The 115,343-nt window shown below is 63.0% G+C and carries 64 protein-coding genes and 2 pseudogenes (2 of these 66 only partly in view); 45 read left to right on the forward strand and 21 right to left on the reverse strand.

Annotated features, from left to right (window positions below):
* On the forward strand, nucleotides 1-7,091 hold the 3' portion of the coding sequence (locus J3A71_RS09495; RefSeq protein WP_096426574.1) for a non-ribosomal peptide synthetase. It extends 5,863 nt beyond the left edge of the window; the window shows 7,091 of its 12,954 coding nt (coding positions 5,864-12,954); the start codon falls outside the window, past its left edge; the stop codon is at nucleotides 7,089-7,091.
* Nucleotides 7,092-7,275: 184 nt separating this feature from the next.
* On the opposite strand, the pseudogene J3A71_RS09500 reads toward J3A71_RS09495, so the two are convergent.
* The 5 genes and pseudogenes from J3A71_RS09500 to dsbD form a co-directional block, all read right to left on the reverse strand.
* Nucleotides 7,276-8,002, reverse strand: a pseudogene (locus J3A71_RS09500) (ATP-binding cassette domain-containing protein).
* Complete coding sequence (locus J3A71_RS09505) at nucleotides 8,003-8,761, reverse strand: ABC transporter permease (RefSeq protein WP_060519309.1); 759 nt, start codon at nucleotides 8,759-8,761, stop codon at nucleotides 8,003-8,005.
* Between the two features lie 575 nt (nucleotides 8,762-9,336).
* Entirely contained in the window at nucleotides 9,337-10,095 is a 759-nt protein-coding gene (gene dsbG, locus J3A71_RS09510; RefSeq protein WP_016488323.1) for a thiol:disulfide interchange protein DsbG, read from the reverse strand.
* Nucleotide 10,096: 1 nt separating this feature from the next.
* On the reverse strand, nucleotides 10,097-10,933 hold the full coding sequence (locus J3A71_RS09515) for a TlpA disulfide reductase family protein (RefSeq protein ID WP_016488322.1): 837 nt from the start codon (nucleotides 10,931-10,933) through the stop codon (nucleotides 10,097-10,099).
* On the reverse strand, nucleotides 10,933-12,648 hold the full coding sequence (gene dsbD, locus J3A71_RS09520; protein WP_060519307.1) for a protein-disulfide reductase DsbD: 1,716 nt from the start codon (nucleotides 12,646-12,648) through the stop codon (nucleotides 10,933-10,935). The genes J3A71_RS09515 and dsbD overlap by 1 nt, the downstream gene beginning before the upstream one ends.
* A 536-nt stretch (nucleotides 12,649-13,184) precedes the next feature.
* On the opposite strand from dsbD, the gene J3A71_RS09525 reads away from it, so the two are divergent.
* From J3A71_RS09525 to J3A71_RS09560, 8 genes and pseudogenes are all read left to right on the forward strand, one after another.
* On the forward strand, nucleotides 13,185-16,016 hold the full coding sequence (locus J3A71_RS09525; protein ID WP_016488320.1) for a xanthine dehydrogenase family protein molybdopterin-binding subunit: 2,832 nt from the start codon (nucleotides 13,185-13,187) through the stop codon (nucleotides 16,014-16,016).
* Nucleotides 16,009-16,545, forward strand: a complete 537-nt coding sequence (locus tag J3A71_RS09530) for a (2Fe-2S)-binding protein (protein WP_016488319.1) — start codon at nucleotides 16,009-16,011, stop codon at nucleotides 16,543-16,545. Before J3A71_RS09525 ends, J3A71_RS09530 begins: the two co-directional genes overlap by 8 nt.
* A gap of 2 nt (nucleotides 16,546-16,547) precedes the next feature.
* Nucleotides 16,548-17,759, forward strand: a complete 1,212-nt coding sequence (locus tag J3A71_RS09535; RefSeq protein WP_016488318.1) for a cytochrome c — start codon at nucleotides 16,548-16,550, stop codon at nucleotides 17,757-17,759.
* 2 nt (nucleotides 17,760-17,761) lie between these two features.
* Nucleotides 17,762-18,733: an XdhC family protein gene (locus J3A71_RS09540; protein WP_016488317.1), complete on the forward strand. Its 972-nt coding sequence runs from the start codon at nucleotides 17,762-17,764 to the stop codon at nucleotides 18,731-18,733.
* Nucleotides 18,730-19,293 carry a nucleotidyltransferase family protein gene (locus J3A71_RS09545; protein ID WP_060519303.1) on the forward strand — a complete coding sequence of 188 codons (564 nt, stop codon included), beginning with the start codon at nucleotides 18,730-18,732 and terminating at the stop codon, nucleotides 19,291-19,293. Before J3A71_RS09540 ends, J3A71_RS09545 begins: the two co-directional genes overlap by 4 nt.
* Before the next feature lie 119 nt (nucleotides 19,294-19,412).
* Nucleotides 19,413-20,096 (forward strand): response regulator transcription factor, encoded by a 684-nt coding sequence (locus J3A71_RS09550; protein ID WP_016488315.1) that lies wholly within the window; start codon nucleotides 19,413-19,415, stop codon nucleotides 20,094-20,096.
* Nucleotides 20,093-21,415, forward strand: a complete 1,323-nt coding sequence (locus J3A71_RS09555; RefSeq protein WP_016488314.1) for an ATP-binding protein — start codon at nucleotides 20,093-20,095, stop codon at nucleotides 21,413-21,415. The genes J3A71_RS09550 and J3A71_RS09555 overlap by 4 nt, the downstream gene beginning before the upstream one ends.
* A 214-nt stretch (nucleotides 21,416-21,629) precedes the next feature.
* A pseudogene (locus tag J3A71_RS09560) lies at nucleotides 21,630-23,006 on the forward strand (aspartate aminotransferase family protein); the annotation flags it as partial.
* Nucleotides 23,007-23,281: 275 nt separating this feature from the next.
* Here the strand turns inward: J3A71_RS09560 and J3A71_RS09565 are convergent.
* Nucleotides 23,282-24,235 (reverse strand): siderophore-interacting protein, encoded by a 954-nt coding sequence (locus J3A71_RS09565; RefSeq protein ID WP_060519301.1) that lies wholly within the window; start codon nucleotides 24,233-24,235, stop codon nucleotides 23,282-23,284.
* Between the two features lie 184 nt (nucleotides 24,236-24,419).
* Here J3A71_RS09565 and J3A71_RS09570 point away from each other — a divergent pair, with 184 nt between their 5' ends.
* Genes J3A71_RS09570 through J3A71_RS09590 form a run of 5 tightly spaced genes read left to right on the forward strand, consistent with a single transcriptional unit; the run spans nucleotide 24,420 to nucleotide 63,281 of the window.
* The gene (locus J3A71_RS09570) at nucleotides 24,420-38,675 is read left to right on the forward strand and encodes a non-ribosomal peptide synthetase (RefSeq protein WP_096426572.1); all 14,256 of its coding nucleotides are present in this window, start codon (nucleotides 24,420-24,422) and stop codon (nucleotides 38,673-38,675) included.
* 1 nt (nucleotide 38,676) lies between these two features.
* Complete coding sequence (locus tag J3A71_RS09575) at nucleotides 38,677-42,048, forward strand: non-ribosomal peptide synthetase (protein ID WP_096426571.1); 3,372 nt, start codon at nucleotides 38,677-38,679, stop codon at nucleotides 42,046-42,048.
* Nucleotides 42,049-42,059: 11 nt separating this feature from the next.
* A complete protein-coding gene (locus J3A71_RS09580) occupies nucleotides 42,060-49,964 on the forward strand; it encodes an amino acid adenylation domain-containing protein (RefSeq protein WP_348635379.1) in 7,905 nt (2,634 codons plus the stop codon).
* Nucleotides 49,961-62,287: a non-ribosomal peptide synthase/polyketide synthase gene (locus J3A71_RS09585; RefSeq protein WP_096426570.1), complete on the forward strand. Its 12,327-nt coding sequence runs from the start codon at nucleotides 49,961-49,963 to the stop codon at nucleotides 62,285-62,287. The genes J3A71_RS09580 and J3A71_RS09585 overlap by 4 nt, the downstream gene beginning before the upstream one ends.
* Before the next feature lie 31 nt (nucleotides 62,288-62,318).
* Nucleotides 62,319-63,281, forward strand: coding sequence for an alpha/beta hydrolase (locus J3A71_RS09590; protein ID WP_024717920.1), 963 nt, complete (start codon nucleotides 62,319-62,321; stop codon nucleotides 63,279-63,281).
* Between the two features lie 153 nt (nucleotides 63,282-63,434).
* Here J3A71_RS09590 and J3A71_RS09595 read toward each other — a convergent pair whose 3' ends face one another.
* From J3A71_RS09595 to J3A71_RS09620, 6 genes are all read right to left on the reverse strand, one after another.
* On the reverse strand, nucleotides 63,435-65,861 hold the full coding sequence (locus J3A71_RS09595) for a TonB-dependent receptor (protein WP_031312217.1): 2,427 nt from the start codon (nucleotides 65,859-65,861) through the stop codon (nucleotides 63,435-63,437).
* 118 nt (nucleotides 65,862-65,979) lie between these two features.
* The gene (locus J3A71_RS09600) at nucleotides 65,980-67,629 is read right to left on the reverse strand and encodes a cyclic peptide export ABC transporter (protein WP_016488306.1); all 1,650 of its coding nucleotides are present in this window, start codon (nucleotides 67,627-67,629) and stop codon (nucleotides 65,980-65,982) included.
* An 18-nt stretch (nucleotides 67,630-67,647) separates the two neighbouring features.
* Nucleotides 67,648-68,976 (reverse strand): SidA/IucD/PvdA family monooxygenase, encoded by a 1,329-nt coding sequence (locus tag J3A71_RS09605; RefSeq protein WP_096426568.1) that lies wholly within the window; start codon nucleotides 68,974-68,976, stop codon nucleotides 67,648-67,650.
* Nucleotides 68,977-69,221: 245 nt separating this feature from the next.
* The gene (locus J3A71_RS09610; protein WP_060519872.1) at nucleotides 69,222-70,316 is read right to left on the reverse strand and encodes an aminotransferase class I/II-fold pyridoxal phosphate-dependent enzyme; all 1,095 of its coding nucleotides are present in this window, start codon (nucleotides 70,314-70,316) and stop codon (nucleotides 69,222-69,224) included.
* A gap of 21 nt (nucleotides 70,317-70,337) precedes the next feature.
* The gene (locus tag J3A71_RS09615) at nucleotides 70,338-71,213 is read right to left on the reverse strand and encodes a formylglycine-generating enzyme family protein (RefSeq protein ID WP_016488303.1); all 876 of its coding nucleotides are present in this window, start codon (nucleotides 71,211-71,213) and stop codon (nucleotides 70,338-70,340) included.
* Nucleotides 71,210-72,586, reverse strand: a complete 1,377-nt coding sequence (locus J3A71_RS09620; protein ID WP_172901752.1) for a dipeptidase — start codon at nucleotides 72,584-72,586, stop codon at nucleotides 71,210-71,212. The genes J3A71_RS09615 and J3A71_RS09620 overlap by 4 nt, the downstream gene beginning before the upstream one ends.
* A gap of 146 nt (nucleotides 72,587-72,732) precedes the next feature.
* On the opposite strand from J3A71_RS09620, the gene J3A71_RS09625 reads away from it, so the two are divergent.
* Nucleotides 72,733-74,343: a hypothetical protein gene (locus J3A71_RS09625; protein ID WP_016488301.1), complete on the forward strand. Its 1,611-nt coding sequence runs from the start codon at nucleotides 72,733-72,735 to the stop codon at nucleotides 74,341-74,343.
* A gap of 72 nt (nucleotides 74,344-74,415) precedes the next feature.
* On the opposite strand, the gene J3A71_RS09630 is transcribed toward J3A71_RS09625, so the two are convergent.
* From J3A71_RS09630 to J3A71_RS09640, 3 genes are read right to left on the reverse strand one after another with little or no spacing between them, the layout of a single operon-like run.
* A complete protein-coding gene (locus J3A71_RS09630; protein WP_096426567.1) occupies nucleotides 74,416-75,834 on the reverse strand; it encodes an efflux transporter outer membrane subunit in 1,419 nt (472 codons plus the stop codon).
* Nucleotides 75,831-77,798 carry a MacB family efflux pump subunit gene (locus J3A71_RS09635; protein WP_016488299.1) on the reverse strand — a complete coding sequence of 656 codons (1,968 nt, stop codon included), beginning with the start codon at nucleotides 77,796-77,798 and terminating at the stop codon, nucleotides 75,831-75,833. Before J3A71_RS09635 ends, J3A71_RS09630 begins: the two co-directional genes overlap by 4 nt.
* A gap of 1 nt (nucleotide 77,799) precedes the next feature.
* On the reverse strand, nucleotides 77,800-78,981 hold the full coding sequence (locus J3A71_RS09640) for an efflux RND transporter periplasmic adaptor subunit (protein WP_031312009.1): 1,182 nt from the start codon (nucleotides 78,979-78,981) through the stop codon (nucleotides 77,800-77,802).
* A gap of 230 nt (nucleotides 78,982-79,211) precedes the next feature.
* On the opposite strand from J3A71_RS09640, the gene J3A71_RS09645 reads away from it, so the two are divergent.
* A complete protein-coding gene (locus J3A71_RS09645; RefSeq protein ID WP_016488297.1) occupies nucleotides 79,212-79,712 on the forward strand; it encodes a sigma-70 family RNA polymerase sigma factor in 501 nt (166 codons plus the stop codon).
* Nucleotides 79,713-79,749: 37 nt separating this feature from the next.
* Here the strand turns inward: J3A71_RS09645 and azu are convergent, their stop codons facing one another.
* On the reverse strand, nucleotides 79,750-80,211 hold the full coding sequence (gene azu / locus J3A71_RS09650) for an azurin (protein ID WP_023048064.1): 462 nt from the start codon (nucleotides 80,209-80,211) through the stop codon (nucleotides 79,750-79,752).
* A gap of 299 nt (nucleotides 80,212-80,510) precedes the next feature.
* On the opposite strand from azu, the gene J3A71_RS09655 reads away from it, so the two are divergent.
* The 4 genes from J3A71_RS09655 to J3A71_RS09670 all read left to right on the forward strand — a co-directional run bounded on the left by J3A71_RS09655 (nucleotide 80,511) and on the right by J3A71_RS09670 (nucleotide 83,183).
* Nucleotides 80,511-80,990 (forward strand): hypothetical protein, encoded by a 480-nt coding sequence (locus J3A71_RS09655; RefSeq protein ID WP_023048065.1) that lies wholly within the window; start codon nucleotides 80,511-80,513, stop codon nucleotides 80,988-80,990.
* Nucleotides 80,991-81,062: 72 nt separating this feature from the next.
* The gene (locus tag J3A71_RS09660) at nucleotides 81,063-82,388 is read left to right on the forward strand and encodes an MFS transporter (RefSeq protein WP_060519867.1); all 1,326 of its coding nucleotides are present in this window, start codon (nucleotides 81,063-81,065) and stop codon (nucleotides 82,386-82,388) included.
* Nucleotides 82,389-82,482: 94 nt separating this feature from the next.
* The gene (locus J3A71_RS09665; RefSeq protein WP_060519866.1) at nucleotides 82,483-82,779 is read left to right on the forward strand and encodes a type II toxin-antitoxin system MqsR family toxin; all 297 of its coding nucleotides are present in this window, start codon (nucleotides 82,483-82,485) and stop codon (nucleotides 82,777-82,779) included.
* Between the two features lie 2 nt (nucleotides 82,780-82,781).
* Nucleotides 82,782-83,183: a type II TA system antitoxin MqsA family protein gene (locus J3A71_RS09670; protein WP_060519865.1), complete on the forward strand. Its 402-nt coding sequence runs from the start codon at nucleotides 82,782-82,784 to the stop codon at nucleotides 83,181-83,183.
* A 70-nt stretch (nucleotides 83,184-83,253) separates the two neighbouring features.
* Here J3A71_RS09670 and J3A71_RS09675 read toward each other — a convergent pair whose 3' ends face one another.
* On the reverse strand, nucleotides 83,254-84,936 hold the full coding sequence (locus J3A71_RS09675) for an electron transfer flavoprotein-ubiquinone oxidoreductase (protein ID WP_096426566.1): 1,683 nt from the start codon (nucleotides 84,934-84,936) through the stop codon (nucleotides 83,254-83,256).
* A 533-nt stretch (nucleotides 84,937-85,469) separates the two neighbouring features.
* On the opposite strand from J3A71_RS09675, the gene J3A71_RS09680 reads away from it, so the two are divergent.
* The 9 genes from J3A71_RS09680 (at nucleotide 85,470) to J3A71_RS09720 (ending at nucleotide 92,567) form a co-directional block, all read left to right on the forward strand.
* Entirely contained in the window at nucleotides 85,470-86,219 is a 750-nt protein-coding gene (locus J3A71_RS09680) for an electron transfer flavoprotein subunit beta/FixA family protein (protein ID WP_016488290.1), read from the forward strand.
* A complete protein-coding gene (locus J3A71_RS09685) occupies nucleotides 86,220-87,149 on the forward strand; it encodes an FAD-binding protein (RefSeq protein ID WP_096426565.1) in 930 nt (309 codons plus the stop codon).
* A gap of 75 nt (nucleotides 87,150-87,224) precedes the next feature.
* On the forward strand, nucleotides 87,225-88,046 hold the full coding sequence (locus tag J3A71_RS09690; protein WP_023048067.1) for a transporter substrate-binding domain-containing protein: 822 nt from the start codon (nucleotides 87,225-87,227) through the stop codon (nucleotides 88,044-88,046).
* Between the two features lie 9 nt (nucleotides 88,047-88,055).
* Nucleotides 88,056-88,409 (forward strand): DUF4398 domain-containing protein, encoded by a 354-nt coding sequence (locus tag J3A71_RS09695; protein ID WP_016488287.1) that lies wholly within the window; start codon nucleotides 88,056-88,058, stop codon nucleotides 88,407-88,409.
* Nucleotides 88,406-89,218, forward strand: a complete 813-nt coding sequence (locus J3A71_RS09700) for an OmpA family protein (RefSeq protein ID WP_016488286.1) — start codon at nucleotides 88,406-88,408, stop codon at nucleotides 89,216-89,218. The genes J3A71_RS09695 and J3A71_RS09700 overlap by 4 nt, the downstream gene beginning before the upstream one ends.
* A 339-nt stretch (nucleotides 89,219-89,557) precedes the next feature.
* A complete protein-coding gene (locus tag J3A71_RS09705) occupies nucleotides 89,558-91,000 on the forward strand; it encodes a PLP-dependent aminotransferase family protein (RefSeq protein WP_016488285.1) in 1,443 nt (480 codons plus the stop codon).
* Between the two features lie 64 nt (nucleotides 91,001-91,064).
* Nucleotides 91,065-91,544 carry a hypothetical protein gene (locus tag J3A71_RS09710; RefSeq protein ID WP_095115700.1) on the forward strand — a complete coding sequence of 160 codons (480 nt, stop codon included), beginning with the start codon at nucleotides 91,065-91,067 and terminating at the stop codon, nucleotides 91,542-91,544.
* Nucleotides 91,545-91,673: 129 nt separating this feature from the next.
* Nucleotides 91,674-91,928, forward strand: coding sequence for a YkgJ family cysteine cluster protein (locus tag J3A71_RS09715; protein ID WP_009684718.1), 255 nt, complete (start codon nucleotides 91,674-91,676; stop codon nucleotides 91,926-91,928).
* 33 nt (nucleotides 91,929-91,961) lie between these two features.
* On the forward strand, nucleotides 91,962-92,567 hold the full coding sequence (locus J3A71_RS09720; RefSeq protein WP_031312010.1) for an START domain-containing protein: 606 nt from the start codon (nucleotides 91,962-91,964) through the stop codon (nucleotides 92,565-92,567).
* A 103-nt stretch (nucleotides 92,568-92,670) separates the two neighbouring features.
* Here J3A71_RS09720 and gltA read toward each other — a convergent pair whose 3' ends face one another.
* Nucleotides 92,671-93,960, reverse strand: coding sequence for a citrate synthase (gene gltA / locus J3A71_RS09725; protein WP_016488282.1), 1,290 nt, complete (start codon nucleotides 93,958-93,960; stop codon nucleotides 92,671-92,673).
* Between the two features lie 352 nt (nucleotides 93,961-94,312).
* Here gltA and sdhC point away from each other — a divergent pair, with 352 nt between their 5' ends.
* The 11 genes from sdhC (at nucleotide 94,313) to J3A71_RS09780 (ending at nucleotide 108,339) form a co-directional block, all read left to right on the forward strand.
* Nucleotides 94,313-94,699 (forward strand): succinate dehydrogenase, cytochrome b556 subunit, encoded by a 387-nt coding sequence (sdhC, locus tag J3A71_RS09730; RefSeq protein ID WP_008091902.1) that lies wholly within the window; start codon nucleotides 94,313-94,315, stop codon nucleotides 94,697-94,699.
* A complete protein-coding gene (sdhD, locus tag J3A71_RS09735) occupies nucleotides 94,693-95,061 on the forward strand; it encodes a succinate dehydrogenase, hydrophobic membrane anchor protein (RefSeq protein ID WP_003254214.1) in 369 nt (122 codons plus the stop codon). Before sdhC ends, sdhD begins: the two co-directional genes overlap by 7 nt.
* 3 nt (nucleotides 95,062-95,064) lie before the next feature.
* Nucleotides 95,065-96,837 carry a succinate dehydrogenase flavoprotein subunit gene (sdhA, locus tag J3A71_RS09740; RefSeq protein WP_016488281.1) on the forward strand — a complete coding sequence of 591 codons (1,773 nt, stop codon included), beginning with the start codon at nucleotides 95,065-95,067 and terminating at the stop codon, nucleotides 96,835-96,837.
* An 11-nt stretch (nucleotides 96,838-96,848) separates the two neighbouring features.
* Complete coding sequence (locus J3A71_RS09745) at nucleotides 96,849-97,553, forward strand: succinate dehydrogenase iron-sulfur subunit (RefSeq protein ID WP_008091906.1); 705 nt, start codon at nucleotides 96,849-96,851, stop codon at nucleotides 97,551-97,553.
* 245 nt (nucleotides 97,554-97,798) lie between these two features.
* The gene (locus J3A71_RS09750; RefSeq protein ID WP_016488280.1) at nucleotides 97,799-100,630 is read left to right on the forward strand and encodes a 2-oxoglutarate dehydrogenase E1 component; all 2,832 of its coding nucleotides are present in this window, start codon (nucleotides 97,799-97,801) and stop codon (nucleotides 100,628-100,630) included.
* 42 nt (nucleotides 100,631-100,672) lie between these two features.
* Nucleotides 100,673-101,893 (forward strand): 2-oxoglutarate dehydrogenase complex dihydrolipoyllysine-residue succinyltransferase, encoded by a 1,221-nt coding sequence (gene odhB / locus J3A71_RS09755; protein ID WP_016488279.1) that lies wholly within the window; start codon nucleotides 100,673-100,675, stop codon nucleotides 101,891-101,893.
* 96 nt (nucleotides 101,894-101,989) lie between these two features.
* Nucleotides 101,990-103,426 (forward strand): dihydrolipoyl dehydrogenase, encoded by a 1,437-nt coding sequence (lpdA, locus tag J3A71_RS09760; RefSeq protein WP_016488278.1) that lies wholly within the window; start codon nucleotides 101,990-101,992, stop codon nucleotides 103,424-103,426.
* A gap of 172 nt (nucleotides 103,427-103,598) precedes the next feature.
* Nucleotides 103,599-104,765, forward strand: coding sequence for an ADP-forming succinate--CoA ligase subunit beta (sucC, locus tag J3A71_RS09765; RefSeq protein ID WP_008091914.1), 1,167 nt, complete (start codon nucleotides 103,599-103,601; stop codon nucleotides 104,763-104,765).
* Nucleotides 104,765-105,649, forward strand: coding sequence for a succinate--CoA ligase subunit alpha (sucD, locus tag J3A71_RS09770; protein WP_003254203.1), 885 nt, complete (start codon nucleotides 104,765-104,767; stop codon nucleotides 105,647-105,649). Before sucC ends, sucD begins: the two co-directional genes overlap by 1 nt.
* A 392-nt stretch (nucleotides 105,650-106,041) precedes the next feature.
* On the forward strand, nucleotides 106,042-107,355 hold the full coding sequence (gene brnQ / locus J3A71_RS09775; protein ID WP_016488277.1) for a branched-chain amino acid transport system II carrier protein: 1,314 nt from the start codon (nucleotides 106,042-106,044) through the stop codon (nucleotides 107,353-107,355).
* A 234-nt stretch (nucleotides 107,356-107,589) separates the two neighbouring features.
* On the forward strand, nucleotides 107,590-108,339 hold the full coding sequence (locus J3A71_RS09780) for a DUF599 family protein (RefSeq protein WP_016488276.1): 750 nt from the start codon (nucleotides 107,590-107,592) through the stop codon (nucleotides 108,337-108,339).
* Between the two features lie 67 nt (nucleotides 108,340-108,406).
* On the opposite strand, the gene J3A71_RS09785 is transcribed toward J3A71_RS09780, so the two are convergent.
* Complete coding sequence (locus J3A71_RS09785; protein WP_096426564.1) at nucleotides 108,407-108,691, reverse strand: hypothetical protein; 285 nt, start codon at nucleotides 108,689-108,691, stop codon at nucleotides 108,407-108,409.
* 154 nt (nucleotides 108,692-108,845) lie between these two features.
* Here J3A71_RS09785 and J3A71_RS09790 point away from each other — a divergent pair, with 154 nt between their 5' ends.
* The 4 genes from J3A71_RS09790 (at nucleotide 108,846) to J3A71_RS09805 (ending at nucleotide 112,579) form a co-directional block, all read left to right on the forward strand.
* Complete coding sequence (locus J3A71_RS09790; protein WP_096426563.1) at nucleotides 108,846-109,322, forward strand: PaaI family thioesterase; 477 nt, start codon at nucleotides 108,846-108,848, stop codon at nucleotides 109,320-109,322.
* Complete coding sequence (locus J3A71_RS09795; RefSeq protein WP_016488273.1) at nucleotides 109,319-109,801, forward strand: PaaI family thioesterase; 483 nt, start codon at nucleotides 109,319-109,321, stop codon at nucleotides 109,799-109,801. Before J3A71_RS09790 ends, J3A71_RS09795 begins: the two co-directional genes overlap by 4 nt.
* Nucleotides 109,802-109,870: 69 nt before the next feature.
* On the forward strand, nucleotides 109,871-111,775 hold the full coding sequence (htpG, locus tag J3A71_RS09800) for a molecular chaperone HtpG (RefSeq protein ID WP_070086416.1): 1,905 nt from the start codon (nucleotides 109,871-109,873) through the stop codon (nucleotides 111,773-111,775).
* Nucleotides 111,776-111,853: 78 nt separating this feature from the next.
* Nucleotides 111,854-112,579 (forward strand): dienelactone hydrolase family protein, encoded by a 726-nt coding sequence (locus J3A71_RS09805; protein WP_016488271.1) that lies wholly within the window; start codon nucleotides 111,854-111,856, stop codon nucleotides 112,577-112,579.
* A 115-nt stretch (nucleotides 112,580-112,694) separates the two neighbouring features.
* Here J3A71_RS09805 and J3A71_RS09810 read toward each other — a convergent pair whose 3' ends face one another.
* Nucleotides 112,695-113,558, reverse strand: coding sequence for a pirin family protein (locus tag J3A71_RS09810; protein ID WP_096426562.1), 864 nt, complete (start codon nucleotides 113,556-113,558; stop codon nucleotides 112,695-112,697).
* Nucleotides 113,559-113,675: 117 nt separating this feature from the next.
* Here J3A71_RS09810 and J3A71_RS09815 point away from each other — a divergent pair, with 117 nt between their 5' ends.
* Nucleotides 113,676-114,680 (forward strand): amidohydrolase family protein, encoded by a 1,005-nt coding sequence (locus J3A71_RS09815; protein ID WP_096426561.1) that lies wholly within the window; start codon nucleotides 113,676-113,678, stop codon nucleotides 114,678-114,680.
* Between the two features lie 73 nt (nucleotides 114,681-114,753).
* Here the strand turns inward: J3A71_RS09815 and fabB are convergent, their stop codons facing one another.
* Nucleotides 114,754-115,343, reverse strand: the 3' portion of a protein-coding gene (fabB, locus tag J3A71_RS09820; protein WP_016488268.1) for a beta-ketoacyl-ACP synthase I. It continues 631 nt past the right edge of the window; only the last 590 of its 1,221 coding nucleotides appear in the window; the start codon falls outside the window, past its right edge — the gene reads right to left on this strand; its stop codon occupies nucleotides 114,754-114,756.

A 115,343-nucleotide genomic window follows, 5' to 3' on the forward strand; every position in this document is an offset into this window, starting at 1 on the left:
ATGCCTTCAACAGCCAGCGCGGCCTGACCCTGTTCATGACCATGACCGCCACCCTGGCTGCCTTGCTGCACCGTTATAGTGGCCAGCGTGACCTGCGCATCGGCGCGCCGGTGGCGAACCGCATCCGCCCGGAAAGCGAAGGCCTGATCGGCGCCTTCCTCAATACCCAGGTGCTACGTTGCGAGCTGGACGGCCAGATGACCGCCAACGCGCTGCTGGAGCAGATGCGCCAGGCCGCCATCGAAGGCCAGTCGCACCAGGACCTGCCGTTCGATCAGTTGGTCGAAGCGTTGCAACCGCCGCGCAGCAGCGCGTATAACCCGCTGTTCCAGGTGATGTGCAACGTGCAGCGCTGGGCTTTCCAGCAAAGCCGCACACTGGCCGGCATGCAGGTGGATTACCTGCTCAATGACGCCAGTGCCACCAAGTTCGACCTGTACCTGGAGGTCACCGACCTCGACGGCCGCCTGGGTTGCTGCCTGACTTACAGCCGCGACCTGTTCGACGAACCGCGCATAGCGCGCATGGCCGAGCACTGGCAGCACCTGCTGGTCGGCTTGCTGGACAACCCGCAGCAGCGCCTGTGCGAGCTGCCGATGCTGAGCGGTGCGGAGCAGCAGGTGCTGGCGGGTCAGTTGCAGGGCGAGTACGACTTCGACCTCGACCAGACCCTGCACGGCCTGTTCGCCGCCCAGGCGGCGCGCACACCACAGGCTGGCGCGCTGACCTTCGCTGGCCAGCACATGACTTACGCTGAACTCGATCAGCGGGCCAACCGCCTGGCCCGCGCCCTGCGCGAGCGTGGCGTCGGCCCGCAGGTGCGTGTGGGCCTGGCGCTGGAGCGCTCGCTGGAAATGGTCGTCGGCCTGCTGGCCATCCTCAAGGCCGGCGGCGCCTACGTGCCGCTCGACCCCGAGTACCCGCTCGACCGCTTGCGCTACATGATCGAAGACAGCCGCATCGGCCTGCTGCTCAGCCAGCGTGAGCTGTTGCAAACCCTGGGCGAGCTGCCTGAGGGCGTGGCCCGCTGGAGCCTGGAGGACGATGCCGCCAGCCTGTCGGCCTACAGCGATGCGCCGCTGGACAACCTCAGCCTGCCGCAGCATCAGGCGTACCTGATCTACACCTCCGGCTCCACCGGCAAGCCCAAGGGCGTGGTGGTCAGCCATGGCGAATTTGCCATGCACTGCCAAGCGGTCATCGCTGCGTTCGGCATGCGCAGCGATGATTGCGAGCTGCATTTCTATTCGATCAACTTCGACGCTGCCAGCGAGCGCCTGTGGGTGCCGTTGCTGTGCGGTGCCCGCGTGGTGCTGCGCGCCCAGGGGCAGTGGGGCGCCGAGGACATCTGCCAGCTGGTGCGCGAGCAGCAGGTGAGCATTTTGGGCTTTACCCCCAGCTACGGTAGCCAGCTGGCGCAATACCTGGGCGGGCAGGGCGAGCAACTGCCGGTGCGCCTGGTGATCACCGGCGGCGAAGCGCTGACCGGCGAGCACCTGCAGCGTATTCGCCAGGCCTTTGCGCCACAGCAGTGCTTCAACGCCTACGGCCCGACCGAAACCGTGGTCATGCCGCTGGCCTGCCTGGCGCCAGACGAGTTGCCAGCGGACCTTGGCAGTGTACCGATCGGCCGCGTCATCGGTAGCCGCACGGCCTATATCCTCGACGACGACCTTGCCCTGTTGCCGCAAGGCGGCATTGGCGAACTGTACGTTGGCGGCGCCGGCCTGGCTCAGGGGTATCACGACCGCCCGGGCCTCAGCGCCGAGCGCTTCGTCGCCGACCCGTTCAGCATCGAAGGTGGCCGCTTGTATCGCACTGGCGACCTGGTGCGCCTGGGCACTGACGGCCTGGTCGAGTACGTCGGCCGTGCCGACCAGCAGGTGAAGGTTCGCGGCTTCCGTATTGAACTGGGTGAAATCGAGAGCCGCTTGCAGGCGCACGCCGATGTCGACGAGGCCGTGGTGCTGGCCCTCGACCTGCCGGGCGGCAAGCAGTTGGTGGGTTACCTGGTGTGCAAGCAGGCCAACGCGGGTAGCGAGGCGCAAAACCTGCTGCGTGAAGCGGTGAAAGCCGATGCCCGCCAGCACCTGCCGGACTACATGGTGCCTGCGCACCTGGTACTGCTCGACAGCCTGCCGCTGATGGGTAACGGCAAGCTCGACCGCCGTGCGCTGCCGCTGCCGGACCTGGAACAAGCGCGTCAGCACTACCAGGCACCTGGCAACGAGGTGGAAAGGCAGTTGGCGCAGATCTGGCGCGATGTGCTCAACGTTGCCCAGGTCGGTGTACAGGACAACTTCTTCGAACTGGGCGGCGATTCGATCCTGTCCATCCAGGTGGTCAGCCGGGCCCGTCAGGCCGGGTTGCAATTCACCCCGCGCGACCTGTTCCAGCACCAGACCATCCAGACCCTGGCGGCTGTCGTTCAGCACAGCGAAACCGCGAGCACGGTGGAACAGGGGCTGCGCCAGGGCCAGGCCGGGCTGACACCGATTCAGCATTGGTTCTTCGACAGTGAAGTACCCCAGCCACAGCACTGGAACCAGGCCGTGTTGCTGGAGGCGCGCCAACCGCTGGATGAGGCGGTACTGGCGCAGGCCTTGGCGCTGCTGGTGCAGCACCACGACAGCCTGCGCCTGCGCTTCAGCCAGGCCCATGGCCGCTGGCAGGCCGAATACGCCCAGCCTGATGCCAGGCCATTGCTGTGGACCGCCACCGTTGCCGATTTCGCTGATTGTCAGGCGCTGTACACCGACCTGCAGCGCAGCCTCGACCTGCAACAGGGCCCACTGCTGCGCGCCTTGCTGGTGGGTGACGGGCAGGGCAGCCAGCGCCTGTTGCTGGCGATCCATCACCTGGTGGTCGATGGCGTGTCCTGGCGGGTGCTGCTGGAGGACCTGCAGGCGCTTTACCGCGGCCAGCCACTGCCGGCCAAGACCCATGCCATGGGCGATTGGGCTGCGCGTCTGGCCAGCTACGCCGGCAGCGATTCGTTGCGTGACGAGCTGAGCTGGTGGCAAGGCCAGCTGGGCGGCGTGCGTCGCGAGCTACCGTGTGATCACCCGCAGGGCGGCAACCTGCACCGCCATGCGCAGACCCTGGCCATCGGCCTGGACGTGGAGCAGACCCGGCAACTGCTGCAACAGGCCCCGGCGGCTTACCACACCCAGGTCAACGACCTGCTGCTGACTGCACTGGCGCGTGCGTTGAGCCGGTGGAGCGGCGATGAAGAAGTGCTGGTACAGCTTGAAGGCCATGGCCGTGACGGGTTGTTCGAAGACATGGACCTGACCCGCAGCGTTGGCTGGTTCACCAACGCCTATCCCCTCAGCTTGCGCCCGCTGGCAGGCGAAGGCGACGTGGCGCTGGCCGGCTCGATCAAGCGTATCAAGGAGCAACTGCGCCAGGTGCCGCACAAGGGGCTGGGCTATGGCGTCCTGCGCTACCTGGCCGACACGGCCGGGCGCGAGCAGATGGCGGCCTTGCCGCAGGCGCGTATCACCTTCAACTACCTGGGCCAGTTCGACCAGCAGTTCGACAGCGCGGCGCTGTTCCAGCCCCTGGAAGCACCGGCCGGCCTGGCGCATGACCTCGATGCACCACTGCCTAACTGGCTGAGCGTCGATGGCCAGGTATATGGGGGGGCCTTGCAGCTGCGCTGGACCTTCAGCGCCGAGCGCTATGACCCGCAAACCATCGCCCGCCTGGCCGAGGCCTATCGCCAGGAACTGCTGGCGCTGGTCGCGCATTGCCTGGCCGATGGCAACACCAGCTTCACCCCGTCGGACTTCCCGCTGGCACATCTCACTCAGGAGCAGATCGACGCGTTGCCGGTACCCGCTGCGCAGATCGAGGACGTCTACCCACTGACGCCGATGCAGGAAGGCATGCTGCTGCACACCCTGCTGGAGCCAGGCACCGGCCTCTACTACATGCAGGACCGCTACCGCATCAACAGCGCGCTGGACCCTGAACGTTTTGCCCAGGCCTGGCATGCCGTGGTGGCACGTCACGAAGCGTTGCGGGCATCGTTCAGCTGGAACAGCGGCGAGGCGATGCTGCAGATCATCCACAAACCGGGCAACCTGGCGGTGGACTACCAGGACTGGCGCGGCCTTGCTGACGAGGCCCAGGAGCAGCGCCTGCAGGCCCTGCACAAGCAGGAGCGCGAGGCCGGTTTTGCCCTGCTCAGCGAAGCACCGTTCCACTTGCGCCTGGTGCGTGTGGCCGACGAGCGCTACTGGTTCATGATGAGCAACCACCACATCCTTATCGATGCCTGGTGCCGCTCGCTGCTGATGAACGACTTCTTTGAGGTTTACCAGGCCCTCGGCGAAGGCCGCCAGGCCCAGTTGCCGGTGCCGCCGCGTTACCGCGATTACATCGGCTGGTTGCAGCGCCAGGGCCTGGAGGATGCGCGCGCCTGGTGGCAGGCCAACCTGGCCGGCTTCGAACGCGCCACCGCCATCCCCAGCGACCGCCCGCTGCGGCATGACCACGCTGGCAGCGGCATGGTCGTCGGCGACTGCTACACCCGCCTGGCGGTGAGTGACGGCGTGCGCCTGCGCGAACTGGCCCAGGCCCACCAGCTTACCGTCAACACCTTCGCCCAGGCGGCCTGGGCCTTGGTGCTGGCACGCTACAGCGGCGACCGCGACGTCGCCTTTGGCGTGACCGTGGCCGGGCGCCCGGTCAGCATGCCGCAGATGCAGCGCACCGTCGGCCTGTTCATCAACAGCGTTGCCTTGCGTGTGCAGTTGCCCGCATCCGCTGAGCGTTGCAGTGTGCGCCAGTGGTTGCAGGGCCTGCTGCAAAGCAACATGGAACTGCGCGAGTACGAATACCTGCCGCTGGTGGCGATCCAGGAGTGCAGCGACCTGCCCAAGGGCCAGCCGCTGTTCGACAGCCTGTTCGTGTTCGAGAACGCGCCGGTGGAAACCGCCGTGCTCGACCACGCCCAGCACCTGAACGCCAGCTCCGACTCGGGCCGTACCCATACCAATTTCCCGTTGACGGCGGTGTGCTACCCGGGCGACGACTTGGGCCTGCACCTGTCGTTCGACCAACGGTACTTCGACTACCCGACCGTCGAGCGCCTGTTGGCCGAGTTCAAGCGCCTGCTACTGGCGCTGGTACAAGGCTTTGAAGGGGAGGTGAGCGAGCTACCGTTGTTGGGTGCCGAGGAGCAGCGTTTCCTGCTGGACGACTGCAACCGGACCGAGCGGTCCTATCCGCTGGAGCAGAGCTACATCGCACAGTTCGAAGCACAAGTGGCCGCACATCCGCAGCGCACTGTGGCCCGCTGCCTGGAGGCGTCCTATGACTACGCCGGGCTGAACCTGGCAGCCAACCGCCTGGGCCATGCCCTGGTGGCTGCCGGGGTCGGCGTGGATCAGCCGGTGGCGCTGCTGGCCGAGCGCGGGTTGCCGCTGCTGGGCATGATCGTTGGCAGCTTCAAGGCCGGCGCGGGCTACCTGCCGCTGGACCCGGGCCTGCCGGCGGCGCGCCTGCAAAGCATCATCCAGCTCAGCCGTACGCCAGTGCTGGTGTGCAGCGCCGCCTGCGCCGAGCAGGGGCGGCAGTTGCTGGGCGAGCTGGCGGTTGCACTGCGGCCGCAACTGCTGGTCTGGGAAGACATCCAGGCCAGCCAGATCGCAAGCCACAACCCGGGCATCCACAGTGGCCCGGACAACCTCGCCTATGTGATCTACACCTCAGGGTCGACCGGCCTGCCGAAAGGGGTGATGGTCGAGCAGCGCGGCATGCTCAACAACCAACTGAGCAAGGTGCCGTACCTGGCCCTGAGCGAGCATGACGTGATCGCCCAGACCGCATCGCAAAGCTTCGATATTTCGGTGTGGCAGTTTCTTGCCGCGCCGCTGTTCGGCGCCAAGGTCGAGGTCGTGCCGAACGCCATCGCCCATGATCCGCAGGGCCTGCTGGCGCATGTGCAGGCCACCGGCATCACCGTGCTGGAAAGCGTGCCGTCGCTGATCCAGGGTATGCTGGCCAACGACCATCAGGCCCTCGACGGCCTGCGCTGGATGCTGCCGACCGGCGAGGCCATGCCACCGGAACTGGCGGCGCAGTGGCTGCAGCGTTACCCGCAGATCGGCCTGGTCAACGCCTACGGGCCGGCAGAGTGCTCGGATGACGTGGCGTTCTTCCGCGTCGATGCCGCGTCGACCCAAGGCAGCTACTTGCCGATCGGCACTCCGACCGACAACAACCGCCTGTACCTGTTCGGCGAAGAGCAGGCACTGGTGCCGCTGGGCGCGGTGGGCGAGCTGTGCGTGGCTGGCACGGGTGTTGGTCGTGGCTATGTCGGTGACCCGGCGCGCACGGCAATGGCGTTCATGCCTCACCCTTACGGGCTACCTGGAGAGCGGCTGTACCGGACCGGTGACCTCGCACGGCAGCGCCCGGACGGTGTGCTGGAGTACGTCGGGCGCATCGACCACCAGGTCAAGATCCGTGGTTACCGCATCGAGCTTGGCGAGATCGAAGCCCGCCTGCACGAACAGGCCGAGATTCGCGATGCTGCAGTGGGCGTGCAGGAAGGCGTCAACGGCAAACATCTGGTCGGTTACCTGGTGGTACACCAGGGTATCGCCGCCGATGGCGCATTGCTGGAGCAGATCAAGCAGCGCCTGCGGGCTGGGTTGCCAGAGTACATGGTGCCGCTGCACTGGGGTTGGTTCGACAGCCTGCCGCACAACGCCAACGGCAAACTCGACCGCAAGGCCCTGCCGGCCATCGACATCGGCGGCCAGCACAGCCAGGCCTATCAGGCGCCGCGCAACGAGCTGGAGGAAGTGCTGGCGGGCATTTGGGCCGATGTGCTCAAGGCCGAGCGGGTGGGGGTACACGACAACTTCTTCGAGCTGGGCGGGCATTCGCTGCTGGCCACGCAGATCGCTTCGCGGGTGCAGAAGCAATTGCAGTTGAACGTGCCGTTGAGGGCGATGTTCGAGTGCAGCACGGTGGAGGAGCTGGCCGAGTATGTGCAGGGGTTGCAGGGCAGTGCGCTGGATGACGACAAGGTTGACCGGCTTAGTGACCTGATGGCCGAGCTTGAGGGGCTGTAACTAGATCGGCGCAGCCTGCGCCTGCCTCCTCGCGGGGTTGCTCGTTCCCACAGGAATTTCGCCATTCCTGTGGGACGGGTGTGTCTTGGCGACGAACCCCTGCGATGGGCTGCGTTTCAGTACCGGTAATTTGTGGTGACCCTTGAGAACTTTAGACTGCAAAGCGGTTAAGGTGTCAGCGTTGCTAGGCAGCCCCAGATTGCTCCAGCAGGGTGGAAGCATTAATGAAGGCTTCATCGAAAGAAGTCGCATGATAGCGAGTCAGAAATTGGTCTGCACTATTGAACGCTTCGAGTTGACGATGGGCAAGCATGTAAAACCGATCGCAGTGTGTCGCGATTTCCGGCGTATAGTGTGATGAAACCAAAACACTGGCCCCTTCGTTGCAGGCGTGTTTGATCCCAAGCCAGATGAAGTGCCGGAATTCCGGATCCACTCCAGCCGTGGGTTCGTCAAGTATTATCAGATCGCTGCCCATGAGCAACAGTGTCAACGTGAAAAAACTTCGTATCTCGCCATAGCTACAAGTCGACGCTTTCTTTTTTGAAATATCCGCATATCGTTTGCAGAGCGCAGGCGACCATGCGTCAAGCCGACCCAGTGCCTCAGAAAGGCAGGGTTTGGGCGACGCATTCAAGTTGTTGATGAGCTGGTAAATTTCAATCATCCGTAGCTGGGGGGGGAGGTGTCAAAATTTGTGTAAGATAAGCCAGGTTTTTGGCGCGGTTGATGATGTTCCCCCGGTCGGGCTGTCTAAGTTTACAAATCAGGTCGAAGAGCGTCGTTTTTCCTGCGCCATTGCTCCCCAATATACCTGCTACTTCACCTGGCGAAAGATGCAGGTTGAGGTTGTGCAGCAGCGGGTTGCCTTCGTACGAGAAAGTCAGGTTGTCAAGGGTAAGGATGCTCATTCAGTAACGACTCCAGATGGGCTGTATTCTGAAATGATTCGCCGTCACACAAAAGCCGACCAGTGTGAGGGTGAACGCCACTGGGAAAACTGCCAGTAATGAAAGTTCGCCACGAAAAATGCGGGTGCTCACGTACAGGGGATTGACCAGAGAGATCAATTGTTCGTGCGTTTCACTGGTGATGGCGCCCAAGTAGCTGGACATCAGCATGAGGAATGACAGCAGTGAGAATAGAGTGCCGGCTGTTCCAAATGTTATAGGCAGAGCGGCTATAGCGAAACCAATACAGGAAAACCCCAGGTAACTGGTAAAGAAACACGCCATGATGTACAAATATTCATGGCCTGAATAAGCTCCATGCATGGGCTTGGTGACCAGGTAGAAGAAGGAGGCGTACGCGACGCTTAGAATCGAATAGCTGATCATGTGGGATGCAAGAAAAAGGCGAATGGATTCTTTCTGGTAGATGAATGAACGGATAAAGCCGCTTTCCCTTCTGCCAATCAGGTAAAAGCTGAATCCAAAAAAAGCGACGTTTGCTGAAATGTAGGCGTAGAACCAGCCGGCGTAGAATAAATAGGGTTGGGTGTTCTTGTCTGTATTCAGAAAACTCGGGGTCATGATAAAGAACAGCATGCACGGCGCGAAAGCAGTCCACAATAAACTGGAAGGCTCTCGGAGGTGCTCCTTTATCAAGATGTTTGAGATGTTATAGAGCCTTCCTGTATTAGAAGGCGCGCGTGGGCTGCTGCTGGTCATGGGAAGGGCCCTTCTGTTGATTGCCTTCATTTATGTCATGAAGTGCTTTTTATTCTTGGTCGAGGCGATGGCCAATTGAGCCTCTGCTGACGTCTGCCTCGCAGTTGCTGTCGCCGGAGTGCTCTCTGTTTAGATTTATATTTGCGTTGCGTCAAGTTTGGCGTGAATGGCCGCTGGCTGAGCGCGGTATCCGCTGTTTGAAGTGAGGCTGGACCTGTGAGGTTTTTCTGCGGGATGTTTCTGATGAGAGTCCAATGACTGAATGAAGTTTTAGGAAACTTCCTGTTCTTGTATAGGATTCGCCCGTGTTTTTCGTAGGGTAGAAAGGTGATTCAGTGGGGAATGTGCTGTTTACGATGGGCGGTGTTTATTGGATGAGACACTGAATTCATTGTTTCGAGATGTAAAAATAGAGTGTGACGGCGCCGTTGGACCATCGACCTAGGCGGCCAGCGGAGTCGTGCCGGCGGTGGGCTAGGCCGATGTGCTCAACGGCAGGTGTAGGGTTGGTGCTCACCTTGAGCTTTAGAGGGCGGCCCACGATCTATGCCGCACCTCAAAACTCAAGACATGCACTAGCGCTTGCCAAGAATCTTCCCAAGCATTTCTGGCCGCGGTGCCCCTTGCTGGCTTTGCAGATTGCCCTGTTCATCCTGATAGAAAATCGCCGGAGTCGCCTGCAACCCCATCTCTTCCATCAATGCCATGTTGGCTGCCAGCTTCTGCTGCACCGCCTCAGGCACCTGCTCCAGTGCCTTCAGCGTGCTGGCCTTGCCGGCTTTTTCATGCTGTTGCAGTGCCTTGGCCGGGTCTTTCGCAGCCAGCAGCGCCGCCGATTTACCCGGGCTGTCCTCGCGGATGATGCCGACCATGATATGGCGCAATTGCACCTTGCCCGACTCCACCCACGGCCGCGCCTGTTCCCAGAACATGTTGCAATAAGGGCAGTTCGGGTCGCTGAACAGGTACACCTTGCGCGGTGCATCGGCCTTGCCGTCGGCGATCCAGGCGGTTTTCTCCAGCTTCGCCCAGATTGCTTTGCTCATCGGTGCATACACCAGCTTTTCCAACGGCTCGGCGCTAAGGTCCTTGCCTTGTTCGTCGAACAGGCTGCCGACCACTACGTGCTTGCCGTCAGGGGTCAGGTACAGGGCCAGGGCGTTGTTCTGGTACTCGGCGGCGTAGCCGCGCAGGCCGTCAGGCGCGTTGAAGCTGCCTTTGATCACGGCGCCCTTGGCTTGCAGTTGCTGAACCGCCTTGGGCAGCTCTTCGGCCTGCAGGGGCGGGGCGGCCAGCAGGGCCAGGGACAGGGGCAGCAGTGCAGTCAGTCGCATGTCAGTTTCCTTGTGCGGCAGGGGCGGGCGCAGTGGCCCGGTCGAAAGGTTCCAGGGCGTGGCGCAGGCTGGCCCGGGACAGCTCGCCCAGGTGGCTGCCGATCAGCCGCCCGTCGGCGTCATAGAACAAGGTCGTGGGCAGGGCCATGGAACCGACCCGTTGGGCCAGCAGGCCGGTGCCGTCGAACAGCACGTGGGTCAGGCTCAGGCCGGTAGTGGCGAGGAAGGTGCTGACGTTTTCCGGGGTCTCGCCCTGATTGACGAACAGGAAGGTCACATGCGGGTATTCGCCTTGCGCCTGTTGCAGCACCGGCATCTCGCGCCGGCAAGGCGGGCACCAGGTGGCCCAGATGTTGATTACCAATGGCTTGCCGCGGTAGCTGTGCAGCGCCACCGGCTGGCCGCCAGCGTTGCGCAGGCTCAGTTCGGGCAGCTCGGTACCTTTGCTGTACAAATGTCCGCCGAAGCTGGCCAGGCCCCAGAACAGCGCGCCGCTGAACAGCGCCCAGCCCAGCGGGCGGCGCAGGCCTGGGTGGCGCCAGCCCTGCCACAGGGCACCAAAGACGATGCCGACAAGGCCCGTCCAGAGCAGGAACCCGCCATCGCGGATGTCGATCATTTGCAACGGCTCATCGCGGTACATCGGCCAGTAGGCCAGCACGAAGCCGGCACGGGCGCACAGCAGGCCGATCAGGAACAGGTTGAACAGCGCCGATTCCGGGCTTTCGCCGCCACGCCGGGCGACCCACCAGCCGACCACGCTGGCGATCACCAGGGCGGTGAGCATCAACAGGTGGTTGAGGGCCATCGTCAGTGGCCCGAGGGTTACGGTCAGCATCAGCCTTGGCTCCTGGTCTGGGCCCAGTGTTGCTGGAACGCGGCGGCATCCACCTCACCGGTAATGCGCCGCGCGCGGCGTTCGTCGCCTTCCGGGCCGATCCAGATGATGCTGGGCGGGCCGGGTACCTGGTAGCGCTGCAGCAAGGCTTTGCTGGCTGGGCTGTCGGCGGTCACGTCCAGGCGCAGCAGGTGCACCCCGGCCAGGCCGGCCTGCACGTCGCTGCGGGCGAACACCTGTTTTTCCATGACCTTGCACGACACGCACCAGTCGGCATAGTAGTCGAGCATCACCCACTGGCCACGAGCCTTGGCCGCATCCAGTTCACGTTGCAGGTCTTCGGGGCGGCTGACCGTGACGAAGCTGTCTTCGGCATGCTGGCCAGCGACTGGCGCGCCACCACCACCGGTGAACGGGCGCAGCGGCTGCCACAGGTCATCGCCACCGGCTGCGGCGCCTACCAGCAACAGGCCGCCCCACAGGGCGCCCAGCAACGGTACGGCGCGCAACGCTGGCAGGCGCTGCAGGGCCGGCCAAGTAGCCCAGGCCAGGGCGATCAGCCAGGCGCCGCTCAGGGCCAGCAGCAGCGTGGCGGGCAACAGGCTGCGCACGGTATACAGCGCCATGGCCAGGAACACGAAGCCGAACACGCCCTTGACCCGGTCCATCCAGGCGCCTGGGCGCGGCAGGTAACGGTTGCCCAGGGTTACCAGCAACAGCAGCGGTACGCCCATGCCCAGGCCGAGGCTGAACAGCACCAGCGCGCCCTGCAGCACGTCGCCGCTCTGGGCGATGTACAGCAGCGCGCCGGCCAATGGCGCAGTCATGCACGGGCCCAGCAGCAGGCCGGACAACGCCCCGAGCAGCGCCGCGCCATACAGGTTGCCGCCACGGGTGCCTTGCCCGGCGCGGTCAAGGCGGTCCCGCACGGCGGCGGGCAGTTGCAGCTCGAAGGCGCCAAACATGGGCAGGGCCAGCAGCACGAACAGCCCCGCGAGGCTGCCCAGCAGCCAGGGTTGCTGCAGCCAGGCCTGCAGGCTGGCACCCAGCAGCGCGGCAACCACGCCCAGGGCGGCGTACACCAGTGCCATGCTCAGCACATACACCCCGGCCAGCAGCCAGCCGCGTCGGGCGCTGGCGCCATTGCCCAGTACCAGCCCGGCAAGGATCGGCAGCATCGGGAGCGAGCAGGGGGTAAACGCCAGCAGCAGGCCCAGGCCGAAGAACGCCAGCAGGCTCCAGGCCAGGTGGCCCTGTTGCAGGCCACTGGCCAGGGCCTGGTCGCTGGCTTGCTCGGCGGTTGGGGCCACACTGCCGCCCAGCTCGATCAGGGTGGTTTGCGGTGGATAGCACAGGCCGGCGTCGGCGCAGCCTTGCCAGCCCAGGCGCAACTGGCCTTGGGCATTGGCCGGCAGCAGCAGTTCGAGCTGGTCGCGGTACACCGCGCTGTCACCAAAGAATTCGTCATGGTGGTTGAGCGCCGGCGGCAACTGCGGGTGCTGCTCGGCAGGCAGGCCGTCGAATTTCAAGCGCTTCTGGTACAGGTAGTAGCCCGGCTTGATCTGGAAATACAGGCGCATCTGGCCATCGGCCTGGCGGTCGTGGGTGAGCACGAAGGCCTGGTCGACCGGCAGGAAGTCCGGTTTTACATCGAACGGGCTGGCCTGCAACGGCCCGGCCAGAAGCAGTGTGAGGAAGAGCAGGAGGACGCGCATGTCTTCGCCTTGGCAGATCTAGGAATGGGGCCATGCTGGCTGGGGTTGATTAAAGGAAGGTTAACTCTGGTTTTTGGGCAGATGCTTGTCGGGGGATTTTTAGCGCCTGGGAGATCGAGCGCCGCCCGCGCGGCGCATCGCGAGCTGCGCTCGCTCCTACGTTTGTTTCCGGCCAGTTACGCCTGTGACGGGCGCGCGCGACCGCCTTGTTTGTCCGACGCGATATGGCGCCATGCACCAAGGCGTTCGCGCGCAAATCCCCCAGAAATAACTGGCCCGAAACAAACGTAGGAGCGAGCGCAGCTCGCGATGCGCCGCGCGGGCGGCGCTCGATCTCCCAGGCGCCAAGAATCCCCCGGCAAACACCTGACAGCCCACCCCCAATCCCCCATCACCCCAGACACACCGCGACATATTGTCGGCTTGACTTTGCCTATCCCCACTCACTTGCTGTAAAGTTGACGCACAAGTCAGCTTTCCCCGCTAGCACTAGAATCAAAAATAGGGCAGGCCCCCCACTGCCCAGAGGATCAAGCATGTCCAACCGTGATATTTCCAGGCGCGCCTTCTTGCAAGGCGGGCTGATAGCTGGTGTCGGTGTGACCATGGCGCCACTCGGCAGCCAGGCGTTCGCCGCACTGATGGAGGACCGCGTCACCACCTCGCCGCAGAAGTGGATGAACCATGACGGCAAGGCGCGTTTCCGTAACGATGCCTTGTCCAAGGTGTGTGGCGACAAGGTGTTCGCCCGCGATATCCGCGCCAAGGACATGCCTGGCTGGCCAACGCAGCAAGGCCACGCGCTGCTGCTCAAGGCCACCAAGGCCGACCGTATCTATGCCGGGCATGACCTTAGCCTGCTCGGAAGCGAGTTGCAGCCGGACCGCATCGTTACCGCTGCCGACCTTGAGAAAGACGGTCTCGCCTGGCCCGAGGCCCATTCGCCCGACCCGCTGCTGCCGCCCGGCAAGGTGCCGATGTTCATTGGCCACCCGGTGGCAATCCTGATCTGGCACGACTTCGAGCGCTTCCGCCAGGCCAAACGCAAGCTGCAGTTCAACGAACAGGCGATCCGCTACGGCGCCCAGGCACCGCTGTACCAGCGCGACCCTTACGGCAGCTTCCGCTTCGTGCGCGTCGGCGGTGCCACGCCGTTCGACGACGATGAATTCTCGAGCCTGAAGAATTCCATGCTGTTCCCGACCATTCTCAACCGCAAGCCGGTGTGGTCGAAACAGCCCAACCAGCATGGCGACCTGACCGAGCAGGGGCTGTTCTACGCCAAGCGCATGGCCGAGCAACTGGACAACCCGCCCGAGGACTGGCTGGTGTTCGACGAGCGCTACAAAACGCCGTCCATCGAACCCGCCGCGCTGGAGCCGGACAACGGCAATGGCTGGTACGACCCGGCCAGCGGCACGCTGCACTTCGTGGTCGCCACCCAGTGCCCGTTCGAAGTGGCGCAGGAATGCGTGCACATGATCAAGCCGTCGCGTTTCGCCCTGAACACGCTGAACATGCACCCGGGTTACACCGTGGGCTATGGCTCCAAAGACAACAACATCTTCGTCTTCTACGCCGCCGTGGCTGCGCTGTATGGCGCCGGCGTGCCGATCCGCCTGGCCAACGACCGTTACGAGCAGTTCCAGAGTGGCATCAAGCGCCATGCCTTCGATATCCGCTACCAGTTGGCCGTGGACAAAAAGGACAACAGCTTCAAGATCTTCCGCGCCGACATGAGCTGCGACGGCGGCGGGCGCATCAACTACAGCCCGTCGGTAGCTGCGGTGGGGGCTACGGCAGCGCAGTCGATCTATTACATGCCGCAGAACGACCTGTCGGTCACCGCCTACCATTCTCGCGGTGTCGAGGCCGGCTCCATGCGCGGCTACGGCACCTTGCAGAGCATGGCGGCCACCGAGATGATGGTCGATGAAATTGCCGGCCGCCTGGGCGTCGATGCCATCGACCTGCGCCGTGCCAACGCGCTGAAATCGGGCATGAAAAACACCCAGGGCGCGGTGCCGGCGGGCGCGCTGCGTCTGTACGAGATTCTCGACAAGGCCGCCGTGCATGAAGGGTGGCGCAACCGCGATACGCGCAAGCAGCAGATGGACGCGCAGGACCAGGACCACTGGTACGGCGTGGGCTTTGCAATTTGCCAGAAGGACTTCGGCACCGGCTCCGAGGCGCCGATGGCCAGCATTGAGTTCAGCCGCGAGGGCCGCATCAGCCTGCGCCACATCGGCACCGAGCTGGGCACCGGCATGTCTACCTCGCAGGCCCTGGTGGTCAGCGATTTCCTTGGCCGCTCGGCTGACGAGGTCAGGACTGCGGTCACCGAATGGCCAGAGCTGCAACTGAGCACCAGTGGCAACCCGTACCTGATCAGCCAGCCCGAGCAGGATGCCGCGCTGCGCAACCCGCGCTGGGTGGGCAAGCTGGCGTCGCCATCGTCGGCGACCAACTCGGCCTTCTACTTCAGCCATGCCACCCGCGAAGCGGCGCGCGTGCTGTTCAACCACGGCCTGTGGCCGGCGGCCATGGCCATCTGGAGCCAGGGCCCGCATGGCGGCCAGGCCAACCCGCTGGTGGTGCGCCGCGAGAACGCGGTGTGGGTCAATGGTGAGCTGACCGGTAACGGCCTGCAGCCGATCCCGTTCGCCCAGCTGGCACAGAAGGCCCACGACATGGGCCTGGTCACCGGCGCCAGTGTGCACGGTTTCAACCGTTGGAGCTGGGCCGAGGCTGACTTCGTCATCGACGGCGTGCGCGAGCGCTTCCCGCTCGACGCCGTGGCGGTGAAGTACGGCGATGGCGCAGTGAGCGCCAAGAAGGCGCAGATGAGCAGCCACGGTTACCACCTGCTCGACCGGCAGAACGCAGCCTACCCCGATACCCAGCTGAACAACGCCATGGTCACCTACTACAGCCCGGTGGCAACCCTCGTTGAAGTCAAGGTCAACAAGGGCACCCATGAAGTGCAAGTGCTCAACCATCACAGCTGGGTCGAGTGCGGCCGGGTGCTGGTACCGGAGCTGGTCAAGGGCCAGCTAGAAGGCGGTATCGCCATGGGCATCGGCCACGCGCTGACAGAAGAAATGCCGTTGTACGAGGGTGGGCCCGGGGAGGGCGACTGGAACTTCAACCGCTACCGCCTGCCGCATGCGCGCGACGTGGCGGTGTGGCAGCAGACCAGCGAAATTCTCCCGCCGCTGTCACCGACCGACCCGTCCAAGGGCATCGCCGAAGTGGTGATGATCCCGGTCGTGGGGGCCATCGGCAATGCCGTTGCCCATGCCATCGGCAAGCGCGTGCGCGATCTCCCTATCACCCCAGCCCGTATCAAGGAGGCCCTCAATGGCTAACCGTCCACTGCAACTGACCCTCAACGGTCAACCGGTCGGCCCGGTCGAGGTCCCCGCTGACCTGGCGATGATCGACTACCTGCACGAACACCAGAACCTCACCGGCTCGCGCCTGGGCTGTGGCCAGGGCATCTGCCACGCCTGCGTGGTGATCGTCGACAACCCCGACGGCACCAGCGAGGAAGTGCGCACCTGCATCACCGGCGCCCACTATTTCGAGGGCAAGAAGGTGCGCACCATCGAGGGCCACGCCAAACCGGACGAGGCCGGCAACCTGACGCTGAACCCGATCCAGCAGAAGTTCGTTGACCTGTTCGCCTTCCAGTGCAGCTACTGCGCGCCGGGGTTCGTCAACGCTGCTACCGTGCTGGTGGAAACGGCCCAGCGCCAGCCGTTGAAGAAGAGCGAAGTGGAAGACCGCATCGAGGCCAGCCTCGGGCACCACATCTGCCGCTGCACCGGCTACGTGCGTTATTACGACGCTACCCGCAAGGTGCTCAACGATCTCGGCCTGGTCAAGGAGGGTTGAGCATGGGCTTTGTACGTAGCGCATGGGCGTTGGCACTGGGTCTGGCCGTCAGTTCGTTTGCCCTGGCGGCCGACGAGGCCCAGGTCAAGCGCGGTGAATACCTGGCACGCGCGGCCGACTGCATGGCCTGCCATACTGCCGAAGGCGGCGCGCCGTATGCTGGCGGGCTGCCGATTCATTCGCCGTTTGGCACCATTTACGGCAGCAACATCACCCCGGACAAGCAATACGGCATCGGCAACTACAGCGCCGACGAGTTCTTCGCCGCAGTCACCGAGGGCAAGCGCAAGGACGGCGCCAATCTGTATCCGGCGATGCCTTACACCTCGTACCACCTGATCAAGCGTGAAGATTCGGACGCGATCCTCGCCTACCTGATGACCATCCCGCCGATCAACCGCCCGGCACCGCAGACCGCGTTGCGCTTCCCGTTCAATGTGCGGATGGGCCTGAGTGGCTGGAACATGCTGTATGGCAAGAGCGTGCAGTTGCAGCCAACCGAAGGCAAAAGCCCGGCCTGGCAGCGTGGCCAGTACATGGTCGAGGTCATGGGCCATTGCGGCGAATGCCATACCCCGCGCAATCCCATCGGCGCGCTGCAGCAGGACCAGCGCCTGACCGGTGGCTTGCTTGGCGGCTACCTGGCGCCGAGCCTGCTGGCCCAGGACCTGGCCGAACGCGGCTGGACCCAGCCAGACCTGACCACCTTCCTCAAGCACGGCATCAGTGCCCAGGGCAGCATGTTCAACGAGATGTTCCCGGTGGTGCACCACAGCACCCAACACCTGGAAGACGCAGACCTGGCGGCCATGGCCACTTACCTGCTGGGCGACCAGCCACCGCCGGCCAAGGCCATCCAGGCAGTTGCCCTGGAGCAGATGAGCGACAGCGCCAAGCGCGGCCACCAGCAGTACCTGAACGTCTGCGCCGGCTGCCATGGTGTCGACGGCGAGGGCAAGCCGCACATCGCCGTGGCCATGCAGGGCAACACCGTGCTGCGCCAGGGTGACTCGCGCAACCTGGTCAAGGTCATCCTCGAAGGTATTCGTGAACAGCAGTTCACCGGCTTTGAACGCATGCAGCCAATGCCAGGCTTTGCCGACAAGCTGGATGACCAGCAGGTGACGGATATGGTCAACTACCTGCGCCAGGCGTGGGGTGGACTGCCCGGTGACCTGAAGGTACAGCAGCTCGCCGAGCTGAAGGCGGAGTAAACGTGCAACATCTCGATCTACAGGTGATTCGTCAGGCCTTGCAGTGGTCGTGCAACGGGCAACGTGTGTGGTTGTGCACGGTGCTGGCCACCTATGGCTCGGCGCCGCGTGCGCCGGGCTCGCTGCTGGCTGTCAATGCCAGTGGCCAGTGGCTGGGGTCGCTGTCCGGTGGCTGTGTCGAAGACGACTTTCTCGAACGCGTGGCCCTGGGTGAATTCCCGGAGCCGGTTGCCATCGTGCGTTACGGCGATGGCAGCGACCCGCGTTCGAGTGTCCGCTTGCCGTGTGGCGGTGTGCTTGAAGTGCTGGTGGAGAACCTGCCGGCCGAGTGCGAGGTGCAGGCGCACCTGCGTGAGATGGAAAGCGCGCTGCAGGGCCAGCGCCGGGTGCTGCGTGAAGTGAGCTTGCCCGAAGGTACCCGCCATCTGGCCGATGACCCTTCCCAGGGACCACGCGTCGAGCGGGAAGCAGCCTGTGTTCGCTTGCGTGTCGGCGCGGCCCAGCGCCTGCTGCTGGCCGGCTATTCCAGCGTGGCGCATTTTTGTGCCGAGTTCGGCAAAGGCATGGGGTTTGAAGTCATCCTTTGCGAGCCGCGGGACGAAGTGCTGGATGGCGTGCGGCTGGACGGCGTTGAAGTGCGCCGCGAGTTGCCTTCGGAGTTTATCCACCATGGCGGTTGCCATGCCGACACGGCGGTGGTGGCTTTGACCCACGACCCGAAGATCGACGACCTGGCGATGCTTGAAGCGGTGCGTACCGAGGCTTTCTACATTGGCGTGATGGGCTCCCGGGTGACCTCCGACAAGCGCCGTGAGCGCTTGCAGCGCATCGGCGGCCTGGGTGAAGTGGAATTGGGCCGCATCCATGCCCCGATCGGCCTCAACCTGGGCAGCAAGACCCCGGCCGAGATCGCACTGGCGGTGTTGGCCGATATCCTGCGGGTGCGCAACGGCATTGCGCGGGTGGCGCTGTGAGCGTGGTGGCCCTGGTGCTGGCGGCAGGGCGCGGTACGCGTTTCGGTTCCGACAAGCGCCGGGCCACCCTGGCCGATGGCCGCAGCTTGCTGGCGCATAGCGTGGAGCGAGCCCGGGCGGTGTTCGATGATGTGCGCGTGGTATTGCGCGCAGGTGAGCGGGCCGAGGATTTTGGCTTGCCCCCCGATTGCCAGGTAGTCATCAGCCATCAAGCGGCCGCGGGCATGGGGCACAGCCTGGCGGCCGGCGCTCGGTCTTTGCTCGACAGCCATGCCCAGGCAGTGGCCATTTTGCTGGGTGACATGCCGTGGATCGAGTCGGCAACCTTGCGCCAACTGGCCGCAGCGGCCGCGGCTTCGACCATCGTGTTGCCACGCCATGCGGGGCAGCAGGGGCATCCGGTGATGTTCGGGCGTGATTTCTGGCCTGCGCTGGGGCAATTGTCCGGCGATGAAGGGGCGCGCTCGGTGGTGCAGGCCAATCGGGGCAGTTGTGTGGTGATCGAACTGGCAGATGCCGGGGTGTTGCTGGATGTCGATACGCCACAGGGGTTGATGTAGGGCCCTGGTGCTCACCACTGCACCCAAGACGAACACCCTGACCCACCCACAAAGGTCCATAATGCCCCCTTAATCCGCCCAAGGTGCAATGCCAGCCACACCACTCCGGGAGCCCCACCATGCACGTTCTGCTCTGCGAGGACGACGACCTGATCGCCGCCGGCATCTGCGCCGGCCTCACCGCCCAGGGCCTGACCGTGGACCGGGTGGGCAACGCCGCCGCTGCGCGGGCGATGTTGCAGGCCGCGCAGTTCGACGTGATGATCCTCGACCTCGGCCTGCCCGACGAAGACGGCCTCAAGCTGCTGCGCCGCCTGCGCCAGCAGGGTGTGGACCTGCCAGTGCTGGTACTCACGGCCCGCGATGCCGTCACCGACCGCGTCGATGGCCTGCAGGCCGGCGCCGATGACTACCTGCTCAAGCCGTTCGACCTGCGCGAGCTGGCCGCTCGCCTGCATACCCTGCTGCGGCGGGTGGCCGGGCGGGCGGTGAATGTGATCGAGCACGGGCCGTTGCGCTATGACCCGAGCAGCTGCGAGGCGACCCTGGCCGGCCAATCGGTCGACCTGTCCCGCCGTGAGCAGGCCTTGCTCCAGGCGTTGCTGCAAAACCCCGGGCGGGTGCTGTCCAGTGAACAGCTTAAAGATTGCGTATACGGCTTCAGCGATGAAGTCGAAAGCAACGCCCTGAACGTGCATATCCACCACCTGCGGCGCAAGCTGGGCAACGGCATTGTCGAGACCGTGCGTGGCCTGGGTTATCGGCTGGGCCCTGCGCAGGCCCCGGAGGAGGCCGCCTCATGAGCCTGCGGGTACGCCTGAGCCTGATTCTGGGCAGCGCTTTCGTGATCATCTGGGCGCTGGCCGCGGCGTGGATGCTGCGTGACCTGCGCCAGCAGATGATGTTTTCCCTCGACCAGCGCCTGGTAGCCTCGGCGCGCATGGTCGCCGGCCTGATCGACCAGTTGCCGCAACCCCTGACTGCCAAGGGCGGGGAGGCGCACTTTTCCGCCGACCAGTTCAGTGTGCCGGACGGCATGGCCTGCCAGGTCAGTTCGCTGCGTGGCGAGATCCTTGCCAGCAACCATAAGCACGATGGCGCCATGGACGACGAGCGCAGTGGCTTCCGTGACCAGACCATCGACGATGCCCTGTGGCGCACCTTCACCTACAACCACGGTGATGTGCGCATCACCACTGCCGACCGGCACATGGAGCGCGAGGCGCTGAACCAGTCGATCCTGCTGGCCGCTTCGGCGCCCGTGCTGATGGCCCTGCTCGGCAGCCTGGGGCTGTTGTGGATTGGCCTGGGCAAGGGCCTGGAGCCGCTCAACCGCATGCGCGACGCGTTGCGCCGTAGGCGCGCGGACAGTGTCGAACCCTTGCAGGTGGCGGGCATGCCCAGCGAGTTGCAGCCCTTGCTGGAAACCCAGAACCAGCTGTTCCTGCGTATAGCCCAGACCCTTGAGCGCGAGCGGCGCCTGACCGACGATGCGGCCCATGAATTGCGCAGCCCGCTGACCGCCATCAAGACCCACCTGCAGGTGGCACGCATGACCGATGGCGCGGTGCGCGAGCAGGCGCTGGAGCATGCCGAGCAGGGCACCGACCGCATGCACCGCACGCTGGAGCAGTTGCTGATGCTGGCGCGGGTGGAAGGCAGCCTGTCGTTCGAGGATGGGGTGCAGTGCAGCGCCGAGCAGGTGGCCCGCCAGGCGGTGCAGGACGCCGGTGGGGGTGACAACCGCCGCATCGTGCTGCGTCTGCCTGAAGAAGCCACGCAAATCTACCTGGGCATGCCCGCACCGTTGGCGGTGGCCGCGCTGCGCAACCTGCTGGACAACGCATTGCGCCATGGCGGCGATGAGGCGGTGGAGCTGGAGGTGCAGATGGCCGACGGCCAGGTGGGCTTCATGGTGCGCGACCACGGGCCAGGGATTGCCGAAGGCGACCTTGAGCACCTGACCGAGCGCTTCTGGCGCAATGGGCAGAGTGGCGGCTGCGGGTTGGGTTTGGCGATTGTCCAGGCGATCGTGCAGCGGTGTGCGGGTAGCCTGCGCTTTGACAGCCGTAGCGATGGGTTGCGGGTGCTCTTGCAAGTACCGGCGCGATCCGGGCATTGATGTTTATCGGCTGGGCGGGCCTCTTCGCGGGTGAACCCGCTCCCACAGGTACTGCACAGGCTTCAAGAGCGGTGCGATTCCTGTGGGAGCGGGTTCACCCGCGAAGAGGCCGGTGCAGGCAAAGTAAAATCCAGTAACAACCGCTAAATCCTCCCGGCACTCAAGCGTTTTTCAAGCGATAACTGCCCATTCGCTTGCTTGCGAGGATTTACCCATGTCCACCGCTTCCAGCCTTGCCCAGGTTGCACCGGTCAACGCGTCGCAACCTTTGTACGAGTTTACCGAATCCCCCCTGCTGCAACGCCAGCAACAGCAGGAGTCCAATGCCCGCAGCTACCCACGGCGTATTCCGCTGGCGCTCAAGCGCGCCCGTGGCATCTATGTGGAGGATGTTGAAGGCCGCCAGTTCATCGACTGCCTGGCGGGCGCCGGCACGCTTGCGTTGGGCCACAACCACCCGGTGGTGGTCGAGGCGATCCAGCGTGTGCTGGCCGATGAGCTGCCCTTGCATACCCTGGACCTGACCACGCCGGTGAAGGACCGCTTCGTCCAGGACCTGTTCGGCATTCTGCCCGAGGCGCTGCGCCGCGAGGCCAAGGTACAGTTCTGCGGCCCGACCGGCACTGATGCCGTGGAGGCGGCGCTCAAGCTGGTGCGCACGGCCACCGGCCGGAGCACTGTGCTGGCCTTCCATGGCGCCTACCACGGCATGAGCCAGGGCGCGTTGAACCTGATGGGCAGCAACGGGCCGAAGCAGCCGCTGGGCGCCTTGCTCGGCAACGGCGTGCAGTTCATGCCGTACCCCTACGACTACCGCTGCCCCTTCGGCCTGGGCGGTGAAGCAGGGGTCAGGGCCAACCTGCATTACCTGGAAAACCTGCTGCTCGACCCGGAAAGCGGCGTGCCTCTGCCGGCGGCAGTGATCCTTGAGGTGGTGCAGGGCGAGGGTGGTGTGATCCCGGCCGATATCGAATGGCTCAAAGGGGTCCGCCGTATTACCGAGCAGGCCGGCGTTGCGCTGATCATCGACGAGATCCAGAGCGGCTTTGCCCGCACCGGGCGCATGTTCGCCTTCGAACATGCCGGCATCGTGCCGGACGTGGTCACCTTGTCCAAGGCCATTGGCGGCAGCCTGCCGCTGGCGGTGGTGGTGTACCGCGACTGGCTGGATACCTGGAAGCCGGGTGCGCATGCCGGTACCTTCCGTGGCAACCAGATGGCCATGGCCGCGGGGTCGGCGGTCATCAACTACCTGATCGAGCATCGCCTGGCCGAGCATGCCGAGGCCATGGGGCAGCGTTTGCGCCAGCACCTGCTGCAGTTGCAGCGCGATTATCCGCAACTGGGTGATGTTCGCGGGCGTGGCTTGATGCTGGGGGTCGAGTTGGTGGACCCGCAGGGCAGAACGGATGCCTTGGGTCATCCGCTGGCCAACCGAGAGCTGGCGGCCAAGGTGCAGCGTGAGTGCCTGAAGCGCGGGCTGATCCTGGAACTGGGCGGGCGGCATGGCGCAGTGGTGCGCTTCCTGCCGCCACTGATCATCAGCGCCGAGCAGGTTGATGAAGTGGCGCAGCGTTTTGCCGAGGCGCTTGTGGGAGCGGGCTTGCCCCGCGAAGCAGACAACGCTGTGCATGGCTCCGGCTGCGCCGGGGTTCGTGGGACAAGCCCGCTTTCATAGAACAACGTATTGATTTGGCGTCAACCTGTGGGAGCGGGCTTGCCCCGCGAACACCGGCAAAGCCGGTGCCATGCACAGCGTTGCCTGCTTCGCGGGACAAGCCCGCTCCCACACCAGGCACTGTTCTTCGCGTGACAGCGCAGCCTATAGGGGATGAGTGGCCTCCCACAAAGTCACCGCTAAATCAGTCAATCAAAGGTCCGCCCGGCCCGCCAATAGCCCATCAAGGTCAGGCACTCGCGCGGCAGCCCGCGCTCCTTGATCAGGTAGCGGCGAATATCCATGACGGTCGCCGATTCCCCCGCCACCCAGGCATGAAACGCACTGTTGGCGCTACTGGCCTGCTCCCACAGTATCCGTGTATCGATATCCACCTCTTCCAGCTTCACTCGCGGTGCGGCTTGCCCCTGCGGCAGGCTGGCCAGTTCGCGCACGGCATGCTGCATGGCCTGGCCATGCTCGCAATTGAGCAACTCGCGGGGCAACCAGTGAAGGTCGGTGGCGCTGCCATGGTGCAAAGGCAGGCAGTCAGCCTCCAGCGGTACCTCGATGAATGCCTGCACCGCCAATCCGGGCTGGTCGTCGGCCAGTTGCTCAAGAATGCCGGCAATTGCCGGCAGCGCGGTTTCGTCACCGACCAACAGTATGTGGCGCACACCCTGTGGCGGTTTCCATTCATAGCCACCGGTGTCGCCCTCGTAGGCCAGGTTGGGCGCCACCATCTGCAAGCTGTCACCCACCTGCGCGTGGGTAGCCCAGGCCGAAGCGGGGCCGTTGACGCCATGCAGCACGAAATCGATATCCACTTCCAGCGCCTCGCGGCGCAGGGCGCGGATGGTGTAGGTGCGCATGGGCGGGCGCTGGTCTGCCGGCAAGGCGCTGTGGGCAGCCTTCCAGTGCCGCTCGTTGCTCAGGTTTGGCCGTGAGCCGTCGGGCGCGGGAAACAGCAGCTTGACCCGCTGGTCCGGCGCCAATGTGGTCATTTCGGCAACATCCGGGCCGCTGAACACCAGGCGGGTCAGCGAAGGGCTGAGCGCGATCCGCCGCTTCAGTTGCACATCGAAAATCCGGTAGCTGGGCTGTTTGCCGGGCAGCGCTTGAGTGACCCGCTTGCGCAGGGTGTTGGCCAGGGTGGAGAGCATCGCGAGGGCCGCCTTCTGGAGAATGGGTATGACGTTCAGACGAGTCGCCCACCCGGCGATTTAATCGGGCAGCCCGGGCGGTCGTCGGTGGCCGGGGCTTTGGCTAAATCAGCTCGCGGTTGTTTCGTCTTTGAGGGATGACTGGGCCCTGTGGTCCCGCTTCCTATCGCTAAGGACGCATCGCATGAATGCCGAAAACTCGTTGAAACTCGCTCGCCGCTTTATCGAACTGCCGCCGGAAAAACGCCGTTTGTTCCTGGCTGGGCTACAGGCAGAGGGCGTCGACTTTTCCGTGTTTCCGATCCCTGCCGATGTCGCCTGCGATGACCGCGACGGGTTGTCCTACGCCCAGCGACGCATGTCGTTTCTCTGGCAGCTGGACCCGCAGGGCGCGGCCTACAACCTGCCCATGGCCGTGCGCCTGAAGGGCGAGCTCGACCGCGCAGCCCTGCAGCAGGCGTTCGATCGCCTGGTCGCGCGCCACGAGAGCCTGCGTACGCGCCTGCGCACCCAGGGCGAGCACCTGTACCAGGAAGTTGTCGCCGCACAGGCCGTCGCCATCGTCGAGCATGACCTCACCGCCCTGGCGGTGGCGCAGCGCGAGGCCCGTGTCGCGGCTCTGGCTGAAGCCGAAGCGCAGGCACCTTTCAACCTGCTGCAGGGGCCACTGCTGCGCGTGACCCTGCTGCAACTGGCCACCGACGAGCACGTGCTGCTGCTCACCCTGCACCACATCGTTGCCGACGGCTGGTCGCTGAACGTGCTGATCGACGAGTTCGTGCGCTTGTACGATGCGGCCTGTCAGCGCAGCGAAGCGACCCTGCCGGCTCTGCCCATCCAGTACCGAGACTACGCGCTGTGGCAACGCAGCTGGCTGGAAGCCGGTGAACAGGAGCGTCAGCTGAACTACTGGCGCGACAAGCTGGGCGATGATCATGCCGTACTGGAACTGCCGTTCGACCATCCACGTGTCGGGGCACCGAGCCACCGCGGTGCGCGGCGCGAGTTGCAGGTCGATCCGGCGCTTGCCGGGCGCCTCAGGGCGCTGGCCAGTGCCCAGGGCGTCACCCTGTTCATGGTGCTTCTGGCGTCGTTCAAGCTGCTGCTGCAACGCTACAGTGGCCAGCGCGCAATCCGCGTCGGTGTTCCGGTCGCCAACCGTCACCGTACAGAAGTCGAGGGCTTGATCGGCTGCTTCATCAACACCCAGGTGCTGCATACCGATATCGACCCGCTCATGAGCGTGAGCCAGCTGCTCGGCCGGGTCAAGGACACCGCCCTGGGAGCCCAGGCGCACCAGGACCTGCCGTTCGAGCGCCTGGTCGAGGCGCTTGAACTCGATCGCAGCAGCGCGCAAAGCCCGTTGTTCCAGGTGCTGTTCAACCATCAGGCGGCTATCGCCGACGCCGGTCAGGTCCGCCTGGGTAACGGGCTGACGCTGGAAAAAGTCGCCTTGGACAAGCACAGCGCTCGCTTCGACCTTGCCCTCGACACCTACGAAAGCGCCGGGCGTCTGCATGCTGTGTTCACCTATGCGCTGGATGTCTTCGAGGAAGCCACCATCATTGGTTTCGGCGAGGATTGGCTGCGACTGCTCGACGGGCTGAGCCAACCGTCCGCCACCCCGGTTGGCGAGCTGCCCTTGGCGACTCAGGCGTCGCACGGGGAGCAGCAGCAAGCTGCCGGAGCGCCAGAGCCTGAGTTGTGCATCCATCACCTGATTGAAACGGCCGCCAGCCACAACCTGCAGGGCCTGGCAGCGAGCGGCGACGCCGGTCGGCTAAGCTATGCCACCTTGCAGGCACGCTCGGATGCCCTGGCTCAGGTACTGCTGGCGCGTGGCATACAGGTGGACCAGCGGGTCGGCGTGGTGGCCGACCGGTCCTGCGAAATGCTCATCGCCATGCTGGCCGTGCTCAAGGCTGGGGCGGCCTACCTGCCGCTGGACCCTGAGCAGCCCCAGTCGCGCATCGACTTCATGCTTGCCGATAGCGCGGTCAGCTGGGTACTTGGCCGAGCCGGGCAGATCAGCCTGCCGCAAGGCGTTGCGGCAATCGACGTGGAAGGTGACTACCCCTCGGTTTCGGCGCCCAAGGTGGCGGTGGGTGCAGACAACCTTGCCTATGTCATCTACACCTCCGGCACCACTGGCAAGCCCAAGGGCGTCGCGGTCAGCCATGGCGCCTTGGTCAACTATGTGCGCGGCGTGAGTCAACGCCTGCCAATGGACGAGATCGGTAGCCTGGCGATGGTCACCACGCCGGCGGCCGACCTTGGCCACACCATGCTGTTCGGTGCGCTGTGCTACGGCAAGACCCTGCACATGCTGCCCAAGGAGACGGTGCTCGATGCCGAGGTCTTCGCCGCCTACCTGCAGACGCATGCCATCGATGCACTGAAGATCGTCCCCTCGCACTTGCAGGCCATGCTCGCTGCGGGTGCCCAGGCTTTGCCGCGGCGTTGTCTGGTGGTTGGGGGTGAAGCCTGTAGCCCAGCACTTCTGAGCCGGATCAAGGCATTGGCGCCCGGCCTCGAGGTGATCAACCACTACGGCCCCACCGAAACCACGGTCGGTGTGCTTACTCATGCCCTGCAGGAGCGGCCGCTGCTCGGCCAACCCCTGCAAAACCTGCGCGCCCATGCGCTGGACAGTTGCCTTAACCCCGTGCCCGGCAAGGCCAGGGGGGAGCTCTATATCGCCGGTGCAGGGCTTGCTCGTGGTTACCTGGGCCAGGCGGCGCTCACGGCCGAGCGCTTCGTGCCCGACCCCAGTGGCTGCAAGGGTGCGAGGATGTACCGTACCGGCGACTGGGTACGCCTGAACGCTGACGGCGAACGGGTTTTCGCCGGACGTATCGATGGCCAGGTGAAAATCCGCGGCTATCGCGTCGAGCTGGCCGAGATCGATACCTGCCTGCGGCAGTTGCCGGGCATCGAAAGCGCCGTTGTGCGAGTCGTTGGCGAAGACGCCGATCGGCAGCTGGCCGCCTACCTGGTCCCGCAGCACTGGGCTGCACAGGACGAAGCCCGTCAAGCCGTGGTCGACAGCATTCGGGCAGCGCTGAAGCGGGCCTTGCCCGAGCATCTGGTGCCGCATTACCTGATGCTGCTGGAGCGTCTGCCAGTGACCCTCAACGGCAAGGTCGACGTCAGGGCGCTGCCTGAACCGGTCGCTGTCACGGCCGTTTACCGGGCGCCCGAAACACCCCTGCAAATGCAGGTCGCGGCCATCTGGGCCGACGTGCTGCAACAGACCCAGGTCGGCCTCGACGACAATTTCTTCGCCTTGGGTGGGCATTCGTTGCTGGCTACCCAGGTGGTCTCGCGGATCAGGCAGCAACTGGGCCTGGACGTGGCTTTGCGGGTGCTGTTCGACACTGCCGACCTGTCCAGTTTTGCCGAAGCTTTGCAAGGCCTGGAGCAGGTCGCCGGGGGCGATATCCAGGTCCTGGACCGGGCGCTGCCGCTGCAGGTTTCGCATGCTCAGTATCGCCAGTGGATGTTCTGGAAGCTGCACCCGCAAAGCACCGCCTACAACACCCCCCTGGCCATACGCTTGCACGGCGAGGTGGACCGGGCCGCCATGCAGGCCGCATTCGATGCACTGGTCATGCGCCATGAATCCCTGCGCACGGTCTTCGAGGAGCATGACGGCATTCCCCGCCAGCGCATACTGCCCGCAGCGTCGGCAATCATTGAATTCCATGACCTCAGTTCGGCGGATGGCCGGGCGCTGCAGCAGCGCATACAGGAAGAAGCGCTCACGCCCTTTGACCTCGAGCAGGGTCCGCTGATCCGGGTCAAGGTGTTCCAGGGGGGGCCGCAGGAGCAGGTGCTGACCGTGCTGTTGCACCACATTGTCTCGGACGGCTGGTCCATGAGCGTCATGGTCCGCGAGCTGGCGGGCGTCTACAACGCCCACACCACCGGGCAGCCGCTTGAACGCCAGGCGCTGGCGGTGCAATACGCCGATTACGCCGCCTGGCAGCGTGAACGCCTGGCCTCGGGGGAGCTGCAGGCCCAGCTGGCATTCTGGAAAGCCACGCTGGCAGACGATTTCGCAGTACTCGAGCTACCCGCCGACCGTATTCGGCCTCAGGCCCAAAGCTATCGTGGCGGGCGCGTGGATGTGCTGCTGCCTGCCGCACTCACGGCCGATCTGCAACGCTTGGCGGTTGCCGCCAATGCCACGCTGTTCCATGTGTTCCTGGCTTCGTTCGCACTGCTGCTGTCGCGCTACAGCGGGCGCGAAACGCTCAACATCGGCATCCCGGTGACCAACCGCAATCGCCTTGAGCTGGAAGGGCTGATCGGTTTCTTCGTCAACACGCTGGTCGCGCGCGTGGCGGTCGACCCGTTGCAGTCTTTCAGCCACTTGTTGCTGGCGGTCAAAGAGACCACCCTGCAGGCTCAGGCGAACAAGGACATCCCCTTCGATGTACTGGTGGAAGCGCTCAAGCCCGAGCGGGGGTTGGGCCACAACCCGCTGTTCCAGGTCATGTACAACCACCTGAGCATTCTTGGCGAGCGGGTCTCCGGCGACAGCGTGCAAGGGCTGAGCGTCGAGGAGGTCGAGCTGGTCGAGCACACCACGCAGTTCGATCTGTCGCTGGACACCCTCGAACGCAGCGATGGCGTGATCGCCTCCTTCGGCTATGCATCGGACCTGTTCGACGTCGAGCGTATCGAGCGCCTGGCATCGGTCTGGGTCAACCTGCTGGGTGCACTGGCCAGTGAGGCGGCATTGCCGGTCGCCGAGCTGCCTCTGCTCACAGCCGCACAGCACAAGCTGGCGGCCCAGGCCGTCGACCCGGCCCCCTTGCGTTTCGCCGAAGACCTTGGCGTGCACCAGCTGTTCGAGGCGCAGGCCCAGCGCGCGCCGCAGGCCACAGCGCTGGTCCTTGATGATCAGGCGCTGACTTACCAGGCACTCAACCGCCGCGCCAACCAGCTGGCCCACAAGTTGCGCGAACTGGGCGTGGGGCCGGATGTGCGTGTTGGCATCGCCGTGGAACGCAGCCTGGACATGGTGGTGGGCCTGCTGGGCATCCTCAAGGCCGGTGCTGCCTATGTGCCGCTCGACCCGCAATACCCGCAGGAACGCTTGCGTTTCATGATGCAGGACAGCGGCATTCACTTGCTCCTGACCCAGCCTCACCTGACACCGACGCTACCGATTCCCCCGGCAGTGACCTGCCTGCAGATGCAGGCGGATGAGCAATGGCTGGCCCAGTACAGCGCAGCCAACCCGGTGAACCTCACCGTCGCCGACAACCTTGCCTATGTGATCTACACCTCCGGGTCCACCGGCAAGCCCAAAGGTGTGGCCGTCGCTCATCGGGAACTGTCAGTGTTCTGCAGCGTGGCGGCCGATTATTCGCGGCTCGACGCCAGTGATCGGGTGCTGCAGTTCGCCACGGTCAACTTCGATGGCTTCGTCGAGCAGCTGTACCCGGCCCTGTGTTGCGGTGCGCGGGTTGTCATGCGCGGACCGCAGCTGTGGGACATTGAAACCCTCCAGCAGGCCATCGTTACCCACGGCATCACCGTGGCGGACCTGACAACCGCCTACTGGCGCATGCTGGCTGCGCAAAAGCTGCCCGCCGGCGCCTGCGCGTCGCTGCGCCAGGTGCATGTGGGCGGTGAAGCCATGCCGATGGAAAGCATGGGCGACTGGTACGCCAGTGGCCTGCAGCAGGCTCGTCTGCTCAATACCTATGGGCCTACCGAAGCGACCGTGGTAACCACGGTGCAGGACTGCGCAGGCTTGCAGCCCGGTGCCGGTGGCAAGGCCATTGTGCCCATCGGCCGAGCGGTGGGGGGGAGGGTGACGTACGTCTGTGACGATGGCCTGGCCTTGGCCCCGGTCGGTTGGGTGAACGAATTGCTGATCGGTGGCCGGGGCTGCCTAGCCCGCGGCTATTTCAACCGCCCGGGGTTGACCGCCGAGCGGTTCATTCCCGACCCGTTCGACCCGGTCGGCGGCGGGCGCCTGTACCGTACCGGCGATCTGGCGAGCTACCGCGTCGATGGTGTTCTCGACTATGTGGGGCGCATCGACCATCAAGTCAAGATTCGCGGCCTGCGCATCGAAATGGGCGAGATCGAAGCGCGGCTGCAAGAGCACGCCATGGTGCGCGAAGCGCAGGTGATCGACATCGACGGGCCCACCGGCAAGCAACTGGTCGCCTACCTGGTGATAGAGGGCGGTCTCGAGCAGCAGGATGCGTTGCGCGAAAACCTGGCAAGCCACCTCAAGGCCGCATTGCCGGACTACATGGTGCCGGCGCACCTGATGTTCCTCAGCGAGTTGCCGCTGACGCCTAACGGCAAGCTTGACCGCAAGGCGCTGCCAAAGCCCGACCTGGGCCGCGACCAGCCTGCCTACGTGCCCGCGCGCAGCGAACGCGAAAGACAGATCGCGGCTATCTGGGCGCAGGTGCTCAAGGTTGAGCGCATCGGTCTGACCGATCATTTCTTCGAACTGGGCGGGCATTCGTTGCTGGCCACCCAGGTCACCTCGCGTATCCGCCAGGTACTGGGCCTGGAAATCCCCCTGCGCACGCTGTTCGAAGCCCCGGTGCTGGCTGATTTCGTGGCGCTGACCGGGCAAGGGACGGACGCGCCGGCCCCGGCGTTGCAGCCGGTCGACCGCGCGCAGCCGTTAGCCTTGTCCTACGCCCAGCAGCGGCAGTGGTTCTTCTGGCAGATGGCACCCGAAAGCACCGCCTACAACATGGCCACGGTTCTGCGCCTGCGTGGCGATCTGGATGTAGAAGCACTGCGCCTGAGCTTTGAAGCGTTGATCGCGCGACACGAGACCCTGCGTACGACCTTCCGCCAGGCGGGTGACCATGCCCTGCAAGTGATCCATCCGCCGCAGCCGTTCCACCTGCCAAGCGAAGAGGTCGAACTGTGCCAGGGGGATGAGCAGGCGGCGCTGCTCAAGCGCCTGGTCGAGGCAGAGACGCAATGCCCCTTCGACCTGGAGCACGGGCCGTTGCTGCGGGTAAAACTGTTGCGCGTGGCGGAGGATGACCATGTCCTCGTACTGACCTTGCACCATATCGTCTCTGACGGCTGGTCGATGCCGGTGATGGTCGATGAGCTGGTGCAGTTGTACCAAGGGCTGTGCAGTGGGCAAACAGTCGAGCTGCCTGAGCTGCCCATCCAGTACGCCGACTACGCCGTATGGCAGCGGCAGTGGATGGAGGCGGGTGAGCGGGAGCGCCAGCTGGCCTACTGGAAAGGCCAGCTGGGAGACCGGCAACCGGTGCTTGAACTGCCTGGCGATCGCCCACGCCCGGTGACCCAGGACTTTGCCGGTGCCAGCGTCGCCATCGACCTGGATCGCGACCTCGTGCACGCGCTCAAGGCATTGGCCCAGCAGCAGGGCGTCAGCCTGTTCATGCTGCTGTTGGCCAGTTTCCAGACCCTGTTGCACCGCTATTCGGGCCAGGACGATATTCGCGTGGGGGTACCGATCGCTAACCGCAATCGCCTGGAAACCGAGCGCCTGATCGGCTTCTTCGTCAATACCCAGGTGCTCAAGGCCGACTTCGACCTGCACACCACCTTCAGCCAGCTGCTCGAACAGACGCGCCAGACCGCCCTGGCGGCCCAGGCTCATCAGGATTTGCCGTTCGAGCAGTTGGTCGAGGCGCTGCACCCCGAACGCAGCCTGAGCCACAGCCCGCTGTTCCAGGCGCTCTACAATCACCAGACCGAACCCCAGGGGCAAGCGCGCAGCTTGCCTGGGCTGGAAGTTGAAGGCCTGGCCTGGGAGCGCTATACCGCACAGTTCGACCTGACCCTTGACACCTTCGAGCACGCCGACGGCCTGGGCGCCTCGCTGGTCTACGCCACGTCGCTGTTCGACCGTGCGCGCATCGAGGCGCTGGCGCAGCACTGGTGCAACCTGCTGGCCGACATCGTGCGTCAACCCCAGCAGCGCGTCGCCGAGCTGGCGATGCTGGGCAGCGAGGAGCGCGAGCAGCTGTTGGCGGCATGGGACCAGACCGGCGACGACTATCCGGACGACCGTTTCGTCCATCAACTGTTCGCCGACCAGGTCGCCCGCACGCCGGACGCCGTCGCCATCCGCTTCGACGATCAACGCCTGAGCTACCGCCAGCTCGATGCACAGGCCAATCGCCTGGCGCACCGCCTGATCGAGCAAGGTGTCGGCCCCGAGGTCAGGGTCGTCATCGCCATGCGCCGTTCTACCGACATCATGGTGGCGTTCATGGCGGTACTCAAGGCAGGTGGCGTGTATGTACCGCTGGACATCGCCTATCCCCAGGACCGCCTGCGCTACATGATGCAGGACTGCGCCGCCGCCTTGGTGCTGACCCAGAGCGATGTGCTGGGCACGCTGCCGATCCCCGAGGGTTTGCCAACGTTGGCGGTGGACCTGCCGGCTGCCTGGCAGCAAGGCCCGGACACGCCACCCGAGGTGGCGCTGTCCAGGCACAACCTTGCCTATGTGATCTACACCTCCGGCTCGACCGGCATGCCCAAGGGTGTTGCAGTGGCGCATGGGCCTTTGGCCTCGCACATCCTGGCCAACGGTGAGCGCTATGAAACCGGTCCGCAGGATTGCGAGCTGCACTTCATGTCATTCGCCTTCGACGGTGCCCATGAGGCCTGGATGCACCTGCTGATCAACGGCGCCAGTGTGCTGGTGCGCGATGACAGCCTGTGGCTGCCCGAGCAGGCCTACGCCGAAATGCACCGGCATGGCGTGACCATTGCGGTGTTCCCGCCGGTGTATCTGCAACAGCTGGCCGAGCATGCTCTGCGCGTGGGCAACCCGCCACCGGTGCGCATCTACTGCTTTGGCGGTGATGCCGTACCGCAAGCCGGTTATGAGCTGGCCTGGCAGGCCCTGCGCCCGCAATACATCTTCAACGGCTACGGGCCGACCGAAACCGTGGTCACACCGCTGCTCTGGAACGCGTCGCCAGGCGATGCCTGCGGTGCGGCCTATGCCCCTATCGGCCGACTGGTCGGGCGCCGCCGCAGTTATGTCCTCGACGCCAGCCTCAACCTGGTGCCGTTGGGCCACAGTGGCGAGTTGTTCCTTGGCGGGCTGTGCCTGGCGCGTGGCTATCTCGACCGCCCAGGGCTGACCGCCGAACGCTTCGTCCCCGACCCGTTCGCTGCGAACGGCGAGCGCGTGTACCGCAGCGGTGACCTGACCCGCACCCGGGCCGACGGTTTGGTCGACTATCTGGGCCGTATCGACCATCAGGTGAAGATCCGTGGTTTTCGCATCGAGCTTGGCGAGATCGAGGCGCGGTTGCAGGATCACCCGGCAGTGCGCGAAAGCGTGGTCATCGACATCCAGGGCCCAGGGGGCAAGCAGTTGGCCGCGTATCTGGTCTGCGCGGATGTGCAACTTCACGACCTGCAGGGGCAAAGCCTGCTGCGCAGCGCGCTGCGCGATCACCTCAAGGGGACCTTGCCGGACTACATGGTGCCCACCCACCTGGTATTTCTCGACACGTTGCCGCTCACGCCCAATGGCAAGCTGGACCGCAAGGGCCTGCCCAAGCCTGACGTCAGCCAGCTGCAGCAGGTGTACGTCGCACCTCGAAACGCGCTGGAACAGACCATTGCCGGGATCTGGGCGGATGTGCTGAAAGTCGACAAGGTGGGGCTGTCGGACAACTTCTTCGAACTGGGTGGTGATTCCATCATTTCGATCCAGGTGGTCAGCCGCGCCCGTCAGGCGGGCATTCGCTTCACCCCCAAAGAGCTGTTCCAGCACCAGACCGTTCAAGGGCTGGCCTCAGTCGCCCGGCAAGGGGACGAAGGTGGGTTGATGATCGAACAGACGGCTGCAACTGGCCAGACGCTGCTGCTGCCGATCCAGCAATCGTTCTTCGAGCAGGACATTGCCCAGCGCCACCACTGGAACCAGGCGCTGTTGCTCAAGGCAGGCCAGGCGCTCGACAGCCAGGTGCTGGAACGGGCCCTTCAGGCCCTGGTGATCCACCATGATGCGCTGCGCCTGCGCTTCGATTGTGCAGCGGGCGAGTGGGCGGCACATTACGGCTCGCCCGACCCACAGCAAGGTCTGCTCTGGCAGGCTACGGTGGCCGATGCCCAAGCCCTCGAAGCGTTGTGCGATGAAGTCCAAGGCAGCCTCGACCTGCAGCGTGGCCCTTTGCTGCGGGCATTGCTGGCAACCCTCGAAGATGGCAGCCAGCGCTTGTTGCTGGCAATTCATCACTTGGTGGTGGACGGGGTCTCCTGGCGTGTGCTGCTCGAAGACCTGCAAACCGCCTACAGCCAGTTGCACGCCGGCCAGCCACTCGACCTGCCCGCCAAGACCAGCTCGACCCAAGCGTGGGCCGGCCACCTGCAGACCTACGCACGTAGCGAATCGCTGCAGGCGCAGCTGCCTTACTGGCAGGCGCAACTCGACCAGACTGATGCCGAACTGCCTTGCGACAACCCGGGTGGCTCGTTGCATGGCATGCATGTCGGCACCGCCCGCACCCGTCTCGGCGCGGTCAGTACCCGGCAACTGCTGCAACAGGCGCCTGCTGCCTACCGGACGCAGGTCAACGACTTGCTGCTGACCGCGCTGGCCCGCGTCATCGCACGCTGGACCCAGCGCAGCGACGTGCTCGTGCAGTTGGAGGGGCATGGTCGTGAAGACTTGTTCGATACCCTGGACCTCACGCGGACCGTGGGTTGGTTCACCAGCGTGTTCCCGGTACGGCTGAGCCCGGAGCAGACACTGGGTGCATCGATCAAGCGGATCAAGGAGCAGCTGCGGGCGATCCCGGACAAAGGCATCGGCTACGGTGCCTTGCGCTACCTGGGTGATGACCAGGCTCGAGCGGCGCTTGCGCAGTTGCCGCCCCCACGCATCACCTTCAACTACCTGGGGCAGTTCGACGGCAGCTTCACGCCGGCCTCCGGCGCCGAGGCCCCGGCATTCCTGGTGCCAGCCGACGAAAGCGCCGGGGCCAGCCAGAGCCACGAGGCGCCGCTGGACAACTGGTTGTCGATCAATGGTCAGGTCTATGCCGGTGAGCTGAGCCTTGAGTGGACCTACAGCCGCGACATGTTCGACGTCGGTACGGTGCAACACCTGGCCGACCAGTTTGCCGCCGAGCTCGAGGCGATCGTCGCCCATTGCCTGGAGGATGCCCAGGCGGGTCTGACCCCTTCGGACGTTCCGCTGGCCGGGCTTACCCAGGCCCAGCTGGACAGCCTGCCGATCCCGGCGGCGCAAATCGAAGACCTCTATCCCCTGGCACCCATGCAGCAGGGCATGCTGTTCCACAGCCTGTTCGAGCAAGGCGGCGGCCATTACATCAACCAGATGCGCGTCGACGTCAAAGGGCTCGATGTGCCACGCTTCAGGCTCGCATGGCAGGCCGCCGTCGACCGCCATGAAGTGCTACGGGCCAACTTCGTGACCTGCTTCGAGCACCCTCTGCAGGTGGTCCGCAAGCAGCTCGAGCTGCCGTTCACGTACCTGGACTGGGTGGGCGTCGCCGAGCAGGGCGCGGCCCTGGACCGTTGGGCCGATGCAGACCTGCGCAAGGGCTTCGACCTGCAGCATGACCCCCTGCTGCGTCTGGCGGTGATCCGCACCTGCGAAGCATCCTGCCATCTGGTCTTCACCAGCCATCACATTCTGATGGATGGCTGGAGCAATGCGCAGTTGCTCGGTGAGGTGCTCCAGGCCTACGCCGGGCTGCCGAACAGCGGGCTGACGGGCCGCTATCGCGACTACATCCAATGGCTGCACCGCCAGGACCCCGTGCAGGCCCAAGCCTTCTGGCAGCAGCAGCTGCATGAGCTGAGTGAGCCTACGCGCCTGGCGCTGGCCATGCGTCAGGACAAAGCCGGGCTGGGCGCAGGCTACGGCGAACACCAGCAGCGCTTGAGCGAACGGCAGACGCAGGCGCTGGGTGCCTTTGCCCGGCAGCAGCGAGTGACCGTCAATACCCTGGTGCAGGCGGCATGGCTACTGCTTCTGCAGCGTTACACCGGGCAATCGTGCGTGAGCTTCGGCGCGACGGTGTCCGGTCGCCCGGCAGAGCTGCGTGGTGTGGAGCAACAGCTGGGGCTGTTCATCAACACTTTGCCGGTGGCCGCCAGCCCGCGCCCGCAGCAGCGTGTGGCGCAGTGGGTGCAGCAACTGCAGGCGCAGAACCTGGCGCTGCGCGAGTACGAGCACAGCCCCTTGTACGAGATTCAACGCTGGGCCGGATCGGGTGGTGAAGGGCTGTTCGATACCCTGCTGGTGTTCGAGAACTACCCGGTCGGCGATGCGCTGCAGCAGAGTGCACCCGCCGGGCTCGCGTTCGGCAACGTGCACGGCCATGAGCAGTCGAGCGTGCCGCTGACCCTGGCGATTAGCGCAGGTGCGCAGCTGTCGGTGCACTACAGCTATGACCGGCAGTGTTTCACCCAGGAAAGCATCGCGCAGATCGCCCGCCACTTCGGTACGTTGTTGCAGGCGCTGGTCGAGGACCCGCGACAGGTGATCGCTCAACTGCCTTTGTTCGACGCACAGGAGCGCCAGGCAATCATCCACGACTGGAATCGGGCGCCTGCCAATCATCGCCCCGATCAATGCCTGCACCAGCTGATCGAAGCCCAGGCCGCGCGGACGCCGGAGGCCATCGCGGTGGTGTCGGGTGAGCGGACACTCAGCTACACACAGCTCAATCGGCGCGCCAATCAGCTGGCGCACAAGCTGCGCGAGCAGGGCGTGGGGCCAGATGTAATGGTAGGGATCGCTGTGGATCGTGGTCTGGAAATGGTCATCGGCCTTCTGGGCATCCTCAAGGCGGGAGGCGCCTATGTGCCGCTGGACCCTGAGTATCCAGAGGATCGCCTGGCCTACATGATGAGCGATAGCGGTATCAACCTGTTGCTGACCCAGTCACATCTGCTCGCCCGCTTACCGCTGCCCGAGGGTGTCGAGCCGCTGCTCCTGGAGCCATTCCCGGGCTACAGCGAAGCTAACCCGGTCAACTTCACGCAACCGGCAAACCTGGCTTACGTGATCTACACCTCGGGGTCTACCGGCAAGCCTAAAGGCACCTTGTTGCCCCATCACAACGTCGTGCGCCTGTTCCAGGCAACCCGGCACTGGTTCTGCTTCGACAGCCAGGATGTCTGGAGCGTGTTCCATTCCTATGCGTTCGATTTTTCTGTCTGGGAACTGTTCGGTGCGCTGGTGCATGGGGCCAAGGCAGTGATCGTGGCCAAGGGCGTGGCCCGATCGCCCGCCGACTTCCATGCCTTGTTGGTGCGTGAGCAGGTCACGGTACTCAACCAGACACCCTCGGCGTTCAAGCAACTGATCTCGCACGCCTGCGCACAGCCACAGGGTCAGGCCGAGCTTGCCCTGCGCTATATCGTGTTTGGCGGCGAAGCACTGGACGTCGGGAGCCTGGCACCGTGGTTCAACCACTTCGGCGACAGCCAGCCGACCTTGATCAACATGTACGGCATTACAGAAACCACGGTGCACGTCACCTATCGGCCAGTGTGTCGCGAGGATCTGCAGCGCGATGGCGTCAGCCCCATCGGTGAGGTGATTCCGGATCAGTCGCTGTACCTGCTCGATGCTGACTTCAACATCGCCGCGCCCGGTTGTCATGGCGAACTGCACGTTGGCCAGGCCGGTCTCGCCCGTGGCTATCACCGGCGTGCGTCGCTCACCGCGGAGCGCTTCGTACCCGACCCATTCGATGGCAGCGAGCAGGGCGGTGGTCGGCTCTACCGCACCAGCGATCTGGCACGCTATCGCATGCAGGGTGCGATCGAGTATGCGGGGCGCATCGATCATCAGGTGAAGGTCCGAGGTTTCCGTATCGAGCTGGGCGAGATCGAGGCCAGGCTGCAGGAGCATTCGCAAGTCCGCGAAGCGGTGGTGCTCGCCCTGGATGGCCCAAGCGGTACGCAACTGGTTGCCTATCTGATCCCTGCCCAGGCACCCACGGCAGCGTTGCGCGACAGCCTGCGCGAGCACCTTAAAGCGACATTGCCCGAGCACATGGTGCCCGCCCACCAGGTGTTTCTGGAGTCGCTGCCCCTTACGGCAAACGGCAAGCTCGATCGGCGGGCCTTGCCCAGCCCTGATGCCACGCAGCTGCAGCAGCTGTTCGTCGCACCGCAAACCCCGCTGGAGCAGGACGTTGCGGCGATCTGGGCCGATGTACTGAAGCTTGAAAGGGTCGGCCTCAACGACAACTTCTTCGAGCTGGGCGGGCATTCGCTGCTGGCTGTTCAGGCCACCCAGCGCGTGCAGTTGCTGCTGGGGCTGGAGGTACCGCTTTCGGCCCTGTTCGCTGCCGGACGACTGGCGGACTACGTGGCGACGATGGCTGGCCTGGCGCCTGCCAGTGCAGCAGACGTCGATGAGTTGAGTGATTTCCTGGCAGAACTGGAGAGTGTTTGAAATGACGGCCCAGAACATCGAGCTGGTTAAACGGTTCCTGCATCTGCCATTGGAGCAGCGCAAGCAATTTTTTGAAAAAATGCAGTCCAAAGGCATGAGCTTCGCTCGGCTGCCGATCCCGCAGATACGCGACGAATGGGGCCCCATCGGCCTGTCGTACGCCCAGCGGCGACAGTGGTTTCTCTGGCAGTTCGAGCCGCAGAGCGCGGCCTACAACATCAGCATGGCCGTGCGTTTCAAGGGGGCGCTGGATGGCGACCTGCTGCAGCGCAGCCTTGAAGACCTGGTTCAACGCCATGAAAGCCTGCGTACTGCTTTTGCCCAGGACGCTGACCAGCCTGTTCAGGTCGTTGATCCACGCGTGCGGGTGGAAATAGTTCGGGAGCCTTTTGCAGAGGCGGGGGATTTCGCCGAGCGCCTGAAACGGCGTATCGAAGCAGAGGCCGGCCAACCCTTCGACCTGGGGCAGGCGCCCCTGTGGCGGGTGAGGCTGCTGCAGGTGGACGAGGCCGATCACGTACTGATCCTGGTCATGCACCATATCGTCTCCGATGGCTGGTCGATGCCGATACTGCTGGACGAGTGGATCCGCAGCTACGAGGGGCTTCGCCTCGGTCAGCCAGCATCGTTGCCGGCCCTGCCGATCCAGTATGCCGACTATGCCATCTGGCAGCGCCAATGCCTGGAAGCGGGCGAGCTGGAGCGTCAGCTGGCGTACTGGGAGGCCGAGCTGGGGGGTGAACAGCCGGTCCTGGAACTGCCGACCGACCATCCCCGGCCGGCCTTGCAGAGCCGGGCAGGGGCAAGCTTGGATATCCCCCTGGACGATGCACTGTGCGCCGCCCTCAAACAGCTGGCGCAGGATCAGGGCGTGACATTGTTCATGCTCCTGCTGGCCAGCTACCAGACCCTGCTGCATCGCTACAGCGGGCAGAACGACATCCGGGTCGGCATACCCACGGCCAATCGCAATCGTATGGAAACCGAAGGCCTGATCGGCTTTTTCGTCAACACCCAGGTACTCAAGGCCGAATTCGACCTGGGCACGACCTTCACTGACCTGCTCGAGCAGGTTCAGCGACGCGTCGCTGGCGCCCAGGCCCATCAGGACCTGCCGTTCGAGCAACTGGTCGAAGCCTTGCAACCCGAGCGCAGCCTCAGCCATAGCCCGTTGTTCCAGGTCATGTACAACCACCAGACCGAAGCACGCGGGCAGGCTCGGCAACTGCCTGGGCTGACTGTCGAGACCCTGGACTGGGAGCGCAGGACCGCGCAGTTTGATCTGACCCTGGAAACCGTGGAGCACGCGGCGGGGATCGCGGTAACGCTGACCTACGCCACCGCGCTGTTCGACGAAGCCACCATCGCCCAGCTCGCCGGACACTGGCAGGGCCTGCTGGCCGCCATCGTCGCGCAGCCGCAGCAGCGCATCGCCGAGCTGCCACTGCTGAATGCCACCCAGCAACAACAGGTGCTCCACGACTGGAACCGCACCCAGGCCGATTACCCGGTCGAGCAGTGCCTGCAGCAACTGATCGAAGCCCAGGTCACCGCCACCCCGGATGCCCCGGCGCTGGTATTTGCCGATCAGGCCCTGAGCTATGGCCAGCTGAACCGGCGCGCCAACCAGCTGGCGCACAAGCTGCGCGAGCAGGGCGTGGGGCCGGACGTGCTGGTGGGCATTGCCGCCGAGCGCAGCGTGGACATGGTCATCGGCCTGCTGGGCATTCTCAAGGCCGGTGGCGCCTATGTGCCGCTGGACCCGGAATACCCCGCCGAGCGCCTGGCCTACATGATGCAGGACAGCGGCATCGGCCTGCTGTTGACGCAAGCCCACCTGCTGGCGCAGTTGCCGGTGCCCGAGGGTGTGCAGCCGCTGCTGCTTGAGCCGCTGGCGGGCTACAGTGAGGCCGACCTGGTTCACCAAACCTGCCCGGACAACCTGGCCTACGTGATCTACACCTCCGGCTCCACCGGCCGCCCCAAGGGCGCGGGCAACAGCCATCGGGCGCTGGTCAACCGCCTGTGCTGGATGCAGAAGGCCTATGGCCTGGACGCCGGCGATACCGTGTTGCAGAAGACCCCGTTCAGTTTCGACGTCTCGGTCTGGGAGTTCTTCTGGCCACTGCTTGTCGGCGCTCGCCTGGCGGTGGCACAACCGGGCGAACACCGTGATCCGCAGCGCCTGGTCGAGGTGATCAGGCAGCACGCGGTGACCACGCTGCACTTCGTGCCTTCGATGCTGCAGGCCTTCATGGGCAGCGCCGAGGTCGAGCGCTGCAGCGGCCTCAAGCGCGTGGTGTGCAGCGGCGAAGCCTTGCCCGCAGAGCTGGCGCAACAGACCCTGGCAAGGTTGCCCGGCGCCCAGTTGTACAACCTCTACGGCCCGACCGAAGCGGCCATCGACGTCACCCACTGGACCTGCCGCCCAGGCAGCGACAGCGGCGTGCCGATCGGCCGCCCGATCGACAACCTGAAGACGCACATCCTCGGCGCCGGTTTGCAGAGTGTCGCCCCACGAGCTGCCGGTGAGCTGTACCTGGGCGGCGTCGGCCTGGCCCGCGGTTATCACCGGCGCCCGGCGCTGACGGCGGAACGCTTCGTCCCGGACCCTTTCGACAGCACGGCCCAGGGCGGCGGTCGCCTGTACCGCACCGGTGACCTGGCGCGTTATCGGGCGGACGGGGTGATCGAGTACAAGGGCCGTCTCGACCACCAGGTGAAAATCCGCGGCCTGCGCATCGAACTGGGCGAGATCGAGACACGTCTGCTCGAGCACCCGAGTGTGCGCGAGGCGGTGGTGCTGGACATCGACGGGCCGGGTGGCAAGCAGCTGGCGGGGTATCTGGTGGTCGGCGAAGCACCGGCCGACCCGCAGCAGCAGAACGCACTGCGCAGCGAACTGCGCGAGCACCTCAGGCACGGGCTGGCCGACTACATGGTCCCGACCCACCTGCTGTTCCTTGAGCGCCTGCCGGTAACGGCCAACGGCAAGCTGGACCGCAAGGCCCTGCCCAAACCCGACGCAAGCGTGCTGCAGGACAGCTACGTGGCCCCGCGCAGCGAGCTGGAACAACAGATTGCGACGATCTGGGCCGAGGTCCTGAAACTCGACCAGGTGGGCGTGACGGATAACTTCTTCGCCCTGGGCGGCCATTCGCTGTCTGCCACCCAGGTGATCGTACGCGTTCGTGAGGCGACGGGCATCGACGCCACCTTGAAGGCACTGTTCGAACAGCCCCGGCTGGAGGATTTCTCACGCTGCCTCGAAGAGAAAAATCAGCAAATCGATCCGATTCAGGCAGAACTGGCTAAATCGCTAGAGGCGCTCAAACGTCTAACCACGGAGGAAATTGATGAACTGATTTCATAGGGGATACATCAGTGCAAGCGTTGCTCGACTCCGTCAAATCGTTGTCCACCAAAGAGCGTCACGCTCTGGCCATGCTCCTGAAGCGTCAGGGAATCAACTTGTACGGAGTCGCGCCGATCCCTGCGAGGGCGCCGGAGGAGGTCCTGGCACTGTCCTACGCCCAGCAGCGGCAGTGGTTTCTCTGGCAGATGGACCCCCAGGGCAGCGCTTACAACATTCCGGTCGCCCTGCGCCTGAAGGGCGATCTCGACCTCAAGGCGTTGCAGGCCAGCTTCGACGGCCTGATCGCTCGACACGAAACCCTGCGCACTACCATTCACCTCGACGGTGACCAACCGGTGCAGGTGATTCACCCCGAGGCACCCTTCGCGCTGGTGATCGAAACGCTCAAGGGCATCGGTGCCGATGCCACTGCGGCACTCAAGGCTTGGGTGGAGCAGGAAGTTCAACAGCCATTCGACCTGGAGCAAGGCCCCTTGCTGCGGGTCAAGCTGCTGCGCCTGGCGGCGGATGACCATGTGCTGGTCCTGACCTTGCACCACATCGTCTCCGATGGCTGGTCGACACCGATCATGGTCGACGAGCTGGTGCGTTTCTACGAAGCTGCCAGATCCGGGCAGGCACTGCGACTGCCGGCGCTCCCGGTGCAGTATGCCGACTACGCGTTGTGGCAACGGCAATGGATGGAAGCGGGCGAGCGCGAAAAGCCGCTGGGCTACTGGACGGCGCGGCTGGGGGACGAACAACCTGTGCTCGAATTGCCGCTGGACCGCCCGCGTGGCTCGGTGCAGAGCCCGGCAGGCGCGCGCTTCGACGTCACCCTCGCCGATGCGCTGGCGGACGCGCTGAAGCTGTTGGCCAAGCGCCAGGGCGTGACCCTCTTCACGTTGCTGCTGGCAAGCTTCCAGGCCCTGCTGCACCGCTACAGCGGGCAGAACGACATCCGGGTCGGCGTCCCGATCGCCAACCGCAATCGCAGCGAAGTCGAGGGCCTCATCGGCTTCTTCGTCAACACCCAGGTGCTCAAGGCCGAATTCGACCTGACCACCACCTTCGATGCGCTGGTCGAGCAGGTGCACCAGGCCGGGCTCGGCGCACAGGCGCATCAGGACCTGCCGTTCGAGCAACTGGTCGAAGCCCTGCAGCCAGAGCGCAGCCTCAGTCATAGCCCGTTGTTCCAGGTGATGCACAACCACGCCAGCGAGGGGCGTGGCCAAGCACGGCATCTGCCAGGCCTGACCCTGGAGGCGCTCGACTGGGAAATCCATACCACCCAGTTCGACCTGGCCTTGAACACGCTCGAGCATGAGCACGGCATCGGTGCGTTCCTGACCTACGCCACCGCGCTGTTCGACGAAGCCACCATCGCCCAGCTCGCCGGGCACTGGCAGGGCCTGCTGGCCGCCATCGTCGCCCAGCCGCAGCAGCGCATTGCCGAGCTGCCACTGCTGAATGCCACCCAGCAACAACAGGTGCTCCACGACTGGAACCGCACCCAGGCCGATTACCCGGTCGAGCAGTGCCTGCAGCAACTGATCGAAGCCCAGGTCACCGCCACCCCGGATGCCCCGGCGCTGGTATTTGCCGATCAGGCCCTGAGCTATGGCCAGCTGAACCGGCGCGCCAACCAGCTGGCGCACAAGCTGCGCGAGCAGGGCGTGGGGCCGGACGTGCTGGTGGGCATTGCCGCCGAGCGCAGCGTGGACATGGTCATCGGCCTGCTGGGCATTCTCAAGGCCGGTGGCGCCTATGTGCCGCTGGACCCGGAATACCCCGCCGAGCGCCTGGCCTACATGATGCAGGACAGCGGCATCGGCCTGTTGTTGACGCAAGCCCACCTGCTGGCGCAGTTGCCGGTGCCCGAGGGTGTGCAGCCGCTGCTGCTTGAGCCGCTGGCGGGCTACAGTGAGGCCAACCTGGTTCACCACACCTGCCCGGACAACCTGGCCTACGTGATCTACACCTCCGGCTCCACCGGCCGCCCCAAGGGCGCGGGCAACAGCCATCGGGCGCTGGTCAACCGCCTGTGCTGGATGCAGAAGGCCTATGGCCTGGACGCCGGCGATACCGTGTTGCAGAAGACCCCGTTCAGTTTCGACGTCTCGGTCTGGGAGTTCTTCTGGCCACTGCTTGTCGGCGCTCGCCTGGCGGTGGCACAACCGGGCGAACACCGTGATCCGCAGCGCCTGGTCGAGGTGATCAGGCAGCACGCGGTGACCACGCTGCACTTCGTGCCTTCGATGCTGCAGGCCTTCATGGGCAGCGCCGAGGTCGAGCGCTGCAGCGGCCTCAAGCGCGTGGTGTGCAGCGGCGAAGCCTTGCCCGCAGAGCTGGCGCAACAGACCCTGGCAAGGTTGCCCGGCGCCCAGTTGTACAACCTCTACGGCCCGACCGAAGCGGCCATCGACGTCACCCACTGGACCTGCCGCCCAGGCAGCGACAGCGGCGTGCCGATCGGCCGCCCGATCGACAACCTGAAGACGCACATCCTCGGCGCCGGTTTGCAGAGTGTCGCCCCACGAGCTGCCGGTGAGCTGTACCTGGGCGGCGTCGGCCTGGCCCGCGGTTATCACCGGCGCCCGGCGCTGACGGCGGAACGCTTCGTCCCGGACCCTTTCGACAGTACGGCCCAGGGCGGCGGTCGCCTGTACCGCACCGGTGACCTCGCGCGTTATCGGGCTGACGGGGTGATCGAGTACAAGGGCCGTCTCGACCACCAGGTGAAAATCCGCGGCCTGCGCATCGAACTGGGCGAGATCGAGACACGCCTGCTCGAGCACCCGAGCGTGCGCGAGGCGGTGGTGCTGGACATCGACGGGCCGGGTGGCAAGCAACTGGCCGGCTACCTGGTGGTGGTCGGCGAAGCACCGGCCGACCCGCAGCAGCAGAACGCACTGCGCAGCGAACTGCGCGAGCACCTCAGGCACGGGCTGGCCGACTACATGGTCCCGACCTACCTGCTGTTCCTTGAGCGCCTGCCGGTAACGGCCAACGGCAAGCTGGACCGCAAGGCCCTGCCCAAACCCGACGCAAGCGTGCTGCAGGACAGCTACGTGGCCCCGCGCAGCGAGCTGGAGCAACAGATCGCGGCAATCTGGGCCGAGGTCCTGAAGCTCGATCGGGTCGGCGTGACGGACAACTTCTTCGAACTGGGCGGGGATTCGATCATCTCGATTCAGGTGGTCAGCCGGGCGAGACAGGCCGGGATCCACTTCACACCCAAAGCGCTGTTCCAGCATCAGACCGTACAAGACCTGGCCTCGGTGGCCACGCGCATGGAAGGCAGCGGCCCGCAGATCGACCAGGCCCCGGTGGTCGGCGAGACACGCTTGCTGCCTATCCAGCAGGCGTTTTTCGAACAGTCGATCGCCGAGCCTCATCACTGGAACCAGGCGGTCCTGCTTGCTTCGACGAGGCTCATCGATGGCGCCGCGCTGGAAAAGGCCTTGCACACGCTGGTCGAGCATCACGATGCGTTGCGCCTGCGCTTCACGCCACAACAGGACGCAGGCGCATGGCTCGCCGCCCATTGCGCCCCGGGCGACGTTGAGGCCGGGCTGCTGTGGGCAGAGACCCTGACCGACGCGAACGCGCTACAAGCCCTGTGCGAGCGAGCGCAGCGCAGCCTGAACCTGCAACAGGGTCCGCTGTTGCGCGCTGTACTGGCGACCTTGCCCGATGGCAGCCAGCGCCTGCTCCTGGTGATTCATCACCTGGCGGTGGACGGGGTGTCCTGGCGCATTCTCCTGGAGGACCTGCAGAACGCCTATGACCGCCACGTGGCAGGCCAACCTGCCGTGCTGCCCGCCAGGACCACCTCGACCAAAGCCTGGGCCGAACGGCTGCAGGCCTACGCGCAGAGCGATGCAGTGCAGGCAGAGCTCGGTTACTGGCAGTCGCAGTTGCAAGGGGTCGACGCGCAACTGCCCCAGGACAGGGCTGATGGATCGCTGCATGGCCGCCACACCGCGACGGTGCATGCGCGCCTGGACCGGCAGCAAACGTCGCGGCTGTTACAACAGGCGCCAGCCGCCTACCGCACCCAGGTCAACGACTTGCTGCTGACCGCCCTGGCCCGTGTGATCGCCCGTTGGACGCAGCGCGATGAGGTGCTGGTGCAACTGGAAGGGCATGGCCGTGAAGACCTGTTCGATGCGGTCGACCTGACCCGTACTGTCGGCTGGTTGACCAGCCTGTTCCCGGTGAAGCTGACAGCGGCGCCGACCCTCGATGCCTCGATCAAGCAGATCAAGGAACAACTCCGCGCGATCCCCGACAAGGGCATCGGTTATGGCGCGCTGCGTTATCTGGGGGATTCGCACGCACGGGATGTGCTGGCTCGCCTGCCAGTGCCCCCCATCACGTTCAATTACCTGGGGCAGCTTGACAGCACCTTTGCCGAAAGCCCAGGCACAGCCACGGAGCGATTCCTGCAGCCGGCCAGCGAGAGCAGCGGGGCTAGCCAGTCTGCCGAGGCCTTGCTGGAAAACCTGCTGTCCATCAACGGGCAGGTCTACGCTGGCGAGCTGAGCCTGGCCTGGACGTTCAGCCAGGACATGTTCGACCGCGCCACGGTACAGGCCGTGGCCGACGACTATGTCAGCGAGCTTCAGGCGCTGATCGACCATTGCGTCGATCAGGACGTAGTCGCCCTGACACCGTCCGATGTCCCGCTGGCTGCGCTGGATCAGGCCCAGCTGGATGCCTTGCCGCTTCCGGCAGGTGCCATCGAGGACATCTATCCGCTTTCGCCCATGCAGCAGGGCATGCTGTTTCACACGGTCTTCGAGCAAGGCCAGGGCGAGTATGTCAATCAGATGCGCGTCAACGTTTCGGGCCTGGATATCGAGCGGTTCAAGCGTGCCTGGCAGGCAATGCTGGACCGACACGACGTGTTGCGCGCCGCATTCGTCGCCAACCTTGAACGCCCGGTGCAGGTGATCCGCAAACACGTCGAGCTGCCGTTCGACGTGCTGGACTGGACCGCGCAGGAGGACATCGAGGGGCGGCTGGATGCCTGGGCCGAGGCCGATCGTCGGCGTGGCTTCGACCTGCAGGCGGCACCCTTGTTGCGACTGACAGTCATCCAGACAGACAGTGCGCAGCATCACCTGGTCTTCACCAGTCACCATATCCTGATGGATGGCTGGAGCAATGCGCAGCTGCTGGGCGAGGTGTTGCAGCACTACGCGGGCGTTGCTTTGGCGCGACCGGCCGGGCGCTACCGCGACTATATCGAATGGCTGCAGCGCCAGGATGCCGAGCAGAGCGAGACGTTCTGGCGCCAGCAATTGCTGCACCTCAGCGAGCCCACGCGACTGGCCCAGGCGCTGCGCCTGGATAGAAGCCGCGCGGACACCGGCCATGGCGAACATCATCAGACGCTCGACGCAGCCTGCGCCCAGGCGTTGAGCGCGTTTGCAAGGCAACGACGGGTGACGGTCAATACCTTGCTGCAGGCAGCCTGGCTGCTGCTGTTGCACCGCTATACCGGCCAGGAAGGCGTGGCATTCGGTGCCACGGTTGCCGGCCGGCCGGCGGACCTGCGTGGCGTCGAGCACCAGCTGGGCCTGTTCATCAACACGCTACCAGTGGCAGCCAGGCTGCAGCCTGACCTGCGGGTGGGGGAGTGGGTCGAACGTCTGCAGGCACAGAACCTGAGCATGCGCGAACATGAACACACGCCGCTCTACGACATTCAGCGTTGGGCGGGCTCGGCCGGTGAGCCGTTGTTCGACACGCTGCTGGTGTTCGAGAACTACCCGGTCGGGGAAGTCCTGCAGCAGGGCTCCAGCGCAGGCCTGGCGTTTTCAGGCACGCAGAATCGCGAGCGGACCAACTATCCGCTGACGCTGATGATCGAGTCGGGCAATGCCCTGACGATCCACTACCACTACGACCGCAGTCACCTCGGCGACACCGGCGTCGAGCAGATCGCCCGGCACTTTGCCAATCTGCTGAACGCCCTGGTGCAGCACGCCGATACCCCGGTCGGTGAACTGCAGATGCTCGATGACGAAGAGCGACAGCGCATCGTCCACGACTGGAACCGTACCCAGATGCAGTACCCGCATGAGCGCAGCCTGCCCGAGCTGTTCGAAATGCAGGTCGCGCGCACCCCTGAGGCCCCGGCACTGTTGTTTGCCGAGCAGACCTTGAGCTATGGCGAGCTCAATCAGCGCGCCAACCGCCTGGCGGGCAAGCTGCGCACAATGGGCGTCGGGCCGGATGTGCTGGTCGCGATTGCCGTCGAGCGATCGGTGGAAATGGTCGTTGGCCTGCTGGCGATCCTCAAGGCCGGTGGCGCCTATGTGCCATTGGACCCGGAGTATCCGCGCGAGCGCCTGGGGTACATGATGGAGCAGAGCGGGGCGCATCTGCTGCTGACCCTCAGCCATCTGCTGCCGCAGCTGCCCACCCACAGCGTGCAGACCTGGTGCCTGGACAGCGACTGGCATCAGGTGGCGGCCTTCGATGGCGAGAACCTCGGTATCGAGCAGCATCCCGAGCACCTTGCCTATTGCATCTACACCTCCGGTTCCACCGGTCGGCCCAAGGGGGTCGAGGTGCGCCACCAGGCACTGGTCAACTTCCTTGCCAGCATGGCGGTCGAGCCTGGGATCGACGCCGGCGATCGGGTCCTGGCGCTGACCTCGCTGTCGTTCGACATTGCCGGCCTGGAGCTGTACCTGCCGTTGCTGGCCGGGGCTTCGGTGGTGCTGATCGGCGAGCGCCAGAACAAAGATCCGTCGGCGCTGCAGGCTGTGATCGAGCGCCACGCCATCACCACCGTCCAGGCCACACCTTCGACCTGGCGCATGCTGCTGCAGGCGCTGCCTGCGCAGACCCTGCGCGGTTGCAAGGTCATCAGTGGCGGTGAGGCGCTGCCTGTCGACCTCGCCGAGCAGTTGCTGGCGCTGTGCGGGCGCATCTGGAACCTGTACGGGCCAACCGAGACGACGATCTGGTCGGCGGCGTACTGCCTGGACAACCAACATCCCTTGCCGTTGCTGGGCAAGCCGATCGCCAACACGACCTTGCAGGTCATGGCGCACGATCTGTCGACTGCCGCGATCGGCATGGCCGGGGAACTGATGATCGGTGGCGATGGCCTGGCGCGGGGTTATCAGCGCCGCGCGGCATTGACGGCCGAGCGCTTCGTCCCGGACCCATACGATCGCAGCGGGCAGGGTGGTGGCCGGCTTTACCGTACCGGTGACCTGGCCAGCTATCGCAGCGATGGGGTGCTCGAGTACGTGGGCCGCATCGACCACCAGGTAAAGGTGCGTGGCTATCGCATCGAACTGGGCGAGATCGAGGCAAGGCTGATCGATGATCCTGCTGTGCGCGAGGCGGTGGTCATCGACATCGATGGCCCTGGTGGCAAGCAACTGGCCGGCTACCTGGTCTCGAGCGGCGAAGCAGCGGTCGCGACGGAGGAACAGCGCAGCGCCCTGCGTCGCCATCTGCGCGAACAGCTGCGCGCGACCTTGCCGGATTACATGGTCCCCGCGTACCTCACCTGGCTCGATGCACTGCCGCTGACACCCAACGGCAAGCTCGACCGCAAAGCGTTGCCCCAGCCTGATCCTGGCGTATCGCAGCAAGGCCATGTCGCGCCGCAGAGCGAGGTGGAGCAGCAGATCGCTGCCGTCTGGGCGCAGCTGCTGAATGTCGAGAAGGTCGGCCTCAATGACAATTTCTTCGAGTTGGGAGGGCACTCGCTGTTGGCGCTATCAGTGCTCTCGCGCTTGCAACTTTCGCTGGGATTGACCGTGGAACCGGCCGTTCTCTTCCAGCACCCGGTCCTTGGCGATTTTGCCAGATACATCGAATCCATCGGCGATGCGTCGGCTTTCGACGAAAAACTGCAGCGTCTGGATAGGCTTTTTGAAGAGTTCGAGGTGAATGAATGAGTAACGATGCCGCGCTGAATATCGCCACGCGTTTTGTCACGCTGCCGCTGGCCAAGCGCAAGCTGTATCTGCAGAAGATGCACGCCGAGAACATTTCTCCGGCTAACTTGCCAGTGCCTTGCACCCAGTCGCTGTTCGACCGCGTTCCGGTATCGTTCGCCCAGCAGCGTCAATGGTTCCTGTGGCAGATGGATCCGCAGAGCACGGCCTACAACCTGGCTATTGCGCTGAGACTGCAGGGCGCACTGGATATCGACGCCCTGCGTGGCGCCTTCCAGGCCTTGATCGTACGGCACCAGACCTTGCGCACCACGTTCTCGCTCGATGACGAACAGCTCGTTCAGGTCATTCACCCGCCAGAATCGTTCGAAATCGACGCGCAACCCGTCGACGTCGGGGCGGCGCCGGAAACCGACTTGCAGATCAAGGCATGGGTCGAATCTGAGGCTCGCACGCCCTTTGACCTGGAGCGCCAGTGGCCGACCAGGGTCAGGTTGCTGCGTTTGCACGCGCATGACCATGTGTTGATCATCACCCTGCACCATATCGCTACCGATGGCTGGTCAATGCAGGTGCTGGTCGACGAGCTCATCGGGCATTACGCCCACGCATGTACCGGCGAGGCCGTGGACCTTGCTCCGCTGCCCATTCAGTATGCCGACTATGCCATCTGGCAGCGGCACTGGATGGAGGCAGGCGAGCAGGAGCGTCAGCTGGCGTATTGGCGGGCCCACCTGGGGGATGAACATCCGGTGCTGGAACTGCCCAGCGACCGGCCGCGTCCGGCGACGCAGCGCTTCGAAGGCGCGAGCCTGAAGTTCGAGCTCGAATCAGCACTGGCCGACGCGCTCAAGCAACAGGCGCAACAGCAGGGGGTGACGCTTTTCACACTGCTGCTGGCCAGCTTCCAGACCTTGCTGCACCGGTATTCTGGTCAGGATGAAGTGCGTGTCGGGATTCCCATCGCCAATCGTAACCGGGTCGAAACCGAGCGGCTGATCGGTTTCTTCGTCAACACCCAGGTACTCAAGGCGCAGTTCGATAGCTCGCTGACATTCACGGGCTTGCTCAGCCAGATGCACAAGACCACGCTGGCCGCCCAGGCGCATCAGGACCTGCCTTTCGAGCAACTGGTAGAAGCGCTGCACCCGGAACGAAGCCTGAGTCACAGCCCGTTGTTCCAGGTCATGTACAACCACCAGGCGCAAGCCAGGGGAAATGCCCGGCGCCTGCAGGGTCTGCAGGTCGAAGGCATCGCCTGGGAGCGACAGACCGCGCAGTTCGACCTCACGCTGAACACGGTCGAGCATGAGCATGGGATTGCGGTAGAGCTCAACTACGCGACTGCGCTGTTTGAAGCATCGACGGTCGCGCGCATGGCTTCGCATTTGACCCACTTGTTGGAGGCAATCGCCGAGCGGCCTTGGCAGCTTGTCGCCGAGTTGCCGATGCTCGGGCAGCAAGAGCATCGCCAGATTGTGGAGCAGTGGAACAGCACTCAAGCGTCCTACCCTGCCGACCAGGGCATGCATCAGCTGATCGAAGCGCAAGCCCGTGCGACGCCCCAGGCCCCTGCGGTGCTGTTCGGCGAGGATGTGTTGACCTACCGTCAACTGAACCAGCGCGCCAACCGGCTCGCTCACGCGTTGCGCGACAAAGGCGTGGGCCCGGACGTGCTGGTAGGGATCGCGGTGGAGCGTTCGCTCGAGATGGTGGTCGGGCTGCTCGCCGTTCTGAAGGCCGGGGGCGCCTATGTGCCGTTCGATCCCGACTACCCGGCCGAGCGCCTGGCCTACATGATGGAGGACAGCGGCATTCGTCTGCTGCTGACCCAGACTACCCTGCGCGACCAGTTGCCAATCGCCCCCAGCATGGCCTGCATTGTGCTTGATGGCGCAGATGAATGGCTGGCTGCCTATAGCGACGTCGACCCTGTCAACCTCAACGTGCCGGCCGATCTGGCCTACGTGATCTACACGTCGGGCTCGACCGGCAGGCCCAAGGGCGCCGGCAACACGCACCAGGCGCTGGTCAACCGGCTCTGGTGGATGCAGAAGGCCTACGGTCTGGATCACGGCGATACCGTGCTGCAGAAGACGCCCTTCAGCTTTGACGTATCGGTGTGGGAATTCTTCTGGCCACTGTTCACCGGTGCGCGGCTGGCAGTGGCTCGCCCTGGCGATCACCGGGACCCCGAACGCCTGGTGGAGGCGATCAGGCAACACAGGGTCACGACCCTGCATTTTGTTCCGTCCATGCTTCAGGCCTTCATGACCAGCGAGCACGTGGAGCGGTGCGAAACCCTCAAGCGCGTGGTGTGCAGTGGCGAAGCATTGCCTGCTGACCTTTCAGAGCAGGTCCTGGCCAGGCTCAAGCACGTCGGGCTTTTCAACCTTTACGGCCCGACGGAAGCGGCGATCGACGTTACCCACTGGACCTGCCAGGCGCAAGCCAATGGCAGTGTGCCGATCGGCACACCTATCGACAACCTCAAGACCCATGTCCTCAGCAGTGCCTTGCTGCCGGTGCCGCAAGGTGTGGCAGGCGAGCTCTACCTGGGTGGTGTGGGTCTGGCGCGTGGATATCATCGTCGTCCGGGGCTTACGGCGGAGCGGTTCGTGCCCGACCCGCTTGATCGGAGCGAGCAGGGTGGTGCGCGCCTTTACCGCACCGGGGACCTGGCGCGGTACCGCTCGGGCGGCGTAATCGAATACGCTGGCCGCCTCGACCATCAGGTGAAGATTCGCGGCCTGCGCATCGAGCTTGGCGAGATCGAGTCCAAGCTCCTGGAGCACGACAGCGTGCGCGAGGCCGTGGTAATCGATATCGATGGGCCGGGTGGCAAGCAGTTGGCCGCCTATCTGGTGGTCGATGTACACGCTGGCGAGCTGGAAGAACACCTGCGCCGGCACCTCAAGGCCACACTGCCGGACTACATGGTTCCCAGCCATCTGCTGTTCGTCGACGCGCTGCCGCTGACCCCAAACGGCAAGCTGGATCGCAAGGCATTGCCACGCCCGGATGTACGTCAGCGGCAGAAACACCATGTGGCGCCGCGCACCCCTCTCGAGGCGCGAATCGCCGCGATCTGGGCTGACGTCCTCAAGCTTGAACGGGTAGGGGCCACCGACAACTTCTTCGAACTGGGCGGCGACTCGATCATCTCGATCCAGGTGGTCAGCAGGGCCCGCCGCGAGGGCATGACGTTCACGCCCAAACAGCTATTCCAGCTCCAGACAGTCGAGGGGCTGGCGGCCGTGGTCGCCAAGGGGCACGCCCCGGCCATGCAGATTGATCAGGGCGCGGTGCAGGGGCGCATGCAGCTCTTGCCGATTCACCAGGCATTCTTCAACGAAGACATCGCCGATCGTCACCACTGGAACCAGGCCCTTCTGCTCAAGCCCGGAAAGGCCTTGGACAGCAACGTGCTCGACCGCGCGCTGCAAGCGCTGCTGGCCCATCACGATGCGTTGCGCGTGAGCTTCCAGCAGGAAGACGGCAGCACTTGGTCGGCCTGCTATCGCCAGATCGGCGAGCCAGCCCAGGCGACTTGCCTGTGGCAAGCGCAACTTCAGCACCCGTCCGAACTGCAGGCGCTGTGCGACAAGGCGCAACGCAGCCTCGATCTGCAGCAAGGGCCACTGCTGCGAGCCGTGCTGGCAGACCTGCCCGACGGTAACCAGCGGCTACTGCTGGTGATCCACCACCTGGCGGTGGATGGCGTTTCATGGCGAATTCTGCTCGAAGACCTGCAGGCCGCCTACCGTCAGGAGGCGCTGGGTCAGACCATTTCCCTGCCAGCCAAGACCAGTTCCGTCAAGGCATGGGCCGAGGCGCTGCAGACGTACGCCAACAGCGAGGTATTGCGCAATGAACTGCCGTATTGGCAGGCACTGTCAGCGGTCGATGCCACTCTCCCTTGCGACAACGTTGACGGTTCACTGCAGGCCAGGCATGCAGCTGTCGCCCGGACACGGCTCGATGAGCGCTACACCCGCCAGCTCCTGCAGGACGCTCCTGGGGCTTATCGCACTCAGGTCAACGACCTGTTGTTGACGGCCCTGGCCCGCGTGATCGCCCGCTGGACGAAGCAGGAAGAGGTGCTCGTGCAACTGGAAGGGCACGGTCGTGAGGAACTGTGCGATAACGTCGATCTCAGCCGTACCGTTGGTTGGTTCACGAGCATGTTCCCGGTCAGGCTCAGCACCGCCGAGGCGATGGACACCTCGATCAAGACCATCAAGGAGCAGCTGCGTGCGGTTCCCAACAAGGGGCTTGGGTTCGGAGCGCTGCGCTATCTGGGCGACCAAGAGGCCAGCCAGGCCTTGGCGGAACTGGCACCACCCAGGATCACCTTCAATTACCTCGGGCAGTTCGATGCCAGCTTCGACGAGCCTGCCGGCGAACTCGGCCAGGCAGCCTTCCTCATGCCTGCTGTCGAGCACAGTGGCGCAAGCCGGGGCGAGACAGCGCCGCTGGGCAACTGGTTATCGATCGATGGGCAGATATTCAAAGGCGAGCTGAGCCTGAACTGGACCTTCAGCCAGGCCATGTTCGAGGTCACGACGGTCGAACGCCTGGCAGCCGAATACGCTCGGGAATTGCAGGATCTGATTGATCACTGCGTATCCGAAAGTGCCTTCGGCAGGACGCCTTCGGATTTCCCCCTGTGCAACTTGAACCAGGCGCAACTCGACGCCTTGCCTGTGCCCCTCGTCGAAGTCGAGGACATCTACCCGTTGTCGCCGATGCAGCAGGGGATGCTGTTTCACAGCGCCTATGAGCAGACCGGAGATTACATCAACCAGATGCGTGTCGACGTTCAGGGCCTGGACGCTGCGCGCTTCGATCAAGCCTGGCAGGCGATGGCGGCGCAGCATGATGTGCTGCGTGCCAATTTCATCACCTTGTTCGATCAGCCCTTGCAGATCATTCGTGAGCAGGTGCAGATCCCTTGCACCGAACTGGACTGGTCGGCGTCCAAGGATCTGCAACGCGAGCTCTGCGTCTGGGCCGAGCACGATCGTCGCAAGGGCTTCGACCTGCAGCATGATCCGTTGCTCAGGATAACCGCGATCCGTACAGGCCCCGATAGCCATCACCTGATCTATACCAGCCACCACATCCTCATGGATGGCTGGAGCAATTCGCAGTTGCTTGGCGAGGTGCTGCAGCACTACGCGGGGCAGCCGGCCGAGCGTAAGCCTGGACGTTACCGTGACTACATCCAGTGGCTGCAGGGACAGGGCAAGGATCGCAGCGAAGCCTTCTGGCGAGAGCAGCTTCAGGATCTGCAGGAGCCGACACATCTGGCGCAAGTGTTCCGACAAGGCAAGTCGAACAAGGACAGCGGTTATGCCGATCATTATCAGGTGCTGGACTGGCAGCCCACGCTGAGTGAGTTCGCCCGTGAACGACGGGTTACCGTCAATACGCTGGTGCAAGCGGCCTGGCTGTTGCTGCTACAACGTTATACTGGCCAGGAATGCGTCGCCGTGGGCGCCACGGTCGCTGGCCGACCGGCGGAAGTGGCCGGTGCGGAGCATCAGCTGGGTCTGTTCATCAATACGTTGCCGGTGATCAACCGGCTGCAGCCGACGATCACCGTGGAGCAATGGGTCACCGAACTGCAGGGGCGGAACCTGGCACTGCGCGAGCATGAACACACCGCGCTGTATGACGTCCAGCGCCTGGCTGGCGTAGCGGCGGATGGGCTGTTCGATACCTTGCTGGTGTTCGAGAACTACCCTGTCTCCGAGGCGCTGCGCGAGGGTGCTCCTGCAGGCTTGAGGTTCATCGACACGCATATTCACGAGCAGACCAACTACCCCTTGACCTTGGCCATTGGCCTGGGTGCGCAGTTGTCCGTTCACTACAGCTATGACCGTTCGAGCTTCAGTGACCGGGACATCGAGCAAATCGCCGGGCACTTCGCCAACCTGCTGCATGCCATCATCCAGAAGCCGCAGCGCCTTATTTCCGAGCTGCCGATGTTGGGTGTGGATGAATGCCGTCGCATCGTGGAGGAATGGAACCACACGACGGTCGATTACCCTGGCGCTCACTGCGTGCACCAGTTGTTCGAGGCCCAGGTACTGCAACGACCCGAGGCCGTCGCCCTGGTATTTGCTGGGCAGCAGCTCACGTACCGGCAGCTCAATGTCCGCGCCAATGGCCTGGCGCACCGCTTGCGCGAGCGCGGCGTGGGCCCGGACGTATTGGTCGGTATTGCCCTGGAACGTTCGGTGGACATGGTTGTGGGATTGCTGGCAATCCTGAAAGCAGGGGGGGCCTATGTCCCTCTCGACCCTGAATATCCCCAGGACCGTCTGGCGTACATGATCGAAGACAGTCGAATCCAGCTGCTGTTGACCCATCGAAATGTCCAGCTACCTGCCTGTCCACACATCCACACCCTGATGCTTGATGAGCTGGATGACTGCCTGACGTGGCCGGCTGACAACCTGGCGTTTGCAGGGCACCCTGGCAACCTGGCCTATGTGATCTACACCTCCGGCTCGACGGGCAAGCCCAAAGGTGCCGCCAATACCCACGAAGCGCTGCTGAACAGGCTGTTCTGGATGCAGGACGCCTACGCGTTGCGCACCGATGACAAGGTCCTGCAGAAAACCCCTTTCAGCTTCGATGTATCGGTCTGGGAGTTTTTCTGGCCGTTGATGACGGGAGCCCGACTGGTGCTCGCCCAACCGGGCGAACATCGCGACCCGGCGCTGCTCATGCGGCTGATCAAGACCGAAGCCATCACCACATTGCACTTCGTGCCATCGATGCTGCAGGCCTTCATCAGTGGTGACAGCCCGCAGGCGGCCTGTACTTCGCTACGGCAGGTGATGTGTTCCGGCGAGGCGCTGCCGCTTGAGCTGCAACGCAGCGCGATGGCATTGCTGCCGGGTACCCAGTTCTACAACCTGTACGGGCCTACCGAAGCGGCTATCGACGTCACCCATTGGCACTGTGTGGACGAGCAAAGTCACAGCGTTCCGATCGGCCGGCCGATTGCCAACCTGCATACCTACATTCTTGACGATGAGCTCAACCCGGTGCCTGCGCCGGTCACGGGCGAACTGTATCTGGGCGGTATCGGCCTGGCCCGCGGTTACCATGAGCGCGCGATGCTGACGGCCGAGCGTTTCTGTGTCAGCCCCTTCGGTGACGGGGAGCGTCTCTACCGCACAGGTGACCTGGCGCGCCAGCGTGAAGACGGGGTGATCGAGTACGCTGGGCGGATCGACCACCAGGTGAAGATCCGTGGCCTGCGTATCGAGCTTGGCGAGATCGAGGCGAGCCTGCTGGAGCACCCGGCCGTGAAGGAAGCCGCTGTCCTGGCAATCGACCTGGCGACCGGCAAGCAACTGGTGGCGTTTGTCGTCATCGACCGTGAAGAACACCTGAACGATGTAAAGGCCGTACTGGCGCGCCGGCTGCCTGATTACATGGTGCCTTACCATTACGTTCTGCTCGACAGCATGCCGCTGTCACCCAACGGCAAGCTGGACCGCAAGCGCCTGCCGATGCCCGAGCTCAAGGCCAACGTGCAGCAATACAGCGCCCCGAGCAACGAAGTCGAAAGTGCCCTGGCGCTGATCTGGCAGGAAGTCTTGCAGCGGGAACAGGTAGGTATTCACGACAACTTCTTCGAGCTTGGTGGCGACTCGATCGTGTCGATCCGCATCGCCAGCAAGGCGCGGCTTGCAGGTTACGACGTCTCTCCGAAACGGGTATTCGAGCACCAGACCATCGCTCAGCTCGCCGCGACGTTGGAGCGCCATGCGCCTGTATCCGAAGCGCCAGTCATTGCCCGAGTCGCCGTCAGTGAAGAACAGCGAGCGTTGTTGCCCCTGTCCGCCGACGTCATTGAAGATGTCTACCCGCTCTCGCCGATGCAGCAGGGCATGCTGTTCCATTCCATCGAGGAGAAGGGTGAAGGGCTGTATATCCATCAGGTCAGCCTGCCGGTGACCGGCCTGAAGACCGCACCTTTCATTCAGGCATGGGCAGCGGTGACCGCGCGTCACGAGGTGCTGCGTACCAGTTTCCACTGGGCCGGCCTGGCCGAACCGCTGCAGGTTGTCCATACACAGGCGCAGATGCCCGTAAGGGAAATCGATCTGCAGGGCAGCGAGGCGCCTGACGCGACCGTGCAGGCGCTTGCCCATGAAGAGTGGCTGAACGGTTTCGACCTGACCCAGGCACCTCTGCATAGGCTATTGCTGGTGAAGCTGGACTCGAACACCTATCACATGACCTGGACCAGCCACCACATCTTGATGGACGGCTGGAGCACCTCCCGGCTGTTTGCCGAGGTCATGCAGCACTACGCCGGCAAACCAGTGTCCGGTAGTGTCGGTCGTTATGGTGATTTCATCGCGTGGCTGCAGGCCCAGGACAAGGGGCGGCAGGAGGCCTTCTGGCGTGAAAGTCTGGCAGGTGTCGAGCCTACCTTGTTGGCCCAGACGATTCACCCGCGACACAGCGCCAACGAAACCGGGCACAACGCACTCTATTCACGCTGGGACAAAGCGTGGACGACGCGCCTGCAGGATTACTGCCGAAACCTGAGAGTCACGCCCAACACCGTAATCCAGGGCGCCTGGCTGTTGTTGCTGCAGCGCTACACGGCCAAATCTGCAGTCACCTTCGGGGCGACCGTCGCTGGTCGGCCGGAGTCGCTGCCGGGCGCCGACAGCACCTTGGGGCTGTTCATCAACACATTGCCGGTATCGCAGGAACTTGACCCGACCGCCTGCCTGGAGGACTGGCTCCGTGACCTGCAGGCTTACAACCTGGAGCTGCGCAACTGGTCACATACCCCACTGAACGATGTCCAGAGGTGGTCCGGTACCCCAGGTCAGACGCTGTTCGACAGCATTATCGTGTTCGAGAACTACCCGATCGACGAGAGCATGCGCGAGTCGTCCGATGCCGAAGTGGGCTTTGGCGAATCCAGTGGCGTGGGTGTGACCAACGTTCCCATGGACTTGGCCGTGCATCTCAACGACACCTTGTCGATTGAATACCTGTACCTGCGCAACAGCTTCAGTGAAGCGGCGGTACAAGGCATCCGGCAGACCATGGAAGCCACACTGGACGCCATGTTGAGCCAGCCTCGGGCGAGGCTTGGCAATCTGCAGTGCTTGCTGCCTGCCCAACTGGAGCAGGCAGCGCAATGGGGCGCCGAGCCTGCGACGGTCTATGGTACGCAGACACTGGCGCAGTCGATTGCAGCGCAAGCTCAGCGCCAACCGGATGCCGTCGCGCTGGTGTGTGCCGAGCGAAGCCTCACCTACGCGGAGCTGGAGCGGCAGGCCGAGCATCTGTGCACCGTGCTGCGGCTCAAGGGTGCCGCGCCCGAAGTGATCGTCGGCGTGGCCCTGGAGCGGTCGCTGGAGCTGGTCGTGACGTTGCTGGCGATCATGAAGACGGGGGCTGCCTATGTACCTCTGGATCTCGAGTACCCGGCAGATCGCCTGGCCTGGATGATCGAGGACTCGGGCATGCAGCTGCTGGTGACGCGCCACTCGCTGCTGCAGCGCCTGCCGTCACTGGAACGTGTACACGTCATCGAGCCTGTTGCTGATCAGCGGGTCCCCCAGCCGACGCTGCCTCCTGCGGCCATCGAAGACGGCAACCTGGCCTACCTGATCTACACCTCGGGCTCGACCGGCAAGCCAAAAGGCGTAGCTGTCGCCCAGGGCCCATTGAGCCGGCATTGTCAGGCTATCGTGGAGCGATACGAAATGGGGCCCTCGACGCGAGAACTGCATTTCATGTCGTTCGCCTTCGATGGTGCTCAGGAGCGCTGGCTGAGTACCCTGCTCTGCGGTGGCACGCTGGTCATACGCGACGGTGACGTGTGGACAGTGGAGCAGACCCTGCAGGCTTTGTGGCGCCAGCGCATCACCATCGCCTGTTTCCCGCCGGCCTACCTCAAGCAGTTGGCAGAGTCGGTGCAGGCCAGCGGCGATCAGCCGCCACCGGTGCAGATCTACTGCTTTGGTGGCGATGCGGTGCCCGAACAGACGTTCGAGCAGGTCAGGAAGACCCTCAAGCCCACCTGGATGACCAATGGCTACGGCCCTACCGAAACGGTGGTGACGCCGCTTTTGTGGAAGGTGCCTGGAGACGGTCATTGTGCGGCTGCCTATGCGCCTATCGGCCATGCGGTCGGTCGGCGCTCCCTTCGTGTACTCGATGACGAGCTCAACCCGCTGCCTCCGGGCTTCGCGGGCGAATTGATGATCGGCGGCGACGGCGTCGCTCGCGGCTATCATGGCCGCCCGGCCCTGACTGCGGAGCGCTTCGTGCCTGACCCATTGGGTAAGGAGGGTGCCCGTCTGTACCGCAGCGGTGACCTGGTACGTAGACGGGATGACGGTGTGGTCGACTACGTGGGCCGTATCGACAACCAAGTCAAGATCAGGGGGTTCCGGATCGAGCTCGGTGAAGTCGAAGCCGCTCTGCGTACCCAGGACGGGGTGCGGGACGCCGTCGTTGTCGTGCACGAAACGTCGGTGGGCAAGCAACTGATCGGGTATGTGGTAGGCGAAGACACGAGCATGGCGAAGGCTTTGAGAGCCGTACTGGCTGCCCAATTGCCGGAGTACATGGTGCCGTCGCAGATCATCGTGTTGCCTTCATTCCCGGTCACGCCGAACGGCAAGCTCGACCGCAAGCGCCTGCCGGATCCGGTATTCGAGTCGTCAGGGCATGTCGCTCCTCGCAATGAACAGGAGCGATTGCTGGCGCAGATCTGGGAAGAGGTACTGCAGGTCGATCCCATTGGCATTACGGACAACTTCTTCGAGCTTGGCGGCGACTCCATCCTCAGCCTGCAGGTGGTGTCTCGGGTGAGGAATCACCCGACCTTGGACATGGAACTCAAACTCCGTGATGTGCTGCGTTATCAGACGATCGAGGCGATCGTCGGCAAACAGGAGCAGGCCGACCATGCACCCGTGCAGGTGGCCGACACCGGGGCGGTCGACGGCCTGTTCAATCTGCTGCCCATCCAGGAGTGGATGTTCGCCGAGGCGCTTGCGGACCCCGCGCACTTCAACCAGGCCCTGATGCTCAAACCGCGCATCGCGCTGGACCTGGATGCGCTCGACCAAGCGCTTGCCTGCATCGAAGCGCACCATGACGCCCTGCGGCTGCGCTTCGTTCAGGAGAACGGTCGTTGGCTGCAACGCTACCTGACACCTGATGAGGCCAGGCAACCGCTGCTGCAGCGGGAACAGGCTTGTGACGAGCAGGCGCTGATGACGCTGGCGAATCAGGCTCAACGTAGCCTGAGGCTTGTCGATGGACCTGTCTGGCGAGCTGTGCACGTACAGCTTGCCGATGGGCAGGCGCGACTGTTGCTGGTCATCCATCACCTGGTCATGGACGGTGTGTCATGGCGGGTACTGCTCGAAGACCTGCAGCGGGCTTACCAGGCCTGTACCCAGGGTGACACGCCGGCATTGCCTGCTCGCACCACGAGCTACAGGGCCTGGGCAGAGCTTCTGCGAAAAGAGGCTGCATCGATTGGCGCGCAGCAGGGTGACTGGTGGCTTGCTCAACTCGAACCGCTGTCGAACGAGTTTCCTTGCGACAACCCGCGCGGGCGCAATGAGGTCAGCGAGCAGGCGGCCGCCCATCTGTACCTGACACGGGAAAAGACTGCGCAGTTACTCAAACAGGCGCCTGCCGCCTATCGCACGCAGGTGAACGACATCCTACTGGCGGCGCTGGCACGTGTGCTGTGCCGTTGGAGTGGCGAAGAGGCCGCATTGATCCAGCTGGAAGGCCATGGTCGCGAAGACCTTTACGAAGGCGTGGATCTGTCCCGGACAGTGGGCTGGTTTACCAGCATGTTCCCGGTACGTCTCGCCCCTGGCGAGGCTGCGGCGGTCGGTGAGTCGATCCTGGCCACGCAACGGCAATTGGCGGCGGTACCTGACAAGGGGGTCGGTTATGGCGTGTTGCGTTACCTGGGCGAACCTCGGATGCGCGAGCGCCTGGCGGCAGTAGCTCAACCGCGGGTGACGTTCAACTATTTCGGTCAGTTCGACCAAAGCTTTGACAAGCACGCTTTGCTTGAGCCTGCGCCGGAAGGGTCAGGCGATTGCTATAGCCCGAGGGCGCGCCTGGCCAACTGGCTGGAGATCGTCGGCCAGGTCTACGACGGCTCGCTTTCATTGCGATGCGTCTACAGCAAACGTCGTTATCGGGCGCAGACCATCGACGCCCTGATGGAAAGCTATCGCGAAGAACTTGAACTGCTGATTGATCACTGCCTCTCCGTGACTGGCGCTGCCTGAGTGCAAGCGCCAGGCGGTTTTTTCAAGGAATATCAAGTTGAATAACGATCTGGAAGCGTTTCTCGATATGGTTGCAATGAACCCACAGGATCAGGCCTTGCATCGGCTGGGTCCGGTGCAGGCACGCACCCGTTTCGAGTTGGCCACGCAGCGTCTTCGCTGGCAAGCGCCGCAGGACCTGGCGCTAGGTTCGCTGACCTGCACCGCACGCGATGGTACGGCTTTGCCGTTGCGTGTTTACAAACCCGCGCAGGCCGATGGCCGGCCCCTGCCGGTGCTGGTTTATTACCATGGCGGTGGCTTTGTCGTCGGCAGCCTGGATTCACATGATGGCGTATGCCGTGAGCTGTGCGCACGGTCAGGCTGCGCGGTGGTTTCGGTAGGCTATCGCCTGGCCCCTGAGCACCGGTTCCCAACGGCTTTCGAGGACGGTTGGGATGTGCTCGAAGCGCTGCCCTCCATCGCCCAGGCACAGGGGCTGGACCTGCAACGCGTCGTCCTTGCGGGCGACAGCGTGGGCGCGACCCTGGCCACCACCTTGGCCTTGCATGCCGCCAGGCAAGGCCTGGCGGCCGCGGTACGGCCGATCGGGCAACTGTTGTGTTACCCGGTCACGGATGCGGGGGGCGAATACGCCTCGCGCACCCTGTTTGGGGAGGGGTACCTGCTGGAAGACGAAACGCTCGAATGGTTCTATGACCTTTATGCACGCGAACACCTGGATCGTCACGACTGGCGTTTCTCTCCCTTGCGCGCAGAAAGCCTGAGCGGTGTCGCTCCAGCCATCGTCCTGCTGGCCGGCCTGGATCCGCTGCTGGATGAAGGGCAAGCCTACGCTGAGCGATTGCAAGCATCCGGGGTGGATGTGGAAATCATCCTGGCGCAGGACATGACCCACGACCTGCTGCGCATGATGTCAGTGACTGCAGAAGTTTCGACAGTGTACAAGCGATTGGTCGACAGTCTGCTTGCGCTTATCGCCAAGGCACGATAGACCTCCAGCCCCAAGGGCATTGTGGTCGCGCTGAGCGCAATGCCCTGGCGAGCCCCGCGTCAGGGCCCTGCTGAATCAAGCAGACAGGTGGTGTAGGAACAGAGGAGGGAAAGGCGCCAGCCACCTTCGGCGGTGGCTGGCGCAGGGGGGGGATCAGTTTTCGTAACGCAGGGTAAGCGCGAAATTGCGTGGGGCGCCGTAGTAGTTGCCGGTGTCTTCGCTGAAGATGGCAGTGTAGTATTTCTCGTCAAACACGTTGTTGAGGTTCAACTGCACGCTAACGTTCTGGTTGACCCGAAAGTTGGCATTGAGATCGACCAGGTTGTAAGCGCTCTGGGTGATGTTGTTCAGGTAGAGCTTGCTCTGGTGATAGACGCTGGTACCCACTCGCCACTGGTCCAGCGCACCCGGCAGCTGGTAGGTGGTAGCCGCCTTGAACAGTCGCTGGGGCGAGTTTTCCGTACCGTAGGTGTCGCCCTTGTTGGCCCCGGCAACGTACTTGGGATGGCTGTAGGTGTAGCCCATCGAAGCATTCCACCCAGGCATCAGCTCGCCTGACACTTCGGCATCGAAACCGCGATTGCGCACCTTGGCACCTTCGGTATAGCAACGTGCATCGCGGTTCGGTCCGCACACACGACCGGCTTCTGGCACGACCTGGGGCAGGCCAGTCTGATCGACCTGGAACAGCGCCAGAGAGGTGTTGAGCCTGCCGTCGAACAGCTCGTTCTTGAGGCCGATCTCGTAGTTGCTGCCCGTGGTGGGGGCCAGCAGCTTGTTGTCGACACTGTAGTTGCTTTGCAGTTTGTAGATTTCAGTGTAACTGGCGTAGACCGAGGTCTGATCGGTGATGTCATAAACGATGCCCCCATACGGAATGACCTTGCGGTCTTCCTTGAAGCGATCGGTTTCCCAAGGCCCTTGGGTATCGTAATCGACCCAGCTCAAGCGGCTGCCGAGGATTACGTGGAGGTCGTCGGTAGGATTAAGACGGGTAGCCGCGTAGATCCCTTTGTCCTTGCGCACGTGGCGGCTTGGCGTAAGGTTGCCGACTATTTCCGGTTTGGGGAATTGCGAAGCATTGAAGTCGAGGACGTCTACCTTGGGGTAGAAGCTCGGCGAGCCGGTCACGTACTGCAGGCGATCGCGGCGCATGCTTGTGCCCACGACCACTTCATGCTTCTGGCCCATCAGGTTGAACGCGCCATTCAGCGCTGCATCCAGGTTGACCTGCTCGTCATCGTATCTGGCGCTGTTGGGGTAGTACTGCATCGACGAGTCGGTCTCGCCGGTGTGATAACCGACCTGTGCCAAAAAGTCCGCATTGGACCAGATGAGGTTGGTCGCGACGGTCAGGTTCCAGTCTTCGTTGAACGAATGCTTGATATCGGCGAAGACGTTGCGGTTCAGCTTGTCCAGATAGGCCCATTTGCCGGCCAGGGAGGTCGAGCGGGAGAAGTCGTAGAAACTGCCGTCCTGGTGTGTTGGCAGGCCACCCCAGTCGTAACCATTGTTGTTGTCCTGCTGCAGCGAGCCACCGAGGGTCAAGGTGGTCGAGTCACTCAGGTCAGCTTCGCCGATGGCATAGAACAGCTGGTTTTCCTTGCCGGCGTAATCCTGGTAGCTATTGCGGTTGTTGTACATCAGTACCGTTCGACCGCGCAGTGTCCCTTCGGCATTCAACGGACCGCCGACATCCAGCTGGGTGCGGTAGTTATCCCATGAACCTGCGCCGATCTCGGCCTTGAGCTGATAGCTCCGGGTAGGCCGCTTGCGCACCATGTTGATGGCTGCCGACGGGCTGCCCGCCCCCTGCAGCAGGCCATTGGCGCCGCGCACGATCTCGACCCGATCATACATGGCCATGTTATTGACCGACATGACGTCCATCGAGAAGCTTTCAGTCACGCTGGTCGGCAGGCCATCGACCTGCAGGTCGTCCACCTGGAACCCTCGCGAGTAATACAGTGGGCGCTCGGTGCCGAAACCCTTGACGGTATTGATCCCTGTCGCGGCCATGGCCACGTCTTCCAGGGACTGCATGTTCTGGTCGTCCATCTGTTGGCGGGTGACGACGCTGACCGATTGGGGCGTCTCCCGGGGTGACAGCCCCAGCCTGGTGGCCGTGCTGGTCACACCCGTGGTGTATGAGCCTGTGTTTTCGGTAGTTGCACCCAAGGCAGCGGACTGGATGCTCGTGGCATCGAGGAGCATTGCGCTGTCACCCTCGTTGCTCGCCTGCAAGGTCAATGTGTTGTCGCGCAGCTGATAGCGCAGCCCACTCTCCCCGAGCAAGATACGCACCGATTGATCCAGGCTGTGACGACCGCTTAACGCACCCGAGCGAAGGTTCTGCACGGCACCGGGCTCGTACAGCACCTGCACGTCGGTCAGTTCTGCAAACTTCTGCAGCGCCGAGCTCAGTGGCTGTGCCGGGATATTCAAAGTCAGTTGCTGATCTTGCGCCTGGGCCGCCAGGGGCAGCGCCAGGGTGAGGGCCAGCGCTGGCAGTTGTGCATTGAAAGCGCGTCGAAGGCCAAGCGCCCTGGTCAAGTGATTCAATCGAAGGTGGGTGGGCATTTCGGTGCTCGTTGTAGATGTTGAGTGGGCAGGCTGGGCAGATCTGTTTTTATGTCGACTACGGGTATGACGCACGATGGGTGACAAACCGGAATGCAAATGTTTCGCTTTTGTTGCATCAGGCGACGCACGTTTCGACCAGCACCCTACCGGCCTCCATGCGCACCAGTTGGTCGGCGACATCGAAATAGCGGTCATCATGGCTGATGACGATGATGGTCTTGCCCAGGCGCTTCAGTTCGGGGAGCAGCTCGGTATAGAAGATGCGCCGGAATGTCGGGTCCTGGTCCGCTGCCCATTCGTCGAACACCAGCACCGGGCGCTCCTCGAGCCAGGCGTTGATCAGTGCCAGCCGCTTGCGTTGCCCGGTCGAGAGGTCGGTGGTGGTGAAACTGCCGTCGCGGATGCTGACCTTGTGTGCAATTTCCAGCCGCTTGAGATAGACCTCGGCGCTCTCCGGCACCTGCTGCGCGCCCAGGAAGGGGTCGTCGAACAGGTAGTAATCAGAAAAGACAGTGGTGAAGAGCTGGCGGTAATCGTCGCGATTGAGCGCGGTGATGGGTTGGTCGTTGATGCGTATCTCGCCTTTTTGCGGCGGATACAGACCTAGCAGCAGCTTGATCAGGGTGGTCTTGCCACAGCCGTTTTCACCGACGATGAACACGATATCGCCCTGGCTGACCTGCAGGTTCACCGGCCCAAGGGTAAACGGCGCATTGCCGTCGACCGGAGGGAAGGCAAAACGCACGTCATGCAACTCGAGAGTACGCAAGACGGGCAGCTGGCTGGCCTTGTCTTCGAGCAGCAGGTGCGGCTCGGGGGAGGAGAACTGTTCGGACAACTCGGCAATCCGGCGGAAGGCGATCTGAGCCCGGCTGACGATGGGCAACGTGCCTACCAGATATTCCAGCGGGCCTTTCATGTACAGCAGTACCAGCACGAAGCCGCTCATTACTGCCTTGTCGCCGCTAGGCCACAAGGATTGCAGGGCAAGGGCCAGGCCGATAACCACGAAGAACAGCATCGAGCCGAAGGTCTTGGCGATGACGAAGGTATTGATGGAGCGGATCTGGATATCGCGTATCTGGTCAGCTGTGCCTTGGATATTGCGGCTGAACATGCGTTGGCGGCGCGCGCGGTGGATGCGCAGCTCCTTGGCACCGGCGGCAATCGCATTGTAATGCCGTTGCAGTTCATCTTCGGCGTCCCGTGCCGCAACAAACCCTCGAATGCCCTTGGATCGGGCGATGTACTGCACGACGGTACCGAGTGCGATCGCTGCCAGCATCAGCAGGAACATCGGCCAGGAAAGCAATGCCAGATAGCCAAGGCAGCCCAAGGTAACGGTCAGGGCGATCGCCAATGGCGCGAAAGCGAAAGCGAAATCGCTGATGGTGTCCACGTCGTGCGTCAGCACGGGGATCAGTCGATGGCTGCGATAGCGCTCGATCTGTTCGATGGGGGCAGACAGAACCTTCTCGCCCAGTTCCTTGCGCAAGGCGGCGATGATGTTCTGGCCCACCCGGTTGCTACCGATGTCGGAAAACACCGAGCTGGCCAGGGCCACCAGGCAAAGCCCGGCGAAACCCCAGACAACGCCTTGGGTCAGGCCGCTGTCGTCGTGCAGGGCGCGGTTGATGGTGGCCAGCAGGAAGGTGATGCTGAGGCCGCCGACCATGCCCAGGATGACGGACAGCGCGACGGTATATTTGAACGGCTTGAGCAGGGCGAAGAGATCCTGCACGGCGCCGCGGGAGGACTGGGACATGATGGGCTCCTGAGTTGATCAGCCGACGCTGGCAAGGGGTTTGGTTTGCGCCTGGTGTGCGCTGCTGGAAAGGTTCAGGGCGCCATAGAGCGCTTTTCCGATCTCTTCGCTGCGCATCGGCAGCACTGAAAGCAAGGTGTCGCTCAAGCCGTGGGTGGCCTCGCAGAAGCCTTGCAGGAAGACTGGCGCCTGGAGCTGCGGGGTGGCCAGGGCGCGATAGGTACGGTCCACTTCCAGGCCATGCAGGTAAGGCAGAAGCGGTTCGAGCAGGTGCTGATGGCTGTTGCGCTCGTAGCCGGTGGCCAGTATCACGGCATCGTAGCGGTGGGTCTGCTGTTGCCCGGTGGCGAGGTCGCGCAGGGTCAGTTCGATGCCCCCTTCGACATCGACTGCCGCTTCCAGGTGTTGACGGCAGAGCACCGCGTGGCGGGGCTGACAGGTGATCTTCTGCCGGTACAGCACGGCATAAATGCGCTCGATCAGCCCCAGGTCGACGACCGAGTAGTTGGTGTTATGGTATTCGCCGATCAACTTTTCGCGGTCTTGCGGTGCTTGCTGGAAAACCAGGTCGGTGTACGCAGGGGCGAAAATTTCGTTGACGAAAGGCGAGTCGTCGGCGGGCTTGAGGGCTGAGCTGCGCAGGATCATTTCAGCCCGCACCGAAGGAAAGCTGTCGTTGAGGTCGATGAACGCTTCGGCGGCACTCTGCCCGGAACCGATGATCGCGATACGCATCGGCTTGCCTTCGCTGCAGGCCAGGTGCTGCATGCCGGTGAGGTAGCGGGAATGATGAAAAACCCGGGCATTGTTGCGTAGCGGGGCGAACATGGCTGGAATCTTCGGTGAGCCACCGGTGCTGATCACCACCGAACGCGTGCGACGGGTGCGCTGCATGCCTTGTGCATTGCGCGAGATCAGCCGGAGGTGATGAATGACCCCATTATCGAGCTCGGGCTCGATGCGCAACACTTCTTCGCCATACAGTGCCTGCTCGGCGAACTGCTCGGCGACCCAGCCCAGATAGTGGTTGTACTCCAGCCGGCACGGGTAAAAGGTGCCGAGGTTGACGAAGTCGACCAGGCGGCCCTGCTGCTTGAGGTAGTTGACGAAGCTGTAGGGGCTGGTGGGGTTGCGCAGCGAAACCAGGTCCTTGAGGAACGAGATCTGCAGTTCGCTCTGCGAGGACAAGGTATCCCCATGCCAGCGATAGTGCTCCTGCTTGTCCATGAACAAGGCGTCAATGGGCTTGCCATTGCTCTGGGAAAGCTCCTGCAGGGCGATGGCCAGGGCCAGGTTGGACGGGCCGAAGCCTACGCCGATCAGGTCGTGGAGAGTTGAGGCGCTCATGTCGTTGACTCCTGCTGTTGCTGGTGAGCGGTGAGTAGGTGTTAAACGAAGCCGCAGAGGCTGGATTTAGCCGGTCACGACCAGCCGGGCATGCACCCCACGCAGGTGTTCGCAGAGACGCAGAAGTTGTGATCCGAGGAGGGGCATACGTTGCGCGCTGGCGCACGAAAACCCCGCAGGCATGCTGCGCCAGGCGCCCGCCGGGGTTCGTGGCTCAGGGTAGATGCGGGTAGGCGCAGCGCAGCCTAGCGTTGCATGACGTCGAAGAACGCCTTCAGAAAGGCTTGCATCTGCTCCGCCGTGCCGACACTGACGCGCATCCACTGCGGCCACGCCTCGAATACCCGTCCAACCCGGACCCGGCGTTGTGCAAGTGCTTCGATCACGGGTTTGGCAGGTCGGCCAAGGGCCACCATGAAACAGTTGGCGTGTGCGTCGGTGCAGCGGTAACCGGCCTTTTGCAGGGCGTCGGTAGTGGTCAGAAGAATGTGGCGATTGATGCGTTTGCGTTCGCTGACCAGGTCGCCTTGTTGCAGGCTGGCGATACCGCCCATGGCGGCGGCAAGCGGCACGAAGTTGTAGCCGTTCAGGCGTTGCAGGTCGTGCAGCAACGCCGGTTTGCCGATCGCCAGCCCCAGGCGGGCACCGGCCATGCCATAGAGCTTGGAGAATGTCCTCAACACCAGGACATCGTCATGGCTGACCGCCAGATCCAGGCAGGAAGGGGCGTCGCAAAAGTGGATGTACGCCTCATCGATGATGGCCAGGCTGCCTGCCGGCTTGTGGCTGACCAGGTGCTCGATGTCGGCGCGTGGCGTCAGCGTGCCGGTGGGGTTGTTCGGATTGCACAGGTACAACACCCCGGGCTGGGGGTTGGCGGCAAGCATGCCGCGCACGTCATGGGCGTGGCGGGCATCGAGCGGCACTTCATGCACGGTCGCGCCGACGGCTCTGGCGCCATTGGCCACGGAGTCATAGGTCGGCGCGGCGGTGACCACGGCCCGCTTGTCGGCGTGGCGAGCCAGGGCATATTGCAACGGTGAGCGGGAGCCGCAGAAGACTGCCACATGGTCTTCGGGCACGTTGTGCTGCCGCGCGAACAGCTCAATCAGGCGATATTCATGCTCCGGAAAGTAATGCCCGCTCTGGCGTATCCCCAGGCTCATTGCCTGGAGCGCCGAGGGGCAGGGGCCGTAAGGGCTCTCGTTGTAGTCCAGGCGGATGATGTCATCGTCCACCGTCGGATCGCCCGCTGCGCCCGCCGCCCAGGCGGGCATGGCGGGTACGAGGCCGGTCAAGGTGGCTGCCGCTACGAAACGGCGTCTGCTCAAAGCGGACATGGTCACTCTCCCTGTAGGTTGTCAGTTGTGCTCGCCGTCCTTGAGGTCGCGGGCTACCCGAAAGCCCAGCCAGTCACCGCGCACTTCGGGTTCGCGCTCGTTGCGGTTGCCCGAGCGGGAGAAGATGGGCGGTTCCAGGTAGTCGTTGCCGCGGATCTGCCGGTGCGTGCAGGTGCCACCTGTGGTCCAGGCGCTGCCATCGGTGGGCGCACCGACATAATCGGTGTGCCAGCAGTCTTCGACCCACTCGTAGATATTGCCATGCATGTCATACATGCCGAACGCATTGGCCGGGAAGCTGCCGACCGGCGCCGTGTAGGTGAAGCCATCGCGTGGCCCGTAGGTGTTGGCATGCTTGCTGATCTGATACTCGCCTTCCTCATCGAAGGGGAACGGGAAAGGACCGGTGGAGCCAGCGCGACCTGCGTATTCGCGTTCGGCCTCGCTGACCATGCGGTAAGGCTTGCCGGTTTTCTTCGCCAGCCAGCCAATATAGCCGCGCGCTTCCTCCCAGGTCATGCAGACCGCTGGCTGGGTAGGCCCTTGCGGGTAACTGGGCTTGCCGTTCTTGCACAGACGGCCCGGGCGATCGTCGCCGTCGGGCAGCACGGTGTGGGTGTCCCTGGCATAGGCTTGCCATTGGCTGGCCGTCACGTGGAAGCGACTCATGGCGAAGGCCTTGGCGAATGTTACGGTATGCAGCGGACCTTCATCGTCCTGTTTGCCCAGTTCGTCATCGGGGGTGCCCATCACATAGCTGCCGGCGGGCAGCACGACCATTTCCGGGCAATCCTTGCAGTCCTTGAAGACCTTGCCCGGTGCACTCGGGGCGCCAGCGAGGGCATCGAGCGACAGCGAGAGACAACCGAGGGCAATCAGTGAGGTCAGCCGTTTCATGGGGTTCCTTGCGGGTAGTGGGCAATGGGAGGTGGGGTGGGCATGGCAGCTTTCTGGGCGGCTTCCCAAACACGCAGGAAGTTGGCCCCCCAGAGCTTGGCGATGTCTTCATCGGAATAGCCACGCTGCATCAGTTCGGCGGTGACATTGCGGCTCTGGCTGACATTTTCCCAGCCGACCACACCGCCGCCGTCGTTGAAATCGGAACTGATGCCTACATGGTCGATACCGATCTTCTTCACCGCGTAATCGATCGAGTCGACATAGTCGGCCAGGGTGGCCTCTGGCTCGGCGCCGAGGATTTCGTAGAACGGTGTGAGGTATTCACCGAACTTCTTCTCTGACCAGATCGAGAACACCGGGTCGGTGGTGGTGCCCATCTGGGTCTGGTTTTGTACGTCGGGCAAGCCATGCCTGGCACGCAAAGCGTTCATCTTCTCGATGGTCGGGCGCGAGAACGGCTTGAGGTAGTGGGAGTAGGCCACGATATTGACCAGCCCATCGGTGGCCTTGATGTGTGCCAGGTCGGCATCGCTGAGGTTGCGGCGAATGTCCATCAGGCCTTGTACGCCGGTGTGCGAGGCCATGACCGGCGCTCGGCTAAGCTGGGTGACCTGGGTCAGCGCCTGGCTGGACATCTGCGACACGTCGATGACCACGCCGAGGTCGTTGAGCCGGGTGATGGCGCGCCGACCAATCGCGGAAAGCCCGCCCAGCGGGTCGACCGAATCGCCCAGGAAAGGCAGGGGCCGTGCCGAGTCTACCCAGCTGTTGTTACCGACGTAGCCTGGTCCGAATACCCGCATGCCGCGTGCGGCCCAGTGGTCCAGTTTGTCAATGTCGTCGCCCAACGGCGCGGCATTGAGCATGCTGATGATGATGGCGAACTTGCCTTCACTGACCAGTCGGCGGAAGTCAGCGGGGGTGTAGGCGATGCCGGCCTGTGCAGGGAAATCCTTGGCGATGCTGGTGATGATCCGGTAGCGCACTTCCAGTTCGTTGGCCATTGCGGCCTCGAAGCCTGGGGTGGGGCGGTGTGGCCAGTTGGGCCCACTCCAGAATTCCGGCCATGACCAGATCGCGATCGAAGCGCCGCTCAGGCGGCCTTTGGCGGCTTTCACCAGATCGAACTGTGTCGGGCCATCGCGGTTTGCTTCCTCGCCATCGGTGCCATAGCTCAGCGGCACATCGAGGTGCGCATCCAGGGCCGGGATGCGCGCCTGCAGGGCGTTGGCTCGCTGTTCGATTTCCCGGCTGTAGGGGTGCTTGGCAAGGTAAACCCAGTACCACCAGGCGCCTGCGGCCATCAGGAGCAGGAGCAGAAGTGCCAATGCCCATGGCCATCTGCGCGAAAACAAAGCCGGTTTCTTCATTGCGTACTCGATCGCCTGCACGACGGCCCCATGCCGTTCGAACTTGCTGGGTGAAACGAGCCGGGGCAAAGAGAATTTAGCAACCCTCTAAATCGCTTCCTCAACCATTCGTTTTTGCAGCAGTAGTCACGTCATGAGTACAGTGGATGAAAGTGTCACGTCGAAAGATCCTGGCAGGCCTGGTGGCTGCCGGTGTAGCTCTGCCTGCCGGCTATTACGCACAGCAGGAGTGGCAGCGGGCCCAGGAAGCGGAGCTGAGCAGTGACGAACCTGCGGTGCCGGTCGACGACCTGCCCAATGCGCTGCTGGGGGAACGCCTGGTCGGGATCTGGGACTGGCGCCTGACAGGCAATCACCCGGCGCTGGCTGTGCTGGCCGGGCCGCAGCAGCTGTTGCTCGACGTCGGGCAGGGTGCCCGTGCCTTGCGTGGCTACCTGGGTACCGCGCCGTATGGCGACCGGGGTTTGCAGGTTTACGGGCCGCTGGCTGCCGACCGATTGCCAGCGGTGCGCCTGAAGATAATTGCCGGCTCTGGCGAAGCCTATGACTGCGACGCCGTGCTGGATGAGATATGGGGCGACTGGAGCGAGGGCGGAGGCAGCGCCACCCTGAGTGGGCAAGTGCGTCTGGCAGGGACGCAGGCGGGGCATTCCGGTGTGCAAGCGGGTTTTGTCGCGGTCCGTCGACCGTTTGTGCTGGCGCGTGAGCGGCTGCCATTTGTGGCGGCCCTGCACGAGGACCTGATTTCGCCGCAGCGCCGCTACTATCATCAGCTGTGGCATGCCAGCCGCGATCGTTGGCACCGCATCGATGATTCCCGACGGCAGATGGTGCGTGCGCTGGGCTGGCAGGTCGGCCCGTTGGGCAAGGAGCGCAACGCCCGCGGGCATGATCGCCATCGCAACGGCTCCGGCGAGGATTTTCTGTTTATGCATCGGCATATGCTGCACGGGGTACGTAAGGTCCAGGACCTGCGTTCCTGGGCCAGCCTGCCCGCGGCACGTCCTTCGATCGGGCATGGCGCCCAGGCGTTTTTCGATTACCTCGACAACCGCGACGGCTACAGCGTCCCGCCCAATTGGCAGGCGGCCGGCGATGATGCCTTCAGCCAGTGGCTGTACTACGTGAAGAGCACTCAGGGCCTGCACGCCAACTTCCAGCTGTGGGAAGCCCAGCTGCATGACCCGGAATATCTCAGCACCTTGTGCCTGGGAGAGTTGGGGTCGCGTATCGAGTTGGGGGTCCACGATTGGTTGCACATGCGCTGGGCATCCCTGGGGCGCGATCCGAACTCGGATTACCCGATGCCCTACGGGCGTCGCAACTATGATTTTTCCGAACGTTGGTTTCGCGCCGAGAACGACTTCCTTGGCGATCCGTTTTCATCCCACGTGAACCCGGTGTTCTGGGCGTTTCATGGCTGGATCGACGACCGTCTGAACGACTGGTACCTGGCCCACCAGCAGGCGCACCCGGGGGAAGTGAAGCCGCGAATGATCGAGGGTGTTCCGTGGTTTGCGCCGGGGCGCTGGGTGCGTGTGGCCGAGCCTTGGCTAGGGCCCACCCGTGACGGTTGCGGTGCCTGGGGGCTGGGCAATGGAGGCGGCACCGGGAAACTGGACATCGAGACCATGAAGCTGGCCTTGCAGGTCATTTTCAGCCCGGAAGAAGACGCCGATCGCCTGTCTGGCAGGGTGCCACAGCGGCCCTGGTATGCTCGCCATCTTGCACCTGGCCCGCGGCGTGACGGGTTGTAGCGCGGGTGCCCGGCATCGGATCTTCAGTGCCTGTGAGCGCGGGCTCACAGGCACTGAAGACAGCGTGACAAACTACCTCACCGTCATCAGCGCATCCGTGCCTGTCCACCCCCCGCCCAATGCCTTGTAAAGCGCAACACTGGCCTGCAGCCGCGCCTCACGCAGGCGTACCCGCTCGGCCTGTGCTGCAAACAGGCTGCGTTGCGCCTCCAGCACGCTGAGCAGGTCTTCGGCCCCGGCCCGATAGCGGTTTTCGGCCAGGTCGAACGCGCGCTGTGCCTGGCTAAGCGCCTCATTCTGCCAGCGAGTCTGGCGGTCCAGGCCGTCCACGCTGTTCAGTGCCTTCTCGACTTCGCCGAAGCTGGTTATCAGTACGCTGCGATACGCATCGAGCAACTCGTCCTGGCGAGCGATGGCGCGATCACGCGCAGCGCGCAAGGCGCCATTGTTGAAAATGGGGGCCGTCAGACCGGCACCGAGGTTGAACGCCGGGTTGTGCAGCAGGTCGATGGCCTTTCTGTCGCCGGTGGCCAGGCTGGCCGTCAGGCTTACCGTGGGGAACAGGGCTGCCCGTGCAACGCTGACATCCGCCTGAGCCGCTGCCAGGCGCGCCTCTGCGCTGGCAATGTCCGGGCGACGGGTCAACAGCTGGCTGGGAATGCCGGCGGCAATGCTCGGGCCGCGCAGTTGATCGAAAGGCTGATCGGCAAGCTCAAGTGCCTGCACCGGCACACCGAGCAGGGTTGCCAGGGTGATCTGCGCATCGCGGGCTTCTTGCTGGTAGAGCGGCAACTGTCGTTGCTGATTGGCCACCAGGCTCTCTTGTTGGGCCAGCTCCAGGGCAGTTGACGAGCCAGCCTGGAACCGCGTGCGCACCACATTGAGGATCTTGTCGGCGTTTTCCAGGTTGAGCGTGGCGATGTGGGCCTGCTCGCGAGCGGCGAGGGCTCGCAGATAGGTGTCGGCAACACTGCTCGTCAGGCTCAGCTCGAGGGTGTCACGGTCAAATGCAGTGGCTTGCAGGCCAAGCCGGGCACTGTCCCGTGCAGCGGCATTTGCGCCCCAGAAGTCCAGCTCGTAGCTGGCCGTCAGGGCCGTGTCGAAGTAGCGGTAAGTCCGTTTGCTGCTCGAGGTGTCCTGTTCGCTGTACCCTTGGCCTCGCAGCAGGCGCTGCTGATAGGCGTCGGCGCTGGCGTCCAGGCTCGGCAGCAGAGGGCCACCGGCAATGCGAATGTCGGCCCGAGCCTGCCTGACCCTGGCCATGGCGGCGCGCAGGTCATGGCTGCCGTGGCGCGCCTGCTCGATGAGCTGGCTCAATTGAGCGCTGTTGAAGGTTGTCCACCACTGCGCCGAGGCAGCCGTGACCCCAGTCGGACCTTGCCAGCTGGCGGGCGCAACAATACCGCTGTCCAAGGGGGCGGGTGGGTGGCTGCAAGCGCCAAGCAGGGTCAGCAGCGGCAGCAGAAAAAGCGGGGTTCTGGTCATGGTCATTCACTGGTCAGAGCGGCGACAGGGTCGAGGGCGGCAGCCTTGCGCGCGGGCATGAAGCCGAAGATGACGCCGGTGGCTACCGAGCAGGCGAAAGCACCCACCATCGCCAGGGCGGAAAACGCCACGGCCACCTGGGCCAGGCTGAGTACCACACCGATCAGCAGTGCCAGGCACACGCCGATAAGGCCACCGGTGAGCGAAAGCACAACGGCCTCGGTCAGAAACTGGCGCAGGATGTCGCGCTGCCGGGCACCGGTGGCGATCCGTATACCGATCTCGCGGGTGCGTTCGCGCACGGTCATGAGCATCACGTTCATCACGCCGATTCCGCCCACCAGCAGCGAAATGGCGGCAATGGCCCCCAGCATCAGGGACAACCCGTTGCGCGTCGCGGCTTCGGCCTGGATCATCGCCGCGCTGTTGTCGATCTCAAAATCTTCGATGCCATTGTGCAGTCTCAGCATCAACTGGCGTATCGCCCGTTCGGCTTCATGCACCTGGGTGCTGTCGGCGGCGCCGATGATCACGTATTCCGGGTGCTGTGTGCCGGACAGCCGTATGGCAGTCGCTGAGTACGGCACTGCGATGCGCAGGTCGTTTCGCTGATTGGCGCCGCTGGAGCCTTTGCTGGCCAGCACGCCGATCACCTGGAAAGGCACGTTCTCGATGAGGATGTATTGGCCGATCGGGTCTTGGCCGTCCACGAACAGCTTTCTGCGCACTTCAGAGCCGATCACGGCCACGGCGGCAGCCGTAGCCAGGTCGTTGTCGGTAAAGAAACTGCCCTCGCTGACGGGCCAGCTCATCAGGGTCGGGAACACCGGCGTATAGCCGCCTATGGTCGATTCGAGATCGCGGTTGCCGAAGCGCACCTGCGCTTCCAGCGTCATGGCCGGCATGATGGATTTCACCTGGGGCAGCTCGGCCAGCGCCTGTACGTCGCTGAGGCGAACGTCGCCGGGTGGGGCGCGCGGAGCGGGAGAGGCGCCGTTCATGAACATGATGTTCGAGCCGAACGCGCCCATCTGGGCCATGACCTGGCGCTTGCTGCCTTCGCCCACCGCCAGCATCACGACCACTGACGCGACGCCGATGATGATCCCCAGCAGGGTCAGCGCGGTGCGTGTACGGTTGCTCCACATGACCCGCCAGGCGGCCTGCAGCGCGTCGCGGGTTTCGCCCAGCCAAGGGCTGCGCTGGGTGTCGGCCCGGGCCAGGCGATGGGCCAGATCATCTGCCTGCAGTGCGCCCTGGCGATCCTGTGGCGGCGCCTGACCGGCGCCACTGTCGCTGATCACTTCGCCGTCGCGGATCTCTATGATGCGCTGCGCACGAGCGGCCACATCGCGGTCATGGGTGATCAGAATCACCACATGGCCCTGCTCGGCCAGCTCATCCAGCAGGCGCATGACCTCGGTGCCACTGTGGCTGTCCAGCGCACCGGTGGGCTCGTCCGCGAGGATGATGTGGCCGCCGTTCATCAATGCCCGGGCGATGGATACCCGTTGTTGCTGGCCACCTGAAAGCTGGCGCGGGCGATTGCCGGTGCGCTCACCCAGGCCCAGGCGTTGCAGCAGGGCCCGGGCCCTTTCGGCGCGCGTGGCAGCGGTGGTCCCGGCGTAGATTGCCGGCATCTCCACGTTCTCTTGCGCCGAGGCGGAGGGGATCAGGTGGTAGCCCTGAAACACGAACCCGAACGCCTCGCGGCGCAACCAGGCCAGCTCGTCATTGTTCAGCCCGGCAACATCCTGGCCGGCGAAGCGATAGCTTCCGGCGCTCGGGCGATCGAGGCAACCCAGGATGTTCATCAGGGTCGACTTGCCGGAACCCGAGGTGCCGACGATGGCGATGAATTCTCCGGCATGGATCTTCAGGTCAATGCCGCGCAACACATCGACCTGAGGGCTGTCACCGCCACCGTAGGATTTACGGATGCCGACCAGTTCTATCAGCGGAGTGTTCATGTCAACCCTCGCTGCCGACAGGGCCGATCAGCAACTTGTCACCTTCATCAAGGCCCTCGAGTACCTGCACGCGCAGGCGGTCGCTGAGCCCGGTGCGTACCTGGCGCGTCTGGACTTCGCCCTTGCCGGTCAGCACGTGGGCAGTCTGCAGCCCCTCGCGCTGGCCGCGTCCCTGCAGTGCGGCGATGGGCACGGTCAATACGTCCTTGGCGGCTCCGGCGACGAAGAACACCTGTGCGGTCATGTCGGCCATCAGCGCATTGTCATCGTTGTCGACGTCCAGCAGCACGGTGTAGAGCACCACGCGCCCGGTCCCGTTGGCACTTGTACCGCTGGCGGCAACCGGGCTGCCCCCGCCTTGACTGAGCTGATCCAGCGGCTTGGGCGGGATTGGCAAAATTTGCCTGACGGTGCCGGTCCAGCGCCTGCCGCCACTGCCCAAGGTGGTGAAGTAGGCCTGCATGCCGGTCTTGACCTGGCCGATATCGGCTTCCGAGACTTCGGCCCAAACCGTCATCGGCGACAGTTTGGCGATCCGCAGGATCAGCGGGGTGCGCTGCTGTGCGTTCAAGGTCTGCCCCTCGCGTGCATCGACCGCCACCACCGTGCCGCCAATCGGGGCATAGATGCGCGTATAGCCAAGCTCGGCTTCTGCGCTGCGTAACGTGGCCTGTGCCTGGAGAATCTGTGCCTGGTACATGTCAATCCGCGCCTGGGTTGTCAGCACTTTCGCCTGGGCGGTTTGCACATCTTCCTCGCGCGTGGCGCCGTCGTTGGCCATCCGCTGCTGACGCCGCAACTGCTGCTCGGCCAGGACATGCTCGGCGCGTTGCTCCTTGACCTGCGCTTTCAGGGTTTCGATGGCATAGCGCTCGGCATCCAGCCGGGCCTGTTGCGTTGCGGGGTCGATTTCCACCAGCAACTGCCCTTGCTTGACGGTGTCCCCTACCTCGACATGCAAGGTACGGATCTGGCCGGAGGCCTGCGCGCCGACATCGACGTACTGGCGGGGTTGCAAGGTGCCCAGAGCGGTGACGCTGGCTTCGATGTTGCCACGGCTGACGCTGACGAAAGGCCGCTTATCGGCTTCGCCGGGCAACAATTGCCAGGCTGCGAGTGCGGCCAGCGGGATCAGGCAAAGCACGAGTGTGACGGCGCGACGAGTAAGGCGTTGAGGGATCATGCAGTATTCCGACCATGAGAGGGCCGCTGTCACCAAGGAGCAGCTAGGGAGGCTGCCGATTAAACGAAAGCGCCAAGGACGGATTTAGCGGGAAGCGCCCGTTGCGGGCGGGGGAAATGTAACAGCGTCTTTAAACTTGATGAGAATTATTATAGTTTAAGCGCCGGCAATGCCATTACTTGGCCTGCACTGCAGTCATATCATCATCGGAAAACAGGGAAAGCGCTTCGATGCCGTCTTCGGGTGTACTGCTCGAGCAATACTATCGTGAACTGGTCGGGTACCTTCGTTCGCGTCTCGGCAGCCGCCATGCTGCCGAGGATATCGCTCAGGAGGCCTATCTGCGGATACTCGAGCGGTGTGACGACACGCAGATCTCCCATCCGCGCGCTTTCCTTTATCGCACGGCCCTGAACCTGGTCACCGATGGCCATCGGCGCAGCAAGGTCCGCCGCGCCGAGCCTTTGGAAGTACTGGAGACCGACGAGCGGTTCTTTGTCGCGCCCGTGCACGGTGTCTGTCGGCAGGAAGAGCGCCTGGCGTTGCTGCAACGTGCGGTGGCCGAATTGAGCGAAACCTGCCGGCAGTGCTTTTTGCTCCGCAAGCTCGAAGGCCTGTCGCATGGCGAGATCGCCACGCGGCTGGGTTTGTCCAGGGCCACGGTGGAAAAACACATCGTCAACGCCATGAAACATTGCCGCCTGCGCATGCGCGAGTGGGCCGAGGCCTGAGCGCACGCGCGGCTGCGCGGCGCGGGTTGCGTTCGCATCAGTTGCCTGACGGTGCACCGAATGTCAGGGCGCCCTTCATCATGGTCGAATGGAAAGGGTAGGAGCAGAAGAACGCGTACGCCTGGCCGGCCTGCAGCACGCGGGTGTCGAAGGTGACCGAATCCTTTTCGCCGCCACCGATTAACCGGGTATGGGCGAGCACGCGCTGGTCGCCCGGCTGGATATAGTCATCGGCTTCACCGGCTGCAGCGCCATCGGTGGTCACGCCTTTTATGTCTTCCTTTTTGGCTAGCACCCAGTTGTGGCCCATGATGTTCCTGGGCATCGTGCCGGTGTGCTGCAGGTTCACCGTGAAGCGTTGGCAGGACTGCGGCACGGTGATCGTCTTCAGGTCGTAGGTCATCTGGTCGGTACTGCGAATGTCCACGGAGCAGGGCTCGGCGGACCATGCGACGCTGGAAAGGCTCAGGGCGAAAAAGGCGAGGGCAGGGCGAAACATCTGGGTACTCCGAAAATGTAAGAGGCAATGCCTTGGGGCATGCGCCTTTTTTATACGAAGCCCGGACGTCAGGGTTTAGGGCGGGCGCTAGCCGCTCGCTTTGCCGGGGGGAGCACGGGTGGTAATCCTGCTTGCCGGGTTAAAGGCAAATGCAAATTCCGTCAGTCAATCACTTGATTTATGCGGGTTTACCGACTTCTATCAAAGAAGACCGCTGCCAGGCGTGACCTTGGCAGTAGCCGTTACTGGCGCAGTACGGTCATGGAGCGTACCCATTACCCAACTGCCCAGGTCCCACCATGGCAAACAAGACCCTGCGCATCCTCATCGCCGACGCCCACCCATGCCAGCGGCTGCAGCTGGAACGGTTGCTCAATGGCCTGGGCTATTACCGGATAGCCCCCGTGGAGAGCTTCGAGGAGCTGCAGCGCCTGGTGCATTGCGCCTTGCAGCCCTTTCATCTGTTGCTGGGCAATATCGAGCTGGCAAACCATGCAGGGGTTGACCTTGAGCGCTTCTGCCGGGTCAGCACGCAAATCCAGCACGCCCTGCTTTACCACTCCAGTCAATTGAGGGTGCCTTCAGTACCGGCGACCGAACGCCAGGCGGTCAGCCTGAGCCTGCCGCACGTGCCAGATAACGAGGCGCTGGAGTCGTTCATGGCGATCATCGACGCGCCACTGCTGGTCGGCAAATTGCCGCTGCCGAGTGGCATGCCGGCTGCTACGGTGCGGCCACGGCCGCGGGCCAACTTCGCGCACACGGTGTTCAACCGCTAGCGGCGCAGCGGGCAGGGCAACGGGGCCGCTATTTGTTATCCTCTTGCCCTTTGCCGATTTGCGGACCCTGCCATGACTGCCATCGATACCGCTCGCCCGCCCCGGTTCAGCCGCGGCGATCACCGGACCTTGGGCCTGGCTGCGTTGGGCGGCGCGCTGGAAATCTACGACTTCATCATTTTCGTGTTCTTTGCGCTTACCCTCAGCCAGTTGTTCTTCCCGCCCGAAATGCCGGAGTGGCTGCGCCTGCTGCAAAGCTTCGGCATCTTCGTCACCGGGTACCTGGCGCGGCCGCTGGGCGGCATCCTGATGGCGCACTTCGCGGACCACCTGGGGCGCAAGCGGGTCTTCAGCCTGAGTATTCTGATGATGGCCTTGCCATGCCTGTTGATCGGGGTAATGCCGACCTATGCCGACATCGGTTATGCCGCGCCGCTGATCCTGCTGGCCTTGCGCATCCTGCAGGGCGCGGCGGTGGGGGGCGAAGTGCCGAGTGCCTGGACCTTCGTCGCCGAACATGCGCCCATCGGGCGGCGCGGTTACGCCTTGGGCTTCCTGCAGGCCGGGCTGACCTTCGGCTACCTGCTGGGGGCGCTGACCGCGACCTTGCTGGCGCAAGTATTCACACCGCAGGAGATCCTCGACTACGCCTGGCGCTACCCGTTCCTGCTCGGTGGGGTGTTTGGTGTGATTGGCGTGTGGCTGCGCCGCTGGCTCAGCGAAACGCCGGTGTTCCTGGCCCTGCGCGCGCGCCAGGAGCAACCGGTGAAGTTCCCGCTGCGAAGGGTACTGGGCGAACACCGCCGGGCGCTGATCCCGGCGGCGTTGCTGACCTGTGTGCTGACTTCTGCCGTGGTGGTGCTGGTGGTAATCACCCCAACGGTGATGCAGCAGCGCTTCGGCATGAGCGCCGGGCACACCTTTGCCCTCAGCAGCGTGGGGATTGTCTTCCTCAATATCGGCTGCGTGCTGGCCGGCTTGCTGGTTGACCGCGTGGGCGCCTGGCGCGCGCTGATGCTCTACAGCGTGCTGCTGCCGCTGGGCATTGGCACGTTGTACGCCAGCCTGAATGGGCAGTGGGGCATGACCTGGCTGGCCTACGCGTTGGCGGGTTTGAGTTGCGGTGTGGTGGGGGTGGTGCCGTCGGTGATGGTCGGGCTGTTCCCGGCCGAGATCCGGGTGTCGGGCATTTCCTTCACCTACAACGTGGCCTACGCACTGTGGGCCAGTACCACGCCGCTGGCGCTGATCGCGCTGATGCCGTGGAGCCCGTGGGTGTGTGTCGGGTTTTGTCTGATCATGGGTATGGTTGGGTTGCTGACGGCCCTGTATTTCGGGCGCCGTGAGCCATTGGCGTTTGCGGCAGAGCCGATGGCGATCATGTGTGGTGACAAATGATCGGGTAACGCGCGTGGGGCCTTGAGTCATCCTTCCGGGCGGGGGTTATTGGAATAACCTATTGGCCAAATTTAACCTGGAAGGTTAATTTCTCATGGAAAAGAGAACGCCTCACTGTCCGTTGGAAAGGGTAAAAGTCTTGGCTGCTGCCAGGCGCATCAGCCCTACAGGCGCTGCACTGAGAGGCGCCAGAGCCCTGGGAATGGATTATCCGGGCATGCTTGAAGTGATCTCCTGTTTGGAGCGTACTGATTTCTACAAGAGCATGACCAGCCATATGGATCACCGCGTTTGGCAGGACGTCTATCGTCCGCTTACAGCATTTGGGTACGTTTATCTGAAAGTGTCCGTGGTAGACGACGTGCTCATCGTGTCTTTCAAGGAGTTGTAACCATGAGATGTCCAGTATGCGGCGGTGCGGAGCTTGCACCTGATGTTCAGGGGATGCCCTATAGCTATAAAGGAGAGGCGACCGTCATCCCTGACGTAAGTGGCGATTACTGTTGCGCCTGTGGTGAATGTGTACTTAGCCACGATGAAGCCATGCGTGTCAGTAACCTGATGACGGCATTCGAGCGTCAAGTCAACGCAACTGTTGTGGATCCTTCCTTCATTGCTTCAATCCGCCGTAAGTTCGACCTCGACCAGCGTGAAGCGGGGGAAATTTTCGGGGGTGGCGTCAACGCGTTCTCCCGTTATGAAAACGGCAAGACCACACCACCCGTGGCGTTGGTGAAACTGCTCAAGCTGCTGGATCGCCATCCAGAACTCTTCGAGGAAGTGCGTACTGCCTGATTTTGGCACGTAACAAAAAGCCCCCGGCTCATGAGAACCGGGGGCTTTTTGTTACGGCAAGGGCAGGGCCTTACATGTTCGGGTAGTTCGGCCCGCCAGCGCCTTCAGGGGTAACCCAGGTGATGTTCTGGGCCGGGTCCTTGATGTCGCAGGTCTTGCAGTGCACGCAGTTCTGCGCGTTGATCTGGAAGCGCTTGTTGCCGTCTTCCTGGGTGACCACTTCGTACACGCCCGCCGGGCAGTAGCGCTGGGCCGGCTCGTCGTACAGCGGCAGGTTGCTGGCGATCGGGATGCTCGGGTCGGTCAGCTTCAGGTGGCAGGGCTGTTCCTCTTCGTGGTTGGTGCTGGAGAGGAATACCGAGCTGAGCTTGTCGAAGCTGAGCTTGCCGTCCGGTTTCGGGTAGTCGATCTTTTTCGAGTCGGCGGCCAGCTTGAGGCAGGCGTAGTCCGGCTTGGTATCGTGCAGGGTGAACGGCAGCTTGCCGCCGAACCAGTTCTGGTCCACATAGTTGAACGCGGCGCCCAGCAGCGGGCCGAACTTGTGCATGGCAGGGCCGAAGTTGCGGCTGGCGAACAGTTCTTCGTGCAGCCAGCTGGCCTTGAAGGCGCTGACGTAGCTGTTCAGCTGGTCACCGCCTTCGCTGCCGGCGATCAGGGCGTCGGCCACCGCTTCGGCGGCGAGCATGCCGGACTTCATGGCGGTGTGGCTGCCCTTGATCTTGGCCACGTTCATGGTGCCCAGGTCGCAACCGATCAGTGCGCCGCCCTTGAAGACCATTTTCGGCAGCGAGTTGATACCGCCCTTGGCCAGGGCACGGGCACCGTAGCTGATGCGCTTGCCGCCTTCGAGGTACTGGCTGATCACCGGGTGGTGCTTGAGGCGCTGAAATTCGTCGAATGGCGACAGGTACGGGTTGGCGTAGGACAGGTCGACGATCAGGCCAACCACCACCTGGTTGTTTTCCAGGTGATAGAGGAACGATCCACCGGTGTTGTCCTTGGCGACCACATCCAGCGGCCAGCCGGCGGTGTGAACCACCAGGCCCTGCTCGTGTTTGGCCGGGTCGATCTCCCAGATTTCCTTCAGGCCGATGCCGTAGTGCTGGACGTCGGACTCGCTGTCGAGGTTGAAGCGCTTGATCAGCTGCTTGCCGATATGGCCGCGGCAGCCTTCGGCAAACAGGGTGTACTTGGCGCGCAGTTCCATGCCCGGGGTGTACAGGCCGTCCTTCGGGTTGCCTTCGCGGTCGACACCCAGGTCGCCGGTGACGATGCCGCGGACTACGCCGTTGTCGTCGAACAGCGCTTCCTGGGCGGCGAAGCCCGGGTAGATTTCCACGCCCAGGTTCTCGGCCTGCTGGGCCAGCCAGCGGCACAGGTTGCCCAGCGAGATGATGTAGTTGCCATGGTTGTGCATGGTTTTGGGCACGAACAGGTCAGGCACCTTGGTGGCGCTGCCGGCATCCTTGAGCACATAGATGTCGTCGCGCTTCACTTCGGTATTGAGCGGTGCGCCGAGTACTTTCCAGTCCGGGAACAGTTCGTTCAGGGCGCGGGGTTCGAACACCGCGCCAGAGAGGATGTGGGCGCCGACTTCAGAGCCTTTTTCCACCACGCAGACGCTGATTTCGCTACCGGCTTCGGCGGCCTTCTGCTTCAGGCGGCAGGCGGCGGACAGGCCTGCCGGGCCGGCGCCGACGATGACCACGTCGAATTCCATGTATTCGCGTTCCACTGGTTCTCTCCTACTCATCAAGGCTCGTGCTGTTGCTTTGTCTTATTGGGTGCTTGCGCGCAGTGGCTCATCACGGGAGCGGAACTGTAGCTGCGCAAATGACGGACTACACCGTTTTGTCTTGGCCGCGCATTATATCTACACCACTTGGCAGGTCCAATACAAACGTTTGTTTGAATTTGCCGCAGGCCAGTAAAATCACAGGAACGCGGCTGGAGGGTGACCGATTTGCCGTATTGACCGGATGGGGTGTTACGGTCAAGATACGAGCGGTTTTACGTTCGCCGTAGGCTTGCAGCCGGGCGCAGGTACACCTCTAAAGACCAGGTGTGGAGCAGGGTTTTGCGGCCTTTGGCCGGTTTGTAGTGGAGTTTACACGCCACGACAGAAAATGACCCGTGAGTATTTGTCTCAGGAGTCCGGACAAGACTGTTCGGTCACTGTGAAGTTTGCTCGCTCCGGTACGTTTTTAGAGGTGCCCTTGTACCCACGCGCATCGCCGGGCTCAGCCCCAGGCGACTATCTATTCACCGGAGAGTAACGAGGAATCCATGAAGGTTCTTGTAGCTGTCAAACGAGTGGTCGACTACAACGTCAAGGTTCGCGTCAAGGCGGACAACTCCGGCGTCGACCTTGCTAACGTCAAGATGTCCATGAACCCCTTCTGCGAAATCGCCGTGGAAGAGGCCGTACGCCTGAAGGAAAAAGGCGTTGCGACCGAGATCGTCGTCGTTTCCGTCGGCCCGACCACCGCCCAGGAGCAGCTGCGTACTGCGCTGGCCCTGGGTGCCGACCGTGCCATCCTGGTCGAAGCCGCCGATGAGCTGAATTCGCTGGCCGTGGCCAAGGCGCTGAAAGCCGTTGTCGACAAAGAGCAGCCGCAGCTGGTCATCCTTGGCAAGCAGGCCATCGACAGCGACAACAACCAGACTGGCCAGATGCTGGCTGCGCTGACCGGCTACGCCCAGGGCACCTTCGCCTCCAAGGTCGAAGTCGCTGGCGACAAGCTGAACGTCACCCGTGAAATCGATGGCGGCCTGCAGACCGTATCGCTGAACCTGCCAGCCATCGTCACCACCGACCTGCGCTTGAACGAGCCACGCTATGCGTCGCTGCCGAACATCATGAAGGCCAAGAAGAAACCGCTGGAGACCGTCAACCCTGGCGATCTGGGCGTTTCGCTCGCCTCCACCAACAAGACCCTGAAAGTCGAAGCGCCGGCTGCCCGCAGCGCGGGTATCAAGGTCAAGTCGGTGGCCGAACTGGTCGAGAAGCTGAAGAACGAAGCGAAGGTAATCTAAATGACTATCCTGGTTGTCGCTGAATACGAGAACGGTGCAGTCGCACCGTCTACCCTGAACACTGTTGCCGCAGCTGCCAAGATCGGTGGTGATGTGCACGTGCTGGTCGCTGGCCAGAACGTCGGTGGCATTGCCGAGTCTGCTGCCAAGATCGCGGGTGTGGCGAAAGTGCTGGTTGCCGACAACGCAGCTTACGCACACGTCCTGCCGGAGAACGTGGCGCCGCTGATCGTCGAGTTGGCCAACGGTTACAGCCACGTGCTGGCCCCGGCCACCACCAACGGCAAGAACATCCTGCCACGCGTTGCCGCACTGCTGGATGTGGACCAGATCTCCGAGATCATCTCGGTCGAGTCCGCCGACACCTTCAAGCGCCCGATCTATGCCGGTAACGCCATTGCCACCGTGCAATCGAGCGCTTCGGTCAAGGTCATCACCGTGCGTACCACCGGCTTCGACCCAGTCGCCGCCGAAGGTGGCTCGGCCGCTGTTGAAGCGGTGAGTGCCGCGCACAACGCCGGTATCTCGGCCTTTGTCGGTGAAGAGCTGGCCAAGTCCGACCGCCCGGAACTGACCGCTGCCAAGATCGTCGTTTCCGGCGGCCGCGGCATGGGCAACGGTGACAACTTCAAACACTTGTACAGCCTGGCCGACAAGCTGGGCGCTGCCGTTGGTGCTTCGCGCGCTGCGGTCGACGCAGGCTTCGTGCCGAACGACATGCAGGTCGGCCAGACCGGCAAGATCGTTGCGCCACAGCTGTACATCGCCGTCGGTATCTCCGGCGCGATCCAGCACCTGGCCGGCATGAAAGACTCCAAAGTGATCGTTGCGATCAACAAGGACGAAGAAGCGCCGATCTTCCAGGTGGCCGATTACGGCTTGGTCGCTGACTTGTTCGAAGCGGTTCCGGAGCTGGAAAAGCTGGTCTGATCCGCCTGCTTCACTTATAAAGAACCCGGCCCTCGCATTGAGGGTCGGGTTTTTTTATGGGTTGAGGAGTGAGGGATGACGTTGCGCGGAACGGGCAGGGCGCTGGTATGCATGGCGGCGTTGGCGTCGCCGCTGGCCATGGCAGCAGGCAAGTGTGAGCGCCTGGTGGCAACCGGCAGCCCCGATGCGCCGCCCTACTCTTGGCAGGACCCGAAAGACCCGAAACATTTGATCGGTGCCAACGTGGACCTGTTGCGCCAGGTGGCTGGCGAGCTGGGCGTGAAGGTGGAGGTGCTGAATGCCGGCCGTCGCGACCAGGCCCTGGAAGAGGTGCGCAGCGGGCGTATGGACCTGCTGCTCGATACACCCATGCAGGTCGAACAGCTCACCGCGCTGGACTACATCCACCCACCCCTTCAGCTCAACGAATACCTGGTGTGGACACGCCATGACGCCGAGTTGACGTTCGATGGCCCGGCGGACCTGGCCAAATACCAGGGCAGCTTGTCCGAACGCGCGCGCCTGACCCCGGCCTTTACCGCGTTTGCCAAGGCCCAGCTGAAGCTGGTGCCGGCGCAGAACCTGACCCAGGCATTCCAGAAGCTGGTGCTTGGCCAAGTGGATTATGTGCTCGCCGGCCGCTATTCGGGCATGGCCATGGCCCAGAGCCTGGGCATGAACAATGACCTGATCGCCCGCGGCCTGCCGGTGGACCGGCCAGGTCTGTATTTGGCCCTTTCCCACAACTCGGCATGCAATGACAGCTGGTTGCGTGGGCAATTGGCAAAAAAACTGACAGAATTGCCGATCTCCGGTGCGTCCGAGGCCGTCCTGCAACGAAATGTCGAGCGCTGGAAAGCGCAATTGCAGGTGCCGGCGGACGCCCCCAAACACTAGGAAGATTGCGTGAGAACCCAACCACTAATCCTTGCCTTGGCCGTGCTCGGCCTGGCTGGCTGCGCCAATGATCCGGCCCCTGACGAGCAGATGCGCATTTCCGAACAGGCACTGGAGCAGGCCAGGGCCGTAGGTGCCACCGAGCAGGTCGAGACGCTGAAGATGGCTGAAGACAAGCTGGCCCGGGCCAAGACCAACATGCTGACCGAAGATTACCGCGATGCGCGCATGCGCGCCGAGCAGGCCGAACTGGATGCTCGCCTGGCCGAGGCCCAGGTGCTGAACCAGAAGAGCGAAGAGCAGTTGCAGCTGCTGCAGTCGCGGGTCAAGCGCTTGCGCAAGCAGCTGGAGGTGCAGCCATGATCCGCCGTACGCCATTGGCCGCGTTGGCGTTGCTGGCGCTGGCAGCAGCCTTGCAAGGTTGCGCCAGCCAACGCAGCTCTGCAGCGCTGGAGGAAGCCAGTGCCACTTTCGCCAAGGTCAAAGATGATTCCGATGTGCTGCGCAGTGCGCCGCGTGACGTGATCCGCGCGGGCGAGTCGCTGGCCCGTGCCGAGCGCCTGTCCAGCTACATCGGCACCGGTTCCGATGTGCGTCATTACGCTTACCTGAGCCAGCGTTACAGCGAGATTGCCAGTGAGCATGCCAAGCTGGCGCTGAACCAGGAGCGCCAGGCCAAGCTTGACCTCGAGCGTCAGCGCCTGCAGCTGGCTTTGCGCGAGGCCAAGCTGGCCAGCGTGCAGCAGCAGGGCAAGTGGGTCGAGTCGCAGATCGCGGCGCTGGCTTCGGAGCAAGCCGACCGTGGCCTGGTGATGACCCTGGGTGACGTGCTGTTCGATACTGGGCGTGCCGACCTGAAAAACTCGGCCAGCCGTACCGTACTCAAACTGGTGCAGTTCCTTCAGCTGAACCCGCGACGGGTGGTGCGTATCGAGGGTTATACCGACAGCACTGGCGCCGCCGAGGACAACCTGAACCTGTCCCGCGACCGGGCGCAGGCCGTGGCCGACATGCTGGTGGACCTTGGCATCGACGAAAAGCGCCTGCAGGTCGAGGGCTATGGCGACCAGTACCCGATCGAGGCCAATGCCTCTGAGCGGGGCAGGGCGCAGAACCGCCGGGTGGAGATCGTCTTCTCCGACGACAAAGGCAAGCTCGCACCGGCGCGCTGAGTTACAGCTCCCACTGGGAATGCGTGTCAGGCGTCATTGTGGGAGCGGGCTTGTCCCGCGAAGGGGGCCGCGCGGTGCATGGCACCGGCTTTTCCGGTGTTCGCGGGGCAAGCCCGCTCCCACAAGGTCCCTGCCAGATCAAAAGCCATGTTTTTGTTGAAAGGAGGCTGGATTGCCGGGGGGGCGCCAGGCAGCCCCGCTTTTTGTCGGCTTAGTCGTTTCGATAGCTGTCACGCTGTTGTATTGTCGACTATGTTGCATTCTGTCCCAGTACACTTTGCAACTGTTACGGTATCCTCTACCGTCACTGAGCCGCACAAGAACAACGAGCCTGCCGCCATGACCAACCTGCTGCTGTACCAGCGTATCGCCCAGCAACTGGCCGATGACATCCGTCGCGGTGTCTACCAGCCAGGCGAGCGTGTACCCTCCGTGCGCAAGATGAGTGCCCAGCTCAATGTCAGCCATGCCACGGTGCTGCAGGCTTATGCCAACCTCGAAGACCAAGGGCTGATCCGCGCGCGGCCGCAGTCGGGCTACTACGTGCACCAGACGCCGGCCCTGACTGCGCAAACGCCGGACATTGCCCGGGTGGAGCGCCCCGGTCTGGTCACCCGCGCCAGCATCATCCAGCAAGTGCTGACCGAGGCGCGCCGTGATGGCGTGTTCCCGTTTGGTGCTGCGGTGCCGCATGTCGACTACCTGCCGGTCCGTGCCCTGCATCAGCAAATTGCCAAGGTCACCCGCTTTCACAGCCCGCGCGCGTTCAGCTACATGTTCAGCCCCGGCTTTGAGCCGTTGCGCCGGCAGATCGCCATTCGCATGCGCGATGCTGGCGTGCTGGTCGACCCCCGTGAAGTGATCGTGACCCATGGCTGCGTCGATGCCCTGCAAATGTCATTGCGCGTGCTGACCCGCCCGGGCGATCTGATTGCCGCCGAGTCGCCGACGTATTACGGCTTGCTGCAACTGGCCGACCTGCTGGGCCTGAAAGTGATCGAAATCCCCAGTGACCCGTCCACCGGTATCAGCCTTGAAGCCTTGCAGCTGGCGGCCAACCAGTGGTCGATCAAGGCCCTGGTGCTGACCGCCCGCCTGAGCAACCCGTTGGGCGGCACTGTTCCTGAAGAGCGGCAGAAGCAGTTGCTGCGCCTGGCGTCGGACTTCGACATCCAGATCGTCGAGGATGACATCTATGGCGAGTTGATGTTCGAGCAAGGCAAGACCAAGGCGCTGAAGGCATTCGACCGGCTGGACCGGGTGATCTACTGTTCAAGTTTCTCCAAAACCTTGTCCCCTGGTGTGCGCGTTGGCTGGATGATCGCCGGGCGCTATCAGGACGAGATACAGCGCCTGCAGACCTTCACCACTCATTCGGCCTGCAGCGTGACGCAGATGGGCGTGGCGGCCTACCTGGAAAATGGCGGCTACGACCGGCACCTGCGCTACATACGCCAGGAGTATCGCAAGAACCTCAGCGCCTACCAGTTGGCGGTGCAGCAGCACTTCCCGGAGGGTACCCAGATGACTCGGCCGACGGGCGGTTTCATCCTCTGGATAAGCTTGCCCGGGCGGGTCAATACCCAGGAACTGCATGTGCGGGCGCTGGAGCAGGGCATCAGCATTGCGCCGGGGTTAATATTCAGTAACACAGAACAGTTCAATCACTGCATCCGCCTTAATTGCGGCATCCCGTGGAACAAGGAGGCCGAGCGGGCAGTGATGACGCTGGGTTTGCTGGCTCAGCAGTTGTGCAGGGAGCCTGCGCTCACACTTTTGTAAGGCTTGCCAGGCGCTTGTGGAACATGGAACATACGCACCTTTCTTGCCAATCTGTCCATTTGCCATGAATGCTTTGCGCCGTTTTGCCCTGATCTTGTGTCTTGCACCGCTCTGCTACCCGGGCGGTCCAACCTTGGCTGCGCAGCCGGCGCAACAGGCGCAGGCAGCCCAGAGCAAGCCCGTGCAAAAAAAAGTGGCAGCCAAGCCCGCGCCGAAGCAGGTGGTGAAAAAAACCGGCAACAGCAAGACCAAGGCGCACAAACCCGTCAGTAAAGCGGTTGCCAAACCACTGCCCAAGGCAAAGCTGGACCTCAGCCTGCCAGTCGATATGGTCAATACCCTTGAGCCGGATGTGGGTACCCCGTCGCCCATCCAGCGGCGCAAACCTTTGCTGCCGCCGATGTTCACCGAAAAGCCCGAAACCAATGACAGCCCGTTCCAGCTCAATGGCCGGCTTATCAATAACGAAATGCAGCTGCAGTTGCGTAATGACAGCCGTCATGACGTGGAGGGGGCGGCGATCGATTTCGAGTATCGGCAGTAGCCGGGAACTGACTGCCGGGTCACGGCAGATTTCATCGTGCCAGCAATTTCAAACGCCTGTTTGAGCGGTTACTATCCAGGGACGTTCGTCCCGTTTTGTTCCAGGGAGTCCTGATTTTGGTGAATAGCCATGAACTGCCGTGAAGGCTGTGGTGCTTGCTGCATCGCCCCGTCCATCACGTCTGCGATGCCGCGCATGCCCAATGGCAAGCCGGCTGGTGAGCGCTGCCTGCACCTGACGGCTGCCAACCTGTGCGACCTGTTCGGCAAGCCCGAGCGGCCGGCGGTATGTGGCGGCTTCAAGGCAGATGTCGAGGTGTGCGGCAGTGACCGTGACGAGGCAATCAGGATTCTTGGCTGGTGGGAGCAGATGACGGCGGCGTGACAGGCTGGATCTTCGACAACAAGGATAAACATGATGAGATCGTTCAAGCGAATTGCACTGCTGTGTGGCGTGGGTGTTCTGCTGTCGCCTGCGGCCTGGGCCGAAAACTGGCAGGTGGCCAAGGACGAGGAGGGCATCAAGGTATCCCTCAGTGAAGTGGCCGGGTCCAAGTACAAGGCTTATCAGGGCGTCACCGTAATCAAGGCGCCGCTGGCCAAGGTGCAGGCGTTGCAGGAAGACGTGGCCGGGGCCTGCGCATGGATTCATGAGTGCAAGTCGCAGAAGCTGCTCAAGCACGAAGGTGATCAGAGCTGGACCTACACCCAGTTCAATACCCCTTGGCCGGTAACGCCGCGAGATTCGATTCTGCACGTGACCACTGTCAAGGGAGCGGACGGCAGCCTGGTGCGTAACCTGAAGGAAGAGCCGACCTATCTGCCGGAAGAGAAGGGCTATGTGCGGGTGGCCAAGGTTGAGGGCTTCTGGAAGCTGGTACCCAAGGGCGACAGCACGGAAGTGACCTACCAGGTGCACACCGAGCCGGGGGGTAGCGTGCCGGCGATGGTGGCCAACAAGTTCGTGGTGGACGCGCCGTTCAATACCCTGAAAGGGCTGCGGGAGCGGGCTGAGAAAAACTGAGGTTTAACGCAAGGCCGCTCCCGCAAGGGTCGAAACGCGGCCACCAGGACCTGGAAGAAAAAAGGCTGCCCGAGGGCAGCCTTTTGCGTTCGGCTAAAAAAGCTTACTTGCGGTCTTTCAGTGCAGTGATATCGCGTTTTTGCTCGCCGGTGTACAGCTGGCGCGGACGGCCGATCTTGTACGGGCTGGAGAGCATTTCTTTCCAGTGCGAGATCCAGCCGACAGTACGTGCCAGGGCGAAGATCACGGTGAACATGCTGGTCGGAATGCCGATCGCCTTGAGGATGATCCCCGAGTAGAAGTCGACGTTCGGGTACAGCGAGCGCTCGATGAAGTACGGATCGGTCAGGGCGATCTCTTCGAGGCGCATGGCCAGTTCCAGCTGCGGGTCGTTCTTGATGCCCAGCTCGCGCAGGACTTCGTCGCAGGTCTGCTTCATGACGGTAGCACGCGGGTCGCGGTTCTTGTACACGCGGTGACCGAAGCCCATCAGCTTGAACGGGTCGTTCTTGTCCTTGGCCTTGGCGATGAAGGTGTCGATGTTCGAGACATCGCCGATTTCATCGAGCATGGTCAGTACGGCTTCGTTCGCACCGCCATGGGCCGGGCCCCACAGTGCGGCGATACCGGCGGCGATACAGGCGAACGGGTTGGCACCCGACGAGCCGGCCAGGCGAACGGTAGAGGTGGAGGCATTTTGCTCGTGGTCGGCGTGGAGGATGAAGATCCGGTCCATTGCCTTGGCCAGCACCGGGCTGATCGGTTTGATCTCGCACGGGGTGTTGAACATCATGTGCAGGAAGTTTTCCGCGTACGACAGGTCGTTGCGCGGGTACATCATCGGCTGGCCCATGGAGTACTTGTAAACCATCGCGGCCAGGGTCGGCATCTTGGCGACCAGGCGCACCGCGGAAATTTCGCGGTGTTGCGGGTTATTGATGTCCAGGGAGTCGTGATAGAACGCCGACAGGGCGCCGACTACGCCACACATCACCGCCATCGGGTGAGCGTCGCGGCGGAAGCCGTTGAAGAAGGACTTCAGCTGCTCGTGAACCATGGTGTGGTTCTTGACGGTGCTGACGAACTGGGCCTTCTGCTCGGCATTCGGCAGTTCGCCGTTGAGCAGCAGGTAGCACGTTTCGAGGTAGTCGGACTGTTCGGCGAGTTGCTCGATCGGGTAGCCGCGGTGCAGCAGGATACCTTTGTCGCCGTCAATATAGGTGATCTTCGACTCGCACGAGGCGGTCGCCATGAAACCGGGGTCGAAGGTGAAGTGACCAGTGGCCCCTAACCCGCGGACGTCGATTACATCAGGACCAACGGTGCCGGTTAAAATGGGCAGCTCGACGGGGGCAGCGCCCTCGATGACCAACTGCGCTTTTTTGTCAGCCATGTGGCCTCCTATTAATGCTTGAAATCATCAGACAGACCCCCCACGCAGGGCCCGCACCACTATAGAGGGATAAATTCAGATGTCAATTTGCCTAAAGGCTTGTTGAATCAGGCATTCAAGCCTGATTTTTCCCGAAATTCTCGCCCATTTACGCCTTTTGTTCGTTAAAGGCAATGCGCTATTTGGGCTACCCCGTCACGTTGTCATAAGCAGCCTAACTGTCTATACTCGGCACCCGACCGCCAGGGGCTTGCAAGCCCGAACTGCTGGGGGTCGCCGTTCCCTGGGTGGTGGGTACCTGACCAGTACACTTACCAACAACTTTGCCCTGATTCGCTAGGGGCTCTTCAGTGTGAAAAAAGCCGTGAAAAGCCAACGACCTGTAAACCTAGACCTAAGGACCATCAAGCTCCCTGTCACTGCATACACGTCCATTCTGCACCGTATCTCCGGCGTCATCCTGTTCATCGGCCTTGCCATCATGCTTTATGCACTGGGCAAATCGTTGGGCTCCGAGGAAGGCTTCGGTGAGGTGAAGGCGTGTCTGACCAGCCCGCTGGCCAAATTCGTGACCTGGGGCCTGTTGTCCGCCCTGCTTTATCACCTCGTGGCAGGTGTACGCCACCTGATCATGGACATGGGCATCGGTGAGACGCTGGAAGGCGGCAAGCTGGGCTCGAAAATCGTGATTGTCATCTCCGTGGTGCTGATCGTTCTGGTGGGAGTTTGGGTATGGTAACCAATGTCACGAACCTGTCGCGTTCGGGCCTCTATGACTGGATGGCGCAACGCGTCTCCGCGGTCGTTCTCGCGGCTTACTTCCTCTTCCTGATCGGCTACGTGGTCGCCCACCCAGGCATCGACTACACCCAGTGGCATGGTCTGTTCTCCAACAACGCGATGCGGATCTTCAGTCTGCTGGCCCTCGTTGCCCTGGGCGCTCACGCCTGGGTCGGCATGTGGACCATTGCAACCGACTACCTGACGCCTATGTCGTTCGGCAAGTCGGCAACTGCGATTCGTTTCCTGTTCCAGGCGGTATGCGGCGTTGCGATGTTCGCTTACTTCGTCTGGGGTGTGCAGATTCTCTGGGGTATCTGATCCATGGCTAGCATTCCAACCATCTCATTCGACGCCATCATCATCGGTGGCGGCGGCGCCGGCATGCGTGCTGCGCTGCAACTGGCTCAAGGCGGCCACAAGACTGCCGTAGTCACCAAGGTCTTCCCGACCCGCTCGCACACTGTATCCGCCCAGGGCGGCATCACCTGCGCCATCGCTTCGGCTGACCCGAACGACGACTGGCGCTGGCACATGTACGATACCGTCAAAGGTTCCGACTACATCGGTGACCAGGACGCTATCGAATACATGTGTCAGGAAGGCCCGGCTGCGGTCTTCGAACTGGACCACATGGGCCTGCCGTTCTCGCGTACCGAAACCGGCCGTATCTACCAGCGTCCGTTCGGTGGCCAGTCCAAGGACTTCGGTAAAGGTGGCCAGGCCGCCCGTACTTGTGCCGCTTCCGACCGTACCGGTCACGCGCTGCTGCACACCCTGTACCAGGGCAACCTGAAAGCCGGTACCACCTTCCTCAACGAGTACTACGCCGTTGATCTGGTAAAGAACCAGGAAGGCGCTTTTGTCGGTGTGATCGCGATCTGCATCGAAACCGGCGAAACCATGTACATCAAGTCCAAGGCCACCGTTCTGGCCACTGGCGGTGCAGGCCGTATCTACGCCTCCACCACCAACGCCCTGATCAATACCGGTGACGGTATCGGTATGGCCCTGCGTGCCGGTGTACCGGTGCAGGACATCGAGATGTGGCAGTTCCACCCGACCGGCATCGCCGGCGCCGGTGTACTGGTCACCGAAGGCTGCCGCGGTGAGGGTGGCTACCTGATCAACGCCCACGGCGAGCGCTTCATGGAGCGTTACGCGCCGAACGCGAAAGACCTGGCCGGCCGCGACGTGGTTGCCCGTTCCATGGTCAAGGAAATCATCGCCGGCAACGGCGTGGGCCCGAACAAGGACCACGTACTGCTGAAGCTGGACCACTTGGGCGAGGAAGTGCTGCACAGCCGCCTGCCAGGTATCTGCGAGCTGTCCAAGACCTTCGCCCACGTCGACCCGGTCGTCGCGCCGGTGCCGGTCGTTCCGACCTGCCACTACATGATGGGTGGCGTTGCCACCAACATCCATGGCCAGGCCATCACCATGGACGAAGAAGGCAAGGATCACATCATCCCTGGCCTGTTCGCCGTAGGTGAAGTGGCGTGCGTATCGGTTCACGGTGCCAACCGCCTGGGCGGCAACTCGCTGCTCGACCTGGTGGTGTTCGGCCGTGCAGCCGGTCTGCACCTGGAGAAGGCGCTGAGCGATGGTATCGAGCACCTCGACGCCAGCGACACCGACATCGAAGTTGCCCTGAACCGCCTGAACAAGCTCAACGAGCGCTCCACTGGCGAAGACGTTGCCAGCCTCAAGCGCGAGCTGCAGAGCTGCATGCAGAACTACTTCGGTGTATTCCGTACTGGCGAATACATGCTGAAGGGTATCGAGCAGCTGGCCGGCCTGCGTGACCGCATCGCCAACGTCAAGATCAACGACAAGTCCCAGGCCTTCAACACCGCGCGTATCGAAGCGCTGGAGCTGCAGAACCTGCTGGAAGTCGCCGAAGCTACCGCCATCGCGGCCGAAGCCCGTAAAGAGTCCCGCGGCGCTCACGCCCGTGAAGACTTCGAAGACCGTGACGACGAAAACTGGCTGTGCCACACCCTGTACTACCCGGGTGAGAAGCGCGTTGCCAAGCGTGGCGTCAACTTTGCGCCGAAGACCGTACCGGCCTTCGAGCCAAAAATCCGGACTTACTAAGGGTGGCTGCTATGTTGAAAGTCGAAGTTTATCGTTACAACCCCGACACCGACTCGGCGCCCAAGATGGAGTCGTTCGACGTCGATACCGGTGGCAAGGACCTGATGGTTCTCGATGTATTGGCGCTGATCAAGGAAAAGGACGAGGGTTTCTCGTACCGTCGCTCCTGCCGTGAAGGCGTGTGCGGTTCCGATGGCATGAACATGAACGGCAAGAACGGCCTGGCCTGCATCACCCCGCTGTCGGGTGTGGTCAAAGGCAACAAGCTGGTTCTGCGCCCGCTGCCAGGTCTGCCGGTCATTCGTGACCTGGTGGTCGATATGAGCATCTTCTACAAGCAGTACGAGAAGGTGAAGCCATTCCTGCAGAACGACACGCCGGCCCCGGCCATCGAGCGCCTGCAGTCGCCTGAAGAGCGTGACAAGCTGGACGGTCTGTACGAGTGCATCCTGTGCGCTTGCTGCTCGACCTCCTGCCCGTCGTTCTGGTGGAACCCGGACAAGTTCCTGGGCCCCGCCGCACTGTTGCAGGCCTACCGCTTCCTGGCCGACAGCCGTGACACCAAGACTCAGGAGCGCCTGGCGTCCCTGGATGACCCGTTCAGCGTATTCCGCTGCCGCGGGATCATGAACTGCGTAAACGTTTGCCCGAAAGGTCTGAACCCGACCAAGGCAATCGGTCACGTACGTAACATGCTGCTGCAAAGCGGCACCTGATACAACCTGTTGTACCTGCAGTAAGCCGAGGTGCGGGTGTTGAGCCCGCACTGAGGTAAAACCCGAACAAGGGCCCACAAAGCCCGCGTTCATACCTATGAAGATATGAGACCAGCAGGGGCTTTCCGGGCTGGTACCCGGAAAATCAGCAGGATCCAAGTGGCGTGGTTCAGTCGCTTTATTCGGACTTTTCCAGGTTTGCTGTGGCTCTCGCCGATCAGTCCCCTAATCGAGGGTGACCAAGCATGCAAGAAAGCGTGATGCAGCGCATGTGGGATAGCGCCCACCTTTCAGGTGGTAACGCTGCATATGTGGAAGAGCTCTACGAACTCTACCTGCACGACCCTAACGCTGTGCCAGAAGAGTGGCGCACTTACTTCCAGAAGTTGCCAGCCGACGGCAGCACCGCTACTGATGTATCGCACTCGACAATCCGCGACCATTTCGTACTGCTGGCAAAGAACCAGCGCCGCGCCCAACCGGTATCCGCCGGGAGCGTGAGCAGTGAACACGAGAAGAAGCAGGTTGAAGTTCTGCGACTGATCCAGGCCTATCGTATGCGCGGCCATCAGGCTGCCAAGCTCGACCCGTTGGGGTTGTGGCAGCGCCCTGCGCCCGTAGACCTGTCGATCAATCACTACGGCTTGACCAATGCCGATCTTGATACGACCTTCCGTGCCGGCGACCTGTTCATCGGCAAAGAGGAGGCGAGCCTACGCGACATCTTCGATGCACTCCAGAAGACATATTGTCGCACCATTGGCGCCGAATTCACCCACATCGTCGATTCCGAGCAGCGCAGCTGGTTCCAGCAGCGCCTGGAAAGCGTACGCGGCCGTCCGGAGTTTTCCGCTGACGTGCAGGCGCACCTGCTGGAGCGCGTGACCGCCGGTGAGGGCCTGGAAAAGTACCTGGGTACCAAGTATCCGGGCACCAAGCGTTTCGGCCTTGAAGGTGGCGAGAGCCTGATCCCGATGCTGGATGAAATGATCCAGCGTTCCGGCTCGTACGGCACCAAGGAAGTCGTCATCGGCATGGCCCACCGTGGCCGCCTGAACGTGCTGGTGAACACCTTCGGCAAGAACCCGCGCGAGCTGTTCGACGAGTTCGAAGGCAAGAAGATGAACGAGCTGGGCTCCGGTGACGTGAAGTATCACCAGGGCTTCTCCTCGAACGTGATGACCACCGGTGGTGAAGTTCACCTGGCCATGGCGTTCAACCCGTCCCACCTGGAAATCGTTTCGCCTGTGGTCGAGGGTTCGGTGCGCGCCCGTCAGGACCGCCGCAACGATACCGCTGGCGACAAGGTGCTGCCGATCTCGATCCACGGCGACGCCGCATTCGCCGGCCAGGGCGTGGTCATGGAAACCTTCCAGATGTCGCAGACCCGCGGTTTCAAGACCGGCGGTACCGTGCACATCGTGATCAACAACCAGGTGGGTTTCACCATCAGCAACCCGCTGGACGCGCGCTCCACCGAGTACGCCACCGACGTTGCCAAGATGATCCAGGCGCCGATCCTGCACGTCAACGGCGATGACCCGGAAGCCGTGCTGTTCGTTACCCAGCTGGCCATCGACTACCGCATGCAGTTCAAGCGTGACGTGGTGATCGACCTGGTCTGCTACCGTCGTCGTGGCCACAACGAGGCTGACGAGCCGAACGGCACCCAGCCGCTGATGTACCAGCAGATCAGCAAGCAGCGCACTACCCGTGAGCTGTATGCCGAGGCGCTGATCCAGGCCGGTCGTATCGACGCCGAGCGTGCTCAGGCCAAGGTCGACGAGTACCGCAACGCGCTGGACAATGGCCTGCACGTGGTAAAAAGCCTGGTCAAGGAGCCGAACCGCGAGCTGTTCGTCGACTGGCGTCCGTACCTGGGTCACGCCTGGACCGCGCGTCACGACACCCGTTTCGACCTCAAGACCCTGCAGGACCTGTCGGCCAAGCTGCTCGAGCTGCCGGAAGGTTTCGTGGTCCAGCGTCAGGTGTCGAAGATCTACGAAGACCGTCAGAAGATGCAGGCCGGCGGCTTGCCGATCAACTGGGGTTATGCAGAGACCATGGCCTACGCCACCCTGCAGTTCGAAGGTCACCCGATCCGCATGACCGGCCAGGATATCGGCCGTGGCACCTTCTCGCACCGTCACGCGGTGCTGCACAACCAGAAGGACGCCAGCACCTACATTCCGCTGCAGAACCTGTTCCCGGGCCAGCCACGTTTCGACCTGTACGATTCGTTCCTGTCCGAGGAAGCGGTACTGGCCTTCGAATACGGCTACTCCACCACCACGCCAAACGCGCTGGTGATCTGGGAAGCCCAGTTCGGCGACTTCGCCAACGGTGCGCAAGTGGTGATCGACCAGTTCATCACCAGCGGTGAGCACAAGTGGGGCCGCCTGTGCGGTCTGACCATGCTGCTGCCACACGGGTACGAAGGGCAGGGCCCGGAGCACTCCTCCGCGCGTCTGGAGCGTTACCTGCAACTGTGCGCCGAGCACAACATCCAGGTCTGCGTACCCACTACCCCGGCACAGATCTACCACCTGCTGCGTCGCCAGGTCATCCGCCCGCTGCGCAAGCCGCTGGTGGTCCTGACGCCGAAGTCGCTGCTGCGCCACAAACTGGCCGTTTCGACGCTGGAAGACCTGGCAGAAGGCTCGTTCCAGACCGTGATCCCGGAAATCGACGCAATCGATCCGGCCAAGGTCGAGCGCCTGGTGCTGTGCAGCGGCAAGGTCTACTACGACCTGCTGGAAAAACGCCGTGCCGAAGGCCGCGAAGACATCGCCATCCTGCGTCTCGAGCAGCTGTACCCGTTCCCGGAGGACGACCTGGTCGAAATCCTGGCCCAATACAGCAACCTCAAGCACGCCGTATGGTGCCAGGAAGAGCCGATGAACCAGGGCGCCTGGTACAGCAGTCAGCACCACATGCGCCGTATCCTGGGCCGCCACAACAAGGCTCTGACCCTGGAATATGCCGGTCGCGACGCTTCTGCCGCACCCGCCTGTGGTTACGCTTCGAAGCACGCCGAACAGCAGGAAAAACTGCTGCAAGACGCCTTCACTGTCTAACGCCTTCGCGCACCTGAAACCGAATTTAAGGAAACACAGATAATGGCTATCGAGATCAAAGCCCCAACCTTCCCGGAATCGGTTGCCGATGGCACCGTTGCCACCTGGCACAAGAAGCCGGGCGAAGCCGTCAAGCGTGACGAGCTGATCGTCGACATCGAGACCGACAAGGTTGTCCTGGAAGTACTGGCGACTGCCGATGGCGTGCTGGGCGACATCGTCAAGGGCGAGGGCGACACTGTCCTGTCCGACGAATTGCTGGGTTCGATCGTTGAAGGCGGTGCTGCCGCTGCTCCTGCCGCAGCAGCCGCGCCTGCTGCAGCTCCGGCTGCTGCCGCTGACGCTGGCGAGGATGACCCGGTTGCTGCACCGGCCGCGCGTAAGCTGGCTGAAGAAAACGGCATCGACCTGGCCTCTGTTGCCGGTACCGGTAAAGGCGGTCGTATCACCAAGGAAGACGTGGTTGCTGCTGTTGCCAACAAGAAGTCGGCCCCTGCCGCTGCCCCGGCTGCCAAGCCTGCTGCTGCCGCTGCTGCCCCGGTTGTCGTCGCTGCTGGCGACCGCACCGAGAAGCGCGTGCCGATGACCCGTCTGCGTGCCAAGATCGCCGAGCGTCTGGTCGAAGCCCAGTCCAACATGGCGATGCTGACCACCTTCAACGAAGTGGACATGACCGAAGTCATGGCCCTGCGTTCGAAGTACAAGGACCTGTTCGAGAAGACCCACAACGGCGTGCGCCTGGGCTTCATGTCGTTCTTCGTCAAGGCAGCTACCGAAGCGCTGAAACGCTTCCCGGCTGTCAACGCCTCGATCGACGGCAACGACATCGTCTACCACGGCTTCGCCGACGTCGGGGTTGCCGTGTCCAGCGACCGTGGCCTGGTGGTACCGGTGCTGCGTAACGCCGAGTCGATGAGCCTGGCTGAAATCGAGAACGGCATCGCCACCTTCGGCAAGAAGGCCCGTGACGGCAAACTGTCCATCGAAGAGATGACCGGTGGCACCTTCACCATCACCAACGGTGGTACCTTCGGTTCGATGATGTCGACCCCGATCGTCAACCCGCCGCAGGCCGCCATCCTGGGCATGCACAACATTATCCAGCGCCCGATGGCCATCAATGGCCAGGTCGTGATTCGCCCGATGATGTACCTGGCGCTGTCGTACGATCACCGCCTGATCGACGGCAAGGAAGCGGTAACCTTCCTGGTCACTATCAAGAACCTGCTGGAAGATCCGTCCCGCCTGCTGCTGGACATCTAATCGCGCAGCTGTAAGCTGCAAGCCGCGAGCTTCAAGCCGAAGCCTGCTGGTCTTGCGGCTTGCGGCTTGCCGCTTGAAGCTAAAAAGGAATCTTTTATGACCCAGAAATTCGACGTAGTGGTGATTGGTGCAGGTCCTGGCGGCTATGTAGCTGCCATCAAGGCTGCCCAACTTGGTCTGAAGACTGCCTGTATCGAGAAATACACCGACGCCGAGGGCAAACTGGCCCTGGGCGGCACCTGCCTGAACGTAGGTTGCATTCCGTCCAAGGCGCTGCTGGACAGCTCCTGGAAGTACAAGGAAGCCAAAGAGAGCTTCAACGTCCACGGTATCTCCACTGGCGAAGTGAAGATGGACGTCGCCGCGATGGTTGGCCGCAAGGCTGGCATCGTCAAGAACCTGACCGGTGGCGTTGCCACCCTGTTCAAGGCCAACGGCGTTACTTCGATCCAGGGCCACGGCAAGCTGCTGGCTGGCAAGAAAGTCGAAGTCACCAAGGCTGACGGCACCACCGAAGTCATCGAAGCCGAGAACGTCATCCTGGCTTCCGGCTCGCGCCCGATCGACATTCCCCCGGCTCCGGTTGACCAGAACGTCATCGTCGACTCCACCGGCGCCCTGGAATTCCAGACCGTACCGAAGCGCCTGGGCGTTATCGGTGCCGGCGTGATCGGCCTGGAGCTGGGCTCGGTATGGGCTCGCCTGGGTGCTGAAGTCACCGTGCTGGAAGCCCTGGACACCTTCCTGATGGCTGCTGACACTGCCGTGTCGAAAGAAGCCCAGAAGACCCTGACCAAGCAAGGCCTGGACATCAAGCTGGGCGCTCGCGTCACCGGCTCGAAAGTCAATGGCAACGAAGTTGAAGTGACCTACACCAACGCCGAAGGCGAGCAGAAGATCACCTTCGACAAGCTGATCGTTGCGGTCGGCCGTCGCCCTGTAACCACCGACCTGCTGGCTTCCGACAGCGGCGTGACCATCGACGAGCGCGGCTACATCTTCGTCGACGATCATTGCGCCACCAGCGTGCCGGGCGTGTTCGCCATCGGTGACGTGGTGCGCGGCATGATGCTGGCCCACAAGGCTTCGGAAGAGGGCATCATGGTCGTCGAGCGCATCAAGGGCCACAAGGCCCAGATGAACTACGACCTGATCCCGTCGGTTATCTACACCCACCCGGAAATTGCATGGGTCGGCAAGACCGAACAGTCCTTGAAGGCCGAGGGTGTTGAGGTTAACGTAGGCACCTTCCCGTTCGCGGCCAGCGGCCGTGCGATGGCCGCCAACGATACCGGTGGTTTCGTCAAGGTCATCGCCGATGCCAAGACCGACCGCGTGCTGGGTGTACACGTGATTGGCCCGTCGGCTGCCGAACTGGTGCAGCAGGGTGCAATCGCAATGGAATTCGGCACCAGTGCCGAGGATCTGGGCATGATGGTCTTCAGCCATCCAACCCTGTCCGAAGCGTTGCATGAAGCAGCGCTGGCGGTGAATGGCGGCGCCATTCACGTGGCCAACCGTAAGAAGCGTTAATTATAAGAAACCACGGCGGGCAGCCCGTCGTGAGTCTTGCGTGCATGACTCACCGCGGAACGTCCGCCGGACCGGATCACACGGGAAAACCCGGGGTCAACGGTCACAGGTGGTGCGGCGCCAGTAATGGCGCAGCGCCGAAGCGCAGTACCTAACGAAGACGGTAAAAAGCATGAATCTTCACGAGTATCAGGGTAAGCAGCTGTTCGCTGAATACGGCCTGCCAGTTTCCAAGGGTTTCGCAGTCGATACCCCTGAAGCTGCAGCAGAAGCTTGCGACAAGATCGGCGGTTCCGAGTGGGTTGTAAAAGCCCAGGTTCACGCAGGTGGTCGCGGTAAAGCGGGCGGCGTCAAGCTGGTTCGCAGCAAAGAAGACGCCAAGGCGTTCGCTGCGCAATGGTTGGGCAAGCGCCTGGTAACCTACCAGACCGACGCCAACGGTCAGCCAGTGACCAAGATCCTGGTCGAATCCTGCACTGACATCGCCAAAGAGCTGTACCTGGGCGCTGTAGTCGATCGCTCGAGCCGCCGTATCGTGTTCATGGCCTCCACCGAAGGTGGCGTGGACATCGAGAAAGTCGCTCACGAAACTCCTGAGAAGATCATCAAGGCTACTATCGATCCACTGGTCGGCGCTCAGCCGTTCCAGGGTCGTGAACTGGCATTCCAGCTGGGTCTGGAAGGCAAGCAAGTTGCACAGTTCGCCAAGATTTTCGTAGGCCTGGCCAAGCTGTTCAAAGAACACGACCTGGCCCTGCTGGAAGTCAACCCGCTGGTCATCAAGGCCGACGGCGACCTGCACTGCCTGGACGCGAAGATCAACATCGACGCGAACGCCATGTACCGTCAGCCTAAGCTGAAAACCTTCCACGACCCGTCGCAGGACGATCCTCGTGAAGCCCACGCTGCCAGCTTCGAGCTGAACTACGTGGCCCTGGAAGGCAACATCGGCTGCATGGTCAACGGTGCCGGCCTGGCCATGGGTACCATGGACATCGTCAACCTGCATGGCGGCAAGCCAGCCAACTTCCTCGACGTTGGCGGCGGTGCTACCAAAGAGCGCGTTACCGAAGCCTTCAAGATCATTCTGTCCGACAGCAATGTCGCGGCCGTTCTGGTCAACATCTTCGGCGGCATCGTTCGCTGCGACATGATTGCCGAAGGCATCATCGGCGCGGTGAAAGAAGTCGGCGTTAAAGTTCCGGTTGTAGTTCGCCTCGAAGGCAACAACGCCGAACTGGGCGCTAAAGTACTGGCAGAAAGCGGTTTGAACATCATTGCGGCAACCAGCCTGACCGACGCTGCTCAACAAGTTGTCAAAGCTGCGGAGGGCAAGTAATGAGCGTCCTGATCAATAAAGACACCAAAGTCATCTGCCAGGGCTTCACCGGCTCGCAGGGTACTTTCCACTCCGAACAAGCCATCGCCTACGGCACCAAGATGGTCGGCGGCGTAACCCCAGGCAAGGGTGGCACCACTCACCTGGGCCTGCCGGTGTTCAACACCGTCAAGGAAGCCGTGGAAGCTACCGGCGCTGACGCTTCGGTCATCTACGTACCGGCTCCGTTCTGCAAAGACTCGATCCTGGAAGCGGCCTTCGGCGGCATCAAGCTGATCGTCTGCATCACCGAAGGCATTCCTACCCTGGACATGCTCGATGCCAAGGTCAAGTGCGACGAGCTGGGCGTGACCCTGATCGGTCCTAACTGCCCAGGTGTGATCACCCCGGGCGAGTGCAAGATCGGCATCATGCCAGGCCACATTCACCTGCCAGGCAAGGTCGGTATCGTTTCGCGTTCCGGCACCCTGACCTACGAAGCTGTGAAGCAGACCACCGACGCCGGCTTCGGCCAGTCGACCTGCGTCGGCATCGGCGGTGACCCGATCCCGGGTTCCAACTTCATCGACATCCTGAAGCTGTTCCAGGAAGACCCGAAGACCGAAGCGATCGTCATGATCGGTGAGATCGGCGGTTCGGCTGAAGAAGAAGCTGCGGCCTACATCAAGGCCCACGTGACCAAGCCAGTCGTTTCCTACATCGCCGGTGTTACTGCACCTGCGGGCAAGCGCATGGGCCACGCTGGCGCCATCATCTCCGGCGGCAAGGGCACTGCGGACGAGAAGTTCGCCGCCCTGCAGGACGCTGGTGTGAAGACCGTGCGTTCGCTGGCTGACATCGGCAAGGCCCTGGCCGAGCTGACTGGCTGGGAAGCCAAGAAGTAATACTGCTACACCCCCCACGCGCACAGAGGCCACCTTCGGGTGGCCTTTGTCGTTAATGCGCCTGGGTTCCCGTTTGGGGCTCTTCGCAGGCTAAAAAGATTTTTCGATGGGTTTGATAGGATTTTTCACACAGACCAATGTTTCAATCCGAGGATAATTCCTACTGTCCTCGGTCGCACAGACGACAAACATGTACGCACATCGGACAAGCAGCACTGTGCCAGTGCGTTTGACTGACAAAACAGTTACATTACGCGTTCACTCTGTGCCCGTACCCCAAAAGGGAACGACACGCTAAACGGGTCTGGCCTATCAAGCCGGGCAGCATTTCCCCTCATCCAAAGGGAAATCCCCTCTCGAATCCCGATTTCAGCAGTGTGGTACTACCTTAAATGAAAGTTCTCAAAGGCCAGGATATCCTGGCGCTTGGCTTTATGACGTTTGCGCTTTTCGTTGGCGCGGGCAATATCATCTTCCCGCCTATCGTCGGTCTGCAGTCTGGCCCGCACGTATGGATGGCAGCACTGGGCTTCCTGGTGACCGCCGTGGGCCTGCCGGTCATTACCGTGGTCGCTCTGGCCAAGGTCGGTGGCGGCATGGATGCACTTAGCAGCCCGATCGGCAAGTTCTTCGGCGGCCTGCTGGCGGCGGTGTGTTACCTGTCGGTCGGCCCGCTGTTCGCCACCCCGCGTACGGCGACCGTGTCGTTCGAAGTGGGCGTTGCACCGCTGACCGGTGAAAGCCCGCTGGCACTGTTCATCTACAGCCTCGTGTACTTCGTCGTGGTGCTGGCCGTGTCCATGTACCCGGGCAAGCTGCTCGACACCGTCGGCCGCTTCCTGGCACCGCTGAAGATCATCGCCCTGGCCGTGCTGGGGATTGCTGCCTTCGCGCTGCCAGCGGGCACCATTGGTGAGGCACAGCCGGCCTATGCCGCTGCCGCGTTCTCCAAGGGCTTCTCCGATGGCTACCTGACCATGGATACCCTGGGTGCCCTGGTGTTCGGTATTGTCATCGTCAACGCCATCCGCTCGCGCGGCGTCGAGTCGCCGAAGTTGATCACCCGCTATGCCATCATCGCCGGCCTGATCGCGGGTGTCGGCCTGGCCCTGGTGTACATCAGCCTGTTCCGTCTGGGTGCCGGCAGCCACGACATCGCGGCTGACGCCACCAACGGTGCGGCGGTACTGCATGCCTACGTGCAGCACACCTTTGGTTCGCTGGGCAGCGGCTTCCTCGCTGTACTCATCGCGCTGGCTTGCCTGGTGACGGCAGTTGGCCTGACCTGCGCCTGTGCCGAGTACTTCAGCCAGGTTCTGCCGCTGTCTTACCGTGCGCTGGTGGTGATCCTTGCGGGCTTCTCGCTGCTGATCTCCAACCTGGGCCTGACCAAGCTGATCATGTTCTCGATCCCGGTGCTCACCGCCATCTACCCACCCTGCATCGTGGTGGTGGGCCTGAGCTTCGTGAAAGACTTGTGGAACTCGCCGACCCGCATCCTCGCACCGGTGATGCTGGTTTCGTTGCTGTTCGGCATGGTCGATGCAATCAAGGGCAGCAGCATCGCCCACGTGCTGCCGGACTTCATGGCGCACTTACCGTTGAGCGACCAAGGCCTTGCCTGGCTGGTGCCTTCGGTGGTGACCCTGGTTGGCGCCGTGGCCTGCGACCGCATGCTCGGCAAGCCACGCGAGGCGTTGGCCTGATGGTTGAAGCCTGAGGGCGGCACCGGCCACAAGCCGAAGGGTGCTCGCCAGAGGTCTAGACTCGAAAGCCCCGTATCCGGAAGGATGCGGGGCTTTTTTTGTGCGGTCCCTTTGCCCGGTGCGCTCTTTGTGGGAACCACGCCTATTTCTCTGCACAGCTGTGTCTTTTGCCGCTTGCCAGCGTCGAAACCTGGTCCCTATCCTCTAGGCCTCTGGCGCTTTCGGGAACCCTGCATGAACTTCATCCAAAGCAACTTCAATAACCTGCTGGCCATCGCATGGTTTGCCCTGTGCTGGGGTGGTTATACCCGCTATGCCATCTGGAAGGGCCGCGACACTGCGTGCCTGGCCAGCGTGTTGCACCTTTACCGTGAAGACTGGATGCGCCGCATGCTGCTGCGCGACAACCGCATTGCTGATGCCAGCGTGATCGGCAACCTTGAACGCAACGCGTCGTTCTTTGCCTCCAGCACCCTGATCATCCTTGCTGGCATTCTTACCGTGCTCGGTGCCTCCGACCGTGCGCTCTCGCTGCTGGCAGACCTGCCGCTGGTGCAACAGACCTCCCAGGGCATGTCGGAGATCAAGCTGCTGTGCCTGGCCACGGTCTTCGTCTACGCTTTTTTCACGTTCAGCTGGTGCATGCGCCAGTACAACTTTGCCGCGGTGCTGGTGGGTTCGGCGCCCATGATCGGGGAACGGCTGGTCAATGAGCTGGAGCGCAAGGCGTTCGCGTCGCGGGCGGCACGGGTATTGTCGCTTGCCGCCAACCAGTTCAACCTGGGCTTGCGTTCCTATTACTTCGGCATGGCCATGTTGAGCTGGTTTATCAGCCCGTGGTTGTTCATGGCGATGAGTGTGGGTGTCGTGTTTATTCTGTACCGTCGTGAGTTCCACTCGGATGTGCTGGATGTGATGGTGTTCACACCCACCGAAAGTGTACCGGCAGAGCCTGCCAAGGAAAGCCCCGTGGTCGGCAACTGAAACGTTTAATCGAAAACTTTCAGGCACAAAAAAACCCGACAATGTCGGGTTTTTTTGTTTTAAACAATTACTGTTTGGCAGGTTCAGCCGGAGTAGCTGGCGCGGCTTGCGGAGCCGGAGTAGCCGGTGCGGCTTCTTCGGCAGCCTTCTGCTCGGTTTCGGCCTGATCTTTGGCGGCTTCGGCGTTTTCCTTGGCAGCGTCGTTCATTTTATCCTGAGCTTCGCCCATTTTTTCCTGGGCTTGCTCGGCGTGTTCCTGTGCGTCTTGGGCTTTGTCTTCGCTCGCTTTATCGCAAGCGGCCAGGCCCATGGCAGCAGCCAGCATCAGAGCAAAAGCAAAAGGTTTACGCATGGGTGTGTTTCTCCTTGGTGGAATAAGTGACTTGTTCCTTCGAGTGCAACTATGCGGAATAAGTTCCACGCAGATTACAGATATATAACGCCGTGTTCTACATGGACTTTTTAACGAACTCATGCCGCCGCGTGGCGGCGGGCGGGAACAGCCTATGAGCGATTCAACCTTGATGGCAATGGCCGAGCGGTTTCTCTCGGCGTTAAAACATTGCCAGCTGTTGCAGATGCGTGTGGCGCAGGCTGATGGCGATGGCATGACCTTGGTCCTGCCCTGGTCAGCAGGCATCGTCGGCAACCCCCAGACCGGCGCCGTGCATGGCGGTGCGCTGACTACGCTGATGGACACCACTTGTGGCATGGCCACGCTGTGCGTGCTGCCCCGCTTCGAAGTGTGCCCCACGCTGGACCTGCGCATCGACTACATGCACCCGGCCGAAGCTGGCAAGGACATCTACGGTCACGCCCAATGCTACCGGGTTACCCGCGACGTGATCTTCACCCGGGGCACAGCCTATCAGGACAACCCCGACCAGCCCATCTGCCAGGTGGTGGGGACGTTCATGCGCCTGGGGCAGGAGATCAAGGGCGGTATCCGTTTCGGCAATGGCCTGAAGGAGGGCGGCGCATGATTCCGCATGCGGTTCGCCAGCAACTCAACGCTGCCCACGCGGTCGGTGATTACCGGCCATTGCTGGCGCTGATTCCCTACGCAGGGCTTATCGGCATCGAATGCGAGCGCCAGGGCGATGACCTTCTGTTCCGCCTGCCGGCGAGTGCGGACAACATCGGCAACCCGTTGCTGCCCGCTATCCATGGTGGCGTGATAGCGGGGTTCATGGAGTTGTCCGCCGCGCTGTACCTGCTGATCTACAGCGAAAGCGCGAGTATTCCGAAGATCATCGATTTTTCCATCGACTACCTGCGCGCCGGGCATTTTCGCGATACCTATGCCCAGTGCCAGCTGTGGCGCCAGGGCCGCCGGGTGACCAACGTCGCCATTACCGCCTGGCAAGGCGACAGGCAGGCACCCATTGCCACCGCCCGTGCGCATTTCAAGATCGAGCCGGAAAAGCCCTTGAAATCATCCGCTCAGCCCCCATCTGAATGACATCCGCCATTAACGCAGGCCAAATCGCTTGCCAGGCGCCACTGCCATCAGATCGGAGTTTCGAAGACCATGACTGTGGAAACACAAAAGGAAACGTTGGGCTTCCAGACCGAGGTAAAGCAACTGCTGCACCTCATGATTCATTCGCTGTACTCGAACAAGGAAATCTTCCTGCGGGAACTGATTTCCAACGCTTCCGATGCCGTGGACAAACTGCGCTTCGAAGCCCTGGCCAAGCCAGAGTTGCTTGAGGGTGGCGATGAACTGAAAATTCGCCTGAGCTTCGACAAGGACGCCGGTACCGTGACCCTCGAGGACAACGGCATCGGCATGAGCCGCGAAGACGTCATCGCCCACCTGGGCACCATCGCCAAGTCTGGCACCGCCGACTTCATGAAGAACCTCACCGGTGACCAGAAAAAGGACTCGCACCTGATCGGTCAGTTCGGCGTGGGCTTCTACTCCGCGTTCATCGTGGCCGACAAGGTCGACGTTTACAGCCGTCGCGCCGGTCAGCCTGCTGCCGAGGGCGTGCATTGGTCGTCGAAAGGCGAGGGCGAGTTCGAGGTCGCCACCATCGACAAGCCACAGCGCGGTACCCGCATCGTCCTGCACCTGAAGCAGGAAGAGAAAGAGTTCGCCGATGGCTGGCGCCTGCGCAATGTGGTCAAGAAATACTCCGACCACATCGCCCTGCCTATCCAGCTGCCGAAGGAGCAGGCTGCCGCCGAAGGCGAAGAGCAGCCGGCCGAAGAGTGGGAAACCGTCAACCGCGCCAGTGCCCTGTGGACCCGTCCGCGTACCGAGATCAAGGACGAGGAATACCAGGAGTTCTACAAGCACATTGGCCATGACTTTGAAAACCCGCTGACCTGGAGCCACAACAAGGTCGAAGGCAAGCTCGAGTACAACTCGCTGCTGTATGTGCCGGCCCGCGCACCGTTCGACCTGTATCAGCGCGAAGCGTCGCGCGGCTTGAAGCTGTACGTGCAGCGCGTGTTCATCATGGAGCAGGCCGAATCGTTCTTGCCGCTGTACCTGCGCTTCATCAAAGGTGTGGTCGACTCCAACGACCTGTCGCTGAACGTGTCTCGGGAAATCCTGCAGAAAGACCCGATCATCGAGTCGATGAAGACCGCGCTGACCAAGCGCGTGCTGGACATGCTGGAGAAGCTCGCGAAAAACGAACCCGAGCAGTACAAGGGCTTCTGGAAGAACTTCGGCCAGGTGCTGAAGGAAGGCCCGGCCGAAGATTTCGCCAACAAGGAGAAGATCGCCGGCCTGTTGCGCTTTGCTTCCACCCACGACGACAGCGGCGAGCAGAGCGTTGCCCTGGCCGACTACCTGGCCCGTGCCAAAGAGGGCCAGGACAAGATCTACTACCTCACCGGCGAGTCGTACGCGCAGGTCAAGAACAGCCCGCACCTGGAAGTCTTCCGCAAGAAAGGCATCGAAGTGCTGCTGCTGACCGACCGTATCGATGAGTGGCTGATGAGCTACCTCAACGAGTTCGACGGCAAGGCTTTCGTCGACGTCGCCCGTGGCGACCTGGACCTGGGCAACCTGGATTCGGAAGAGGACAAGAAAGCCCAGGAAGCAGTCGCCAAGGACAAGGAAGGCCTGGTCGAGCGCCTGAAAGGCGCGCTGGGTGACAGTGTTGCCGAAGTGCGCGTGTCGCACCGCCTGACCGACTCGCCGGCGATCCTGGCGATTGGCGAGCAGGACCTGGGCTTGCAAATGCGCCAGATTCTGGAGGCCAGTGGGCAGAAGGTACCGGAGTCCAAGCCGATCTTCGAGTTCAACCCGAGCCACCCGCTGATCGAGAAGCTGGACAACGAACAGAGCGAAGACCGCTTCGCCGAGCTCTCGCATATTCTGTTCGATCAGGCGGCCCTGGCGGCCGGTGACAGCTTGAAGGACCCGGCGGCCTACGTTCGTCGCCTGAACAAGCTGTTGGTCGAGCTGTCTGCTTGAGTTGATGCAAAGGAAAGCCCGCTTCGGCGGGCTTTTTTCATGGCGCGCTTTTTATAGAAAGTGCCTAAGGAGTGCTTGATGAGCAAGGTAATCGTCGAATCGCTGGTTTATCACCTGTCCGGCAAGGCTTACGAAAGCCGGCTGGTCTTTGAGCCAGGTGCGCTGGGCCGCCCAGGCCTGGTGATGGCGCCGAACTGGATGGGTATTGGCGAAGGTGCCGAACGCATCGCCAAGGAAGTGGCCGAGAAGGGTTATGTGGTGCTGATTGCCGACCTGTACGGCCAATCTGTACGCCCGTCCAATGCCGACGAGGCCGGTGCGGCGATGATGCCGTTGAAGAACGACCGTGGCGAGCTGCGCAAGCGTATGCAAGAAGCCCTGGCGCAACTGCTGGGGCAGTCGAAGGCGCTGCTGGAGCCTGGCAAAGTTGCCACGTTCGGCTTCTGCTTCGGTGGCTGCTGTGCCCTGGAACTGGCCCGTTCTGGCGCCGACCTGCGTGCGGCGGTGTCGTTCCACGGCACGCTGGACACGCCGAACCCTGAAGATGCCAAGCACATCAAGGGATCGGTGCTGGTGTTGCATGGCGCCTCCGACCCGTTGGTGCCGAAAGAGCAGTTGCCAGCATTCGAGGACGAGATGAACGCGGCCAAGGTCGACTGGCAGTTGCTGAGCTATGGCGGGGCGGTGCACTCGTTTACCGACCCGAATGCCAACGTACCAGGCAAGATGCAGTATGACCGCCGCACTTCCGAGCGGGCGTTCCGCTCAATGCACAACCTGCTGACTGAAGTGTTCCAGCGCTGATATAGCAGGGGGCGCTGTGCGCCCCATCGCCGGCAAGCCAGCTCCCACAGTACAGCGTACGCCGCTCTTTGTGGGAGCTGGCTTGCCGGCGATGGGCTGCAGAGCAGCCCCAGATTTACCGGGGCAACTCGATCCTTGAGGTTTCCCCCGGCACCACCGGCCAATCCCCCGCAGCCCACCGCGCCCTGGCTTGTTCGATCAGTTCCGGGTCACTGGCCACGAAATTCCAGTTCATCCGCCGCGGCCCATCCAGTGGTGCCCCGCCAATCAGCACCAGCTGGCACTCCCCCTCTGCATACAGCGTCATGTCCTCGCCCTCTGGCAGCACCACCAGGCTGCAAGGCTCCACGTCCTCATCGTTCAGCAACAGCTCGCCATCCAGCAGGTAAAGCGCCCGCTGGACGTGCTCACTCGGTATCAGCAGCGTCGTCGCTGGTTGCAGCTGGACATGCGCATAAAGAGTGGGGGAGAGCACCGGCACCGGTGACGCCAGGCAGAACCCGGTGCCGGCAATCATGCAAATGCGCACCCCCAGGTTGTCACTCACCGGCAGGCTCGCCGCCGGGTAGTGGCTGTAGCTCGCCGGGCCTTGCTCGTGCTCCTGTGGCGAGGCTAGCCACACTTGCAAGCCGTGCAGGCACGAGCCATGGGCCAGGGCATCTGCGGGTGTGCGCTCGACATGGGCCACGCCGCTGCCAGCCGTCATCCAGCTGACATCGCCGGGGAGTACCCGCTGCTCCGAGCCGAGGCTGTCCTTGTGCAGGATCGCTCCCTCGAACAGGTAGGTCAGGGTCGACAGGCCGATGTGCGGGTGCTGGCGGATGTCCATGCCATGCCCTGGGGCATAGTCGGTTTCGAGCATGTGGTCGAAAAACACGAATGGGCCGACGCTACGGCACTGGGCTGCCGGCAGCGGGCGCAGGATCGGCTGGCCCTCGACCGATTCGGCACGTGGGCGGATGATCAGGGGGCTGCTCATGCGGTGGGCTCCAGGCGCGGTGGAAATGCCTCAAGCATAGCGGTTTGCCCGCTGTGGCTGAACCGTCTGGATCGCCGGCGGGTCTACTGTTTTCATCACCGGAGAAGGAAGCTGCCCATGATTGCCCGAGCGCTGGCCTGCGTGTTGTTGTCTGGCAGTTTGTGCCACGCGGCACTGGCGCGCGACTACCGCTACAGCGATGCTCACCTGCACTACGTCGACTTCTTCCAGGAAAGCGAAGGCATGCCGGCGTTGCTTAAGGCGATGGATGCTGCGGGCGTCGAGCAGTCGATGATTTCCGGCATCCCGGTGGCCAAGAAATGGCATGAAGACGAGCCCAAGCGCCCGCGCTATTACGCGGGTGACGACGCCGATGCCTACTGGTACAGCGCCACCGACACTTACGTGGCCGCAGCCCTGCAGCAGTTGCCGGTCGAGCAGCGCAAGCGCTTTCATCCGTTCCTGACCGGTTTCAACCCGGTGGACAAGAATGCTGTCAGCCATATTGAGCGCATGCTCGATCTTTACCCAGGGCTGTGGCAGGGCATTGGCGAGGTCTTCACCCGCCACGATGACCTCACGGCGCTGACCAGTGGGGACACGCCACGGGCCAACAACGAAGCCATGACGCGTATCTACCACCTGGCGGCGGAGCGTGACCTGCCGGTGCTCCTGCATTCCAACATCACCTCCAAGCGCGAGCGCAATCCACTGTACCTGGCGGAAATCGAAGAGCCGCTGCGCAATCACCCGCATACGCGCTTTATCTGGGCGCACGCCGGCAGCAGCATGGAGATCCACCGGCACCAGACACAGATGGACTTTTTACTGCCGGTGGCGACGCGGTTGCTGGAGGATTACCCGAACCTCTATGTCGACCTGTCGTGGAGTGTGTTGCAGCCTTACCTGCTGGACAACAAGGGTGTGCCGCGCAAGGAATGGCTGGCGTTGGTCGAGCGGTTCCCGGAGCGGTTCATGCTGGGGTCGGATGTGGTGGGGCGGTTTGGCAGCCTGGGGGAGCAGATGCACGGGTTCAGGCCGTTTCTGGATGCTTTGCCTGAGCATGTAGCGAACAAAGTAGCCCGCGATAACTTTCTGGCTGTGCTGCCCAGGCAAAAATAGGGGTTGCCCGTACGGGCTACACATGAAAACGCCCCGAACCAGTCGGGGCGTTTTCGATTACCGCATCAGCGTCTTACTTGCCTTCCCAGCGCTTGAGCACCAGGGTGGCGTTGGTGCCGCCGAAGCCGAAGCTGTTGCTCATGACCGTGTCGATCTTGGCGTTTTCTTCGGTTTTGCGCAGGATCGGCAGGTCAGCGACCTCCGGGTCCAGCTCGTCGATGTTGGCAGAGCCGGCGATGAAGTTGTTTTCCATCATCAGCAGGCAGTAGATCGCCTCGTGCACGCCAGCAGCGCCCAGCGAGTGACCCGACAGGCTCTTGGTCGAGCTGATCTTCGGTGCCTTGTCGCCGAATACTGCGCGAACGCCCTTGATCTCGGCAACGTCACCGACCGGGGTCGAGGTGCCGTGGGTGTTCAGGTAGTCGATCGGGGTGTCGACGGTGGACAATGCCTGCTGCATGCAGCGGATGGCACCTTCGCCACTCGGGGCAACCATGTCGTAGCCGTCGGAAGTGGCGCCGTAGCCAACGATTTCGGCGTAGATCTTGGCGCCACGGGCCAGGGCGTGTTCCAGCTCCTCGACCACCACCATGCCGCCACCGCCAGCGATGACGAAGCCATCACGGTCAGCGTCGTAGGCGCGAGAGGCCAGTTCCGGGGTTT

The organism is Pseudomonas sp. PvP089, from assembly GCF_017875165.1.
GTDB classification, from domain to species: Bacteria; Pseudomonadota; Gammaproteobacteria; order Pseudomonadales; family Pseudomonadaceae; genus Aquipseudomonas; species Aquipseudomonas fortuita.

Bases quoted from the DNA above. Each gene is read 5' to 3' on its own strand.
- J3A71_RS09525 (WP_016488320.1), top strand. From the start codon at position 13,185: ATGTCCAACCGTGATATTTCCAGGCGCGCCTTCTTGCAAGGCGGGCTG.
- lpdA (WP_016488278.1), top strand. From the start codon at position 101,990: ATGACCCAGAAATTCGACGTAGTGGTGATTGGTGCAGGTCCTGGCGGC.
- J3A71_RS09550 (WP_016488315.1), top strand. From the start codon at position 19,413: ATGCACGTTCTGCTCTGCGAGGACGACGACCTGATCGCCGCCGGCATC.
- J3A71_RS09815 (WP_096426561.1), top strand. From the start codon at position 113,676: ATGATTGCCCGAGCGCTGGCCTGCGTGTTGTTGTCTGGCAGTTTGTGC.
- J3A71_RS09565 (WP_060519301.1), bottom strand. From the start codon at position 24,235: ATGCTCTCCACCCTGGCCAACACCCTGCGCAAGCGGGTCACTCAAGCG.
- J3A71_RS09655 (WP_023048065.1), top strand. From the start codon at position 80,511: ATGGCAAACAAGACCCTGCGCATCCTCATCGCCGACGCCCACCCATGC.
- J3A71_RS09555 (WP_016488314.1), top strand. From the start codon at position 20,093: ATGAGCCTGCGGGTACGCCTGAGCCTGATTCTGGGCAGCGCTTTCGTG.
- J3A71_RS09710 (WP_095115700.1), top strand. From the start codon at position 91,065: ATGAATGCTTTGCGCCGTTTTGCCCTGATCTTGTGTCTTGCACCGCTC.
- J3A71_RS09630 (WP_096426567.1), bottom strand. From the start codon at position 75,834: ATGACCATGACCAGAACCCCGCTTTTTCTGCTGCCGCTGCTGACCCTG.
- brnQ (WP_016488277.1), top strand. From the start codon at position 106,042: ATGAAAGTTCTCAAAGGCCAGGATATCCTGGCGCTTGGCTTTATGACG.
- azu (WP_023048064.1), bottom strand. From the start codon at position 80,211: ATGTTTCGCCCTGCCCTCGCCTTTTTCGCCCTGAGCCTTTCCAGCGTC.
- J3A71_RS09665 (WP_060519866.1), top strand. From the start codon at position 82,483: ATGGAAAAGAGAACGCCTCACTGTCCGTTGGAAAGGGTAAAAGTCTTG.
- J3A71_RS09610 (WP_060519872.1), bottom strand. From the start codon at position 70,316: ATGTCCGCTTTGAGCAGACGCCGTTTCGTAGCGGCAGCCACCTTGACC.
- gltA (WP_016488282.1), bottom strand. From the start codon at position 93,960: ATGGCTGACAAAAAAGCGCAGTTGGTCATCGAGGGCGCTGCCCCCGTC.
- J3A71_RS09790 (WP_096426563.1), top strand. From the start codon at position 108,846: ATGAGCGATTCAACCTTGATGGCAATGGCCGAGCGGTTTCTCTCGGCG.
- sdhD (WP_003254214.1), top strand. From the start codon at position 94,693: ATGGTAACCAATGTCACGAACCTGTCGCGTTCGGGCCTCTATGACTGG.
- J3A71_RS09750 (WP_016488280.1), top strand. From the start codon at position 97,799: ATGCAAGAAAGCGTGATGCAGCGCATGTGGGATAGCGCCCACCTTTCA.
- J3A71_RS09535 (WP_016488318.1), top strand. From the start codon at position 16,548: ATGGGCTTTGTACGTAGCGCATGGGCGTTGGCACTGGGTCTGGCCGTC.
- sucC (WP_008091914.1), top strand. From the start codon at position 103,599: ATGAATCTTCACGAGTATCAGGGTAAGCAGCTGTTCGCTGAATACGGC.
- J3A71_RS09705 (WP_016488285.1), top strand. From the start codon at position 89,558: ATGACCAACCTGCTGCTGTACCAGCGTATCGCCCAGCAACTGGCCGAT.
- htpG (WP_070086416.1), top strand. From the start codon at position 109,871: ATGACTGTGGAAACACAAAAGGAAACGTTGGGCTTCCAGACCGAGGTA.
- J3A71_RS09670 (WP_060519865.1), top strand. From the start codon at position 82,782: ATGAGATGTCCAGTATGCGGCGGTGCGGAGCTTGCACCTGATGTTCAG.
- J3A71_RS09595 (WP_031312217.1), bottom strand. From the start codon at position 65,861: ATGCCCACCCACCTTCGATTGAATCACTTGACCAGGGCGCTTGGCCTT.
- J3A71_RS09575 (WP_096426571.1), top strand. From the start codon at position 38,677: ATGACGGCCCAGAACATCGAGCTGGTTAAACGGTTCCTGCATCTGCCA.
- J3A71_RS09620 (WP_172901752.1), bottom strand. From the start codon at position 72,586: ATGAAGAAACCGGCTTTGTTTTCGCGCAGATGGCCATGGGCATTGGCA.
- J3A71_RS09660 (WP_060519867.1), top strand. From the start codon at position 81,063: ATGACTGCCATCGATACCGCTCGCCCGCCCCGGTTCAGCCGCGGCGAT.
- J3A71_RS09795 (WP_016488273.1), top strand. From the start codon at position 109,319: ATGATTCCGCATGCGGTTCGCCAGCAACTCAACGCTGCCCACGCGGTC.
- sucD (WP_003254203.1), top strand. From the start codon at position 104,765: ATGAGCGTCCTGATCAATAAAGACACCAAAGTCATCTGCCAGGGCTTC.
- J3A71_RS09680 (WP_016488290.1), top strand. From the start codon at position 85,470: ATGAAGGTTCTTGTAGCTGTCAAACGAGTGGTCGACTACAACGTCAAG.
- J3A71_RS09570 (WP_096426572.1), top strand. From the start codon at position 24,420: ATGAATGCCGAAAACTCGTTGAAACTCGCTCGCCGCTTTATCGAACTG.
- J3A71_RS09645 (WP_016488297.1), top strand. From the start codon at position 79,212: ATGCCGTCTTCGGGTGTACTGCTCGAGCAATACTATCGTGAACTGGTC.
- J3A71_RS09810 (WP_096426562.1), bottom strand. From the start codon at position 113,558: ATGAGCAGCCCCCTGATCATCCGCCCACGTGCCGAATCGGTCGAGGGC.
- J3A71_RS09785 (WP_096426564.1), bottom strand. From the start codon at position 108,691: ATGCGTAAACCTTTTGCTTTTGCTCTGATGCTGGCTGCTGCCATGGGC.
- J3A71_RS09690 (WP_023048067.1), top strand. From the start codon at position 87,225: ATGACGTTGCGCGGAACGGGCAGGGCGCTGGTATGCATGGCGGCGTTG.
- J3A71_RS09600 (WP_016488306.1), bottom strand. From the start codon at position 67,629: ATGTCCCAGTCCTCCCGCGGCGCCGTGCAGGATCTCTTCGCCCTGCTC.
- J3A71_RS09805 (WP_016488271.1), top strand. From the start codon at position 111,854: ATGAGCAAGGTAATCGTCGAATCGCTGGTTTATCACCTGTCCGGCAAG.
- J3A71_RS09700 (WP_016488286.1), top strand. From the start codon at position 88,406: ATGATCCGCCGTACGCCATTGGCCGCGTTGGCGTTGCTGGCGCTGGCA.
- J3A71_RS09635 (WP_016488299.1), bottom strand. From the start codon at position 77,798: ATGAACACTCCGCTGATAGAACTGGTCGGCATCCGTAAATCCTACGGT.
- J3A71_RS09615 (WP_016488303.1), bottom strand. From the start codon at position 71,213: ATGAAACGGCTGACCTCACTGATTGCCCTCGGTTGTCTCTCGCTGTCG.
- J3A71_RS09640 (WP_031312009.1), bottom strand. From the start codon at position 78,981: ATGATCCCTCAACGCCTTACTCGTCGCGCCGTCACACTCGTGCTTTGC.
- J3A71_RS09745 (WP_008091906.1), top strand. From the start codon at position 96,849: ATGTTGAAAGTCGAAGTTTATCGTTACAACCCCGACACCGACTCGGCG.
- J3A71_RS09530 (WP_016488319.1), top strand. From the start codon at position 16,009: ATGGCTAACCGTCCACTGCAACTGACCCTCAACGGTCAACCGGTCGGC.
- J3A71_RS09515 (WP_016488322.1), bottom strand. From the start codon at position 10,933: ATGCTGACCGTAACCCTCGGGCCACTGACGATGGCCCTCAACCACCTG.
- J3A71_RS09675 (WP_096426566.1), bottom strand. From the start codon at position 84,936: ATGAGTAGGAGAGAACCAGTGGAACGCGAATACATGGAATTCGACGTG.
- odhB (WP_016488279.1), top strand. From the start codon at position 100,673: ATGGCTATCGAGATCAAAGCCCCAACCTTCCCGGAATCGGTTGCCGAT.
- J3A71_RS09505 (WP_060519309.1), bottom strand. From the start codon at position 8,761: ATGACCAGCAGCAGCCCACGCGCGCCTTCTAATACAGGAAGGCTCTAT.
- dsbD (WP_060519307.1), bottom strand. From the start codon at position 12,648: ATGCGCGTCCTCCTGCTCTTCCTCACACTGCTTCTGGCCGGGCCGTTG.
- J3A71_RS09780 (WP_016488276.1), top strand. From the start codon at position 107,590: ATGAACTTCATCCAAAGCAACTTCAATAACCTGCTGGCCATCGCATGG.
- J3A71_RS09685 (WP_096426565.1), top strand. From the start codon at position 86,220: ATGACTATCCTGGTTGTCGCTGAATACGAGAACGGTGCAGTCGCACCG.
- J3A71_RS09585 (WP_096426570.1), top strand. From the start codon at position 49,961: ATGAGTAACGATGCCGCGCTGAATATCGCCACGCGTTTTGTCACGCTG.
- dsbG (WP_016488323.1), bottom strand. From the start codon at position 10,095: ATGCGACTGACTGCACTGCTGCCCCTGTCCCTGGCCCTGCTGGCCGCC.
- J3A71_RS09625 (WP_016488301.1), top strand. From the start codon at position 72,733: ATGAAAGTGTCACGTCGAAAGATCCTGGCAGGCCTGGTGGCTGCCGGT.
- J3A71_RS09720 (WP_031312010.1), top strand. From the start codon at position 91,962: ATGAGATCGTTCAAGCGAATTGCACTGCTGTGTGGCGTGGGTGTTCTG.
- J3A71_RS09715 (WP_009684718.1), top strand. From the start codon at position 91,674: ATGAACTGCCGTGAAGGCTGTGGTGCTTGCTGCATCGCCCCGTCCATC.
- J3A71_RS09605 (WP_096426568.1), bottom strand. From the start codon at position 68,976: ATGAGCGCCTCAACTCTCCACGACCTGATCGGCGTAGGCTTCGGCCCG.
- sdhA (WP_016488281.1), top strand. From the start codon at position 95,065: ATGGCTAGCATTCCAACCATCTCATTCGACGCCATCATCATCGGTGGC.